The 112313-nt window shown below is 72.1% G+C and carries 104 protein-coding genes (2 of these 104 running past the window's edge); 69 read left to right on the top strand and 35 right to left on the bottom strand.

Annotated elements, in window-relative coordinates; genetic code table 11:
• The 4 genes in view from R2E43_RS13155 to R2E43_RS13140 are tightly spaced (at most 24 nt apart) and all read left to right on the top strand, a layout consistent with a single transcriptional unit that may run on beyond the window.
• Nucleotides 1-601, top strand: partial view of a DUF6081 family protein gene (locus tag R2E43_RS13155; protein ID WP_030869561.1) — the 3' portion only. The gene continues 233 nt to the left of window position 1, outside the view; 601 of the gene's 834 nt are visible here — the last part of the coding sequence; its start codon lies off the left edge, out of view; its stop codon occupies nucleotides 599-601.
• Between the two features lie 24 nt (nucleotides 602-625).
• Nucleotides 626-1510, top strand: coding sequence for an NmrA/HSCARG family protein (locus R2E43_RS13150; protein ID WP_011030042.1), 885 nt, complete (start codon nucleotides 626-628; stop codon nucleotides 1508-1510).
• The gene (actVA, locus tag R2E43_RS13145; RefSeq protein ID WP_078653300.1) at nucleotides 1507-2652 is read left to right on the top strand and encodes an actinorhodin polyketide dimerase ActVA; all 1146 of its coding nucleotides are present in this window, start codon (nucleotides 1507-1509) and stop codon (nucleotides 2650-2652) included. The genes R2E43_RS13150 and actVA overlap by 4 nt, the downstream gene beginning before the upstream one ends.
• Nucleotides 2645-2986 (top strand): antibiotic biosynthesis monooxygenase, encoded by a 342-nt coding sequence (locus R2E43_RS13140; protein ID WP_329431033.1) that lies wholly within the window; start codon nucleotides 2645-2647, stop codon nucleotides 2984-2986. The genes actVA and R2E43_RS13140 overlap by 8 nt, the downstream gene beginning before the upstream one ends.
• On the opposite strand, the gene actII is transcribed toward R2E43_RS13140, so the two are convergent.
• Entirely contained in the window at nucleotides 2952-3731 is a 780-nt protein-coding gene (gene actII / locus R2E43_RS13135; RefSeq protein WP_319128373.1) for a TetR family transcriptional regulator ActII, read from the bottom strand. The two genes, R2E43_RS13140 and actII, sit on opposite strands and share 35 nt — an antisense overlap.
• Before the next feature lie 110 nt (nucleotides 3732-3841).
• Between actII and R2E43_RS13130 the strand changes: the two genes are divergently transcribed.
• The 3 genes from R2E43_RS13130 (at nucleotide 3842) to R2E43_RS13120 (ending at nucleotide 8630) form a co-directional block, all read left to right on the top strand.
• Nucleotides 3842-5578, top strand: coding sequence for an MFS transporter (locus tag R2E43_RS13130; RefSeq protein WP_030869557.1), 1737 nt, complete (start codon nucleotides 3842-3844; stop codon nucleotides 5576-5578).
• Entirely contained in the window at nucleotides 5578-7713 is a 2136-nt protein-coding gene (locus R2E43_RS13125) for an MMPL family transporter (RefSeq protein WP_332056224.1), read from the top strand. Before R2E43_RS13130 ends, R2E43_RS13125 begins: the two co-directional genes overlap by 1 nt.
• Before the next feature lie 149 nt (nucleotides 7714-7862).
• A complete protein-coding gene (locus R2E43_RS13120; RefSeq protein WP_030869552.1) occupies nucleotides 7863-8630 on the top strand; it encodes an AfsR/SARP family transcriptional regulator in 768 nt (255 codons plus the stop codon).
• 73 nt (nucleotides 8631-8703) lie between these two features.
• On the opposite strand, the gene R2E43_RS13115 is transcribed toward R2E43_RS13120, so the two are convergent.
• Nucleotides 8704-9489, bottom strand: a complete 786-nt coding sequence (locus R2E43_RS13115) for a 3-oxoacyl-ACP reductase (protein WP_003973892.1) — start codon at nucleotides 9487-9489, stop codon at nucleotides 8704-8706.
• 80 nt (nucleotides 9490-9569) lie between these two features.
• Here R2E43_RS13115 and R2E43_RS13110 point away from each other — a divergent pair, with 80 nt between their 5' ends.
• The 6 genes from R2E43_RS13110 to actVB are packed head-to-tail and all read left to right on the top strand — an operon-like array spanning nucleotide 9570 to nucleotide 14860.
• Entirely contained in the window at nucleotides 9570-10973 is a 1404-nt protein-coding gene (locus R2E43_RS13110; RefSeq protein ID WP_003973891.1) for a beta-ketoacyl-[acyl-carrier-protein] synthase family protein, read from the top strand.
• Nucleotides 10970-12193, top strand: a complete 1224-nt coding sequence (locus R2E43_RS13105) for a ketosynthase chain-length factor (RefSeq protein WP_011030048.1) — start codon at nucleotides 10970-10972, stop codon at nucleotides 12191-12193. Before R2E43_RS13110 ends, R2E43_RS13105 begins: the two co-directional genes overlap by 4 nt.
• A 24-nt stretch (nucleotides 12194-12217) precedes the next feature.
• A complete protein-coding gene (locus R2E43_RS13100; RefSeq protein WP_003973889.1) occupies nucleotides 12218-12478 on the top strand; it encodes an acyl carrier protein in 261 nt (86 codons plus the stop codon).
• The gene (locus R2E43_RS13095; RefSeq protein ID WP_003973888.1) at nucleotides 12475-13425 is read left to right on the top strand and encodes an aromatase/cyclase; all 951 of its coding nucleotides are present in this window, start codon (nucleotides 12475-12477) and stop codon (nucleotides 13423-13425) included. The genes R2E43_RS13100 and R2E43_RS13095 overlap by 4 nt, the downstream gene beginning before the upstream one ends.
• Nucleotides 13422-14315: an MBL fold metallo-hydrolase gene (locus R2E43_RS13090; RefSeq protein ID WP_003973887.1), complete on the top strand. Its 894-nt coding sequence runs from the start codon at nucleotides 13422-13424 to the stop codon at nucleotides 14313-14315. The genes R2E43_RS13095 and R2E43_RS13090 overlap by 4 nt, the downstream gene beginning before the upstream one ends.
• Nucleotides 14316-14326: 11 nt before the next feature.
• On the top strand, nucleotides 14327-14860 hold the full coding sequence (actVB, locus tag R2E43_RS13085) for an actinorhodin polyketide dimerase ActVB (protein ID WP_003973886.1): 534 nt from the start codon (nucleotides 14327-14329) through the stop codon (nucleotides 14858-14860).
• Nucleotides 14861-14878: 18 nt separating this feature from the next.
• On the opposite strand, the gene R2E43_RS13080 is transcribed toward actVB, so the two are convergent.
• Both R2E43_RS13080 and R2E43_RS13075 read right to left on the bottom strand, forming a co-directional pair.
• Entirely contained in the window at nucleotides 14879-15376 is a 498-nt protein-coding gene (locus tag R2E43_RS13080) for a DinB family protein (RefSeq protein WP_011030051.1), read from the bottom strand.
• Nucleotides 15377-15429: 53 nt separating this feature from the next.
• Nucleotides 15430-16056, bottom strand: a complete 627-nt coding sequence (locus R2E43_RS13075) for an SAM-dependent methyltransferase (protein ID WP_030869545.1) — start codon at nucleotides 16054-16056, stop codon at nucleotides 15430-15432.
• A 134-nt stretch (nucleotides 16057-16190) separates the two neighbouring features.
• Here R2E43_RS13075 and R2E43_RS13070 point away from each other — a divergent pair, with 134 nt between their 5' ends.
• Nucleotides 16191-16763, top strand: a complete 573-nt coding sequence (locus tag R2E43_RS13070; protein WP_011030053.1) for a helix-turn-helix domain-containing protein — start codon at nucleotides 16191-16193, stop codon at nucleotides 16761-16763.
• Between the two features lie 180 nt (nucleotides 16764-16943).
• Here R2E43_RS13070 and R2E43_RS13065 read toward each other — a convergent pair whose 3' ends face one another.
• Nucleotides 16944-17873 carry a LysR family transcriptional regulator gene (locus R2E43_RS13065; protein ID WP_030869542.1) on the bottom strand — a complete coding sequence of 310 codons (930 nt, stop codon included), beginning with the start codon at nucleotides 17871-17873 and terminating at the stop codon, nucleotides 16944-16946.
• 94 nt (nucleotides 17874-17967) lie between these two features.
• On the opposite strand from R2E43_RS13065, the gene R2E43_RS13060 reads away from it, so the two are divergent.
• The 9 genes from R2E43_RS13060 (at nucleotide 17968) to R2E43_RS13020 (ending at nucleotide 27520) form a co-directional block, all read left to right on the top strand.
• Nucleotides 17968-18798: an oxidoreductase gene (locus tag R2E43_RS13060; protein ID WP_011030055.1), complete on the top strand. Its 831-nt coding sequence runs from the start codon at nucleotides 17968-17970 to the stop codon at nucleotides 18796-18798.
• Nucleotides 18799-18897: 99 nt separating this feature from the next.
• Nucleotides 18898-19296, top strand: coding sequence for a YrdB family protein (locus R2E43_RS13055; protein WP_234328685.1), 399 nt, complete (start codon nucleotides 18898-18900; stop codon nucleotides 19294-19296).
• Nucleotides 19297-19405: 109 nt separating this feature from the next.
• Nucleotides 19406-20536, top strand: a complete 1131-nt coding sequence (locus R2E43_RS13050; protein ID WP_408649111.1) for a DUF4190 domain-containing protein — start codon at nucleotides 19406-19408, stop codon at nucleotides 20534-20536.
• Between the two features lie 147 nt (nucleotides 20537-20683).
• Nucleotides 20684-21436 (top strand): GntR family transcriptional regulator, encoded by a 753-nt coding sequence (locus tag R2E43_RS13045; RefSeq protein WP_003973878.1) that lies wholly within the window; start codon nucleotides 20684-20686, stop codon nucleotides 21434-21436.
• 445 nt (nucleotides 21437-21881) lie between these two features.
• Nucleotides 21882-22073, top strand: coding sequence for an SPOR domain-containing protein (locus R2E43_RS13040; RefSeq protein WP_332056222.1), 192 nt, complete (start codon nucleotides 21882-21884; stop codon nucleotides 22071-22073).
• Between the two features lie 90 nt (nucleotides 22074-22163).
• The gene (locus tag R2E43_RS13035; protein ID WP_003973876.1) at nucleotides 22164-22598 is read left to right on the top strand and encodes a (deoxy)nucleoside triphosphate pyrophosphohydrolase; all 435 of its coding nucleotides are present in this window, start codon (nucleotides 22164-22166) and stop codon (nucleotides 22596-22598) included.
• 38 nt (nucleotides 22599-22636) lie between these two features.
• On the top strand, nucleotides 22637-23104 hold the full coding sequence (locus R2E43_RS13030; RefSeq protein ID WP_332056221.1) for an ATP-binding protein: 468 nt from the start codon (nucleotides 22637-22639) through the stop codon (nucleotides 23102-23104).
• Between the two features lie 299 nt (nucleotides 23105-23403).
• Nucleotides 23404-26046, top strand: coding sequence for a SpoIIE family protein phosphatase (locus tag R2E43_RS13025; protein ID WP_016327195.1), 2643 nt, complete (start codon nucleotides 23404-23406; stop codon nucleotides 26044-26046).
• A gap of 241 nt (nucleotides 26047-26287) precedes the next feature.
• A complete protein-coding gene (locus R2E43_RS13020) occupies nucleotides 26288-27520 on the top strand; it encodes a glycoside hydrolase family 18 protein (RefSeq protein WP_189283847.1) in 1233 nt (410 codons plus the stop codon).
• On the opposite strand, the gene R2E43_RS13015 is transcribed toward R2E43_RS13020, so the two are convergent.
• The 4 genes from R2E43_RS13015 to R2E43_RS13000 form a co-directional block, all read right to left on the bottom strand.
• The gene (locus R2E43_RS13015) at nucleotides 27517-28296 is read right to left on the bottom strand and encodes a succinate dehydrogenase/fumarate reductase iron-sulfur subunit (protein ID WP_189283848.1); all 780 of its coding nucleotides are present in this window, start codon (nucleotides 28294-28296) and stop codon (nucleotides 27517-27519) included. The two genes, R2E43_RS13020 and R2E43_RS13015, sit on opposite strands and share 4 nt — an antisense overlap.
• A complete protein-coding gene (locus tag R2E43_RS13010; RefSeq protein WP_332056220.1) occupies nucleotides 28293-30254 on the bottom strand; it encodes a fumarate reductase/succinate dehydrogenase flavoprotein subunit in 1962 nt (653 codons plus the stop codon). The genes R2E43_RS13015 and R2E43_RS13010 overlap by 4 nt, the downstream gene beginning before the upstream one ends.
• 16 nt (nucleotides 30255-30270) lie before the next feature.
• Nucleotides 30271-31107: a hypothetical protein gene (locus tag R2E43_RS13005; protein ID WP_011030062.1), complete on the bottom strand. Its 837-nt coding sequence runs from the start codon at nucleotides 31105-31107 to the stop codon at nucleotides 30271-30273.
• A 61-nt stretch (nucleotides 31108-31168) separates the two neighbouring features.
• Nucleotides 31169-31459 carry a hypothetical protein gene (locus R2E43_RS13000; RefSeq protein WP_003973869.1) on the bottom strand — a complete coding sequence of 97 codons (291 nt, stop codon included), beginning with the start codon at nucleotides 31457-31459 and terminating at the stop codon, nucleotides 31169-31171.
• Nucleotides 31460-31781: 322 nt separating this feature from the next.
• Between R2E43_RS13000 and R2E43_RS12995 the strand changes: the two genes are divergently transcribed.
• The 12 genes from R2E43_RS12995 to R2E43_RS12940 all read left to right on the top strand — a co-directional run bounded on the left by R2E43_RS12995 (nucleotide 31782) and on the right by R2E43_RS12940 (nucleotide 49081).
• Nucleotides 31782-34052 carry an ABC transporter family substrate-binding protein gene (locus R2E43_RS12995; RefSeq protein ID WP_332056219.1) on the top strand — a complete coding sequence of 757 codons (2271 nt, stop codon included), beginning with the start codon at nucleotides 31782-31784 and terminating at the stop codon, nucleotides 34050-34052.
• 132 nt (nucleotides 34053-34184) lie between these two features.
• Nucleotides 34185-36092 carry a translational GTPase TypA gene (gene typA, locus R2E43_RS12990; protein ID WP_003973866.1) on the top strand — a complete coding sequence of 636 codons (1908 nt, stop codon included), beginning with the start codon at nucleotides 34185-34187 and terminating at the stop codon, nucleotides 36090-36092.
• A gap of 906 nt (nucleotides 36093-36998) precedes the next feature.
• Nucleotides 36999-38030, top strand: coding sequence for an ABC transporter permease (locus R2E43_RS12985; RefSeq protein WP_003973865.1), 1032 nt, complete (start codon nucleotides 36999-37001; stop codon nucleotides 38028-38030).
• Between the two features lie 111 nt (nucleotides 38031-38141).
• The gene (locus R2E43_RS12980; protein WP_003973864.1) at nucleotides 38142-39944 is read left to right on the top strand and encodes an ABC transporter substrate-binding protein; all 1803 of its coding nucleotides are present in this window, start codon (nucleotides 38142-38144) and stop codon (nucleotides 39942-39944) included.
• Between the two features lie 113 nt (nucleotides 39945-40057).
• The gene (locus tag R2E43_RS12975) at nucleotides 40058-41035 is read left to right on the top strand and encodes an ABC transporter permease (RefSeq protein WP_093456942.1); all 978 of its coding nucleotides are present in this window, start codon (nucleotides 40058-40060) and stop codon (nucleotides 41033-41035) included.
• A gap of 10 nt (nucleotides 41036-41045) precedes the next feature.
• Nucleotides 41046-42107: an ABC transporter ATP-binding protein gene (locus R2E43_RS12970; RefSeq protein WP_003973862.1), complete on the top strand. Its 1062-nt coding sequence runs from the start codon at nucleotides 41046-41048 to the stop codon at nucleotides 42105-42107.
• Nucleotides 42108-42134: 27 nt separating this feature from the next.
• The gene (locus R2E43_RS12965) at nucleotides 42135-43280 is read left to right on the top strand and encodes an ABC transporter ATP-binding protein (RefSeq protein WP_003973861.1); all 1146 of its coding nucleotides are present in this window, start codon (nucleotides 42135-42137) and stop codon (nucleotides 43278-43280) included.
• A gap of 205 nt (nucleotides 43281-43485) precedes the next feature.
• Nucleotides 43486-45120: a peptide ABC transporter substrate-binding protein gene (locus R2E43_RS12960; RefSeq protein ID WP_332056218.1), complete on the top strand. Its 1635-nt coding sequence runs from the start codon at nucleotides 43486-43488 to the stop codon at nucleotides 45118-45120.
• A gap of 9 nt (nucleotides 45121-45129) precedes the next feature.
• Complete coding sequence (locus tag R2E43_RS12955) at nucleotides 45130-46053, top strand: ABC transporter permease (RefSeq protein WP_003973859.1); 924 nt, start codon at nucleotides 45130-45132, stop codon at nucleotides 46051-46053.
• A complete protein-coding gene (locus R2E43_RS12950; protein ID WP_003973858.1) occupies nucleotides 46046-47026 on the top strand; it encodes an ABC transporter permease in 981 nt (326 codons plus the stop codon). The genes R2E43_RS12955 and R2E43_RS12950 overlap by 8 nt, the downstream gene beginning before the upstream one ends.
• 8 nt (nucleotides 47027-47034) lie before the next feature.
• Entirely contained in the window at nucleotides 47035-48018 is a 984-nt protein-coding gene (locus R2E43_RS12945) for an ABC transporter ATP-binding protein (protein WP_011030066.1), read from the top strand.
• Entirely contained in the window at nucleotides 48011-49081 is a 1071-nt protein-coding gene (locus tag R2E43_RS12940) for an ABC transporter ATP-binding protein (RefSeq protein ID WP_332056217.1), read from the top strand. Before R2E43_RS12945 ends, R2E43_RS12940 begins: the two co-directional genes overlap by 8 nt.
• Nucleotides 49082-49213: 132 nt before the next feature.
• Here the strand turns inward: R2E43_RS12940 and R2E43_RS12935 are convergent, their stop codons facing one another.
• Nucleotides 49214-51337: a S9 family peptidase gene (locus R2E43_RS12935; protein WP_332056216.1), complete on the bottom strand. Its 2124-nt coding sequence runs from the start codon at nucleotides 51335-51337 to the stop codon at nucleotides 49214-49216.
• A 186-nt stretch (nucleotides 51338-51523) separates the two neighbouring features.
• Between R2E43_RS12935 and R2E43_RS12930 the strand changes: the two genes are divergently transcribed.
• Nucleotides 51524-51718 (top strand): membrane protein, encoded by a 195-nt coding sequence (locus R2E43_RS12930; protein ID WP_003973854.1) that lies wholly within the window; start codon nucleotides 51524-51526, stop codon nucleotides 51716-51718.
• On the opposite strand, the gene R2E43_RS12925 is transcribed toward R2E43_RS12930, so the two are convergent.
• Complete coding sequence (locus R2E43_RS12925; protein WP_003973853.1) at nucleotides 51708-51914, bottom strand: DUF397 domain-containing protein; 207 nt, start codon at nucleotides 51912-51914, stop codon at nucleotides 51708-51710. The genes R2E43_RS12930 and R2E43_RS12925 overlap by 11 nt on opposite strands.
• Entirely contained in the window at nucleotides 51911-52774 is an 864-nt protein-coding gene (locus tag R2E43_RS12920; protein WP_003973852.1) for a helix-turn-helix domain-containing protein, read from the bottom strand. The genes R2E43_RS12925 and R2E43_RS12920 overlap by 4 nt, the downstream gene beginning before the upstream one ends.
• 151 nt (nucleotides 52775-52925) lie before the next feature.
• On the opposite strand from R2E43_RS12920, the gene mshB reads away from it, so the two are divergent.
• The 7 genes from mshB (at nucleotide 52926) to R2E43_RS12885 (ending at nucleotide 60320) form a co-directional block, all read left to right on the top strand.
• Complete coding sequence (gene mshB / locus R2E43_RS12915; RefSeq protein WP_332056215.1) at nucleotides 52926-53813, top strand: N-acetyl-1-D-myo-inositol-2-amino-2-deoxy-alpha-D-glucopyranoside deacetylase; 888 nt, start codon at nucleotides 52926-52928, stop codon at nucleotides 53811-53813.
• On the top strand, nucleotides 53810-54232 hold the full coding sequence (locus tag R2E43_RS12910) for a DUF6113 family protein (protein WP_011030071.1): 423 nt from the start codon (nucleotides 53810-53812) through the stop codon (nucleotides 54230-54232). The genes mshB and R2E43_RS12910 overlap by 4 nt, the downstream gene beginning before the upstream one ends.
• Before the next feature lie 155 nt (nucleotides 54233-54387).
• Nucleotides 54388-56706, top strand: a complete 2319-nt coding sequence (locus R2E43_RS12905) for a hypothetical protein (protein WP_332056214.1) — start codon at nucleotides 54388-54390, stop codon at nucleotides 56704-56706.
• A gap of 146 nt (nucleotides 56707-56852) precedes the next feature.
• On the top strand, nucleotides 56853-57809 hold the full coding sequence (locus R2E43_RS12900; protein ID WP_332056213.1) for an ABC transporter ATP-binding protein: 957 nt from the start codon (nucleotides 56853-56855) through the stop codon (nucleotides 57807-57809).
• Nucleotides 57806-58546 (top strand): ABC transporter permease, encoded by a 741-nt coding sequence (locus R2E43_RS12895; RefSeq protein WP_003973847.1) that lies wholly within the window; start codon nucleotides 57806-57808, stop codon nucleotides 58544-58546. Before R2E43_RS12900 ends, R2E43_RS12895 begins: the two co-directional genes overlap by 4 nt.
• Entirely contained in the window at nucleotides 58543-59709 is a 1167-nt protein-coding gene (locus tag R2E43_RS12890) for a sensor histidine kinase (RefSeq protein WP_011030073.1), read from the top strand. Before R2E43_RS12895 ends, R2E43_RS12890 begins: the two co-directional genes overlap by 4 nt.
• On the top strand, nucleotides 59706-60320 hold the full coding sequence (locus R2E43_RS12885) for a response regulator transcription factor (RefSeq protein WP_106518731.1): 615 nt from the start codon (nucleotides 59706-59708) through the stop codon (nucleotides 60318-60320). The genes R2E43_RS12890 and R2E43_RS12885 overlap by 4 nt, the downstream gene beginning before the upstream one ends.
• Before the next feature lie 100 nt (nucleotides 60321-60420).
• Here the strand turns inward: R2E43_RS12885 and R2E43_RS12880 are convergent, their stop codons facing one another.
• Both R2E43_RS12880 and R2E43_RS12875 read right to left on the bottom strand, forming a co-directional pair.
• Complete coding sequence (locus tag R2E43_RS12880) at nucleotides 60421-61317, bottom strand: transglutaminase-like domain-containing protein (RefSeq protein WP_332056212.1); 897 nt, start codon at nucleotides 61315-61317, stop codon at nucleotides 60421-60423.
• A 41-nt stretch (nucleotides 61318-61358) separates the two neighbouring features.
• Nucleotides 61359-62393 (bottom strand): GNAT family N-acetyltransferase, encoded by a 1035-nt coding sequence (locus R2E43_RS12875; RefSeq protein WP_319216017.1) that lies wholly within the window; start codon nucleotides 62391-62393, stop codon nucleotides 61359-61361.
• Between the two features lie 140 nt (nucleotides 62394-62533).
• Here R2E43_RS12875 and fdxA point away from each other — a divergent pair, with 140 nt between their 5' ends.
• Both fdxA and R2E43_RS12865 read left to right on the top strand, forming a co-directional pair.
• On the top strand, nucleotides 62534-62854 hold the full coding sequence (gene fdxA / locus R2E43_RS12870) for a ferredoxin (RefSeq protein WP_003973842.1): 321 nt from the start codon (nucleotides 62534-62536) through the stop codon (nucleotides 62852-62854).
• Nucleotides 62855-62970: 116 nt separating this feature from the next.
• The gene (locus R2E43_RS12865) at nucleotides 62971-64068 is read left to right on the top strand and encodes a bifunctional succinyldiaminopimelate transaminase/glutamate-prephenate aminotransferase (RefSeq protein WP_011030077.1); all 1098 of its coding nucleotides are present in this window, start codon (nucleotides 62971-62973) and stop codon (nucleotides 64066-64068) included.
• 218 nt (nucleotides 64069-64286) lie between these two features.
• Here R2E43_RS12865 and R2E43_RS12860 read toward each other — a convergent pair whose 3' ends face one another.
• Both R2E43_RS12860 and R2E43_RS12855 read right to left on the bottom strand, forming a co-directional pair.
• Nucleotides 64287-64718 carry an ATP-binding protein gene (locus R2E43_RS12860; protein ID WP_003973840.1) on the bottom strand — a complete coding sequence of 144 codons (432 nt, stop codon included), beginning with the start codon at nucleotides 64716-64718 and terminating at the stop codon, nucleotides 64287-64289.
• A gap of 337 nt (nucleotides 64719-65055) precedes the next feature.
• Entirely contained in the window at nucleotides 65056-66024 is a 969-nt protein-coding gene (locus R2E43_RS12855; RefSeq protein ID WP_011030078.1) for a hypothetical protein, read from the bottom strand.
• An 83-nt stretch (nucleotides 66025-66107) separates the two neighbouring features.
• Between R2E43_RS12855 and dapE the strand changes: the two genes are divergently transcribed.
• Complete coding sequence (gene dapE / locus R2E43_RS12850; protein WP_003973838.1) at nucleotides 66108-67187, top strand: succinyl-diaminopimelate desuccinylase; 1080 nt, start codon at nucleotides 66108-66110, stop codon at nucleotides 67185-67187.
• 117 nt (nucleotides 67188-67304) lie between these two features.
• Complete coding sequence (locus tag R2E43_RS12845; RefSeq protein ID WP_003973837.1) at nucleotides 67305-68063, top strand: LOG family protein; 759 nt, start codon at nucleotides 67305-67307, stop codon at nucleotides 68061-68063.
• Nucleotides 68064-68312: 249 nt separating this feature from the next.
• Here R2E43_RS12845 and folP read toward each other — a convergent pair whose 3' ends face one another.
• Nucleotides 68313-69173 carry a dihydropteroate synthase gene (folP, locus tag R2E43_RS12840; protein ID WP_332057114.1) on the bottom strand — a complete coding sequence of 287 codons (861 nt, stop codon included), beginning with the start codon at nucleotides 69171-69173 and terminating at the stop codon, nucleotides 68313-68315.
• A 168-nt stretch (nucleotides 69174-69341) separates the two neighbouring features.
• Between folP and R2E43_RS12835 the strand changes: the two genes are divergently transcribed.
• Nucleotides 69342-69701: a DivIVA domain-containing protein gene (locus R2E43_RS12835; protein WP_265699529.1), complete on the top strand. Its 360-nt coding sequence runs from the start codon at nucleotides 69342-69344 to the stop codon at nucleotides 69699-69701.
• The gene (locus tag R2E43_RS12830; protein WP_189283858.1) at nucleotides 69698-70282 is read left to right on the top strand and encodes a DNA-3-methyladenine glycosylase I; all 585 of its coding nucleotides are present in this window, start codon (nucleotides 69698-69700) and stop codon (nucleotides 70280-70282) included. The genes R2E43_RS12835 and R2E43_RS12830 overlap by 4 nt, the downstream gene beginning before the upstream one ends.
• Nucleotides 70283-70940: 658 nt before the next feature.
• On the opposite strand, the gene chcB is transcribed toward R2E43_RS12830, so the two are convergent.
• Nucleotides 70941-71750 (bottom strand): 2-cyclohexenylcarbonyl CoA isomerase, encoded by an 810-nt coding sequence (chcB, locus tag R2E43_RS12825; RefSeq protein WP_446750330.1) that lies wholly within the window; start codon nucleotides 71748-71750, stop codon nucleotides 70941-70943.
• Between the two features lie 354 nt (nucleotides 71751-72104).
• Here chcB and R2E43_RS12820 point away from each other — a divergent pair, with 354 nt between their 5' ends.
• Complete coding sequence (locus R2E43_RS12820; RefSeq protein WP_003966491.1) at nucleotides 72105-72272, top strand: DUF3117 domain-containing protein; 168 nt, start codon at nucleotides 72105-72107, stop codon at nucleotides 72270-72272.
• A gap of 110 nt (nucleotides 72273-72382) precedes the next feature.
• Here R2E43_RS12820 and R2E43_RS12815 read toward each other — a convergent pair whose 3' ends face one another.
• On the bottom strand, nucleotides 72383-73081 hold the full coding sequence (locus tag R2E43_RS12815; protein ID WP_078884611.1) for an O-methyltransferase: 699 nt from the start codon (nucleotides 73079-73081) through the stop codon (nucleotides 72383-72385).
• A gap of 246 nt (nucleotides 73082-73327) precedes the next feature.
• On the opposite strand from R2E43_RS12815, the gene sigE reads away from it, so the two are divergent.
• From sigE to R2E43_RS12790, 5 genes are all read left to right on the top strand, one after another.
• Entirely contained in the window at nucleotides 73328-73999 is a 672-nt protein-coding gene (gene sigE / locus R2E43_RS12810; protein ID WP_003973830.1) for an RNA polymerase sigma factor SigE, read from the top strand.
• The gene (locus R2E43_RS12805; RefSeq protein ID WP_011030084.1) at nucleotides 73996-74985 is read left to right on the top strand and encodes an anti-sigma factor family protein; all 990 of its coding nucleotides are present in this window, start codon (nucleotides 73996-73998) and stop codon (nucleotides 74983-74985) included. Before sigE ends, R2E43_RS12805 begins: the two co-directional genes overlap by 4 nt.
• 94 nt (nucleotides 74986-75079) lie before the next feature.
• Nucleotides 75080-77104 (top strand): trypsin-like peptidase domain-containing protein, encoded by a 2025-nt coding sequence (locus R2E43_RS12800; RefSeq protein ID WP_319706937.1) that lies wholly within the window; start codon nucleotides 75080-75082, stop codon nucleotides 77102-77104.
• Nucleotides 77105-77250: 146 nt separating this feature from the next.
• On the top strand, nucleotides 77251-77727 hold the full coding sequence (locus R2E43_RS12795; RefSeq protein WP_093456949.1) for a sec-independent translocase: 477 nt from the start codon (nucleotides 77251-77253) through the stop codon (nucleotides 77725-77727).
• A gap of 231 nt (nucleotides 77728-77958) precedes the next feature.
• Complete coding sequence (locus tag R2E43_RS12790) at nucleotides 77959-78630, top strand: hypothetical protein (RefSeq protein WP_016327210.1); 672 nt, start codon at nucleotides 77959-77961, stop codon at nucleotides 78628-78630.
• Nucleotides 78631-78704: 74 nt separating this feature from the next.
• Here R2E43_RS12790 and R2E43_RS12785 read toward each other — a convergent pair whose 3' ends face one another.
• From R2E43_RS12785 to R2E43_RS12775, 3 genes are read right to left on the bottom strand one after another with little or no spacing between them, the layout of a single operon-like run.
• Nucleotides 78705-79838: an Mrp/NBP35 family ATP-binding protein gene (locus R2E43_RS12785; protein ID WP_332056211.1), complete on the bottom strand. Its 1134-nt coding sequence runs from the start codon at nucleotides 79836-79838 to the stop codon at nucleotides 78705-78707.
• 44 nt (nucleotides 79839-79882) lie between these two features.
• On the bottom strand, nucleotides 79883-80482 hold the full coding sequence (locus R2E43_RS12780) for a DUF1003 domain-containing protein (RefSeq protein ID WP_003973824.1): 600 nt from the start codon (nucleotides 80480-80482) through the stop codon (nucleotides 79883-79885).
• Complete coding sequence (locus tag R2E43_RS12775; protein ID WP_003973823.1) at nucleotides 80472-81773, bottom strand: magnesium transporter MgtE N-terminal domain-containing protein; 1302 nt, start codon at nucleotides 81771-81773, stop codon at nucleotides 80472-80474. Before R2E43_RS12775 ends, R2E43_RS12780 begins: the two co-directional genes overlap by 11 nt.
• A 287-nt stretch (nucleotides 81774-82060) precedes the next feature.
• Here R2E43_RS12775 and R2E43_RS12770 point away from each other — a divergent pair, with 287 nt between their 5' ends.
• Nucleotides 82061-82798 (top strand): hypothetical protein, encoded by a 738-nt coding sequence (locus R2E43_RS12770; RefSeq protein WP_003973822.1) that lies wholly within the window; start codon nucleotides 82061-82063, stop codon nucleotides 82796-82798.
• 14 nt (nucleotides 82799-82812) lie between these two features.
• On the opposite strand, the gene R2E43_RS12765 is transcribed toward R2E43_RS12770, so the two are convergent.
• Entirely contained in the window at nucleotides 82813-83325 is a 513-nt protein-coding gene (locus R2E43_RS12765) for a hypothetical protein (protein WP_003973821.1), read from the bottom strand.
• Nucleotides 83326-83358: 33 nt separating this feature from the next.
• A complete protein-coding gene (locus R2E43_RS12760) occupies nucleotides 83359-84474 on the bottom strand; it encodes a magnesium and cobalt transport protein CorA (protein WP_319121643.1) in 1116 nt (371 codons plus the stop codon).
• A 523-nt stretch (nucleotides 84475-84997) separates the two neighbouring features.
• On the opposite strand from R2E43_RS12760, the gene R2E43_RS12755 reads away from it, so the two are divergent.
• The gene (locus tag R2E43_RS12755; protein WP_332056210.1) at nucleotides 84998-85594 is read left to right on the top strand and encodes a suppressor of fused domain protein; all 597 of its coding nucleotides are present in this window, start codon (nucleotides 84998-85000) and stop codon (nucleotides 85592-85594) included.
• Nucleotides 85595-85642: 48 nt separating this feature from the next.
• On the opposite strand, the gene R2E43_RS12750 is transcribed toward R2E43_RS12755, so the two are convergent.
• Nucleotides 85643-86866 (bottom strand): MFS transporter, encoded by a 1224-nt coding sequence (locus R2E43_RS12750; protein WP_003973818.1) that lies wholly within the window; start codon nucleotides 86864-86866, stop codon nucleotides 85643-85645.
• Between the two features lie 191 nt (nucleotides 86867-87057).
• Here R2E43_RS12750 and R2E43_RS12745 point away from each other — a divergent pair, with 191 nt between their 5' ends.
• The 3 genes from R2E43_RS12745 (at nucleotide 87058) to R2E43_RS12735 (ending at nucleotide 89453) form a co-directional block, all read left to right on the top strand.
• Complete coding sequence (locus R2E43_RS12745) at nucleotides 87058-87708, top strand: DUF6758 family protein (RefSeq protein WP_003973817.1); 651 nt, start codon at nucleotides 87058-87060, stop codon at nucleotides 87706-87708.
• A 228-nt stretch (nucleotides 87709-87936) separates the two neighbouring features.
• Entirely contained in the window at nucleotides 87937-88794 is an 858-nt protein-coding gene (locus tag R2E43_RS12740) for a PHP domain-containing protein (protein ID WP_003973816.1), read from the top strand.
• A gap of 53 nt (nucleotides 88795-88847) precedes the next feature.
• Nucleotides 88848-89453, top strand: coding sequence for a MarC family protein (locus R2E43_RS12735; protein WP_003973815.1), 606 nt, complete (start codon nucleotides 88848-88850; stop codon nucleotides 89451-89453).
• A 66-nt stretch (nucleotides 89454-89519) separates the two neighbouring features.
• On the opposite strand, the gene R2E43_RS12730 is transcribed toward R2E43_RS12735, so the two are convergent.
• Nucleotides 89520-89672, bottom strand: a complete 153-nt coding sequence (locus tag R2E43_RS12730; protein WP_007444413.1) for a hypothetical protein — start codon at nucleotides 89670-89672, stop codon at nucleotides 89520-89522.
• Between the two features lie 244 nt (nucleotides 89673-89916).
• Between R2E43_RS12730 and R2E43_RS12725 the strand changes: the two genes are divergently transcribed.
• A complete protein-coding gene (locus R2E43_RS12725; RefSeq protein WP_030869473.1) occupies nucleotides 89917-90813 on the top strand; it encodes an NYN domain-containing protein in 897 nt (298 codons plus the stop codon).
• 111 nt (nucleotides 90814-90924) lie between these two features.
• On the opposite strand, the gene R2E43_RS12720 is transcribed toward R2E43_RS12725, so the two are convergent.
• Nucleotides 90925-91821 (bottom strand): alpha/beta fold hydrolase, encoded by an 897-nt coding sequence (locus tag R2E43_RS12720; RefSeq protein WP_093456954.1) that lies wholly within the window; start codon nucleotides 91819-91821, stop codon nucleotides 90925-90927.
• Between the two features lie 110 nt (nucleotides 91822-91931).
• Entirely contained in the window at nucleotides 91932-94586 is a 2655-nt protein-coding gene (locus tag R2E43_RS12715; RefSeq protein ID WP_332056209.1) for a DEAD/DEAH box helicase, read from the bottom strand.
• Between the two features lie 492 nt (nucleotides 94587-95078).
• Between R2E43_RS12715 and R2E43_RS12710 the strand changes: the two genes are divergently transcribed.
• Nucleotides 95079-95861, top strand: a complete 783-nt coding sequence (locus R2E43_RS12710) for a ferritin-like domain-containing protein (protein ID WP_003973811.1) — start codon at nucleotides 95079-95081, stop codon at nucleotides 95859-95861.
• Nucleotides 95862-95976: 115 nt separating this feature from the next.
• Here the strand turns inward: R2E43_RS12710 and R2E43_RS12705 are convergent, their stop codons facing one another.
• The 4 genes from R2E43_RS12705 to R2E43_RS12690 all read right to left on the bottom strand — a co-directional run bounded on the left by R2E43_RS12705 (nucleotide 95977) and on the right by R2E43_RS12690 (nucleotide 97903).
• Nucleotides 95977-96246: a hypothetical protein gene (locus tag R2E43_RS12705; RefSeq protein ID WP_003973810.1), complete on the bottom strand. Its 270-nt coding sequence runs from the start codon at nucleotides 96244-96246 to the stop codon at nucleotides 95977-95979.
• Between the two features lie 243 nt (nucleotides 96247-96489).
• A complete protein-coding gene (locus R2E43_RS12700; RefSeq protein WP_016327219.1) occupies nucleotides 96490-96717 on the bottom strand; it encodes a DUF3107 domain-containing protein in 228 nt (75 codons plus the stop codon).
• A 142-nt stretch (nucleotides 96718-96859) separates the two neighbouring features.
• Nucleotides 96860-97501 (bottom strand): TetR/AcrR family transcriptional regulator, encoded by a 642-nt coding sequence (locus R2E43_RS12695; RefSeq protein ID WP_003973808.1) that lies wholly within the window; start codon nucleotides 97499-97501, stop codon nucleotides 96860-96862.
• A gap of 174 nt (nucleotides 97502-97675) precedes the next feature.
• Nucleotides 97676-97903, bottom strand: coding sequence for a hypothetical protein (locus R2E43_RS12690; RefSeq protein WP_003973806.1), 228 nt, complete (start codon nucleotides 97901-97903; stop codon nucleotides 97676-97678).
• A gap of 227 nt (nucleotides 97904-98130) precedes the next feature.
• Here R2E43_RS12690 and R2E43_RS12685 point away from each other — a divergent pair, with 227 nt between their 5' ends.
• The 7 genes from R2E43_RS12685 (at nucleotide 98131) to moeZ (ending at nucleotide 107263) form a co-directional block, all read left to right on the top strand.
• Entirely contained in the window at nucleotides 98131-99207 is a 1077-nt protein-coding gene (locus R2E43_RS12685; protein WP_003973805.1) for an alpha/beta fold hydrolase, read from the top strand.
• Nucleotides 99208-99215: 8 nt separating this feature from the next.
• Complete coding sequence (locus R2E43_RS12680) at nucleotides 99216-100895, top strand: DUF3152 domain-containing protein (RefSeq protein ID WP_332056208.1); 1680 nt, start codon at nucleotides 99216-99218, stop codon at nucleotides 100893-100895.
• A gap of 214 nt (nucleotides 100896-101109) precedes the next feature.
• The gene (locus R2E43_RS12675; protein ID WP_030867974.1) at nucleotides 101110-102906 is read left to right on the top strand and encodes a DUF3492 domain-containing protein; all 1797 of its coding nucleotides are present in this window, start codon (nucleotides 101110-101112) and stop codon (nucleotides 102904-102906) included.
• Entirely contained in the window at nucleotides 102903-104120 is a 1218-nt protein-coding gene (locus R2E43_RS12670) for a hypothetical protein (protein ID WP_030867977.1), read from the top strand. Before R2E43_RS12675 ends, R2E43_RS12670 begins: the two co-directional genes overlap by 4 nt.
• 111 nt (nucleotides 104121-104231) lie before the next feature.
• Nucleotides 104232-105284 carry an NAD-dependent epimerase/dehydratase family protein gene (locus R2E43_RS12665; RefSeq protein ID WP_030867979.1) on the top strand — a complete coding sequence of 351 codons (1053 nt, stop codon included), beginning with the start codon at nucleotides 104232-104234 and terminating at the stop codon, nucleotides 105282-105284.
• Nucleotides 105272-106021: a spherulation-specific family 4 protein gene (locus tag R2E43_RS12660; protein WP_030867982.1), complete on the top strand. Its 750-nt coding sequence runs from the start codon at nucleotides 105272-105274 to the stop codon at nucleotides 106019-106021. The genes R2E43_RS12665 and R2E43_RS12660 overlap by 13 nt, the downstream gene beginning before the upstream one ends.
• A 63-nt stretch (nucleotides 106022-106084) precedes the next feature.
• On the top strand, nucleotides 106085-107263 hold the full coding sequence (gene moeZ, locus R2E43_RS12655) for an adenylyltransferase/sulfurtransferase MoeZ (RefSeq protein ID WP_003973798.1): 1179 nt from the start codon (nucleotides 106085-106087) through the stop codon (nucleotides 107261-107263).
• Nucleotides 107264-107334: 71 nt separating this feature from the next.
• On the opposite strand, the gene R2E43_RS12650 is transcribed toward moeZ, so the two are convergent.
• The 3 genes from R2E43_RS12650 to R2E43_RS12640 all read right to left on the bottom strand — a co-directional run.
• Nucleotides 107335-108876, bottom strand: coding sequence for an alpha/beta hydrolase (locus tag R2E43_RS12650; protein ID WP_332056207.1), 1542 nt, complete (start codon nucleotides 108874-108876; stop codon nucleotides 107335-107337).
• Between the two features lie 158 nt (nucleotides 108877-109034).
• On the bottom strand, nucleotides 109035-110585 hold the full coding sequence (locus tag R2E43_RS12645; protein ID WP_332056206.1) for an alpha/beta hydrolase: 1551 nt from the start codon (nucleotides 110583-110585) through the stop codon (nucleotides 109035-109037).
• Between the two features lie 80 nt (nucleotides 110586-110665).
• Nucleotides 110666-112313, bottom strand: partial view of a lysylphosphatidylglycerol synthase domain-containing protein gene (locus R2E43_RS12640; protein ID WP_037666330.1) — the 3' portion only. The gene runs 1130 nt beyond the window's last position; the window shows 1648 of its 2778 coding nt (coding positions 1131-2778); its start codon lies off the right edge, out of view — the gene reads right to left on this strand; it ends in the stop codon at nucleotides 110666-110668.

Here is a 112313-nt window from a genome sequence, read left to right as displayed (position 1 = left end):
TGCCTTCACCACCGGCGGCACCGCCGGCGCGCGGGCGGCGTTCACCGCCGTGCCCGGCGAACGGCTCTCGGTCAGGGCCGAGATGGGGCTGCGCGGCTTCGGTCTGCGCTCCCATCGGTACGACGACGTGACCGAACCCGACGCGGACGCCCGGCTCGGCGCGGGCGGTCTGATCTCGGTCGATCTCGAGTCCGGGATCATCTTCGACTTCTTCCTCACACACAGCCGGCTCTACGCGGTCTACGAGCGGCTCGCGCTGCGGCCGGACGCCGAGTTCGCGGCCTTCACCTACTGCGTCCCGGTCGCGGACCGCACCCCCGGCACGCTCCACCGGCTCGAGGTCGGATACGACGTCGCGGCCGGCACCGCCCACTGGACGGCCGACGGGCAGGAGGTCCTGTCCGTGGACCGGATCGGCTTCCGCGCACTGGACGCGCGCTGGCTCCGGCGGGACAACGGCGGCCGCGAGGAGGCCGTACGGCCGCGCGGACTCAGCTTCGGCCTCGGGCTCTTCCTGGAGCGCCACTTCGGCCAGGGGGTGCGGCTGTCGGTGCGAAGGCTGTCGGTGCTCACCTCGCCCGCCGGCTCCCGCGACTCGTGACGACGACCAACGAAAGGCACTGCGATGCCCGATGAGAACAAGCCCGTACTGGTCCTCGGCGCCACCGGAAAGCAAGGCGGCTCCGCGGCCCGGTACCTGCTGGAACGCGGCTGGACAGTCCGGGCCTTCGTCCGGGACCCCGGCGCGCCCAAGGCCAAGGAGCTGCGTGAGCTGGGGGCGAGCCTGCACACCGGCGACCTGGAGGACGCCGGCTCGGTGCGCGCCGCGATGAAGGGTGCGTACGGCGTGTTCAGCATCCAGACGCCGATGACACCGGCCGGCGTGGAGGGCGAGGAGCGGCAGGGCAAGATATGCGCCGACGCCGCCCGCGACCTCGGCGTCCAGCACTACGTCCACAGCTCGGTGGGCGGCGCGGAACGGCCGGAGGGCGTGAACTGGCGGCTGTCCAAGCTCGCGATCGAGCAGCGGATCCAGGAGAACGCGCTCCGGTTCACCTTCCTGCGGCCGTCGTACTTCATGGAGAACCTGAACCACGACATGTCGCCCCTCGTCATGGAGGACGGCGTGCTGACCTTCCGGAGGGGGCTCGGGCCGGCCAACACCCTGCAGATGATCAGCGGCCCCGACATCGGGTACTTCGCGGCCGACGCCTTCGACGACCCCGACACCTTCGGCGGCGCCAAGATCGAGCTGGCCGGGGACGAGCTGACCGGCGAGCAGATCGCGGCCGCGTTCGGCCGGCACACCGGGCTGCCCGCCCGCTTCGTGTCGGTGCCGATACCGGAGCTGCACCGCACGGGGTTCGAGTGGCAGGCGATCTCGTACACCTGGCTCAACGGCATCGGCTATCACGCCGACATCCCCACGCTGCGCGCCCGGTTCCCGCAGCTGCTCACCCTCGACCAGTGGCTGGCCAGGACCGGCTGGACCCCGAGGGACCCGGCATGAGCGAGGACACGATGACCCAGGAGCGGCCGTCCCTGACGGCACACGCCCGCCGGATCGCCGAACTCGCCGGGAAGCGGGCGGCCGACGCCGAACAGCAGCGCCGGCTGAGCCCCGACGTCGTCGACGCGGTCCTTCGGGCCGGTTTCGCCGCCCACTTCGTACCGGTGGCGCACGGCGGCCGGGCCGCGACGTTCGGGGAGCTGGTGGAGCCCGTCGCGGTGCTCGGCGAGGCCTGTGCCTCGACCGCCTGGTACGCCTCGCTCACGGCGAGCCTCGGCCGGATGGCCGCCTACCTGCCGGACGAGGGCCGGGCCGAGCTGTGGTCCGACGGCCCCGACGCCCTGATCGTCGGTGCCCTGATGCCGCTGGGCCGGGCCGAGAAGACCCCGGGCGGCTGGCACGTGTCGGGCACCTGGCCGTTCGTCAGCGTCGTGGATCACTCCGACTGGGCGCTGATCTGCGCCAAGGTCGGCGAGGAGCCCTGGTTCTTCGCGGTGCCGCGACAGGAGTACGGGATCGTCGACAGCTGGTACCCGATGGGTATGCGCGGAACGGGCAGCAACACGCTCGTCCTCGACGGGGTGTTCGTGCCGGATGCGCGGGCCTGCACCCGTGCGGCCATCGCGGCAGGTCTCGGTCCGGATGCCGAGGCGATCTGTCACACCGTGCCCATGCGGGCGGTCAACGGGCTGGCCTTCGCACTGCCGATGCTCGGCGCGGCCCGTGGGGCCGCGGCCGTGTGGACCTCGTGGACCGCCGGAAAACTGGCCGGGCCGACCGGCCAGAACGCCGTCTCGTCCCAGGACCGCGTGGTGTACGAGCACACGCTGGCCCGGGCCACGGGTGAGATCGACGCGGCCCAGCTGCTGTTGGAGCGGGTCGCGGCGGTCGCCGACGCCGGCTCGGCGACCGGCGTACTGGTCGGCCGCGGGGCGCGGGACTGCGCCCTGGCGGCGGAGCTGCTGACCGCCGCGACCGACCGGCTGTTCGCCTCGGCGGGCACCCGGGCACAGGCCCAGGACAGCCCGATGCAGCGCCTGTGGCGCGATGTGCACGCGGCGGGCAGCCATATCGGGCTGCAGTTCGGGCCCGGGGCGGCGCTGTACGCCGGAGAGCTGTTGAGGAGGAGCAACGATGGCTGAAGTGAACGATCCCCGGGTGGGCTTCGTCGCGGTCGTCACCTTCCCGGTGGACGGCCCCGCCACCCAGCACAAGCTGGTGGAGCTGGCCACCGGCGGGGTGCAGGAGTGGATCCGCGAGGTGCCCGGCTTCCTGTCGGCCACGTATCACGCGAGCACGGACGGGACCGCGGTCGTCAACTACGCCCAGTGGGAGAGCGAGCAGGCCTACCGGGAGAACTTCGGCGCCGACCCGCGCTCGGCGAAGCTGCGGGAGGCGCTGAGCTCGCTGCCCGGGCTCGTGGGGCCGCCGAAGGCCGTGTTCATGACTCCGCGGGGGGCGATCCTGCCGTCCTGACCCGGTCGTCCGCGGCCTCGCCGGCCCCGGCCAGCAGGCCGGCGATGATGATCTCGAGGCCGAGCTCGAACCGGCGGTCGGAGTCGAGCGAGGTGATCGGGCCGGCCAGGTGGACCAGGTTCGGGAAACTGGTGGCCGGCAGTGACTTCAGGTAGCCGTGGAGCTGGTCGGCGAACACGCCGGCCTGCTCCCGGCCCTGTTCCGTTCCGGGGTTGCGGGACGACTGCTCCAGGGCCTCCGCCGTGACGAAGGTCGACAGCAGGTCGCCCCCGTAGGCGGCGAGTTCGTCGTGCAGGCCCCCGGAGCGCAGCAGGTTCATGGTGCGCTCCATCCCCACCATCCCGTTGGGTCCCAGCGGCACCCGGTCGATCGCGATCCGTGCCAGGTCCCGGTGGGCCAGGAACATCCTCCGCAGCGACCGGCACATCTCCTTGACCTGCTCCGCCCAGCGGCCGGGTTCCGGTTCCGGGACCTCCACCTCGGTCAGCACGATGTCGAAGACGAGGTCGAGCAGCTCGTCCCGGTTCCCCACGTGCGCGTACAGCGAGGCGTGTCCGGTCTTCAGCTCCTGCGCGAGCCGCCGCATGCTCAGGGCGTCGAGTCCCTCGGCGTCGAGGATGCCGAGCGCCGTGACGACGATCCGGTCCTGGGTCAGGGGCATGCGCGGCGGCGCCTTCTTCGGCCGGCGCCACGGAGGCACGGGAATCTCCTCGGGCATGGGCCTCCCTTCCTCGCTTCGCGACACGTGCTCCTCATCGTATGGCATGAACGGGCCACCGTTTCTTGACGCGACCACCGTTCCATTGTAGAACGGTGGTCGTTCGTGGACCAATAGTCGAGGACCCGGGGGACGCCATGAGTTCCGTTGAAGCCGACGAGCCGGACAGGGCCACGGCCCCGCCGTCGGCGTTACTGCCCGAGGACGGCCCCGGACCGGACGGAACCGCGGCCGGACCCCCGCCCTACGCGCGCCGTTGGGCCGCGCTGGGAGTCATCCTCGGCGCCGAGATCATGGACCTGCTCGACGGCACGGTCATGAACGTGGCCGCGCCCGCCGTCCGCGCGGACCTGGGCGGCAGCCTCAGCGTCATCCAGTGGATCACCGTCGGGTACACGCTCGCGTTCGCCGTCCTGCTCGTGGTGGGCGGCCGGCTGGGCGACATCTACGGCCGCAAGCGCATGTTCGTCGTCGGCGCCGTCGGCTTCACCGCGGCCTCCGTGCTGTGCTCGGTGGCGGCCGGTCCCGAGATGCTCACCGCGGCACGCTTCCTTCAGGGCGGGCTCGGCGCGCTGATGATTCCGCAAGGGCTCGGTCTCATCAAGCAAATGTTCCCGCCCAAGGAGACGGCGGCGGCGTTCGGCGCGTTCGGACCCGCCATCGGGCTGGGCGCCGTGCTCGGCCCGATCGTCGCCGGGTTCCTGGTCGACGCCGACCTGTTCGGCACGGGCTGGCGGTCCGTCTTCCTGATCAATCTGCCGATCGGCGTGGCCGTGATCGTCGGCGCGGTCCTGCTGCTGCCCGAGGGCAAGGCGCCCGTGCGGCCGAAGTTCGACGTCGTCGGCATGGCGCTGGTGACGTCCGGGCTCACCCTGCTCATCTTCCCGCTCGTCCAGGGGCGCGAACGCGGCTGGCCCGCTTGGGCGTTCGTGCTGATGCTGGCCGGAGCGGCCGTGCTCGTCGGCTTCGTCGCCCACGAACTGCGGCAGGAGAGGCGCGGCGGCGCCACGCTCATCGAGCTCAGCCTGCTGCGCAGGTCCCGCTACGCCGCGGGACTGGCGGTGGCACTGGTGTTCTTCACCGGCGTCTCCGGAATGTCGCTGCTGCTCGCCCTGCACCTGCAGATCGGCCTGGGCTTCAGCCCCACCAGGGCCGCGCTGACCATGACGCCCTGGTCGGTGTTCCTCGTCGTCGGCGCGATCCTGACCGGGGCGGTGCTGGGATCGAAGTTCGGCCGCAAGGCCCTGCACGGCGGGCTCGTGGTGCTGGCGCTGGGCGTGCTGATCATGCTGTTGACGATCGGCGACCAGGCCGGCGGGCTGACCAGCTGGGAGCTCGTCCCCGGTATCGCCGTTGCCGGGCTCGGCATGGGCATCATGATCGGACTGCTCTTCGACATCGCCCTGGCCGACGTCGACAAGCAGGAGGCCGGTACCGCCTCCGGCGTCCTCACCGCGGTCCAGCAGCTCGGCTTCACCGTGGGCGTCGCGGTGCTCGGGACCCTGTTCTTCGGGCTGCTCGGCTCACAGGCCACGGCGAGCGTCGACGACGGCGCGAGCCGGGCCCGCACCGAACTCGCCGCCGCCGGGGCGAGCACGACCGAGCAGGACCGGCTCCTGGCCGACCTGCGGGTGTGCCTGCGGGAATCGGCGAGTCAGCAGGACTCCGAACGGACGCCGGACAGCTGCCGAAGCCTCCAGCAGGCCCGGCCGGCGGTGGCCGAGGCCATGGCGCGGGCCTGGCGGACGGCCCACACCGAGAACTTCAGCACCGCGATGGTCCGCACGCTCTGGGTGGTGATCGCACTGCTGGCGGTCTCCTTCGCGCTGGCCTTCCGGCTGCCGCCCAAGCCGCGTGAGGAAGAGGGCTTCTGATGACACGCACACTGCTGTCCTGGCCCGGCGGACGCCGGCTCAAGTGGCTGGTGCTCGCGGCCTGGATCGGTCTGCTGATCGTGCTCCAGCCGCTGGCCGGGAAGCTCGGCGACGTCGAGTCCAACGACGCCGCCGCCTGGCTCCCGGGCAATGCGGAGTCGACCGAAGTGCTCGAGCTGTCCGAGAAGTTCCAGCCGGCCGACACCAGCCCGACCGTGATCGTCTACGACCGCCCGTCCGGGATCACGGCTGCCGACGAGGCGAAGGCGCGGGCCGACGCCACGCACTTCGCGGACGGCACCGGTGTGGTGGGCGAGCCCTACGGCCCGGTGCGCTCGGACGACGGCAAGGCCCTGCGCACCGTCGTCAACGTCCACCTCGGCAAGGACGGCTGGGAGGGGCTCAACGCGGCCGCGAAGGACATGCGGGCGATCGCCCGGCCGAGCGCCCCGGACGGTCTCGGCGTCCACGTCACGGGTCCGACCGGTTACGCCGCCGATTCCGCAGAGTCCTTCAGCAGCGCCGACTTCAAGCTCACCCTGGTCACCCTCCTCATCGTCGTGACGATCCTCGTCGTCACCTATCGCAGTCCCTTGCTCTGGCTGCTGCCGATGATCTCCGCGGGCATGTCCCTGGTCATCTCGCAGGCCATCGTCTACCTGCTGGCCAAGAACGCGGGACTCACGGTCAACGCCCAGACGGCGATGATCCTCACGGTCCTGGTGCTCGGCGCGGCCACCGACTACGCGCTGTTGCTCGTCGCCCGCTACCGCGAGGAGCTGCGGCGGCACGAGGACCGGCACGAGGCCATGGCCGTGGCGCTGCGCCGGGCCGGTCCCGCCATCGTGGCCAGCGCCGCCACCGTCGCCGTCAGCATGCTCGTCCTGCTGCTGGCCGCTCTGAACTCCACCAAGGGTCTCGGCCCGGTCTGCGCCGTCGGCGTGCTGGTCGGTCTGCTGTCGATGATGACGTTGCTGCCCGCCCTGCTGGTGATCTTCGGACGCTGGGTCTTCTGGCCGGCCCGGCCGAAGCACGGTACGGAGCCCGACGTCACCCGGGGTCTGTGGTCGCGGATCGCCCGGCTGGTGTCCGGCCGTCCGCGTGCCGTCTGGGTCACCACCAGCCTGCTGCTGGGGGCGGTGGCCACGCTGGCCGTCACCCTGAACGCCGACGGCCTCCAGCAGAAGGACGGTTTCAAGACCAAGCCGGAGTCGGTGGTGGGCGAGGAGATCCTGACCCGGCACTTCCCGGCCGGCTCCGGTGAACCCATGGTCGTCATCGCCAAGGGCGCCTCGGCGGACCAGGTGCACGCAGCTCTGGAGACCGTGCCCGGCGTCATCGAGGTCGCACCACCACAGGTGAAGGACGGCCTCGCCTATGTCGAGGCGACGCTCGGCGCCGGGGCGGACTCGCCGGCGGCCATGAGTGCGGTCACCGCGGCCCGCGAGACACTCGCCCGGCTGGACGGTGCGCAGGCACGGGTGGGCGGCAGCAGCGCCGTCGTGCACGACATGCGGGAGGCGTCCAGCCGCGACCGCGGTCTGATCATTCCGGTGATCCTCGCCGTGGTGTTCTGCATCCTCGCGCTGCTGCTGCGAGCACTGGTGGCGCCGCTGCTGCTGATCGCGAGCGTGGTGCTGTCCTTCTTCACCGCGCTCGGCCTCGCCGCCCTCTTCTTCAACCACGTCTTCGACTTCGCGGGAGCCGATTCGGCCTTCCCCCTGTGGGTCTTCGTCTTCCTGGTCGCCCTGGGCGTCGACTACAACATCTTCCTCGTCACCCGGATCAAGGAGGAGAGCGACCGGCTCGGCACCCGGCAGGGCGCGCTCAAGGGCCTCACCTCGACCGGTGGCGTGATCACCGCGGCCGGGCTGGTGCTGGCCGGGACCTTCGCCGCGCTGGCCACGCTGCCGCTGGTCTTCATCGCCGAGCTCGGTTTCACGGTCGCGGTGGGCGTCCTGCTCGACACCATGATCGTGCGATCGGTCCTGGTCACCGCGCTCACTCTCGATGTCGGCCGGTGGATGTGGTGGCCGCACCGGCTCGCCCGGCGCGAGGACCCTTCCGAGGACCCAGCCGTATCAGGAATGCCAGATTCTATTGATTCGGAAGCCTCGACCACTGCCTCTCGGTAAAATCCAGCAAAAATTAATCAGTGCAGCTCGCTGCACTGATTAATTTTTGATCAATAGGAGATCGCTTGTGACGGCGAGCACATTGAAATCTGTTGAGTAGGCCTGTTATTGTCGCCCCCAGGAGACGGAGAATCTCGACGGGGGCGCAGATGAGATTCAACTTATTGGGACGTGTCCATGTAATCACCGATGCGGGATGTGTAATTCCGCTTAAATCCTCGAAGGCGACCCAGCTCCTGGTGCTGCTGCTCCTCAGGCGGCACGAGGTGGTGGGATCGGGGGTGCTCATCGAGGAGTTGTGGGCGGACGACCCGCCCCGCAGCGCCATGACGACGCTGCAGACGTACGTGTACCACACCCGCCGGCTGCTGGGGGAGCACCGGGTGACGAGCGACGACCGGGAATTGGTCCTGACCCAGCCGCCCGGCTACTTCGCCCTGATCGACGAGGACGAACTCGACGTCGCGGTCGCCGAGCGTCTGATCCGCACCGGCGGCCGGCTGCTCGAGGAGAACCGGCTCGAGGAGGCGCTCGCCTCGTTGGACGCGGGACTGGATCTCTGGCGAGGCCCGGCGCTGTCCACCGTACCGTGCGGCCGGGTGCTCGAAAGCAACATCGCGCACCTGGAAGAGCTGCGGCTTTTTGGAATGCAGCTCCGTATCGACGCGAATTGGCGGCTGGGCAGAATAGGGCCGATGATTCCGGAACTCCGGTCCCTGGTAATTTCGCATCCGCTGAACGAGACCCTGCACGCCAAACTGATGGGCGCGCTCTGTCAGATGGGCAGGCGCGCCGAGGCGCTGGAATCGTATCGGAATCTCCGGCGGATACTGTCCGACGAACTGGGGGTGGATCCGACGCCGGAAATCCAGCGTATGCACATGGAAATTCTCAACGGTGAGAAGGTGCTCGTGTAGCACCGGTCCGTGAACGCGGTGGAGCCCCTCGCAGCCTGCGAGGGGCTCCACCGCGTTCACGGACCGGCCGGCGTCAGTAGTTCCCCAGCCCGCCGCAGACGTTCAGCGCCTGCGCGGTGACCGCGGCCGCACCGGGCCCGATCAGGTACGCCACCATCTCCGCCACCTCGGACGGCTGCACGTACCGGCCGATCGGCACGCGCGCGGTGATCCGGTCGAAGGCCTCCTCGGTCGACACCTCCCAGATGTCCGAGTAGTGCTCGCGCACGGACGCGGCCATCGGCGTCTCGACGAATCCGGGGCAGACGGCGTTCACCGTGATGCCGGTCCTCGCCAGTTCGAGACCGAGCGCCTTGGTGAAGCCGACCACGCCGTGCTTCGAGGCGGAGTAGGGCGCGGCGTGCACCACACCCTGCTTTCCGCCGGTCGAGGCGATGTTGACGATTCGGCCCGTGCCCCGTTCGAGCATGCCGCCCGCCTTGAGGACCTGTTTGGTCACCCGGAACACGCCGGTGAGGTTGGTCTCCACGACATCGAGCCAGAGTTCGTCGGCGAGTTCGGCCGTGGCGCCGCCGCCGGGCCGGCCCGCGTTGTTCACCAGCACGTCGACCGGACCGTAACGCTCGACCACCGCCGCCACGAGAGCCTCGATCTCCGGGACCGAGCGGACGTCGCAGGTCCGCCCGTCCGCCTCCACGCCCGCCTCCCGCAACTCCTTCAGCGTCGTCCGCAGTCCTTCTTCGCCGCGCGCGCAGACGAACACGCGCAACCCCTCCTTACCGAGCCTGCGGGCGATCTCCAGCCCGATTCCGCTGGTCGCACCCGTCACCAGTGCGACTTCGGAGTCCTGCGTGGCCATGTGTTCCCCTCCCTGCCTCGTGGTCCCTCACGCGCTCAGCTTTGGGCGCCCGGCTCGAGCGGCGGTCGAAGGGAGATGGGGTGCCGCTGGACGCGGCGCCGGTGGATCCGGCATCGAGGGGTCCCGTATCGGCCTTCGAGCCTCCTTCGAGCCACGGGGCCGACGATGACGACGACCACCGGACGAACGCATCGAAGGAGCTGTTCGGATTGAAGCGCAGAGTCGTCATCACGGGCGTCGGCGTCCGCGCCCCCGGCGGGAACGGCACCCGGCAGTTCTGGGAACTGCTCACCTCGGGGCGGACGGCGACGCGCCGGATCTCGTTCTTCGACCCCTCGCCCTACCGTTCACAGGTCGCGGCGGAGGCCGACTTCGACCCGGTCGCCGAGGGCTTCGGCCCGCGGGAGCTCGACCGGATGGACCGGGCCTCGCAGTTCGCCGTGGCCTGTGCCCGGGAGGCGTTCGCCGCCAGCGGGCTCGACCCGGACACCCTCGACCCCGCCCGGGTCGGGGTCAGCCTCGGCAGCGCGGTGGCAGCGGCGACCAGCCTGGAGCGCGAGTATCTGCTGCTGTCGGACTCCGGCCGTGACTGGGAGGTCGACGCGGCCTGGCTGTCCCGGCACATGTTCGACTACCTGGTGCCCAGCGTCATGCCGGCCGAGGTCGCCTGGGCGGTCGGCGCCGAGGGCCCGGTCACGATGGTCTCCACCGGCTGCACCTCGGGCCTGGACTCCGTCGGCAACGCGGTCCGGGCGATCGAGGAGGGCAGCGCCGACGTGATGTTCGCGGGAGCCGCCGACACCCCGATCACCCCGATCGTCGTCGCCTGCTTCGACGCGATCCGCGCCACGACGGCGCGCAACGACGACCCGGAGCACGCCTCGCGGCCGTTCGACGGTACGCGCGACGGCTTCGTGCTGGCCGAAGGAGCCGCGATGTTCGTCCTGGAGGACTACGACAGCGCGCTGGCCCGCGGAGCCCGCATCCACGCCGAGATCTCGGGGTACGCGACGCGCTGCAACGCGTACCACATGACGGGCCTGAAGGCCGACGGCCGCGAGATGGCCGAGACCATCCGGGTCGCCCTCGACGAGTCCCGCACGGACGCGACGGACATCGACTACATCAACGCGCACGGCTCCGGCACCCGGCAGAACGACCGCCACGAGACAGCGGCGTACAAGCGCGCCCTCGGCGAACACGCCCGGCGCACTCCGGTCAGCTCGATCAAGTCGATGGTCGGCCACTCGCTGGGCGCGATCGGCTCGCTGGAGATCGCGGCCTGCGTACTCGCCCTCGAACACGGCGTGGTGCCCCCGACCGCCAACCTGCGCACCAGCGACCCCGAGTGCGATCTCGACTACGTTCCGCTGGAGGCCAGGGAGCGGAAGCTGCGGTCCGTACTCACCGTGGGCAGCGGCTTCGGCGGCTTCCAGAGCGCGATGGTGCTGCGCGACGCCGAGACCGCGGGGGCGGCCGCATGAGCGTCCTCATCACCGGAGTCGGCGTCGTCGCACCCAACGGCCTCGGCCTGGCGCCGTACTGGTCGGCGGTGCTGGACGGCCGCCACGGCCTCGGCCCGGTCACCCGCTTCGACGTGAGCCGGTACCCGGCGACCCTCGCCGGCCAGATCGACGACTTCCACGCGCCGGACCACATCCCGGGCCGGTTGCTGCCGCAGACGGACCCCTCCACACGGCTCGCGCTGACCGCCGCGGACTGGGCCCTCCAGGACGCGAAGGCGGACCCGGAGTCGCTGACCGACTACGACATGGGCGTGGTGACCGCCAACGCCTGCGGTGGGTTCGACTTCACCCACCGGGAGTTCCGCAAGCTGTGGTCCGAGGGCCCCAAGTCGGTCAGCGTGTACGAGTCCTTCGCCTGGTTCTACGCGGTGAACACCGGCCAGATCTCCATCCGGCACGGTATGCGCGGTCCGAGCAGTGCCCTGGTCGCCGAGCAGGCCGGGGGCCTGGACGCCCTGGGCCACGCCCGCCGTACGATCCGCCGCGGCACGCCGCTGGTGGTCTCCGGCGGGGTGGACTCGGCACTCGACCCGTGGGGCTGGGTCTCGCAGATCGCCAGTGGCCGGATCAGCACGGCCACCGATCCGGACCGGGCGTATCTGCCCTTCGACGAGCGGGCGGCCGGCTACGTTCCGGGCGAGGGCGGGGCCATCCTCGTCCTGGAGGACAGCGCCGCGGCCGAGGCCCGCGGCCGGCACGACGCGTACGGCGAACTCGCCGGCTGCGCCTCCACCTTCGACCCCGCCCCCGGATCCGGACGGCCCGCGGGCCTGGAACGCGCGATCCGGCTGGCGCTGAACGACGCCGGGACCGGTCCCGAGGACGTCGACGTCGTGTTCGCCGACGGCGCGGGCGTGCCCGAGCTGGACGCCGCCGAGGCCCGGGCGATCGGCCGGGTGTTCGGCCGCGAAGGGGTGCCCGTCACCGTCCCCAAGACGACGACGGGCCGCCTCTACTCCGGCGGCGGCCCGCTCGACGTGGTCACCGCCCTGATGTCCCTGCGCGAAGGGGTGATCGCGCCGACCGCGGGCGTGACGTCCGTACCCCGGGAGTACGGCATCGACCTGGTGCTCGGCGAACCCCGCAGCACGGCCCCGCGCACCGCACTGGTCCTGGCCAGGGGCCGCTGGGGCTTCAACTCGGCGGCGGTCCTGCGCCGTTTCGCACCGACCCCGTAACGACCCCGAGAACTGGAGAAAGCCATGGCAACCCTGCTGACCACCGACGATCTGCGCCGCGCCCTCGTGGAGTGCGCCGGTGAGACGGACGGGACGGACCTGTCCGGCGACTTCCTCGACCTCCGCTTCGAGGACATCGGGTACGACTCGCTCGCCCTGATGGAGACCGCGGCGCGACTCGAGAGCCGGTACGGCGTGTCCATACCCGACGACGTCGCCGGCCGCGTCGACACGCCGCGAGAGCTGCTCGACCTGATCAACGGCGCACTGGCCGAGGCGGCATGAGCCGGCCGGGAGAACACCGGGTGGTCCACACCCTGAGGACCCAGGCCCCGGCGCGGCGGCTCTACGAGCTGGTCGCACGCGTCGAAGACTGGCCGGCCGTCTTCGAACCCACCGTGCACGTACAGGTCCTGGAGCGCGGCCCGGGCACCGAACGCTTCCGGATCTGGGCGCGCGTGGGCGGCCGGGTGAAGACCTGGACGTCCCGCCGGACGCTGGATCCCGACACCCTGAGGGTGACGTTCCGCCAGGAGCTCACCCAGCCGCCCATCGCCTCGATGGGCGGGAGCTGGGAGTTCCGGGGCGACGGCGACGGCACCGAAGTCGTGCTGACCCACGACTTCGCCGCGGTCGACGAAGCCGCCCTGCCGGGACTGCGCGAGGCGCTGGACGCGAACAGCGGGAAGGAGCTGGCCGCGCTGGTCGCGCTGGCGGAGCGCCGGCAGCCGCCCGAGGAGCTGGTCTTCACGTTCGAGGACACGCTCCGGGTGCCGTCCGGGGACGACGCCTACGCCTTCATCGAGCGCAGCGACCTGTGGCAGGAACGGCTGCCGCACGTGCGGAAGGTGACGCTCACCGAGGAGGCGGCGGGTACCGGCCCCGCCGAGACGCGGGACATGACCGTCCAGGACATGACCATGGAGACGGTGACCACCGACGGCGGTACCCACACCACCCGTTCGATCCGGCTCTGCGTCCCCGCGAGGAGCATCGTGTACAAGCAGCTCGTCCCGCCCGCCCTGCTCTCCGGGCACTGCGGCGCCTGGCTCTTCGGCGAGGACACGGTCACCGCCCGCCACACCGTGGCGATCGACCCGGCCCGCGTGGAAGAGGTCCTGGGCAAAGGCGCGACCGTCGCGGACGCCCGTACCCATCTGCGCGAGGTGCTCGGTGCCAACAGCCGGGCCACGCTCCGCCACGCGGCGGCCGCCGCCGGGCCGGCGTCATGACGGTCGAGGTCCGTGAGGTCGCCGAGGGTGTCTACGCCTACGAGCAGGCCCCCGGCGGCTGGTGCGTCAGCAACGCGGGCATCGTGGTGGGCGGCGACGGCGCGCTCGTCGTCGACACGCTGTCGACGATCCCGAGGGCGCGGCGGCTGGCGGAGTGGGTCGACAAGCTCGCCGCGGGCCCCGGCCGTACCGTGGTCAACACCCACTTCCACGGCGACCACGCCTTCGGCAACCAGGTCTTCGCGCCGGGGACGCGGATCATCGCGCACGAGGACATGCGGTCCGCCATGGTGACGACCGGCCTGGCCCTCACCGGGCTCTGGCCGCGGGTCGACTGGGGCGAGATCGAGCTGAGGCCGCCGAACGTGACCTTCCGCGACCGGTTGACCCTGCACGTCGGCGAGCGACAGGTCGAACTGATCTGCGTCGGCCCCGCGCACACCGATCACGACGTGGTGGTCTGGCTGCCCGAGGAGCGGGTGCTGTTCGCGGGGGACGTCGTCATGTCGGGCGTCACCCCGTTCGCCCTCTTCGGTTCGGTGGCCGGCACGCTGGCCGCGCTCGACCGGCTGGCGGAGCTGGAGCCCGAGGTGGTCGTCGGCGGGCACGGCCCGGTGGCGGGACCCGAGGTGATCGACGCCAACCGGGACTATCTGCGCTGGGTCCAGCGCCTCGCCGCCGATGCGGTCGACCGCCGGCTGACACCGTTGCAGGCCGCGCGCCGGGCGGACCTCGGCGCCTTCGCCGGGCTGCTGGACGCGGAGCGCCTCGTCGCGAACCTGCACCGGGCCCACGAGGAGCTGCTGGGCGGGCACGTGCGTGACGCCATGGAGATCTTCGCGGAGCTGGTCGCCTACAACGGTGGGCAGCTGCCCACCTGCCTCGCCTAGGGAGTTCGAAGATGGCAGCCGACCAGGGAATGCTCCGGGACGCCATGGCCCGGGTGCCGGCCGGGGTGGCGCTCGTCACCGCCCATGACCGCGGGGGAGTCCCGCACGGTTTCACCGCCAGTTCGTTCGTGTCCGTCTCGATGGAGCCGCCACTGGCACTGGTCTGCCTGGCTCGTACGGCCAACTCCTTCCCGGTGTTCGACAGTTGCGGCGAGTTCGCGGTGAGCGTGCTGCGCGAGGACCACACGGACCTGGCCATGCGCTTCGCGCGCAAGTCCGCGGACAAGTTCGCGGGCGGGGAGTTCGTCCGTACCGCGCGGGGAGCGACCGTGCTCGACGGAGCGGTCGCGGTCGTCGAGTGCACGGTCCACGAGCGCTACCCGGCGGGCGACCACATCATCCTGCTCGGCGAGGTCCAGTCCGTGCACGTCGAGGAGAAGGGGGTACCGGCGGTCTACGTGGACCGCCGGTTCGCCGCCCTGTGCTCGGCGGCGGGTGCCTGCCCGTCCGCCACCGGGCGGGGCGTGCCCGCGCATGCCGGCTGAGGCCGGCCGGGAAGGCCGTCAGCGGCCCGTGGCACCGTCGATCAGCTCGCGGAGGATGTCGGCGTGGCCGGCGTGGCGGCCGGTCTCCTCCACCATGTGGGTGAGGGCCCAGCGGACACTGGGCGCGGGGCGGCCCGGTCGCGGCCGGGGGAGCGGTGCGCCGAGGTCGGTGCAGGCGTCGAGCACGCGGTTCGCCCGTTCGACGGCCTCCCGGTAGCGGGCGACGACGTCGGCGACGCCGTCCTGGGACGCGGCCCGGAACGTCGCCGGCCAGCTTCGCACCTCCTCCCCGAGGAAGACCGCGCGCTCGACGTGGGTCAGGTGGTTGAGCAGCCCGAGCAGGTTGGTGCCGGACGCCACCGCCGCCGTACGGACCTGCGGTTCGGGGGCGTCCTCGACCTTGCCGGCGATAGAGGTCCGCAGGTAGTCGAGGAACCCGCGCAGGGTCTCGGCCTCACCGCCGCCGGTTCGGGGCGGCGGGGTGTCCCGGCGGTGGGTGCGGGGGGTGGTGGGCATGGTGACCGGCCTCCGGAAGGTGTGGGGCGGGCGGGCCGCGGGCGCGGGGCCCGTCAGTCCGCGCGGCGGACGAGCAGGACGTGGTCGACGACCTCGGCGGTGCGCCCGCCCGGGCCGGTCGCGGTCCGGCGTGGCGCCTCGGCCCGTTCGACCCGCCACGTCGCCGGGTCCAGGGCGAGGTCCGCCGCGACCTCCTGCGGGGCCGGGTGGCGCGCGTCGGGGTCCTGGTCCCACGACCACGGCGCCGTCGAGCCGTGGTCGACGACCAGCAGCCGCCCGCCCGGGCGCAGCGCGTGCGCGGCCCCGCGCAGGACCGACGCGCGGTCCAGGTCGAAGGGCGTGTGGAGGTAGTGCGTGCTGACCAGGTCGAACCGGCCCTCGGGGAAGGAGTCGCGCAGGTCGTGCCGCACGGCGTCGACCAGGTCGCCGAGGCCGTGGGCCCGTGCGTGCCCCGCGAGCCGCTCGGTCGCGACCCCGGAGATGTCCACGGCCGTGACCCGCCATCCCCGCCGGGCGAGCCACAGCGCGTCGCCGCCGCTGCCGCACCCCAGGTCCAGGGCGTCGCCGGGCGGCAGGCCGGTGACCGTCTCGACCAGGCGGACGTTCGGGCGGGGCGCGTCGGGCGCCGGGCGGGCGGCGTACACGCCGTCCCAGAACGTGACCGCGTCGGTGGTGCTCATCGGAACTCCTTCAGTCGGTTCGGCCGGCGGCGGGCGACGAGTCGGGCAACGCGCCGCGAGCCGTCGATGCGACCAGTCTCGACACCCTCCGCCCGAACCGGCACGAAAACTTGCGGTTGTGGCAAGGTGGCCCGATGGACGCCGCAACGGACGACGTGCTCGACGCCGTGGGCCCACGCCTGCGCACGCTGCGCCGCGAGCGCGGCATCACCCTCGCCCACCTCTCGGCGGCGACCGGGGTGTCGGAGAGCACCCTGTCCCGGCTGGAGAGCGGGCAGCGCCGCGCGACCCTGGAGCTGCTGCTGCCGCTCGCCCGGATCTACGACGTCCCCCTGGACGACCTCGTCGGCGCCCCGCGCACGGGCGACCCCCGCATCCACCTGAAGCCGGTCAGGCGCTTCGGGATGGTCTTCGTGCCGCTGTCCCGGCGGCCGGGCGGCACCCAGGCCTTCAAAATGATCATCCCGAGCCGTCCGGCGCCGCTCGAACCGACCCCGCAGACCCACGAGGGGTCCGAGTGGCTGTACGTGCTCAGCGGCCGTCTGCGGTTGCTGGTCGGCGAGCGCGACCTGACGCTGTCGCCCGGTGAGGCGGCCGAGTTCGACACGTCGCTGCCGCACTGGCTGGGCAGCGCCGACGGCGGCGCGGTCGAACTCCTCGTCCTGTTCGGGCTGCAGGGCGTGCGGGCCCATGTGCACAGCGGCTGAGGGCTTCCTGCCCGACGATGTCGCCGAGCGGGTCGGCTGGGCGCGCGAGGCGGCCGAGGCGACGCCGGACCGGTCGGCGGAGTGCCCGCGCGACAGTCCTGAGGGGGCGTCGCGTCCGCGCGTCGCCCGGCGTCACGTCCGTGCGTCGCCTCGGCAGCCCGCCCGGTCCGTCGCCCGGCGTCACGCCCGGTCCGTCACCCGGCGGCAGGCCTCCACGTACCCGCGCACCAGTGCCCGCCCCTCGTCCTCGCGGCGCCGGGCCAGGGCGTAGCGGCTGGGGGACAGGCCGCGGACCGGGCGGGTGACCACTCCGCCCAGGGTGATCAGAGGGGCGTTGCCCGTGGCCACCAGGCAGATGCCGAGCCCGGCGACCAGGGCCTCGTACGTCTCCTCCGTGCCGGAGATCTCGGCGCCGACGCGCGGCGGACGGGCGGCGGGGCCGTCGAGTGCGCGCCGTTCGTCCAGCGCCAGCCAGAAGTCGCGCAGGACGCCCGCCTCCGGGGGCAGGGCGAGGAACGGCTCGCCGGCCAGGTCGGCGAAGTCGGTCTCCTCGCGGGCGGCGAGGGGGTGGCTGTCGGGGAGGGCGACCAGGCGGGGCTCCTCGGCGACCACCGTCCAGGCGTAGCGGTCGGCGTCGGGCAGCGGCAGCCAGACGTACGCGACGTCGGCCGTGCCGTCGGCCAGGCCCGCGGTCGGGTCCTCCCAGCTCATCTGCCGCAGCTGCAGGACCGCCTCCGGGTGGGCCGCGGTGAAGCGGGAGCGGATCGCCGGGAGCAGCCCGCCGCGGCCGGGGCTGGTGCTCATGCCGACGACGAGGGTGTCGCGCCGGGCCGCACGGGCCGCCTCCACCGCCGCCGCGCCCTCGGTCCAGTCGGCCAGCATCCGCCGGGCGTGCGGCAGCAGGGCCGTGCCCGCCTCGGTGAGGGTCACGCCCCGGGGGCCGCGGTGGAACAGCTCGGCGCCCAACTGCCGTTCCAGGGCCCGGATCTGCTTGCTCAGCGCGGGCTGTGACACGTACAGGAGTTCGGCCGCCCGCGTGAAGTGCAGCTCCTCGGCCACCGTCGCGAAGTAGCGCAGCTCCCGCACATGTACGTCCGTCGTCATGCCCATGGGTTATCACCGCGGGTCTTGGACCGGCAACCGGCTTGTGGACGAGGGTGGTTGGCGTCGGAACAAGGCGACAGAGGAAACCGAGGGAGTCGGGATGAACAAGGTGTGGCTGATCACCGGGGCGAGCAGCGGCTTCGGGCGGGCGATCGCCGAGGCGGCCCTGGCCGACGGCGACGTCGTGGTCGGCGCGGCTCGGCGCCCCGAGGCGCTGGACGACCTCGTGGCCGCGCACCCGGACCAGATGGAGGCGCTGCGCCTGGACGTCGCCGACACGGCCGCCGCCGGGGACGCCGTACGGGACGTGGTGGCGCGGCACGGCAGGGTGGACGTATTGGTCAACAACGCGGGCCGCACACACGTCGGTGCCCTCGAGGAGACCGGCGAGGACGAACTGCGGGCGCTGTTCGACGTGCACGTCTTCGGCCCGGCCGCGCTGACGCGCGCGGTACTGCCGTCCATGCGGGAGCGGCGTTCGGGCGCGATCGTGCAGATGAGCAGCATGGGCGGGCAGATGTCCTTCGCGGGCTTCTCCGCGTACAGCGGCACGAAGTTCGCCCTGGAGGGCATGTCCGAGGGGCTCGCGGACGAGGTCCGGGACTTCGGCATCAAGGTGCTGATCGTCGAGCCGGGCTCCTTCCGCACCGGCCTGTTCGAGGCCGGGAACGCCGGGATCAGCGCCGACAGCGGCGTGTACGCCAAGGTCGGCGAGACCCGCGGGATGATCGCCGCGGGCGACGGCAGCCAGCCCGGCGACCCCGCCAGGGCGGCCGCGGTCATCCGCGCGGCCCTCGCGGCCGAGCACACTCCGCTGCGCCTGCCGCTGGGCGACGACGGCGTCACCGCGGTCCTCGGCCACCTCGACCGGGTCCGCGAGGAGGTCGAGACCTGGGAGAAGCAGACCCGGGCCACGGCGTTCGACGACTGAGGGGCAGCGGGGTGTCGGTTCGGCACCTTCGGTGCCCGCACCCGACCGCACCCGACTGTGCCCGACTGCACCCGACCGTGCCCGATCGTGCCCGTGCCCATGCCCATGCCCATGCCCGTGCCCGTGCCCGCGTCCGTGCCGAACCAGGAGTCCGCCGTGCTCTCGTCCCTGAAGGCCGTCAACCTGCTGGTGATGTTCCTGCTGGAACTCGCGGTGTACACGGCGGTCGTGCTCTGGGGGGTCGCCGTCGGCGGCACATGGCCGGTCGAGGTGGCCCTGGGGGTGGGCGCGCCGGTCGTGATGATGGCGGCGTGGGCGCTGTTCGGGTCGCCGCGCGCCCGCCGTCCGGCGCGCGGGGCCGGGCGGTTCGTCCTGGAGGTGCTCTGGTTCGGTGCCGGTGCGGCCGCCCTGGCCGCCTCCGGGAGACCGTGGTGGGCGGCCGCCCTCGCCGGGGTCTGCCTGGTCAACGCGGTGCTCAGACGGTTGTGGAAGCAGTGACGCCCGGCGCGCCCGCGACCCGCGCACCGCCCCCCGCGCGGACCGCGCTTACGATGCGCGAGGCCGCACCCGTCGCCGCACCACCCTCTCGAACAGGAGCACGGTACTCGTGTCGATACCGCCACCGCCGGGGCCCCAAGGGCAGTACCCCCAGGGTCCGTACGCTCCGCAGTGGGGGCACCCCCTCGCGCCGTACCCCCGGCCGGCTCCCGTGAGCGGGCTCGCCGTCGCCGCGTTCATCCTCGGCGTCCTGTGCTTCCTGCCGGCAGTCGGACTGGTCCTCGGGCTGGTCGCGCTGGCCCGGATCCGCAGGCGGGGCGAACGCGGCAAGGGGTTCGCGGTGGCCGGCTGCGTGCTGGCCTCCGTGGGGCTGGCCCTGTGGACGCTGACGCTGTCGACGGGCGCCGCGGGCGACTTCTGGGACGGCTTCCGGGACGCCGCGCGCGGCGGGGGCACCGCCTACTCCCTGGAGAAGGGCCAGTGCTTCACCACCCCCAGCGGCTCCCTCCAAGGGGTGACGTACGACGTCGACGAGGTGCCCTGCGCGCGGGAGCACGACGGCGAGGTCTTCGCCTCCTTCGACCTGCCGGACGGTTCCTACCCGGGCGACGGGGAGATCACGCGGGCCGCCGACGACCGGTGCTACGCCCTCCAGGACGCCTACGCGATGGACCGGTGGGCACTGCCGACCGACGTCGACGTGTACTACCTGACCCCGACCGCCGCGAGCTGGCGGACCGGCGACCGCGAGATCACCTGCCTGTTCGGCAACACGGACGAGCGGGGCACGCTGACCGGCTCGCTGCGCAACGACGGCGCGCGGTTCGACGCGGACCAGCACACCTACCTGCTCGCGGAGGGCTACCTGAACCGGGCCATGGACGAGGTGCCCGCGGCGGAGGCGGTCGAGGACGACCTCGCGGGCTACCGGACCTGGGCCGGGCAGGTCTCGGAGGCGCTCAGGGGCGAGGTCGCGATGCTGGACGGGCACGAGTGGCCCGCCGGCGCCGAGCGCCCGGTCGCCGCGCTGACCGACGACCTGCGGTCGGCGCAGGAGGAGTGGGGCCTGGCGGCTAAGGCCGCCGACCTCGACGCGTACTACGAGCACTACGGCAAGGGCTACGACCTCGTCGTCGCCGACAGCACGGTCACCGCACGCAAGGCTCTGGGCCTGGCCACCACGCCGCCGGACTACGAGGGCGGCGAGGGCGGGGGAGACGACCCCGGCGTGGAGGTGTGACAGCGGCCATAGCGGGGAGAAAGTGCCTGCGTAAAGCCCTCGGGCGGCGCAAGTCATCACATCGAGTGATTCTTTGGCCTTTGCTTGCCTGGGCCAACCTACGGTTGCCACGCTGTTGCTGTCTGTACAACCTGATGGGAGCGGCCAGTGACATTCGGTGAGCAGCCGGCGTATCTGCGTGTCGCGGGTGATCTCCGCAAGAAGATCGCCGACGGCCTGCTGCCGCCCCATACCCGCCTCCCGTCCCAGGCGCGGATCCGCGAGGAGTACGGGGTCTCGGACACCGTCGCCCTGGAGGCCCGCAAGGTGCTGATGGCCGAGGGCCTGGTCGAGGGCCGCTCCGGTTCCGGCACCTACGTGCGCGAGCGGCCCGTCCCGCGGCGCGTCGCCCGCTCCGGATACCGGCCGGCCGGCGGGGCCACGCCCTTCCGCCAGGAGCAGGCCGACGGGGACGCACGCGGCACCTGGGAGTCGCGCAGCGAGCAGGCCGAGGCGAGCGGTGCCGTGGCCGAGCGGCTCGGGATCAAGCCCGGTGACCGGGTGATGTGCACGCGGTACGTCTTCCGGGAGGCCGGTGAGGCCGTCATGCTCTCCACCTCCTGGGAGCCGCTGGACCTGACCGGCCGCACCCCGGTGATGCTGCCCGAGGAGGGGCCGCTCGGCGGCATGGGTGTCGTGGAGCGGATGGCCGCCATCGACGTCGTCGTCGACAACGTCACCGAGGAGGTCGGCGCCCGTCCCGGCCTCGCCGAGGAGTTGCTCGCCCTGGGCGGCGTTCCGGGACACGTGGTGCTGGTCGTCCAGCGCACGTTCTACGCCTCGGGGCGTGCCGTGGAGACCGCCGACGTGGTCGTCCCGGCCGACCGCTACCGGGTGGCGTACCACCTGCCCGTCAGGTAGCCCGTCGGGCAGCCTCTCAAGCAGGGCCGTGGCCGGGAGTGTTCGGGGGCTCTGCCGCGATGCGGGGCGGCGGGGTGAGACGGCGGGGCGGGACGGCGGTGTGAGATGGCGCACGCCAGTCGTGCGCCTCCCGTGTCCCGTTCCCCCGCTCACGCATCCGCCGGGGCCCGCGGCGTCGTTCGCCCGGCGCCGGAATCCGGTCGTTCCCCCAGGTCGCTTCCCCGCTGCCCGGCACGCCTGTGACCGGAGGCATCGGTGTGTGGAGACGGCGCGTTCCGCGTCGTGCGCCCCCTGCGTTCTGGCTGGTTGCGTACCTCTTTGTGCAAAGCCGTGTTCGCTCCGTGAAGGTTGGGCGTAGGCTCGGGCATATGCGGATTGCGGTTTCCTTGGCGGGCGGGGCGCGGCGGGTGCCGCGGGCGGCGGGAACGGGAAGCGGAGGGGCGCGATGAACGACAGCACGGTCACTCTTCCCTGGCTGGTCTTCCGGCAGGACGACAACGGCAATCGCTATCGCGTGGGCAGGTACGCCACCCGGGCGGAGGCCCAGGAGATCGCGGACACCCTCGACGGTCGCGGCCACAAGCAGCTCTACTGGGTCGAGAAACTCGCCGCGCCCGGCGCGGGCGCGGGGGACTGACCCACCGCGGACTGACCCACCGCGGACCGGCTCACCGCGGACCGGCTCACCGCGGACCCGCCCGGCCGGGCAGGCCGTAGGCTCCGGCGCATGACGGAACGGATCGTGGTGGGCGCCGCCCTGCTCGACGGCGGGCGCCTGCTCGCCGCGCGCCGCAGCGCACCCGCCGAACTGGCCGGACGGTGGGAGCTGCCCGGCGGCAAGGTCGAGCCGGGCGAGACGCCCGAGGCGGCGCTCGTACGCGAACTGCGCGAGGAACTCGGGGTGGCGGCCGAGGCCGGTGGGCGCGTCCCCGGGCAGTGGCCCTTGCGGGCCCCCTTCGTCCTCCAGGTGTGGACCGCCCGCCTGCGCCCCGGCTCCGCGGCCCCCGCGCCACTGGAGGACCACGACGAGCTGCGCTGGCTGACCCCCGGCCAGATCTGGGACGTGCCCTGGCTCGACCAGGACGTACCGGCCGTCGAGCGGGTGCTCGCACACCTGGGACTCGAGGCGGGCACCGGGAGGAACGGTACCGGGCCCGGATAAAGGGTATGTGCCCATTAACCCCATGAAAACGGGCATCGATGGGGTCGTCGGCCGGGGAAGTGATCGGCGTGAAGGACGGCGAGGGCGACTGTGCCGAGTGGGTCTTTCCCGCGGCGCCGGACGCCGTGCGCACCGCCCGCTCCCTGGTCCGCCGCACCCTGGGCGAGTGGCGGCTCGACAGTGTCGGGGACATCGCCGCCCTGCTGGTCAGCGAGCTGGTCACCAACGCCCTGCGGCACGCGACCGGCCCCATCGGCGTCCGCCTGGTGCGCGGCCCCGCCCCGGCCGCCCCGGCCGCCCCAGCCGCCGGAGGCGCCGGAGGCGACGGTGTCCTGCTGGTGGAGGTCTCCGACCCGCTGCCGGACCCGCCCCGCGAGCGCGTCGCCCGCCCCGACGACGAGGACGGCCGGGGTCTGCAGTTGGTGGCCTCCGCCGCACGGCGCTGGGGCACCCGTCCCGGGGAGGCGGGCAAGACCGTGTGGTTCGAACTCGCCCTGCCGCGCTAGCGCGACGGTCCCGTGACGCACGGTCGCCGGCGCATCGGCCGACGCTCCGAATGCCCCGGTATCGCCCCTGGTCCGGGTCGCCAACCGGTTCAGGCCAGTGGCAGTTGTGGAACTGCGTGATTCGATGCCGTGTCCGCTGGTTAGAAGACTGGAAGTGTTGTCGCGGTCCGGACCGAAAACCATCGGGACCGTGCTGTGATCGTGAACACCGTGTCGTGCGGCGCCGTAGTGCTGGATACTGCGGGCAGCCGCCTCCGGTGACCGGTGCCGGATGCGGTGAGCTGGAGGGGACGGTTCGCGTGAGCGAGATACCAGCGAGGGCCAAGGAGCCCACGGAGTCCACGGAGTCCGGGGGCCCGTCGGCAGACGCGCCACTCGGTGACGCGGTGTGGCAGAGCAGCCCGCCCGGCTCCATCTACGACTACATCAAGGTCGCCTCCTTCTCCATCGGCCCCGACGGACTCGTCGACCAGTGGAGCCTGCGTGCGGAGCAACTGCTCGGCATCCGGGCCGAGGACGCCGTGGGCAGCGACCCCATCGAGGCCTTCATCGACCCCGACCTGCGGGAGCGCGGCCAGCGCAAGATGACCGAGATCCTCGACGGCCGGGAATGGACCGGAGTGGTCCCCTTCCGGGCACCGGACGAGGCCGAGGGGACGGCGCGGCACGCGAGCGGCCGGCCCACCGACGGCGCGCCCACCGGCGGCCGGCCCGGACAGCGCGGACTCGCCGAGGTGTACGTCATGCCGACGCGCACGGAGGACGGGGAGAAGGCCGCCGTCTGCATCGTCGTCGACGTCCGTGTCCTGCGCAGCATCGAGACGGATCTCGCCGCGTCGCAGGCCATTTTCGGCCAGTCTCCGTTCGGGTTCCTGCTCATCGACCCCGACCTGACGGTGCGCCGCGCCAACCAGCGGTTCGCCTCCATCTTCGGCGGCACCCCCGACGACCACCGCGGCAAGGGCGTCCACGACTACCTGCCGCGCGCCGAGGCCGACCGGGTCTGCGCGACCCTGCGCCGGGTCCTGGAGACCGGCGACTCCATCACGGACATGCACGTCACGGGCTTCGTGCCGGGCTCGGAGGAGCGCCGCCACTGGTCCGTCAACCTCTACCGCGTGCACAGCGGTTCCGGCCGGCCCATCGGCGTCGCCTGGCTCGGCACCGACATCACCGCCCGCCGCCAGGCCGCCCGCGAGGCCGCCAACGCCCGGCGCAACCTCGCCCTCCTCAACGAGGCCGGCGCCCGCATCGGCAACTCCCTCGACCTGGAGACCACCGCCCGCGAACTCCTCGACGTCGTCGTCCCCGGCTTCTGCGACCTGGCCACCGTCGACCTCTACCAGGGCCTGCTGGTCGGCGACGAGACCCCGCCGGGACTCGCCGACGGCAGCGCGGAACTGCGCCGCGTCGCCTTCTCCAGTGCCGTCTCCGACGCCCCGTTCCTGGGCACCGGCGAGCGGGTCAAGCTCGGCGCCGTCCACCACTACCCGTTCAACTCGCCCTGCGCCGACGCCCTGCGCACCGCGCGGCCGCGCAGCGTCCCCGCCGAGGACGGCGGTCTGGTGCAGTCCACGCTCGCCGTGCCGATGGTCGCCCACGACACGGTCGTCGGACTCGTCCAGTTCGCCCGTACCAAGGGCAGCGAGCCGTTCGGCGACCGCGACCGCGACCTCGCCGTGGAACTGGCCGCGCGCGCCGCCGTCTGCATCGACAACGCCCGGCTCTACCGGCGCGAGCACGAACGCGCGCTGATACTGCAACGCTCCCTGCTCCCGCCCGGCGACCCGGAGGCCTCCGGACTCGACATCGCCTGCCGCTACCTGCCCGGCGAGGCGGCCACCGGCCGGGCCAGCGAGGTCGGCGGCGACTGGTTCGACGTGATCGAACTCCCCGGGCACCGCACCGCGCTGGTCGTCGGCGACGTCATGGGCCGCGGTCTGCGAGCCGCCGTCGCGATGGGCGAACTGCGCACCGCCGTACGCACCCTGGCCCAGCTCGACATCGAACCGGCCGAGGTGCTCTCCCAGCTGGACGAGATCGCGCGCGGCCTCGGCGCTCCCGGGGGCGTCCAGCAGGCCACCCGGGCCGCCCGCCGCCCCCGCGAGGCCGACCTGTCCGAGGTCTACCTGGCAACCTGCGTGTACGCCGTCTACGACTCGGTGACCAGGCGCTGCACCTTCGCCAACGCGGGCCACCTGCCGCCCGTCCTGGTCGAGCCCGGCGAGTCCGCGCTGATGCTGGACGTGCCGCCCGGGCTGCCGCTCGGCGTTGGCGGGGAGCCCTTCGAGGAGGTGGAGGTCGAACTGCCCGAGGGCGCCCTGCTCGCCCTCTACACCGACGGCCTGGTCGAGAGCCGCGACCACCCCCTCGACGAGGGCCTCCAGGCCTTCGTGGGCGCCCTCACGGACCCCACCCAGCCCCTGGAGGACGTCTGCGACCAGGTCCTCAACACCCTCGACAGCCACCACGGCGAGGACGACATCGCGCTGCTGATGGCCCGCGTCCAGGGCCTGCCCGCCGACAGCGTCGGCGACTGGACCCTGCCGCGCGAGCCGCGCAGCGTCGGCCGGGCCCGCGAGTACGCCCGCGCCCAGCTGCTGGCCTGGGACATGGAGCCGCTGGTCGACACCACCGAACTGCTCGTCAGCGAGCTGGTCACCAACGCGCTCAGGTACGGCGAGGGCGAGATCAGGCTCCGCCTCCTGCTCGACCGCACCCTGGTGTGCGAGGTGTGGGACTCCGGCCTGGTCCAGCCGCGTCGCCGCCGCGCCCGGGACACCGACGAGGGCGGCCGCGGTCTGCAACTGGTCGGCCTGCTCAGCGCGGCCTGGGGCTCTCGCCGTACGCCGCGCGGCAAGACGGTCTGGTTCGAACTGCCCCTGCCGGGCGCCGACACCCAGCTCACGGACCCCGCGGAGGCCTTGCTGAGCCTGTTCTGACCCGGCCCGGCGTCGTACGGGTCCGGGCCCGCCGGATACGGCGCACCCGGCCGCATCCGGCCAGCAGCAGGGCTGCCCCGGCCGTGACCAGGGGCGGCACCAGATCGACGGAGATCACCGCCGCGCACCCCTCACCGCAACCGGAACACCGGTTCGAGTCGTCCCCGCTGGCACCACGCTCGGAGCGTAAGCGCGGCGACCGGTCACCGCGACCGGAGACGGACCACAGGGAGGGGACACCGTGGCCGACACGGAACCGGGAAACACCGAACTGAGAAGCACCGAACCGGGAAACACCGAACTGAGAAGCACCGAACCGGGAAGCACCGAACCGGGAAGCACCGAACCGAAAGCCGCCGACGGCGAGGACGGGCCACCGGGGCCACCCGCATCCGACGACGAAAGCGGCACAGGCGGTGCGGGTGGGAACCGGGACGCCGAAGGCGAAGCCGAGGCGACCCGACGAACACGCCGCCGTACCCGCATCCGCCGGACGGCCATAGCCGTCCTCCTGGTCCTGCTCGTCCCCCTCCTCACCGCCGAGACAGCCCTCCGCGTCAACTACACGGGCGACCCCGCCGACGGCACTTACACCAGAAACCGCGACGCGATGTGGCTCGGCCACGCGTGGGTCGACGGCCGTAAGGACGACGCGGACCTCGCCGCCTTCGCCCGCCGGGGCAAGGCGACCGGCATCCGCGACCTGTACGTCCACACCGGCCCGATGGAGCACGACGGCACGCTGCCGAAGTCCCTCTACCCCAAGGCCCGCTGGCTGGTGGACGCCGTGCACCGCGAGCTGCCCGGCGTCCGCGTCCAGGCCTTCCTCGGCGACGTCCTCGCCACCGAGAGCCCCGACGGCATGCGCCTGGAGAAGCCCGCCACCCGCGCCGCCGTCGTCGACTCGGCCCGCCAGGTCCTGGACGTCGGTTACGACGGAGTCCACCTCGACCTGGAACCGCTGCACTCGGGCGACGGCGACTACCTCTCGCTCCTGGACGACGTCCGCGCCGTCACCCGCGCCCGTGACGCGCAGCTCTCCGTCGCCGCCCACCAGATCGACCCGCTGCCCGGCTTCCACTCCTTCTGGGGCACGGTCGCCGGACACCCCAAGTGGTGGTCGCAGGAGTTCTTCGGCCAGGTCGCCCGCCGCGTCGACCAGATCGCCGTCATGTCGTACGACACGATGCAGCCGCTGGAGAGCCTGTACGGCGGCTACGTCGCCCAGCAGACCTCGCTGGCCCTGGAGGTCACCCCGCCGACGACCCACCTCCTGATGGGCCTGCCCTTCTACCACGAGAACCGCTTCGGCCACTGGAACCACGCGGAGACCGTCGCCGCCGCCGTCCGCGGCGTCCGCCTCGGCCTGTCCCGCACGGACGCCGACCGGGAGAGGTTCGGCGTCGCCGCGTACATCGACTTCGCGGCGACGGAGCAGGACTGGGCGTCGTACCGGGACGGCTGGGTGCGCTAGGGGGTGTCCCGGGACCGGCGGCCGATCTTCGCGCCCAGCCAGACCAGCGGGTCGTACTTGCGGTCGACGGCCCGCTCCTTCAACGGGATCAGCGCGTTGTCCGTGATCCTGATGCCCTCCGGGCACACCTCCGTGCAGCACTTGGTGATGTTGCAGAAGCCGAGGCCGTGCTCGTCCTGGGCCGTGCGCGAGCGGTCCAGGCCGGTGTCACCGGCGGCGTCCAGCGGGTGCATGTCCAACTCGGCGACGCGCATGAGGAAGCGCGGGCCCGCGAAGGCGGGCTTGTTCTCCTCGTGGTCCCGCACGACATGGCAGGTGTCCTGGCACAGGAAGCACTCGATGCACTTGCGGAACTCCTGCGAGCGGTCCACGTCCTCCTGCATCATCCGGTACTCGCCGGGACCGAGGTCGGCGGGCGGCACGAAGGCCGGGACCTCGCGGGCCTTGGTGTAGTTGAAGCCGACGTCCGTCACCAGGTCCCGGATCACCGGGAAGGCGCGCAGCGGCGTGACGGTGATCGTCTCCTCGCGGCTGAACACGGACATGCGGGTCATGCACAGCAGCCGCGGCCGCCCGTTGATCTCGGCCGAGCACGAACCGCACTTGCCCGCCTTGCAGTTCCAGCGCACCGCGAGGTCGGGGGCCTGGGTGGCCTGGAGGCGGTGGATGATGTCGAGGACCACCTCGCCGTCGTTCACCTCGACCGTGAAGTCCTCGAGGCCACCGCCCTCCACGTCACCGCGCCACACCTTGAAGCGGGCCTCGTAACCGCTCATTCGGACCGGCCCTCCAGTTCCTCGTCGGCGAGGTACTTCACCAGCTCCTCCTTGTCGAAGAGGGCGAGCAGGTCGGGCCGGATGGGCTCGGTGGTCTGCCGCTCCAGGGCGATCCGGCCGCGCTCCGGGTCCGTCGCCGCGGGATCGCCCGCCGCCCCGCCCGCCGGGTCGGCCAGCGAGCAGAGCAGGTTGGCCGGGCGCCAGCGCCGGTCCATCGACGGATGGTCCTCGCGGGTGTGCCCGCCGCGCGACTCGGTGCGCTCCAGCGCGGCCCGCGCCACGCACTCGCTGACCAGCAGCATGTTGCGCAGATCCAGGGCGAGGTGCCAGCCCGGGTTGAACTGCCGGTGCCCCTCCACCCCGGCCCGGCGGGCGCGCACCCGCAGCTCCGCCAGCTTCTCCAGGGCCTGTTTCATCTCCGCCTCCCGGCGGATGATCCCCACCAGGTCGTTCATGGTCTGCTGGAGTTCCTGATGGAGGGTGTACGGGTTCTCCGGCGGGCCCGCGTCGGGCTCCTGCGCCTCGGCGGAGAAGGGCCGCAGGGCCTCCGCGGCGGCCGCGTCGACCTGGGCGTCGTCGACCCGGGCGCGGGTGCCCTCCGCCGTCCGCCCCGCCGCGTACTCGGCCGCGTACCGGCCCGCCCGGCGCCCGAACACCAGCAGGTCGGACAGCGAGTTGCCGCCCAGCCGGTTGGAGCCGTGCATGCCGCCCGCCACCTCACCGGCCGCGAACAGTCCCGGCACCCCGCGGGCGGCGGCGGTGTCGGAGTCCACGGCGATGCCGCCCATCACGTAGTGGCAGGTCGGCCCGACCTCCATCGCCTCCGCCGTGATGTCCACGTCCGCCAGCTCCTTGAACTGGTGGTACATCGAGGGCAGCCGGCGCCTGATCACCTCGGCGGGCATCCGGGTCGACACGTCGAGGAAGACGCCGCCGTGCGGTGAGCCCCGGCCCTCCTTCACCTCGGCGTTGATCGCGCGGGCGACCTCGTCGCGGGGGAGGAGTTCGGGCGGGCGCCGGTTGTGGTCCGGGTCGTCGTACCAGCGGTCGCCCTCGGCCTCCGACTCGGCGTACTTCTCCTTGAAGACGTCCGGGACGTAGTCGAACATGAACCGCCTGCCCTCGGAGTTCCTCAGTACCCCGCCGTCGCCGCGCACCGACTCGGTGACGAGGATGCCCTTCACCGAGGGCGGCCAGACCATGCCCGTCGGGTGGAACTGCACGAACTCCATGTTGAGCAGCGGCGCCCCGGCCAGCAGCGCCAGGGCGTGGCCGTCGCCGGTGTACTCCCACGAGTTCGACGTCACCTTGAACGACTTGCCGATGCCGCCCGTCGCGATCACCACCGAGGGCGCCTGGAGGACGAAGAAGCGGCCGCTCTCGCGCTCGTAGCCGAAGACCCCCGAGACCTTCCGGTCCTCCTGGAGCACGCGGGTGACCGTGCACTCCTGGAAGACCTTCAGCCGGGACTCGTGGTCCCCGGTCTCGCGGAAGTCCTCCTGCTGGAGCGAGACGATCTTCTGCTGGAGGGTGCGGATCAGCTCCAGGCCCGTGCGGTCGCCGACGTGGGCGAGGCGCGGGTACTCGTGGCCGCCGAAGTTGCGCTGCGAGATCCGGCCGTCCTTCGTCCGGTCGAACAGCGCGCCCCAGGTCTCCAGCTCCCACACCCGTTGCGGGGCCTCCTGGGCGTGCAGCTCGGCCATCCGCCACTGGTTGAGGAACTTGCCGCCGCGCATGGTGTCGCGGAAGTGGACCTGCCAGTTGTCCCCGGAGTTGACGTTGCCCATGGAGGCGGCGATGCCGCCCTCGGCCATCACCGTGTGCGCCTTGCCGAACAGCGACTTGCAGATCACGGCCGTACGGGCGCCCCGCTCGCGGGCCTCGACGGCGGCGCGCAGCCCGGCACCGCCCGCGCCCACCACGACGACGTCCCATTCCTGCCGGTCGACCACGGACATCAGAAGGCCTCACTCGTCAGAAGAAGCGCGGATCGTCGAAGACACCGGACGCGACCAGGTACACGTAGAAGTCGGCGAGCGCCACGCTCACCAGGGACGCCCAGGCCAGCTGCATGTGCCGGGCGTTGAGCCGGCCGACCAGCTGCCACATCCGGTAGCGCACGGGATGCCGCGAGAAGTGCTTGAGCTTGCCCCCGACGATGTGCCGGCAGGAGTGGCAGGACAGGGTGTACGCCCAGATCAGCGCGATGTTGGCGAGGAAGACCAGGGTGCCGAGCCCCATGTGGCCCCAGGCGTAGTGCTCGTCGCGGAAGGCGAGCACGGTGTCGTAGCTGAGGATGCCCGCGACCAGGAGCGCCGCGTAGAAGAAGTACCGGTGGACGTTCTGCAGGATCAGCGGGAAGCGGGTCTCGCCGGTGTACTTGCGGTGCGGCTCGGCCACCGCGCAGGCCGGCGGGGAGGCCCAGAAGCCCCGGTAGTAGGCCTTGCGGTAGTAGTAGCAGGTCAGGCGGAAGCCGAGCGGGAAGATCAGGATGATGATCGCGGGGGAGATGCCCCACCAGGTGCCGAAGAGCTCCCAGTTGGGCCCCGAGCGCATCGGCTCGCAGTTCTCCGCCAGACACGGGGAGTAGAAGGGCGAGACGTACGGGGCCGCGTAGTAGTCGGCGTTCGCGAAGGCCCGCCAGGTCGAGTAGACGACGAAGGCCAGCAGGCCCGCGGCGGTGGCGGCCGGTGCCAGCCACCAGCGGTCGGTGCGCAGGTGCCGGGCGCGGATGGCGGCACGCGTCGGGGTGTGGACGCCACCGCCCGGGGGACGGTCTTCGGTGGCTGGCGGTTCGGTACCAGTGGCCACTGGGCGGCTCCGGTCGGGTCGGGTCGGGTTGAGGGCCTTTCTCGAGTCCCCGGAGCAGGCCCTAGGGGGCGCGCCGGTCGCGGGCGCCGAGACCCTCGTCGTCCGAGTCCGTCCACAGGGAGCCGTCGTACGGCGTGTCGGGGATCGGGACGAGGTCCGGACGCCTGGGCGCCTGAGGCGCGGCAGTCGCCGCCCGCAGCAGCGCGACGCTCTCGCGCAGGTGGTCGGCGTCGGTGCGGACCCGGCGGACTTCCAGGTCGCCGCTGCCCAGCTGCTGTTCCAGCCGGGTCACCGTCCGGGACAGTTCGTCCAGGCTGCGCTGCACCGATGACAGATCGTCGTGCACGGACAAGACGTGACCTCGCTTCCGTCGGACACGGCAGTGGGCCGCCGGCCTTGGGGGGCTACGTTCATGCGCCTGAGAGTGTCGCGCGTCACACCAGTCGCTGGGAAGGGATGTGCAGCGATTGGCCGGGGCGCGTCGGTGCACCGCGGGCGGCATTGCGCCGCACGGGTGACCTTACGCACCGTCGTCGCCGTGTCTCCGAGCGTGGCGGAACCGTTTCCCCTTCAGTGGCCGCATCCCCGTCCGGATACAAATGATCAACTTGAATACCGCACATACGGCAAATACGGCACAACGCAGCGAACGCGGCCTTCCGGAGGTAGCAGAGATGTCCCACGTCGGCGTCGGACCGCGCGCGGTCATGCGTGCGGTCGCCTTCCTCACCACGGGCGTCCTCGCGGTCCCCGCGCTGGCCGGCTGCACCTCCGAGGACCCGGCGGGCAAGCCGCTGGCCGAACAGGACGTCGCCGCCGCGGCCCGCGCCAGGATCTCCGACGGCGGCACCCTGCGCTGGGCCGTGGACTCCGTACCGGACACGCTGAACGCCTTCCAGTCGGACGCCGACGCCACGACGACCCGCGTCGCGCAGGCCGTGCTGCCCTCGATGTACCGGATGGACGAGACCGGCAGCCCCGTGCGCAACCCCGACTACCTGGAGTCGGCCGAGGTCGTCGACACCGAGCCCAAGCAGGTCGTCGTCTACAAGCTGAACCAGCAGGCCGTCTGGAGCGACGGCCGGGAGATCGGCGCCGCGGACTTCGCCGCCCAGTGGCGCGCCCTGTCCGGCAAGGACAGCGCCTACTGGACCGCCCGCAACGCGGGGTACGACCGCATCGAGAAGGTCGAGCGCGGTGCGAACGACCTGGAGGTCAAGGTCACCTTCAGCCGGCCCTACGCCGACTGGAAGGCCCTGTTCACGCCCCTGTACCCGAAGGACGTCACGGGCACCCCGGACGCCTTCAACGACGGCGCGCGGCGGGCCCTCAAGGTCAGCGCCGGGCCCTTCGCGGTCAAGAAGGTCGACACCAAGGGCGACCAGGTGGTCCTCACCGGCAATCCCCGCTGGTGGGGCGAGCCGGCGAAGCTGGACGAGATCGTGCTGCGCGCCGTCCCCCGCGACGAGCGGGTCTCCGAACTGGTCGCCGGCAAGCTCGACCTCGCCGAGATCGACCCGGAGACCGCCGACGAGGTCACCCTGGCCGCCGGTCCCCGGGACCCCGCCACCGGCACCCCGCTCATGGGACCCGGGGGCACCCCGGCCGCGGGCCCGCAGGGCAGGTCCGCCGCCGAGGCGCTGCGCTCCTGGGCCATCGCCAACGGCTCCGACGAGGAGGCCGCCGAGGAGGAGGTCCTCGCCCGCGAGGAGCGCGGCGAGGCCGCGGCGAAGGCCCGGCGCCGGCAGCAGGCCCTGAGCGGCTTCGAGCTCCGCAAGTCCCTGGAGCCCGCCTACACCCAGCTCGCCCTCAACGGCGCCGAAGGCCCCCTCGCCGACGAACGCGTCCGCAGGGCCGTGGCCCGCGCCCTGGACCGCGAGGAGCTGGCCGAGGCGGTGCTCAAGCCGCTCGGTCTGCCCGCCGAGCCCGTGGGCAGCCACCTCGCGCTCTCCGGCCAGCCCGCCTACGCCGACGGCAGCGGCGCCCTCGGCGAGCAGAACGCCAAGGAGGCCCGAGCCCTGCTCGCGGACGCCGGATGGGTCCCCGGCGGCCCGGTGAAGAAGAAGGACGGCGAGGAGGCGGCCGGCGCCGAGAAGGACGAGAACAAGGACGAGGACAAGAAGGACGAGGAGAAGTCCGAGGGCGGCGACGACGGCACGTACATCGTCGGCGAGGACGACAAGAACAAGGACGGCAAGAACGACGACGGCGGGAACGACGACGCCGGCGACGCCAAGGACGGCGCCGACCGGGAGAGCGGCGAGAAGCACAGCAGCGGCAAGAACACCGCGCAGGGCGGCGCACCCGGCGCCTACGCCCCCAAGGGCACCGCGGCCCCGGCCGGCGCGGCGGCGGCCCCGCTCGCCAAGGACGGCAAGGAGCTCACCCTCCGCTTCGTGCTCCCCTCCGGTCCCGGCTCCGGCACCCTGCGCACCGTGGCCGACCGCATCACGGACATGCTGAAGGAGATCGGCATCGGCACCAGGATCACCAAGGTGCCGGACGAGAGCTACTTCAAGGACCACATCGCCGCCGGCGAGTACGACCTGGCGCTCTACTCCTGGCCCGCCTCCGCGTTCCCCGCCACCGACGCCCGTCCCATCTACGCCAAGCCCGTCCCGGCCGCCGACGGTTCCCTGAACGTCGCCCAGAACTACACCCGGGTCGGCACCGACCAGGTCGACCAGCTCTTCGACCGGGCCCTGGCCACCCTGGACCAGAAGGAATCCCGGGACCTGCTGCGCAAGGCCGACTCGCGGATCTGGGCGGCGGCCGGCTCCGTTCCCCTCTACCAGCGCCCCCAGCTGACGGCGGCCCGCAAGAACCTCGCCAACGCCGGCGCCTTCGGGTTCGGGACACCGGTCTACGAGGACATGGGCTTCCTCAAGAAGGGTGCCCAGGGCTCCCGGCCCACCGCCCCGGCCTCGCCCTCCCCCTCGTCCTGAACCCTCCCGGCAAGCCGCAGCCTCCGGGGCCCCGTACCATTGGGTGAGGCCGTGGCATGTACCGCCCGGCAGGCCCGCGTGACACGGACGTACGCGAGGGCCGTCCACACACCCTCCGGGAGTACGCCTCATATGGCCACGCGCCACGACATCCGCAACGTCGCCATCGTCGCCCACGTCGACCACGGCAAGACCACCATCGTCGACGGAATGCTGAAGCAGGCCGGCGCCTTCGCCGCGCACCAGCTCGAAGGCGTCGACGACCGCATGATGGACTCGAACGACCTGGAGCGTGAGAAGGGCATCACGATCCTCGCCAAGAACACGGCGGTGAAGTACCACCCGAAGGATGGCGGCGACGTCATCACCATCAACATCATCGACACCCCCGGCCACGCCGACTTCGGCGGCGAGGTCGAGCGCGGTCTGTCGATGGTCGACGGTGTCGTGCTGCTCGTGGACGCCTCCGAGGGTCCGCTGCCGCAGACCCGGTTCGTGCTGCGCAAGGCGCTCAGCCAGCGGCTGCCGATCATCCTGTGCATCAACAAGACGGACCGGCCGGACGCCCGCATCGACGAGGTCGTCAACGAGACCTACGACCTCTTCCTCGACCTGGACGCCGACGAGGAGCAGATCGAGTTCCCGATCGTCTACGCCTGCGGCCGGGACGGCGTCGCCTCCCTCACCAAGCCCGAGGACGGCACGGTCCCCTCCGACTCCACCAGCCTGGAGCCGTTCTTCTCGACGATCCTGGACCACATCCCGGCGCCGACCTACGACGAGGACGCCCCGCTCCAGGCCCACGTCACCAACCTGGACGCCGACAACTTCCTCGGCCGCATCGCGCTGCTGCGCGTCCACCAGGGCGAGCTGAAGAAGGGCCAGACCGTCGCCTGGATGAAGCGCGACGGGTCCGTGCAGAACGTGCGGATCTCCGAGCTGATGATGACCGAGGCGCTCACCCGCAAGCCCGCCGAGAAGGCCGGCCCCGGTGACATCTGCGCGGTCGCCGGCATCCCGGACATCATGATCGGCGAGACCCTGGCCGACGTGGAGAACCCGGTCCCGCTGCCGCTGATCACGGTGGACGAGCCCGCGATCTCCATGACCATCGGCACCAACACCTCCCCGCTGGTCGGCCGCGGCGCCACCGGCAAGGGCGCCGACAACAAGGCGGTCGTCAAGGACCGCAAGGTCACCGCCCGTCAGGTCAAGGACCGCCTGGACCGCGAGCTGATCGGCAACGTCTCGCTCCGCGTCCTGGACACCGAGCGCCCCGACGCCTGGGAGGTGCAGGGCCGCGGTGAGCTGGCGCTGGCCATCCTGGTCGAGCAGATGCGCCGGGAGGGCTTCGAGCTGACCATCGGCAAGCCGCAGGTCGTCACCAAGGAGGTCGAGGGCAAGACGTACGAGCCCGTCGAGCGGATGACGATCGACGTGCCCGAGGAGCACATGGGCGCGGTCACGCAGCTCATGGGCGTGCGCAAGGGCCGGATGGACAACATGTCCAACCACGGCTCGGGCTGGGTCCGCATGGAGTTCGTGGTCCCCTCCCGCGGCCTGATCGGATTCCGGACGGAGTTCCTCACCCAGACCCGCGGCACCGGCATCGCGCACTCCATCCACGAGGGCCACGAGCCCTGGTTCGGCACCCTCACGACCCGTAACAACGGCTCGCTGGTCGCCGACCGCTCGGGTGCCGTCACCGCGTTCGCGATGACCAACCTCCAGGAGCGCGGTGTGCTCTTCACGGACCCCGGCACCGAGGTGTACGAGGGCATGATCGTCGGCGAGAACTCCCGCGCCGACGACATGGACGTGAACATCACCAAGGAGAAGAAGCTCACCAACATGCGGTCGTCCTCGGCCGACTCGTTCGAGGCGATCGTCCCGCCGCGCAAGCTCTCCCTGGAGCAGTCCCTGGAGTTCTGCCGCGACGACGAGTGCGTCGAGGTGACCCCCGAGGCCGTCCGGATCCGCAAGGTGAACCTGGACGCCCGCGAGCGCGCCCGCGCCGCCAGCCGCGCCAAGCACGGCTGACCCCACCGCACGGCGGACGGCACCGGACCCCACGGTTCACGTGGGGTCCGGTGCCGTTCGGCGTGTTGGCGACGCGGGCGGGAGTCGGGTGTAGGGAAAACCCTCGATTTCCCGGCGGGGCGGCACAGGGCGGGCAGGGCCGCACTAACCTGCGCGGAAGCACTCCGCCCGGAGCGCCGGCGGGCAGCCCCGTCCGGGGGCCGGGCGGCCGGCGCCGACGGCCGTGCCGGGCGCGGGACATACCTGGGGGTCAGCTTGCACCCCGTGCACGTTACGCGCAATCAATTTCTGTCGCGCGGACGTCCGCTATACGGACGGTCACCACCGTTAGATGTGTAACAAGTCCGTTTCGCAGCGATCTCGTACCAAACCCTTTGTCCGGATTTTGAAAGATCTGGCCCCTATCTGTGATCGAACCGAGACCTCGAACCTGTGGTTCGTTCCCCGGAGGATGGCAGATAGTTAGGCGCGTAGAGCTCGGATAAACGGGTCACGCGCTGACGGGGCGCAGGCTCGCGAGCGTGAGGGTGCACGGCGATCTCATCACCGGCCGATGGCTGGAACGTGACGCGTGCTCCTCTTTGCGGTGAACCAGCGGATTCATGAGGAGGAACCCATGCGAGGTGCCACAAGCGCCATATGGGTCGCGTCGTCCCCGATGGCAGGTGTAGGCCCCGCGGGTGCGTTCAGTGCCGTCACGGTTGATGCGGCAGCGGCCCGGCGTCGCGAACTTCCTTGACGTCGTGTGCCGTCGGCCGGCAGTCGCCGGCCGTGAGCCAGGGTTCTCCCGGGGCCGTGCTGCCCCTCCGTCTTTGTTCCCCTCGCGCGCTGCGAAAGACGTACGCCGTGCGAAGGCCGTCGGCTCCCGCACTCCCGACGACCTCCAACCTGTGAAATGGACGAATCATGACGAGTCCAATCGAGATTGAGGGTGCTGAAGCCTCTTCCGTCTTGGACAAAGAGAGCGCGCCGCAGGGCGACGCCCCGAAGCCCAAGGAGCCGGAAGGGCGCAAGCCCGGCCAGTTGATGTGGGCGCGCTTCAAGCGCGACCGGGCCGGTGTGATCTCTGCCTTCGTCGTCCTGTTCTTCTTCGTGATCGCGGCGGCGGCGCCGCTGATCTCGATGGTCTACGGCAAGGACCCGTACACGCTGTACGGTCAGGACAACCCCGACCTGCTGGACATGTTCACCATGCCCGCGGCGCCGTACGGCGGCATCGACGGCGACTTCTGGTTCGGCATCGAACCGGGCCTGGGCCGCGACGTGTTCACCCAGCTGCTGTACGGCATGCGCAACTCGATGGCCACCGCGCTGGCGGCGACCATCATCATGACGGTGCTGGGTGTCCTGATCGGCCTGGCCGGCGGCTACTTCGGCGGCAAGATCGACTACTGGCTCGGCCGGATCACCGACTTCTTCATGGCCCTGCCCAGCCAGCTCTTCTTCGTCGCCGCGATGCCCGTCATCACCACGGTGTTCGTCGCTCCCGACAAGGAGACGCCCACCTACGTGCGCGCCGCCGCGATCATCATCGTGCTGTCCTTCCTGGGCTGGATGAGCATGGCCCGCATCGTCCGCGGTGCCACGATGTCCCTGCGCGACCGGGAGTTCATCGAGGCCGCCCGCATCTCCGGGGCCTCGCCCTGGCGCATCCTCCGCAAGGAACTGCTGCCCAACATCGTCACTCCGACGCTGGTACAGGCGACGCTCACGCTGCCGAGCACCATCCTCAGCATCGCGTTCCTGTCCTTCGTGGGCGTGGGGTACGTCGAGCCCACGCCGGACTGGGGACGGATGTTCGCCATCGGCGCGGACATCGTCGAGCAGGACCCCTACTACATGCTCTTCCCCGGAGTCGCCATGGTGATCTTCATCGTGGCCTTCAACCTCCTCGGTGACTCGGTCCGGGACGCCTTCGACCCCAAGGGAAACCGCTGAGGCCAAGGGGAACCCCCCACATCCTCGCCCGGCCGGTTCGGCGCCGCTCAGCCCGGCCTCCGGCCACGTACCAGCAGTGCTCACTACTCACAGGCAGGTGGATTCGTCCTCATGAGCATTCTCCGTAACCGCACCGCCACGGCCGCCATAGTCGCGGTCGCAGCCGGCGCCCTGACCCTCACCGCCTGCGGTGGTGGCGACAGCGACAGCTCCGCCAAGGACAACAGCAAGAAGAAGGAAGACGCCAAGTCGCAGTCGAAGCCGGTCCAGATCGGCGACGCGCAGGCGTCCACCGGCCCGGCCCCCGAGGTCCCGGGCGCCAAGCCGGGCGGCACCATGACCGTCTACCAGACGGCGGACTTCTCCCACCTGGACCCGGGCCAGATCTACGTCTCGGACGGCAAGCTGCTCGGCCGCCTCATCTTCCGCGGTCTGACTCAGTACGACGAGGACGAGAACGGCAACCTGACCGTCGTGGGCGACCTCGCCACCGACGCGGGCAAGCAGACCGACGGCGGCAAGACCTGGACGTACACCCTCAAGGACAACTTGAAGGACGCCAACGGCAACCCGATCAACTCGGCGGACATCCGCCACACGATCGAGCGGATGTACTCCAGCTACATCACCGACGGCCCGACGTACCTCCAGCAGTGGCTGTCCGGCGACGGCACCACCTACCGCGACGCCTACGCGGGTCCGGACAAGGGCAAGCACCTGCCCGACAACGTCCTGGAGACGCCGGACGACAAGACGATCGTCTTCCACTTCAAGACGGCTCGCCCCGACCTCCCGCAGATGCTGACCATGCCCGGTTACAGCGTCGTCCCGGAGGAGACGGACACCAAGGAGAAGTACGACTCCGCGCCCGTCGCCGCCGGTCCGTACAAGATCGCCGAGTTCAAGCCCGGCAAGTCGATGAAGCTGGTCAAGAACACCCAGTGGGACCCGAAGTCCGACTCGGTGCGCCACCAGTACGTCGACGGCTTCAACATCGAGATGAACCACGACGACGAGGACCAGACCAAGACCCTCCTCGCCGACCAGGGTGGCGCCAAGAACGCCATGATGTTCACCGGCCAGGTCGCCACGACGCAGCTCCAGAAGGTCGTCGGCGACAAGGACGCGATGAAGAACCGCACGATCCAGGGCTACGCGCCCTACGTGTGGCAGCTCAACTTCAACATGAACCGCGTCAAGGACAAGAAGCTCCGCGACGCCATCACCCTGGCCCTGCCCTCCGACTCGGTCTTCAAGGCCGACGGCGGTGCCTACGGCGGTGAGGTCGCCAACTCGCTGATGTCGCCCACCACCCCGGGCTACGACGAGGCGTTCGACCCGTTCGGCCGCGCCAAGAAGCCGAACGGCGACATCGAGGCCGCCAAGAAGCTCATCAAGGAAGGCGGCTTCGAGGGCAAGAGCCTCGTCTACGCCTACGCCAACACCCCTGAGCGGCAGAAGCAGGCCGTCCTGATCTCCACCGCCCTGGAGAAGATCGGTCTCGACATCCAGAAGAAGGAGATCGACTCCGCCACCTGGTACGAGCAGGTCGGCAAGGTCGACAACGGGCTGGACCTCTACATGACCGGCTGGGGCCAGGACTGGCCGTCCGCCTCCACGGTCATCCCGCCGGTCTACGACGGCAAGCAGATCCAGGACGGTGCGTCGAACTACTCGCACATCAACGACGACCACGTCAACTCCGAGATCCAGCGCATCCAGCAGATCACGGACACGGCTGAGGCCACCAAGGCCTGGGCGGAGCTGAACGAGTACATCTCCAAGGAAGTGAACCCGGCCGCCCCGATCTACTACACCAAGGTCTTCCAGATCTTCGGTTCGAACGTCGGCGGCATCCGCTACAGCTCGGACTCGAGCTACGTGGACGTGACCCGGGTCTTCCTCAAGAAGTAACCCGTCCGGTCGGGAAACGGTGGCGGGCGCGCTGCGGAGCGCCCGCCACCGGGCCCGGACCGACTCCAGTCCTCCCCATCCCCTTGCCGCAGTCCTGAGAGCAGCTGTCTGCCATGCTTCAATTCCTCATTCGCCGGTCCTTCGGCGCGGTGCTGATCCTGGTGTTGATCAGTGCCTTCACCTTCTTCATGTTCTTCGCGATCCCGCAGGACCCGGCCATGCTGGCCTGTGGCAAGAACTGCACTCCGGACGCGCTGGAGATCATCCACAAGAACCTGGGCCTCGACCAGCCGGTCACGGTCCAGTACTGGCATTTCCTGGCGGGCATCTTCACCGGGCGCGACTTCGCGGTCGGTCACTGCGACGCCCCCTGCTTCGGCGTCTCCTTCGCGAACAACCAGAACGTCTGGGACACGATCCTCGACCGCTTCCCGCTGACCGTCTCGCTGACCGTCGGTTCCCTGATCGTCTTCCTCATCGTCGGCCTCGGCGCCGGCCTGCTGGCCGCCAGGAACCGCGGCACCTGGATCGACAAGGTGTTCAGCTCCGGCTCGCTGGTCGTCAGCTCCCTGCAGATCTACTTCCTCGGCCCGCTCGTCCTGCTCGCGCTCGTCTACAGCACCGGCTGGCTGCAGAAGCCCAAGTACGTGCCGATCTCCGAGGACGCCGCCGGCTGGTTCGCCGGCCTGCTGATCCCCTGGATCGTCATGGCGACCATCTTCACCGCCAACTACACCCGTATGAGCCGGTCGTCGATGATCGAGCAACTACAGGAAGAGCATGTGAGGGCGGCCCGTGCCAAGGGCATGTCGAGCAACTACACCTTCTTCCGCTACGCCTGGCGCGGCTCGCTCGTGCCCATCGTCACCATCCTCGGCATCGACCTGTCCGCGCTGATGGGCGGCGGCATGGTGACCGAGATGACCTTCGGCCTGGCCGGCATCGGCCGGCTCGCGCTGGACTCGGTCATCAACAAGGACCTGCCGATGCTGATGGGCGTCATGCTGGTCAGCGCCGCGCTCATCATCGTCTTCAACCTGATCGTGGACGCCATGTACGCAGTCATCGACCCGCGCGTGCGCCTGTCCTAGGAGAACCACCGTGACCACTCAGACCAAGCCCGAAGAGGCCCCGGCCGCCGCCGCGGGGGACGCGTTTCTCTCGGTGCGCGACCTCAAGGTCCACTTCTCCACCGAGGGCGGCGTCGTCAAGGCGGTGGACGGTCTCTCCTTCGACCTGGAGCGGGGCAAGACCCTCGGCATCGTCGGCGAGTCCGGCTCCGGCAAGTCGGTGACCAACCTGGCCGTCCTCGGCCTGCACGACCGCCGCAGGACCGCCATCGACGGATCGATCACGCTGGACGGCCAGGAGCTGACCGACGCCAGTGAGAAGCAGCTGGAGAAGCTGCGCGGCAAGAAGATGGCGATGATCTTCCAGGACGCGCTGACCGCGCTGTCGCCGTACTACACGGTCGGCCGGCAGATCGCGGAGCCGTTCATGAAGCACAACGGCGCGTCCAAGAAGGACGCCCGGGTGCGCGCCATCGACCTGCTGCAGAAGGTCGGCATCCCGCACCCGCAGAAGCGGGTCGACGACTACCCGCACCAGTTCTCCGGCGGTATGCGCCAGCGCGCCATGATCGCCATGGCCCTGTCCTGCAACCCGGACCTGCTGATCGCGGACGAGCCCACCACGGCGCTCGACGTGACCGTCCAGGCGCAGATCCTCGACCTGCTCAAGGACCTCCAGCAGGAGTTCGGCTCCGCGATCATCATGATCACCCACGACCTGGGCGTGGTCGGCAACATGGCCGACGACATCATGGTCATGTACGCGGGCCGGGCCGTGGAGCGCGGCACGGTGCGCGAGGTGCTCAAGTCCCCGCAGCACCCGTACACCTGGGGTCTGCTGAGCTCGATGCCGAACCTCACGTCCGACGTCGACGAGCCGCTGATGCCGATCCCGGGGTCGCCGCCCTCGCTGATGAACCCGCCCTCCGGGTGCGCGTTCCACCCGAGGTGCGGCTTCACCGACCTGGTCTCCGGCGAGCGTTGCTCGGGGGAGCGTCCGACGCTCCCGCACGGCCGTGCCGCCGCCTGCCACCTGACGGGAGACCAGCGGCAGCAGGTGTTCATCGAGAAGATTCAGCCCCGGCTGGGCTGAGCGGAAACCGGCGACTGGGGCATCACCATGAGCGACAACAGCAAGACGACCACAGCGGTGGCCGACGACTTCCCGCAGCAGCGGGACGGCGACACCGCGCCGCTTCTCAAGGTCAGCGGCCTCTCGAAGCACTTCCCGATCAAGGGCGGCTTCCCGATCAAGCGCACCGTCGGCCACGTCAAGGCCGTCGACGGCGTTGATTTCGAGGTCTTCCCGGGCGAGAGCCTCGGCCTCGTCGGCGAGTCCGGCTGCGGCAAGTCGACCACCGGCCGGCTGCTGACCCGGCTGTACGAGCCGACCCAGGGCAGCATCGAGTACCGGGGCAAGGACATCACCCGGGCCAACCGGCGGGAACTGGCGCCGGTCCGGTCCGAGATCCAGATGATCTTCCAGGACCCGTACGCGTCCCTGAACCCGCGGCAGACCGTCGGCACGATCATCTCGGGCCCGATGGAGATCAACGGGATCAACCCGCCCGGCGGCCGGGAGAAGCGCGTCCGCGAGCTCCTGGAGATCGTCGGTCTCAACCCGGAGCACTACAACCGCTTCCCGCACGAGTTCTCCGGCGGCCAGCGGCAGCGCATCGGGGTGGCGCGCGCCGTCGCGCTGCAGCCGAAGCTCATCGTCGCCGACGAGCCGGTCTCGGCCCTCGACGTGTCGATCCAGGCCCAGGTGGTGAACCTGCTGCAGGAGGTGCAGCGGGAGATGGGCATCGCGTTCGTCTTCATCGCCCACGACCTGGCGATCGTGCGGCACTTCTCGCAGCGCGTCGCGGTGATGTACCTGGGCAAGATCGTGGAGATCGCGGACCGCGACTCGCTCTACAACCGCCCCCGTCACCCGTACACGCACGCGCTGCTGTCGGCCGTGCCGGAGACGGACCTCGACGCCGAGAAGCGGGAGCGGATCCGGCTCGAGGGCGACGTGCCCTCGCCGATCTCGCCGCCCTCCGGCTGCCGGTTCCGCACCCGGTGCTGGAAGGCGCAGGACAAGTGCGCCACCGAGGAGCCGCCGCTGGTGCAGCTCTCCGGGAACCGGGAGGGCCACCTGACGGCCTGCCACTTCCCCGAGGAGGGCTCGACGGAGGCCAGGGCCGAGGACATCGTCATGGACCCGGGTCTGAAGGCGATGGAGGACGGCGCCGACGGCGGCGCGACCCTCTCCAAGGGCTGAGCACAGAAGGCAGCAGGGAAGGGGGGGGGGGGGGGGGCCCCCCCCCCCCCCCCCCCCCCCCTTCCGTATGCCGCCACACCTCCCGCACCCGTCCGGAGGACACCGGCAACCCGTATGGACCGGACGGGTGTGCGCCCCCGAGTACGCCCTTCGAAGCTGGACCGGAACGGACCAGCGGACGAGTCAGGGCACGAGGAGGCACTCCATGCGCGGAGCCACGCACGCCAGATGGGCCGCTTGCGCGGCGGCGGTAGCCCTCGCGGCGACGGCCTGCGGCGGCGGGGGCGGGGACGGAGGCAGCGGCGGCGGCAGCGGCGGCGTGCTCAGCTCCTCCTGGGGCGACCCCCAGAACCCGCTGGAGCCGGCCAACACCAACGAGGTGCAGGGCGGCAAGGTCCTCGACATGATCTTCCGGGGCCTGAAGAAGTACGGCCCCGGGACCGGCGAGGCGCAGAACATGCTCGCCGAGAAGATCGACACCTCCGACTCGCAGAACTTCACCGTCACCGTCAAGGACGGCTGGACCTTCAGCAACGGCGAGAAGGTCACCGCGCAGTCCTTCGTGGACGCCTGGAACTACGGCGCGAGCCTGAAGAACAACCAGCGCAACGCGTACTTCTTCGCCTACATCGACGGCTACGACAAGGTGCACCCCGAAAGCGGCTCGCAGAGCACCGACACGCTCTCGGGGCTGAAGGTGACCGGCCCCCGCACCTTCACGATCAAGCTCAGCCAGAAGTTCTCCACGTTCCCCGACACCCTCGGCTATCCGGCCTTCGCGCCGCTGCCCAAGGCGTTCTTCGACGACCACGACGCCTGGCTGAAGAAGCCCGTCGGCAACGGCCCCTACCAGGTCGACAACTACACCCGCGGCTCCCAGATGTCCCTGCGCAAGTGGGACGACTACCCCGGCCCGGACAAGGCGCAGAACGGCGGCGTGGACCTCAAGGTCTACACCGACAACAACACCGCCTACACCGACCTGATCGCGGGCAACCTCGACCTCGTCGACGACGTCCCGGCCTCCCAGCTCAAGAACGTCAAGAACGACCTCGGCGACCGGTACATCAACACCCCGGCGGGCATCATCCAGACCCTCGCCTTCCCGTTCTACGACAACGACTGGAACAAGTCCGGCTCGGAGAAGGTCCGCAAGGGCCTGTCCATGGCGATCGACCGCAAGCAGATCACCGACACCATCTTCCAGAACACCCGCACCCCGGCCACCGACTGGACCTCACCGGTCCTCGGCAAGGACGGCGGCTACAAGCCGGGCCTGTGCGGGGACGCCTGCGAGTACAACGCCGCGGAGGCCAAGAAGCTGGTCAAGGAGGGCGGCGGACTCCCCGGCGGGCAGGTCAAGATCACCTACAACGCCGACACCGGCTCCCACAAGCAGTGGGTCGACGCGGTCTGCAACTCCATCAACAACGCCCTGGACAACGACCGCGCCTGCGCCGGGAACCCGGTCGGCACCTTCGCCGACTTCCGCAACCAGATCACCAACCAGAAGATGAGCGGCCCCTTCCGCGCGGGCTGGCAGATGGACTACCCGCTCATCCAGAACTTCCTCCAGCCGCTGTACTACACCAACGCCTCCTCCAACGACGGCAAGTGGTCCAGCAAGAAGTTCGACGACCTCGTCGACCAGGCCAACGCCGAGACCGACACCGCCAAGGCCGTCGGCCTCTTCCAGCAGGCCGAGGAGGTCCTCAGGGACGACATGGGGGCCATCCCGCTCTGGTACCAGAACGGCAGCGCAGGCTACTCCGACCGGCTCTCCAACGTGAAGCTCAACCCGTTCAGCGTCCCGGTCTACAACGAGATCAAGGTCGGCTGAGGGGGCGCCATGGGACGCTACGTCGTCCGGCGGCTGCTCCAGATGATCCCGGTCTTCATCGGGGCCACGCTGCTGATCTTCCTGATGGTCAACGTGATGGGCGACCCCATCGCGGGCCTGTGCGGCGACCGGGAGTGCGACCCGGCGACGGCCGCGCAGCTGCGGCACGAGTTCGGCCTCGACCAGCCGGTGTGGCAGCAGTACGCCACCTACATGGGCAACGTCTTCACCGGCGACTTCGGCACCGCCTTCAACGGCCAGCCGGTCACCGAGCTGATGGGGACGGCGTTCCCGGTCACCATCCGGCTCACGATCGTCGCGATCCTCTTCGAGATCGTCGTCGGCATCATCCTGGGCGTCCTCACCGGCCTGCGCCGCGGCCGTCCCGTCGACACCGGGGTGCTGCTGCTGACCCTCGTCGTCATCTCCGTGCCCACCTTCGTCACCGGCCTGCTGCTCCAGCTGCTGCTCGGCGTCAAGTGGGGCTGGATCGACCCGGCCGTCTCCTCCGAGGCGGCCTTCGGCGAGCTGATCGTCCCCGGCCTGGTCCTCGCCTCGGTCTCGCTGGCCTACGTCACCCGGCTGACCCGCACCTCCATCGCCGAGAACCGGCGCTCCGACTACGTCCGCACCGCCATCGCCAAGGGCCTGCCCCGCCACCGGGTCATCACCCGGCACCTGCTGCGCAACTCCCTCATCCCCGTCGTCACCTTCATCGGTACCGACATCGGCGCGCTGATGGGCGGCGCCATCGTCACCGAGCGGATCTTCAACATCCACGGCGTCGGCTACCAGCTCTACCAGGGCATCCTGCGCCAGAACACCCAGACCGTCGTCGGCTTCGTCACCGTCCTGGTCCTCGTCTTCCTCGTCGCCAACCTCGTCGTCGACCTCCTGTACGCCGTACTCGACCCGAGGATCCGCTATGCCTGAACAGGAGCCCTACGAGCCCGAGCGCGCCATCGCCGGCACCGGCATGGGCGGCACGATGGACCTCGGCGCCAGCGAGGCGGTCACGCTGGAGCAGCCGCCGGGCCCGGACGGGGCCGACCCCCGGGACAAACCCCGCAGCCTGTGGACCGACGCCTGGCACGACCTGCGCCGCAACCCCGTCTTCATCATCTCGGCGCTGGTGATCCTCTTCCTGATCGTCATCTCCATCTGGCCCTCGCTGATCGCCTCCGGCAGCCCCCTCAAGTGCGACCTGGCCAAGGCGCAGGAAGGCTCCCAGCCCGGCCACCCCTTCGGCTTCAACGGCCAGGGCTGCGACGTCTACACCCGCACCGTCTACGGCGCCCGCACCTCGGTCGCGGTCGGCATCCTCGCCACCCTCGGCGTCGCCCTCCTCGGCAGCGTCCTCGGCGGCCTCGCCGGGTTCTTCGGCGGCGGCGGGGACGCGGTCCTGTCCCGGATCACCGACATCTTCTTCGCGATCCCGGTCGTCCTGGGCGGCCTCGTCCTGCTCTCCGTCATCACCAGCAACACCATCTGGCCGGTCATCGGCTTCATCGTGCTGCTCGGCTGGCCGCAGATCTCCCGCATCGCCCGCGGCTCCGTCATCACCGCCAAACAGAACGACTACGTGCAGGCGGCGCGGGCGCTGGGCGCCTCCAACTCCCGGCTCCTGCTGCGCCACATCGCGCCCAACGCCGTCGCGCCCGTCATCGTCGTGGCGACCATCGCGCTCGGCACCTACATCTCCCTGGAGGCGACCCTGTCCTTCCTCGGCGTCGGCCTGAAGCCGCCCAGCGTCTCCTGGGGCATCGACATCTCCTCCGCCGCCCCCTACGTGCGCAACGCCCCGCACGCGCTGCTGTGGCCGTCCGGGGCGCTCGCCATCACCGTCCTCGCGTTCATCATGCTCGGCGACGCGGTGCGCGACGCCCTCGACCCGAAGCTGAGGTGAGCGACCGCATGCTGCTCGAAGTGCGCGACCTGCACGTGGAGTTCCACACCCGCGACGGTGTCGCCAAGGCCGTCAACGGCGTCAGCTACGGCGTGGACGCGGGCGAGACCCTCGCGGTGCTCGGCGAGTCCGGATCCGGCAAGTCCGTCACCGCCCAGACGATCATGGGCATCCTCGACATCCCGCCGGGCAGGGTCACCGCGGGGGAGATCCTCTTCGAGGGCCGGGACCTGCTGAAGCTGAAGGAGGAGGAACGCCGGAAGGTCCGCGGCGCCGAGATGGCGATGATCTTCCAGGACGCGCTGTCCTCGCTGAACCCGGTCCTGACCGTCGGCGCCCAGCTCGCCGAGATGTTCACCGTGCACCGCGGCATGTCCCGCAAGGACGCCCACGCCAAGGCCGTCGAGCTGATGGACCGGGTCCGCATCCCGGCCGCGAAGGAGCGGGTGCGGCAGTACCCGCACCAGTTCTCCGGCGGGATGCGCCAGCGCATCATGATCGCGATGGCGATGGCCCTGGAGCCCAAGCTGATCATCGCCGACGAGCCGACCACCGCCCTCGACGTCACCGTCCAGGCCCAGGTCATGGACCTGCTCGCGGAACTCCAGCGCGAACTGCACATGGGCCTGATCCTCATCACCCACGACCTCGGCGTGGTCGCCGACGTCGCCGACAAGATCGCCGTCATGTACGCCGGCCGGATCGTCGAGACGGCACCCGTCCACGACATCTACAAGGCCCCGGCCCACCCGTACACCCGCGGCCTGCTGGAGTCGATCCCGCGCCTGGACCAGAAGGGCCAGGAGCTGTATGCCATCAAGGGCCTGCCGCCCAACCTGACCCGGATCCCGCCCGGCTGCGCCTTCCACCCCCGCTGCCCGATGGCCCAGGACGTCTGCCGCACCGACGTACCTCCCCTCTACGACGTCACCGAGTCCGACGCCGAGCGGGGCAGCGCCTGCCACTTCTGGAGGGAGTGCCTGCATGGCTGAGACCACGGAGCCGATCCTCGAAGTCCGCGGCCTGGTCAAGCACTACCCGCTGACTTCCGGCATCCTCTTCAAGAAGCAGGTCGGCGCGGTCAAGGCCGTCGACGGCGTGGACTTCGAGCTGGCCCGCGGCGAGACGCTCGGCATCGTCGGCGAGTCCGGCTGCGGCAAGTCCACGGTCGCCAAGATGCTGGTCAACCTGGAGCGGCCGACGGCGGGGGAGATCCGCTACAAGGGCGAGGACATCACCCGCCTGTCGGGCCGGGCCCTGAAGTCCGTACGCCGGAACATCCAGATGGTCTTCCAGGACCCCTACACCTCCCTCAACCCCCGCATGACCGTCGGCGACATCATCGGCGAGGCCTACGACATCCACCCCGAGGTGGCCCCGAAGGGCGACCGGCGGCGACGGGTCCAGGACCTGCTGGACGTGGTCGGCCTGAACCCGGAGTACATCAACCGCTACCCCCACCAGTTCTCCGGCGGCCAGCGCCAGCGCATCGGCATCGCGCGGGGTCTGGCGCTGCGCCCGGAGATCATCGTCGCCGACGAACCGGTCTCGGCCCTCGACGTGTCGGTCCAGGCCCAGGTGATCAACCTGATGGCCCGGCTCCAGGACGAGTTCGACCTCTCGTACATCTTCATCGCCCACGACCTGTCGATCGTCCGGCACATCTCGGACCGGGTCGGCGTGATGTACCTGGGCCGCATCGTCGAGACCGGCCGGGACGAGGAGATCTACGACCACCCCACGCACCCCTACACCCAGGCGCTGCTGTCCGCCGTACCGGTGCCCGACCCGGAGGCCCGGGAACACCGCGAGCGGATCATCCTGTCCGGCGACGTCCCGTCCCCGACCAACATCCCCTCGGGGTGCCGCTTCCGCACCCGCTGCTGGAAGGCGCGGGAGCGGTGCGCGCTGGAGGTACCGGCCCTGGCCGTTCCCGCCGAGTTCCGCTCGGTCTCCGGGCCCGCCGCGCACGACTCCGCCTGCCACTTCGCGGAGGAGAAGCAGGTGGTGCCACCCGAGGGCGAGGGCGAGGGCGGGGGCAGCGGGCCGGGGTGACATGGTCCCCGGCCCGCTTACGGCACCCGCACGGCCGTACGCCGATCAGCGTCGCGGGCCCGTGTGTCGGGACCGCTTCGCCGAAGTTACCCGCGTGTCAAAGGCGTGGGCGTACGGGTGACGCGGCCGGCGTCACGCCGGGGCGGGCAGCGACCGCTTGAGGAAGTCCACCTGGAGCCGCAGCAGGTTCTCGGCGACCGACTCCTGCGGGGTCATGTGGGTGACGCCGGACAGGGGCAGCACCTCGTGCGGGCGGCCGGCCGCCAGCAGGGCCGAGGACAGGCGCAGCGAGTGGGCGACCACCACGTTGTCGTCCGCCAGGCCGTGGATGACCATCATGGGCCGGTGCGGCTCGGCGGCGTCGACCAGTCCGGCGTCGTCGATCACCGAGTTGCGGCGGTAGACGTCCGGCTGCTCACCGGGGTCGCCGAGGTACCGCTCCTGGTAGTGGGTGTCGTAGAGCCTGAGGTCGGTGACCGGGGCGCCCACGACGGCGGCGTGGAAGACGTCCGGCCGGCGCAGCGCCGCGAGGGCGGCGAGATAGCCGCCGAAGGACCACCCCCGGACGGCGACGCGGTCCAGGTCCAGCGGGAAGTCGGCGGCGAGGGCGTGCAGCGCGTCCACCTGGTCCTGGAGCACCACAGCGGCCACGTCGTCCTTGACGGCCTTCTCCCAGGCGGGGGAGCGCCCCGGAGTGCCCCGCCCGTCGGCGACGACCACCGCGAACCCCTGGTCCGCGAACCACTGCGAGGTGAGGTGGGCGTTGTGCGCGGCCACGACGCGCTGACCGTGCGGACCACCGTAGGGGTCCAGGAGGACCGGGAGGGGGGTGTCACCGTGGTAGTCCGTTGGCATAAGCACGGCGCACGGGACGCGTCGTGCGCCCCCCTGGGTGAGGGTCACGCGCGGGGACAAACCGGGGTCTTCCGCATACGAGGCGATGGTCGCCGCGGCCTTCCCGTCCCGCAGTACCCGTACTCGGGCTCCCGGCCGGTCGAGGGTCGCGGAGACGAGCACCGTCACGCCCCCGGCGCGTACCGCCGAGTGCACACCGGGCTCCTGCGACAGGCGTTCGACGCCCAGTTCGTTCACCCGGTAGACGTGCACCTCGCCGATCTCCGCCTCGGCCGCCTCCTCGCCCGCCGAGGCGGAGACCAGCACGTCGTCGGCGCCGACGTCCAGCACCGCCCGCAGGTGCAACTGGGCCCCGGTGAGCAGTCGTTCGCCCACCGCGAGCACCCGCGCACCGCCCTCGTCGGCGATCCGCACGAGTTGGCCCGAGGGGCTCCAGCAGGGCACCCCGGGGAAGAGTTCCAGCCAAATTGGATCTTCGTCGGCGTGCACCATCCGGGTCGTCCCCGACTCGGTGTCCACCGCCAGGAACAGCTGGCTGCGCTGGTCGCGCGCCTGTACGAGAAGCAGCGGCGCACCCGCGGCTGACCAGTGCACTCGCGCCAGATACGGATACCGCGCCCGGTCCCACAGGACCTCCGTGCGCCCCCCGTCGAGACCGACCACGAACAGCCGTACGTCCGCGTTGGGGGTGCCCGCCGCCGGGTACGGCACGTGTTGTGGATCACGCCCGGGATGGGCCGGGTCGGAGATCCACCAGCGCTGGACCGGCGTGTCGTCCACGCGGGCGACCAGCAGGCGGTCCGACTCCGGGCTCCACCAGAAGCCCCGGCTGCGCGACATCTCCTCGGCCGCCACGAACTCGGCGAGCCCGTACGTGACGCCCTCGCCGTCCGCCTCGGCCAGGGCCCTGTCCCCGTCCCCCTCGGCGCCCACCACGCGCAGGGCGCCCTGGGCGACGTAGGCGACGTGCCGGCCGTCGGGGGAGGGGCGCGGGTCGATCACCGGCCCGGGGGTGGGCAGTTCGCGCGCGGTGCCGACCTGCAGCTCGGCCACGAAGAGCCGCCCTGACAAGGCGAAAGAGGCCAGCTCGACCGACGAGTCGGTGGCGTAGCCGACGATCCCGGCGCCGCCCTCGCGGCTGCGCTCGCGCCGGGCCCGTTCCTCGGGGGACAGCCGTTCCTGGGCGCCGCCCAGAAGGGCGCGGGGGTCGGCGGCCATGCGCTCCCCGCCCTTCTCGGCATCGAGCACCCACAGCGAATTGGCCCGGTCCGTACCGGTACCGGAGCGCAGGAAGGCGACCCGTGAACCATCGGGTGCCACGGTGAACGAACGCGGCGCGCCGAGCGTGAACCGCTGGGTGCGGGCGTGCCGTTTGGGGAAGGAGTCGGACTCGGTCGTCATGCCTTGACCATATTGGCCATGCGCCCCCTTGTGCGGCCGTGCGCCGAGAGATGCGCGCGCACGGATAGTTATGATCACTAGCGCATAGTGGGTATCAACCAGGTGCCCGCTGCGTGGATTTATCTGCTCCGAGCTCCGACTGCGACCGACCCCCCATGTCCCTGGGCCCATTGGAGGTGAGCCGCCGTGGCACTCTCGATTTCGGCGGTTGTGCTGCTGGCGATCATCGTCTTCCTGCTGGTCAAGAAGTCAGGCTTGAAGGCGGGGCATGCGGTGGTGTGCATGCTCCTCGGCTTCTACCTGGCCTCGTCGACGATCGCCCCCACGATCAGCGAGCTGACGACCAACATCGCGGGGATGATCGGAGACATCAACTTCTGACCGTGCCGGCCACGAAGCAGACCCAGGCCTCCGGCGCCAGCGCGAGCCGGGGGCCGGTGTCCGGCAGGTTCTTCGAGTCGCGGACGTGGACGGTGCCGGGGGCGAGGGCGACCTCGACGCAGGAGTCCGTTTCCCCACCGCTGCTGTAGCTGCTCTTGGACCACACCAGTCCTGTGGACGAGGACGTGCGGATCATGTCTCCCCCAGCAGTTGCTCGATGAAGGCGGCCGACTCACACGGGGTGAGGGCCTGCGCCCGGATGATGCCATACCGTAGTTCGAGGATACGGACCTGCCTGAGGTCGGTCACCGGGCGGCCGTTGGCAACACCCGGCGAGCGACCGACCGCCGTGCCGTCCTCGAACTTCAGGACCTCGATGGCACCGTCCACCCCGGCGTGCTCCTCGCGGTCCATCGGCATCACCTGGATCTCGACGTTCGGCAGTCGCCCGAGCATCAGCAGGTGTTCCAGTTGCCGCCGTACCACGTCCGTTCCCCCGAGCCGCCGTCGGAGCGTCCACTCGTCCTGCACGAAACCGAGTTCAGGCGCCGGGTCGCGCTCGAAGACGGCTTTGCGAGCTGTACGCGCAGCCACGCCCCGCTCGATCTCGTCCTCCGCGTAACGAGGTCGTCGCATGCGAAACAGTGCTCGGGCGTAGTCGGGCGTCTGCAGGAGTCCGTGAACGTTCACCGGGTCGTACAGCTGGAGCTCCACCGCCCGCGCCTCCATCTGCGCGAGATCCCGCACCTTCTTCGGGTACCGGACCTTCTTCACGTCCTCCTTCATGGCCGCGACGAGCCCACCGGCGGTCAGCACCTCGTCCGCCCTGTCCAGGTACTCGGGGCGCGGGATCCGCCTGCCGCCCTCGACCTTGTACACGAGGTCCTCCCCGTACCCGATCGCCACCGCGAAGTCGGGAGCCCGCATCCCCGCCGCCTCCCGGCGCAGCCGGAGCTGCCGCCCCACCGTGGCGATCACGGCCAGGGCCCAGTCGTCGTCCGGATCCACCTCCCACCCCGGTTCGTCGACCTGGTCCGTCCCGGCGTCCACCGACATGTCGCACCCCTCCTTGGTCCCGCCTCGCACGGCCGTGCCCTACCCGGAACAACGCCGACGACAGTGCCGACGGCACTGGACAGGCCCTGGACAGTTCCGTACGCCCCGTGCGGGCGTGAGGACGGGGGCCGGGCCTCATAGGGTGGACCCCATGACGGATCTCCCCGGCCGGCGTCTGCTGCTGGTGCATGCGCACCCGGACGACGAGTCGATCAACAACGGCGTCACCATGGCCCGCTACGCGGCCGAGGGCGCCCACGTGACGCTGGTGACCTGCACCCTCGGCGAGCGGGGCGAGGTCATCCCGCCCGGTCTCGCCCACCTGTCCGGAGCCGCTCTGGGCGGGCACCGCAGGGGCGAGCTGGCGGAGGCGATGCGCGCACTCGGCGTCGACGACTTCCGGCTGCTCGGCGGGCCGGGGCGGTACGCCGACTCCGGGATGCTGGGGCTGTCCGACAACGACGACCCCGGCTGCCTGTGGCAGGCGGACGTCGACGCGGCCGCGGCCCTGCTCGTCGACGTGATCCGCGAGGTGCGCCCCCAGGTGCTCGTCACCTACGACCCGAACGGCGGCTACGGCCACCCCGACCACATCCAGGCCCACCGCATCGCCATGCGAGCGGCGGAGCTGGCGGCCGAGGCCGGGTGTCCGGTCGCGAAGGTCTACTGGAACCGCGTGCCGCGCTCCCGGGTGGAGGACGCCTTCGCCCGACTCCGGGACGACCTGCCCGGACTGCCGTTCGAGAAGGCGGCCGGCGTCGAGGACGTGCCGGGCGTCGTCGACGACGAGCGGATCACCACCGAGATCCGCGGCGAGGGCACCGCGTACGCCCCCGCCAAGGCCGCCGCGATGCGCGCGCACGCCACCCAGATCACGGTCGCCGAACCGTATTTCGTCCTCTCCAACGACCTGGCCCAGCCGATCCTCACCACCGAGTACTACGAGCTGGTGCGCGGCGAGCGGGGCGGCGAGGGACGTGAGAACGACCTGTTCGCGGGCATCGCCGGAACCTTCGACACCGGGGAGGCGACCTCGTGAACGGCCGCAACGAACCGCCGAGCTCCGCACTCGCCCAGCCGCTGCGCCCGCCCTCGCTCGGACGGGCCGCCCTGTACGCCGGGCTCTTCGTGCTCGGCGCCGTCCTCGGAGTGGCGGGTGCGCTGCTCCAGCCGGCCTGGTTCCCGGGCGGGCTGCTGCTCGCGCTGGCCGCCGAGGCGGGGCTGTGCGCCGGGGCGGGCCGTGCCGTCGGGCGCCGGGGAGGGGCCGTCGCGCCCGCCCTCGGCTGGGCGCTCGCCGTGGTGCTGCTCACCACCAGCCGTCCGGAGGGCGACTTCCTCTTCGCCGCCGGTGCCGGCTCCTATCTCTTCCTGCTCGGCGGGATCGCCGTTGCTGTGATCTGTGCCACCCTCGCGCCGGTGCGGCAACCGGACGGCGGCCCCGCCCGACTTCGCAAGTGACGTACCGCTTCGCCGTGCCGTGGGCGTGCGAGTCCCGTGTGGGTTTCCACGGCGGTCACGGGATACGCGCGAGAAGTGGCCAGTATGGTGGTGCGCGCCGCCGAGCCGCCCGCTGAAGGCGTGACGGGCGGCGGAGCCAACCGGGAGAACCTGCCTTGAGTCGTGAAACTGACAGTTCGTCCTCCGGGCCCCACGGGCGCGGCGGAGCCGCATACCCGTCGGGCACCCCGCCCTACGGGACACCCACGGCTTCCGACGCCGGTGCGGACGCGGGCCGTTCGGCCACGCGACCGGAGGAGCGCAAGACCGAGACGACGCTGACGACCCGGATCCGGATCAACATCCCCGGGTCGCGGCCCATCCCGCCGGTCGTCGTGCGCAAGCCCGTCGCGGACGGTGAGGACACCGCCGACAGCACGGAGACGACGGGCGAGCGGCCCGCGCCGGCGCCCAGCGCCGCCGCGCCCGGGGCCGCCGCTCCCGAGGCTCCCGCCGAGTCCGCGCAGTCCGCCCAGTCCGCCGAGGAGAAGCCGACGAGCGACTGGTTCGCGCCACGCAAGTCGGGTCCGGGCAAAGGCACTCAGGGCGGCGGTTCCACCAACGGTGCCGGTCTGCCCGCAGGTTCGGCGCCCACCGCCGGAACCCCGGGTGCGGCGGGGGCGCGTGGCGCGGGTCCCGCGGGTGCTTCGGGTGCCGGTGCGCGGCCGGGCGGCGGGAGTGGCCGTCCCGGTGGCGTCGTCGGTTCCATGAACGCACCCGGCGGCGCCCGGTCCGGATCCGCGGGCGGCGGCGCCCGCTCCGGTGCGACCGGCGGGCCCGTGGCGCCCGGTCACGGTGGTGGTACCGGTTCCTTCGACGTGACCGAGGCGCTGGCGGCCGGTCCGCTGGGCGGCAACGGCAACGGCAACGGCAACGGCAACGGCAGTGGCCCCCGGCCCGGCACCGACGCCGGTGGCGAGCCGCGCCGTGACGACCTGCCGTACTTCGCGGGGGAGGGTCGGGCCGACCAGGCCCCCGGCGGGCAGCAGAACGGCCTGAACGGGCAGTCCCCGTACGGCACCGGGCCCCAGGGCCCCGCGGGGCCGACGAGCGGCCCGGCCACCGGCGACAGCCGGCTGACGCCGCCCCCGGCCGGCGACCTCGGCGGCCTCGGAACGGCCGGCGGCCCCGCGGCGCCCGGCACGCAGCGCGAGCCCGCGCCGAACGGCCTGCGCGGCCCGGGGAGCCTTGGTGGCCCCGGTGGCCCCGGCAGGCCGGCGGGCTCCGGTCCGGACGCCGCCCGCCTCGGTCCCGGCGGTGGGCTCAGCGACGACACCGCGATCCTCACCCCGCAGCGGCCGGTCCCGCCCGGCGCGGCCAACCCGGACAACATCTCCGGCAACACCGTCACCAGCGGCATCCCCGTCGTGCCGGGCGAGCGCACCGCGCCCTTCCCGGCCGGTTCCGGGGACGGACCGCGCCCGCACACGCCGCCCAAGCTGCCCGAGCCGGTCTCCGCCCCGCCGGCGAGCTCCGCCAAGCCCGCCAAGAAGAAGGGGCGCAGGAAGCTCCCGCTGCTCGTCGTCGGCGTGGTCGTCGTCGCCGGTGTCACCTACGGCGCCGGCCTGCTCATGAACCGCTCCGACGTACCCAAGGGCACCACCGTGCTCGGCGTCGACATCGGCGGCGGCACCCGCGACGACGCCGTCGAGAAGCTGGACAAGGCGCTCGGCGCCCGCGCGGCCAAGCCGCTCAAGCTCACCGTGGGCGGTGACACCGTCTCCCTGAAGCCCGACCAGGCGGGACTCCAGCTCGACACGCAGACCACGGCCAGCTCCGCGGCGACGAGCGACTACAACCCGATGTCCGTGATCGGCTCGCTCTTCGGCCAGAAGCGGGTCGTCGAACCGGCCATGCCCGTCGACGAGGAGAAGCTGCACGCCGCCCTGGAGGACGCCGCCGGCGGGGCCGGGTCGGCGACCGAGGGCTCGATCAGGTTCGAGTCCGGCAAGGCCGTCCCCGTGTACGGCAAGGCCGGCCAGGGCATAGACGTCGCCAAGTCGACCGAGGCCGTGCAGGCCGCCTACCGCGCCCAGGTGGAGACCGGCACCGCCACCGCGGTGAACGTGCCGACGACCGCCAAGCAGCCCACGGTCGCCAAGGCCGAGGTCGACCGGATGCTGAAGGAGTTCGCGGAACCGGCGATGTCGGCCAGGGTGACCGTGCAGACCGACGCCGCCCACTCCATCCAGTTCAGCCCCGAGAAATCCCTGTGGAAGTTCCTCAGGGTCACGGCCGTCGACGGCAAGCTCGTCGACAAGCCCGACCTGAACGCCCTCAAGGAGCTCTACGGCCAGACCTTCGACGGAGTACTCATCGCCCGGGCCAACGGCGAGAAGACGGCCGTGACCCCGCAGGACGTCTACGGCGCCATGCGCCAGGCCCTGAAGAGCAAGACCGACCGGGTGGCCGTCATCGACACCAACCCCAGCTGACGCGGGCACAGGAGCGAGGGGCGCCCGGCAGCAGCGGGGCGCCCCTCGCGTCGCACCGGGCGCCGCGCACCGTATGACATCTGTCATCCGGCACCCGGGACCGCCGACACTGCCGGGCGCCCTCTCCCCGCGGCCACGATGGGGGCATGACGAGGACAACGGCGGTCGGCTTCGACCGGGTGACCAAGGGGTACGGCGACGTCCGGGCCGTCGACGGCCTGACGCTCGCGCTGCACCCCGGCGAGACCGTGGCCCTGCTGGGCCCGAACGGAGCGGGCAAGTCGACCACGCTCGACCTGCTGCTCGGCCTGAGGCGCCCCGACGCCGGCACCGTTCACGTCTTCGGCGGCGAACCGCGCGAGGCCGTCGTCGCCGGACGGGTGGGTACCATGCTCCAGAGCGGCGGCCTGATGGACGAGGTCACGGTCGCCGAACTCGTCCGGCTGGGCTGCGCGCTGCACCCCAGGGCCTACCCGGCCGCCGACGTGCTGGCCCGGGCCGGACTCACGAAGATCGCCGACCGCCGGGTCGACAAGCTCTCCGGCGGCCAGGCCCAGAGGGTTCGCTTCGCACTCGCCACCGCCGGCGACAGTGACCTGATCGTCCTGGACGAGCCCACCACCGGCATGGACGTCACCGCCCGCCAGGCCTTCTGGGCCACCATGCGCGAACAGGCCGACCAGGGCCGCACCGTGCTGTTCGCCACGCACTACCTGGAGGAGGCCGACGCCATCGCCGACCGGGTGCTCGTCCTGCACCGGGGCAGGCTGCTGGCCGACGGCACGGCCGCCGAGATCAAGGCCAGGGCCGGAACCCGCCGGATCTCCTTCGACCTGGACGGCGGCCCGGACGCAAGCCCGGACGCAAGCCCGGACGGCAGCCGGAACGGCACCGTCGACGAGGCGACGCTGCGCGCGCTGCCGCACCTGACCGCCCTCGACGTGTCCGGCCGGACCGTGCGCATCCAGTCCGCCGACGCCGACGCCACCGTGTACGCCCTGTACGGCCTCGGCCTGTACCCCCGCAACCTCGAAGTCGCCGGCCTCGGACTCGAGCAGGCCTTCGTCGCCCTCACCGCCGCCGAGGAGGCCAAGCAGCCGTGAACGGCCTGATCAAGCTCGAACTGACCCGGGCACTGCGCAACCGAAAGTTCCTGTTCTTCTCGGTGATCTACCCCTCGGCCCTGTTCCTGCTCATCGCGGGCAGTGCCGACGCCACCAGCGAGGTCGACGGCACCGGACTGACCCTGCCCACCTTCTTCATGGTCTCCATGGCCTCCTTCGGTGCCCTGACCGCCGTGCTCATGGGCAACAGCGAACGCATCGCCAAGGAGCGCGAGAGCGGCTGGGTCCGGCAGCTGCGGCTCACCGCCCTGCCCGGCCGCGGCTACGTCCTCGCCAAGACCGCGAGCGCCGCCGTCGTCAGCCTGCCTTCCGTCGTGGTCGTCTTCGTCGTCGCCGCGGCCGTGAAGGACGTACGCCTTCACGCCTGGCAGTGGCTCGCCCTCACCGGCGTGATCTGGGCCGGCAGCCTGGTCTTCGCCGCGCTCGGCGTCGCCATCGGGTACCTGGCCACCGGGGACGCGGTCCGCCCGATCACGATGATCGTGTACTTCGGGCTCTCCATGCTCGGCGGCCTGTGGATGCCCACCACCACCTTCCCGCAGTGGCTGCGGGACGTCGCCGAGTGGCTGCCCACACACGCGTACGCTGCCCTCGGGCAGTCGATCGAACAGAGTCACGCCCCGCACGCACAGGACCTCGCCGTCCTCGCCGTCTACTTCGTGCTCTTCGCGGGCGGCGCGGCCTGGCTGTACCGGAAGGACACGCTGAAGGCGTGAGCGGCGTCGGAATCGGGCAACGCCCGGAGAACCGCAGGCAGAAGACCGTCAAGGTCATGTGGACCGCCATCTGGCTGGCCTACCTGGGCGCCCCCGTCAGCGACCTGCTGCACGGCGGTCACGCCGTCGGTGTCCAGGTCCTCGGCTGGATCGGCCTCGTCGCCTTCGTGGTCTGGTACATGCTGCTGCTCTTCCGCACCGGCCGCGGCGAGCGGACCCGGCTGGTCCTCGGCTCCCTCGCCGTCCTCGCGGCCGAGTCCACGCTCCTCGCCCTCACCCTGGGCCGCGAGTGGCTGGTCCTCTTCGTCTACGTGGCGATCGCCTCCGGTGCCGCGCTGCCGCTGCGCCTGGCCCGCTGGACCATCCCGGGCGCCTCGGCGCTGCTGACGGCGATGGCCCTCGTGGTGCCCGGCGGGACCTCCTTCATCGCCGGGCTGCTGCTCCCGGCGCTGCTGGGCGGCTTCGCCATGACCGGCGTGCGCGAGCTGGTCCGGACCACCATCGCGCTGCGCGAGGCCCGCGCCACCGTCGCCCAGCTCGCCGCCAACGAGGAACGCCTGCGCCTCGCCCGCGACCTGCACGACCTGCTCGGCCACTCGCTCTCCCTGATCACCCTGAAGAGCGAGCTGGCGGGCCGCATGCTCCCCGCCCACCCCGACAAGGCCGCCCAGCAGGTCGCCGACATCGAACAGGTCAGCCGCCAGGCCCTCGTCGACGTGCGCGAAGCCGTCACCGGCTACCGCCGGGCCCGCCTGGCCCCCGAACTCGCCGGTGCGAAGGTCGCGTTGACGGCGGCCGGCGTGGACGCCGAACTCCCCGGCGAACCGGACCCCGCCCATCTGCCCGAGGACTCCGAGGCGGCCCTCGCCTGGGCGCTGCGCGAGGCGGTCACCAACGTCGTACGGCACAGCGGCGCCCGGCGCTGCGTGGTGGAGCTGCTGGAGCGCCAGACGCTGGACGGAGCGGTGCTGGAACTGTCGGTGGAGGACAACGGCTCCGGCGGCCCCGCCTCCGCGAACGCCCCGGGCAACGGCCTCACCGGCCTCGCCGAACGTCTGGAGAAGGCGGGCGGCACACTGGAGGCGGGCGGGTCCCGCCGGGGATTCCGGCTGGTCGCCCGCGTCCCGGTGGGCGCGGCCACCGACGTAGGATCCGGGGCATGAGCCGCACGATCAAGGTCCTGCTGGCCGAGGACCAGGCGATGGTCCGCGAGGCACTGGCCGCCCTGCTCGGCCTGGAGGAGGACATCGAGGTCGTCGCCCAGGTGGCGCGCGGCGACGAGGTGCTGGACGCCGCCCGCGCCCACGGCGTGGACGTGGCCCTGCTGGACATAGAGATGCCCGGCGCGACCGGCATCGAGGCGGCCGCCCTGGTCCACCGGGAACTGCCGGCCGTGAAGCTGGTCGTCCTCACCACCTTCGGCCGCCCCGGCTACCTGCGCAGCGCGATGGAGTCCGGCGCCGACGCCTTCCTGGTCAAGGACGCCCCGGCCGCGCAGCTCGCCGAAGCGGTCCGCAGGGTGCTGGCGGGGGAGCGGGTCATCGACCCGACCCTGGCGGCAGCGGCCCTCGCCGAGGGCGCCAACCCCCTCACCGACCGCGAACGCGAGATCCTGCGCGCCGCCGCCGACGGCTCCACCAACGCCGAACTCGCCACCGCCCTCCACCTCTCCCAGGGCACGGTCCGCAACTACCTGTCCACGGCCATCCAGAAACTGGCCGTGAGAAACCGCGCGGAGGCGGTCCGGGTAGCCAGGAACAAGGGCTGGCTGTAGCGGAAGCCGTCCCCGCCGGCACACCGCCGCCCTCTACAGCCGCGCGCAGTGGTGCGGCGCGGGCAGGCGACCCCACCCCCGGTCCCGCACCCACCGACGCTCAGTTCAACATCGCCCGAGCCGTCCGCGCCTCCCCCCGCACCTCCTCGGCGACCGCCTCGTCCACCGCCTCCACCACCTCCGCGTACGCCTCCAACTCCCCGGCCCCCGCCGCGAACTCCCCCCGCTGCACCAACAACACCGCCCGCTCGTACCGCAACCGCGCCGCATGCGCCGGCAACAGCAGCGCCAGCTCGACCGCCCACAGCCCCACCGCCGACTGCTCCGGCCGCGCCGCCGCCCACGCCCGGATGTTGTTCAGCACCCGTGCCACCACGTCCAACGGCGCCGCCGGCTCCAGCATCGACGCCCGCAGCTCCGCCCCCGTCGCCCCGGCGACCAGCGCCTCCGCGTCCGTACCGCTCAGCAGCCGCCCCCCGTCGTACGGATCGACGAGCACCCGCTCGCCCAACGGCGCGGACCCGGGGCCGGACGCCGCTGCCGACTCGCCCCCGAACCCGACCACGAAGTGCCCCGGCAACGCGACCCCGTACACCGGCGCCCCCGCCCGCCGGGCCACCTCCAGCCACACCACCGACAGTAGGATCGGCAGCCCGCGCCGCCGTCGCACCACCTCGTGCAGCAACGACGACTCCAGCCGCTGGTAGTCCGCGGCGACCCCGTGGAATCCGTACCGCTCGCCGAGCAGGTCCCGCAGCGCCACCGCCCAGGCCCGCGGCGTACCCGGCCGGAACGGCAGCTCTCCGGCCAGCCGGTCCAGTTCCACCTGCGCGGCGTCCAGCCCCGCCTCGTCCAGCGCCCCGTCCGCCTCCGCGCCCACCAGCAGGCACAGCGTGGCCAGGTCGGGGCGCTCGGACCGCGCCTCTTGCGCGAACCGCCGCCGCAGTTCGGCCGACCGCTGCGGCGACGGGGGACGGGGAGGACGAGGAGGACGCATGGCAGGCTCGTGCCCTTTCGGAGTGATGTCTCGGCGGCGGTCTACCGGTCGGTCCCGGCGGCCGCGGGCTCCCGGTAGTGGTGGTAGGAGTGGTGCGCCGCGAAGCCCATCCCGGCGTACAGCGCCCGGGCCCCGGCGTTGTCGGTCTCCACCTGGAGCCACGCCGCCGACGCCCCCTCGTCCAGCGCCCGCCGGGCCAGTGCGGCCATCACGGCGGTCGCGAGCCCCCGGCGCCGCTGCGCGGGATCGACCTCGACGGCCGCGAAGGAGGCCCACCGCCCGTCCACGACACACCGTCCGATGGCCGCCACGCCGCCCCCGCCGCCCGCGCCGTCGGCGCCCTCCGCGCCGGGCACCGTGGCGAACCACACCGACGGCCCGGACTCCAGGACCCGCAGCGCCACCTCGCTCACCCCCTTGCGCTGGTACCGGGCGAGCCAGGTTTCGTCCGCCTCCCGGGACAGGACCACACCGGTGTCCCCGGCCAGGTCGGCGACCGGCGCCAGTGGCCCGGTCCACACCTCGGCCGTCACCTCCCGGACCCAGCCCCGCCGCTCCAGCTCCGCGCACAGCAGCTCCTGCGTACCGGCGGCGCCGGTGGCGGTCTGGACGTACGCGGGCAGCCCGCGTTCGCCGTACCAGCGGCGTACGGCCGTCAGCGCCTCGTCGAGCGGCAGCCCCGGATCGCCGAGCGGCAGCACGGAGTTGGCCCGCCGGGTGAAGCCCCCGGCCGCCCGCAGCTCCCAGGCGCCGAGCCGCTCGCTCTCCACCGGGCGCCAGGACCGCGCGGCGACGCGCGCCAGCTCCTCGTAGGACGCGGCGGGACCGCGACGGCGGGCGGGGGCGGGCGGCACGACCTTCCCGGCGACCAGGGCGGACTCCGCGACACGGACGGACTCGCCACTCTTTCGTGTGATCAGCAGCACACCGTCGGTCCATGATGTGAGAACGCCGACCGTGTCGGTGAACTTCTCACCTGCGGCACCAGCTTCGCTCAAGCGCCGTACGGAGACTCGTTTGCCCACGTCAGCAGTGGTGATACGGACCTCAAGACGCCCGGCGGCAGAGAATTCCACGGGTCTGTCCACCCCTCCTGTTCGGATCATGCCCAAGAACGGAGATACTAGGGGCGGGCATCGACGACGCCGCGCTCCCGCGCGCCAGGCGGCGGAGCCTACGGAGGCCCGCCAGCGCCCTATCGAGGAGGAACGACAGCGTGACCTACGTCATCGCGCAGCCTTGTGTCGACGTGAAGGACAAGGCGTGCATCGAGGAGTGCCCGGTCGACTGCATCTACGAGGGCCAGCGGTCCTTGTACATCCACCCGGACGAATGCGTCGACTGTGGTGCCTGTGAGCCGGTCTGCCCGGTCGAGGCGATCTTCTACGAGGACGACACTCCCGAGGAGTGGAAGGACTACTACAAGGCGAACGTCGAGTTCTTCGACGAGCTCGGCTCGCCCGGCGGCGCCAGCAAGCTGGGGCTGATCGAGCGCGACCACCCCTTCGTCGCCGCGCTGCCGCCGCAGAACCAGTAAGAGCGGCCCGCACACGCGCCGCCTCGGTCCCGTACGGCCTGATCACCCCGATCGGCGCCGCACGGGACCGAGGCGTTTGCCGTACCGGCGCCGACGAGGAAAGGGAGCCACCCACCGTGTCCGCAGTCTCCGACCGACTTCCCACCTTCCCCTGGGACAAGCTGGAGCCGTACAAGAAGACGGCCGCAGCGCACCCCGGCGGCATCGTCGACCTCTCCGTCGGCACTCCGGTCGACCCGGTCCCCGAGCTGATCCAGAAGGCCCTGGTCGACGCGGCGGACTCCCCGGGCTACCCGACCGTCTGGGGCACCCCGGCGCTGCGCGACGCCATCACCGGCTGGGTGGAGCGCCGCCTCGGCGCCCGCGACGTCACCCACCGCCACGTGCTGCCCGTCGTCGGCTCCAAGGAACTCGTCGCCTGGCTCCCGACCCAGCTGGGCCTCGGCCCCGGCGACCGGGTGGCCTTCCCGCGCCTGGCCTACCCGACGTACGAGGTCGGCGCCCGCCTGGCCCGTGCGGAGTACGAGGCGTACGAGGACCCGACGGAGCTGGACCCGGCGGGACTGAAGCTCCTGTGGCTCAACTCCCCGTCGAACCCGACGGGCAAGGTCCTGTCCAAGGCCGACCTGACCCGGATCGTCGCCTGGGCCCGCGAGCACGGCGTCCTCGTCGTCTCCGACGAGTGCTACCTGGAGCTGGGCTGGGAGGCCGACCCGGTCTCGGTCCTGCACCCGGACGTCAACGGCGGCTCCTACGACGGCCTGGTCGCCGTCCACTCCCTCTCCAAGCGCTCCAACCTCGCGGGCTACCGCGCGGCCTTCCTGGCCGGTGACCCGGCGGTCCTGGGCCCGCTCCTGGAGATCCGCAAGCACGGCGGCATGATGACCCCGGCGCCGACCCAGGCCGCCGTGGTGGCGGCCCTCGGCGACGACGAGCACGTCCGCGTCCAGCGCGAGCGCTACGCCGCCCGCCGCACGGTCCTGCGCGAGGCCCTGCTGGGCGCCGGCTTCCGCATCGAGCACAGCGAGGCCAGCCTCTACCTCTGGGCCACCCGCGGCGAGTCGTGCTGGGAGACGGTCGCCCACCTGGCCGAACGCGGCATCCTGGTGGCCCCGGGCGACTTCTACGGCCCGGCGGGCGCACACTTCGTCCGCGTAGCCCTGACGGCAACGGACGACCGCGTCCAGGCAGCGGCGGACCGCCTGAGGTCCTGAGGCCCTGAGGGGCTGAGGGCCTTGGCCCCGCTGTGGGCAATCGTTCCGCAGGGCGATGGGGGCACCGCCCATGCCCTCAAGGCAATGGGGGAGGGTGGGCACCGCCCACAGCGCCGGGCCCCGGCTCAGGACACGCCCACTGGCCCGGCGTGGGCAAGCAGAACGCCGGGCCCCGGGAACCCCAGGACCCGGCGCCGTACAGCCCGGCGCAGCCGACGTCAGCCCAGCGGAAGCCCCTGCACCGGCAGCCCGCCCTTGCCCAGCGCGTCCGTCGGCAGCCCGCCCTTCGTGGCGGTCGCCGCCGTGTCACCCACGATGTCCCCGGCGGAGCCCGCCGCGTCCCCGGCCGCGTTCTGCGCCGCCGGCGTGGCCTTCTTGACGACCGATCCACCGGTCTTGCCGGCCGTCGGCACGGCCTTCTTGACGGCCTTGCCGCCGGTGTCGCCCGCCGTCTCGGTGGCGCTCTCGGCGGCGGAGGCGGCGGTGTTGCCGACGTTCGCCCCGTCCAGGGCGGTCAGTCCCCCGAGGTTCGGGGTGGCCGGCAGTTCGGGAGCCGCGCTGGCGGAGCCGGCCGCACCGACCCCGGCAGCCGCTCCCGCAGCGACGAGCAGCGCGGCACGGGCGATCCGGCGGGTCAGGGGGAGGGACATGATGCTCCTTGGGCGTAAGTCGACAGCAACGATGGAAAATCCGACCGGGCCCGGAGGGCGACCGGAGAGTGGTCGACCGGGCTCGGACGCAGTGACTACCGCTCGAGAGCCACGAAGGTTGCGGCGACCCAACGTAAAGAGTTGGTAATGCGTCGCATTATCAGGTGCACAGAAAAACGGGCAAAAGGGCGCCGGTCGGAAAGTCTGCTGAATCCTTACGGCCCTTGATTTTCCTGGGCCGCGACGCGTTCGGGGGTGAGGGTGCGAAAACCCGTGCTCCGCGTCGACTTCGCGCCGACGCGGGTCACTCGCGGAGATGACGCTTCGTACGGGCGCGCTACCGGGCGGACGTGATCCGCACCGCTTCCGCCGCCCGCTCCGCGCCCTTGGCGCCCTCGGTGCCCGTCGGGTACCACTTGCTGTCGGTGTTGCCCGCGGTCCACTCCCGGCCCGCGTAGGTGACCCGTTGGATGTGCAGCGAGGAGGCGTTGGCCACCGCCCAGTGCGCCAACTGCCAGCCGCGCCGCACGTGCTCCCGGGCCGGGCCGGAACCGGTGGAGCCGGTCACCGGCAGTGTCACGGTCCGCTCGTCGGAACCGGTCGCGGGCCGCCGGGACGCGGCGTCGCCGCCCACCTCCGCGCCGGCCGGTCGCAGCACGTCGTGCCCGAAGTCCCGCACCAGCGCCGCGCGGACCGCGTCCGGCCCCTTCTCCGGGGTCGCGCCGGGGCGCCCGACGCAGGTCAGCGTGGCCGCCGACCGTCCGGTGAGCGCGGCGGCGAGCAACTCGGCGTCCGGTTCGTGCTTGGCATAGGCGTCGGGGAAGGCGCTGCGCTGCACCCGCTGGGCGGCGTCGGTCAGCGGCAGGTCCAGGTAGCCGGGCACCTCGACCAGGTGGTCGTAGAACAGGCCCGCCGAGTACGCCGGGTCCATGATCTCCTCGGGCTTGCCCCAGCCCTGCGAGGGCCGCTGCTGGAACAGGCCGAGCGAGTCCTTGTCACCGTGGTCCAGATTGCGCAGCGCCGACTCCTGCAGCGCGGCCGCCAGCGCGATCGTCACGGCCCGGTCGGGCAGCTTGCGGGCGGTGCCCACCGCGGTGATCGTGGCCGCGTTCACCGCCTGCTCCGGCGTGAACTCGTAGGTCGTCCGGCCGCCCTTGCCGCCGGCCACCTTGCACCCCGGAGCGAACGCGCCTCCGGTGACATACTGCACCGCCAGATAACCGGCGACCGCGAGCAGGACCATGGAGGCGGCGCCCGAACGGGCGAGGCGGCCACGGCGTTTGCGAGGTGGGGACGGCTGGAGCACGCGTACAAGGTACTGGAGGGTAGGGTCCGGTGTCCGCCGGGTGCGCACCTTGCCCGAAAGGGCAGGGCGCTAGGGTCGGGCCCATGGCCGATACCCCGCTTGACCTCACGCTGGACGCCGCGGAGCTTACCGCGCGGCTCGTCGACTTCCCGTCCGAGAGCGGCACCGAGAAGCCCCTGGCGGACGCGATCGAGAGCGCCCTGCGGACCCTGCCCCACCTGTCGGTCGAGCGGTACGGCAACAACCTCGTCGCGCGCACCGGCCTGGGCCGCGCGGAGCGCGTGATCCTGGCGGGCCACATCGACACCGTGCCGATCGCCGGCAACGTCCCGTCCCGGCTGGACGAGGACGGCGTCCTGTGGGGGTGCGGCACCTGCGACATGAAGGCGGGCGTCGCGGTCCAGCTGCGCATCGCGGCCACCGTCCCCGCCCCCAACCGCGACCTGACCTTCGTCTTCTACGACAACGAGGAGGTCGCCGCCGAGCTGAACGGCCTGAAGCACGTCGCCGAGGCGCACCCCGAGTGGCTGGAGGGCGACTTCGCGGTGCTCCTCGAACCGTCCGACGGCCAGGTGGAGGGCGGCTGCCAGGGCACCCTGCGGGTGCTGCTGAAGACCGCGGGGGAGCGGGCGCACTCGGCGCGCTCCTGGATGGGCTCCAACGCCATCCACGCCGCCGCCCCGATCCTCGCGCGCCTCGCGGCGTACGAGCCCCGCTACCCGGTCATCGACGGCCTGGAGTACCGCGAGGGCCTCAACGCGGTCGGCATCACGGGCGGCGTGGCCGGCAACGTCATCCCCGACGAGTGCGTGGTCACCGTCAACTTCCGCTACGCCCCGGACCGCAGTCCCGAGGAGGCCCTGGCCCACGTGCGCGAGGTCTTCGACGGCTGCGGGGTGACGGACTTCGTGGTCGACGACCACAGCGGCGCGGCCCTGCCCGGCCTGTCCCACCCGGCCGCGGCGGCCTTCATCGAGGCGGTGGGCGGCACCCCGCAGCCGAAGTACGGCTGGACGGACGTGTCCCGCTTCTCGGCGCTCGGCGTCTCGGCGGTCAACTACGGCCCCGGCAACCCGCACTTGGCGCACAAGCGCGACGAGCGGGTCGAGGTGGCGAAGATCCTCGCGGGGGAGGAGCGCCTGCGCTCCTGGCTGACGGCATGATCCACGGCAGCCGCGGCGGGTTTATGTCGCTGCGTGGCGGACATGCTGAGGTCCCTCGTACGTAACCCGCGTAGATCTACGCTGAGGTGGAAGAACCTGCAACTGGAGGGAGCGCGCATGGCTACCGGCAACCCCGAGGGCAAGAAGCGGCCACCGGAGGAGCAGCGCCTGGGCCCCGTCCTCCGGCGGCGGGGCCAGGTGCAGGAGAGCACCACGGACCAGCGCCTGCTGGACGAGCGTGCTCCGACGGACTGGGTCCACACCGACCCCTGGCGGGTGCTGCGCATCCAGTCGGAGTTCATCGAGGGCTTCGGCACGCTGGCCGAACTGCCACCCGCCATCAGCGTCTTCGGCTCCGCCCGCACGCCGGCGGACTCACCGGAGTACGACGCCGGCGTACGGCTGGGCCGCGGGCTGGTGGAGGCGGGCTTCGCCGTCATCACCGGCGGCGGGCCCGGCGCCATGGAGGCGGCCAACAAGGGCGCCCTGGAGGCGAAGGGCACGTCGGTCGGCCTGGGCATCGAGCTGCCCTTCGAACAGGGGCTCAACCCCTACGTCGACATCGGCCTGAACTTCCGCTACTTCTTCGTCCGCAAGATGATGTTCGTGAAGTACGCGCAGGGCTTCGTCGTGCTGCCCGGCGGCCTCGGCACCCTGGACGAACTCTTCGAGGCCCTCACCCTGGTGCAGACCCAGAAGGTGACCCGCTTCCCCATCGTCCTGTTCGGCTCGGAGTACTGGGGCGGCCTGGTGGACTGGCTCCGCGGCACCCTGGTGGCCCAGGGCAAGGCAGCGGAGAAGGACCTCATGCTCTTCCACGTCACCGACGACGTGGACGAGGCGGTCGCCCTGGTCTCCAAGGAGGCGGGCCGGTAACGGCCGGTCACGGGCGGGGGCGAGGCCCCGGGCCGGCCGCGGGCGCGGACGGGGCCGACCGGGCCTAGGGGGTGTCGTTTGGATCTTGCCGGGGTCGCGGGGGCTGGCACGCGCATCTGCGGCGTTGTCGTCGGTTGCCAGGGCTCCGCCCTGTCGCCCTCCTCCGCCTTGCAGCTGCACGCACCAGACCCCGCTCGGGTCGGCCACAAGGCACCGTCGGCCGCGGCCGGCCTGATCCAAACGACACCCCTAGGCCAGCCCCCGCCGCGCCACCGCCGGCTCCCGGTGCCCGGCGATCGTCGCCACCATGTCCAGCACCTGCCGGGTCTCCGCCACCTCGTGCACCCGATACACCCTGGCGCCCAGCCACGCCGACACCGCCGTGGTCGCCAGCGTGCCGATCAGCCGTTCCTTCACCGGCCGGTCCAGCGTCTCCCCGACGAAGTCCTTGTTCGACAGGGACACCAGCACCGGCCACCCCGTCTCCACCATCTCCCCGAGCCGTCGCGTCGCCTCCAGGCTGTGCCGGGTGTTCTTCCCGAAGTCGTGCCCGGGGTCGATCAGCACCGACTCCCGCGGCACCCCCAGCCCCACCGCCCGCTCGGCCAGCCCCAGCGTCACCCGCAGGACGTCGGCCACGACGTCGTCGTACGTCACCCGGTGCGGCCGCGTCCGCGGCTCGGCGCCGCCCGCGTGCGTGCACACCAGCCCCACCCCGTACCGGGCCGCGACCTCCGCGAGCTTCGGGTCGACGCCGCCCCACGCGTCGTTCAGCAGGTCGGCCCCGGCCTCGCAGACGGCCTCGCCGACCTCGTGCCGCCAGGTGTCCACGCTGATCACGACGTCCGGGTGCCGACGTCGCACCTCCGCGACGAACCCCACCGTCCGCCGCGCCTCCTCCACGGCCGACACCTCGTCCCCGGGACCGGCCTTCACCCCGCCGACGTCGATGATCGCGGCGCCCTCGGCCACCGCCTGCTCCACGCGGGCGAGGGCGGGCTCGTCGCCGAAGGTCGCTCCCCGGTCGTAGAAGGAGTCCGGGGTACGGTTCACGATGGCCATGATCACCGGCTCGTGCGCCGCGAATTCGCGCCTGCCCAGCCTGAGCATCCCCTGTGACATCTCCTGGTCCACACCGTTCTCTCGTGCCGCTCTCGACCCCGGGCGGGCGGACCTTCGACCACCGCGGCCCCGACTGTCAGACTCGCATGGCACGATCGGACCCGACACAACCGACTCCGGCACAACCGACGCCGACCCGACCATGGGGGCCCAGCGATGGTCATGTTCCTGTTCCTCGTCATCGCGCTGGCCGTCGTGGTGGCCGCGGTGACGCTCGCCGTGGTGGGCGGCGGCGAGAGCGGGCCGCTGCCCGACGCCGCACCCGAGCGGGTCGGGGACGCGCTGCCCCCGGACCGTCCGGTGGGCCGCGGCGACGTGGAGCGGCTGCGCTTCCCGCTCGTGGTCCGCGGCTACCGCATGGCCGACGTCGACGACGCCCTCGGCCGCCTCGGCGCCGAGCTGGCCGAGCGCGAGGCCCGGATCGCCGACCTGGAGTCCGCGCTGGCGGGCGCCCGGGCCGCGGCGGCCCACCGCCACGTCGTCATGGACAAGCCGGACCGGGAGGAGCAGCAGTGAGCGCCGGGGAGGCCGTCGCGGGCCCGGACGGCGCGCTGCGCTGCCCCTGGGCGCTGTCCACCGCGGACTACGTCACGTACCACGACGACGAGTGGGGCCGCCCGGTCCACGGGGACGACGCGCTGTACGAACGGCTCAGCCTGGAGGCCTTCCAGTCCGGCCTCTCCTGGATCACCATCCTGCGCAGGCGCACCGGCTTCCGCAGCGCCTTCGCCGGCTTCGAGATCGCCAAGGTCGCGGCCTTCACCGACACCGACCGCGAGCGCCTGCTCGCCGACACCGGCATCATCCGCAACCGCGCCAAGATCGACGCGACCCTTACCAACGCGCGCGTGCTGGCCGAGTGGGCCCCCGGCGACCTGGACGAGCTGATCTGGTCGCACGCCCCGGACCCGGCCGGCCGCCCGGCCCCGAAGACCCTCACCGACGTCCCGGCCGTGACCCCGGAGTCCACGGCTCTGTCCAAGGCCCTGAAGAAGCGGGGCCTGCGCTTCGTCGGCCCGACGACGGCGTACGCGCTGATGCAGGCGTGCGGACTGGTCGACGACCACCTGGCGGCGTGCGTGGCCCGCAGACACTGAACCGCGGGCCACTCGTCACCGGCGGCCGGACCGCCTGCGACCGGCTCGCAGGTCGCCCGCGGCCCGCCTTCACCGGGCCGCCTGTTGCCGTCCCCGGCCGCCCGCGGTCTCACCGGCGGTCCGCCGTCAGCCGTCGGGCTGCTTGCCGCCCGGCGTCGGGCGTGCGCAGTCTGTCGGCGGGCTGCTTGTCGCCGTCCTCGGCTGCCCGCGGCCTGTCACCGGCTGCTGCCGGGCCGCGTGGCGTCGTCATGGGCCGCCCGCGGTCTCACCGGCGGCCCACCGTCAGCCGTCGGGCTGCTTGCCGCCCGGCGTCGGGCGTGCGCAGTCTGTCGGCGGGGGGCTCGTCGCCGTCACCGGCGGCCCGCGGCCTGTCACCGGCTGCCGGGCCGCCTGGCGTCGTCATGGGCCGCCTGCGGTCTCACCGGCGGTCCGCCGTCAGCCGTCGGGCTGCTTGCCGCTCGGCGTCGGGCGTGCGCAGTCTGTCGGCGGGGGGCTTGTCGCCGTCACCGGCGGCCCGTCACCGGGCCGCAATCACCGGGCCGCCCGGCGTCGTCACCGGCGGCCCGCGGCCTGTCGCCGGTTGCCGGGCCGCCTGTCGCCGGTCGGGTGCCGTCCGTCGCCAGGAGTCTGACGGCGGCGCGTGCCTGCCGGTGTTCGCCTACCGGCCCAGATACTTCGGCTTCTCCTTCTCGACGAACGCCCGCACCGCGATCGCGTGGTCCTCGGAGGCGCCCGCCCGGGACTGAAGCTCGTCCTCCTTGTCCAGCGTCTCGGACAGCGAGTGCGTCAGCCCGTACGCCATCGCCTCCTTCAGCGCCGCGTACGCCACCGTCGGCCCCTCGGCCAGCGCCCGCGCCGTCTTCTCGGCCTCGGCGCGCAGGTCGGCGGCGGGGACGACACGGGTGGCGATGCCCAGCTCGTACGCCTCCTGCGCGCGGATGCTGCGCGGGAAGAGCAGCAGGTCGGCGGCGCGGCCGGGGCCGACGACGCGCGGCAGCGTCCAGGAGATGCCGGAGTCCGCGGTGAGCGCCACGCCCGCGAAGGACGTGTTGAACGCCGCCGTGTCCGCGACGATCCGGTAGTCCGCGGCGAGCGCGAAACCGAGCCCCGCGCCGGCCGCCACGCCGTTCACGGCGGCGACCACCGGCTTCTCCGCGCCGGCCAGCGCCCGGACGATCGGGTTGTAGTGCTCGCGCACCGTGCTCATCGTCTGCCCCGAGCCCGTCTCCCGGTCGGCGGCCAGCAGCCCGATGTGCTCCTTGAGGTCCTGGCCGACACAGAACGCCCGGTCCCCGGCCGCGGTCAGCAGCACCGCCCGTACGGCGTCGTCCGCCGCCGCGGAGCGCACCGCGTCCCGGAGCGCGACCTTGGTCTCGATGTTCAGCGCGTTCATCGCCTCGGGGCGGTTCAGCGTGATCGTCGCGAGCCCGTCGCTCACTTCGTAGAGCACGGTGTCGGCCATGGAGATCCCCTCCGCGTCGTGGCATGCAGTGGCATGTGTCCGGGAGACAGCATGACGGAGATCACCGGGAACGGATCGCTCACGAGGTGTGACCTGCGTCAAAGAAAACCGGTCCGTATCCATTCGGTGGAAGTGCGTGAGGGCGCGCAGTATCGCAGTCACATCGCCGAATTGAGTGGTTTTGCTCGCGCGCGTTGCCCAAGCGATGCCGACCGATGTTGGTCATCGGGTCCTGGGATGCGGGATAATGGCTGGGAAGCAATGTGTTCGATGCCGGTGTCGCGCGTCCAAGCCGGACTGCGCGTGCCCTCACGGGCCGTCGGCGGTGACGGTGAGCTGGTATCAGGAAGGGGAACGAGCATGGCGGCCATGAAGCCGCGGACGGGCGATGGCCCGCTCGAGGTGACCAAGGAGGGGCGGGGCATCGTCATGCGCGTTCCGCTCGAAGGCGGCGGGCGGCTCGTCGTCGAGCTGACCCCCGATGAGGCCGACGCGCTCGGCGACGCCCTCAAGAAGGTCGTCGGCTGACGCGCGAGCGACCATACCCGTTCAGTCGCCCCGGTACCGTTCGCGGTGCCGGGGTGATTGTTCTTCCACGGTCGTTCCCGGTGCGCGGGACTTTTCTCCGGCGTTCCAGGTCAGCGCTTCACGGCGCACAGCAGTCCGTCGCCCACCGGCAGCAGTGACGGCACCAGCTCCTGGCTCTCCCGCACCGCGCGCAGGAGTTCCCGCACCCGCAGCACCTCGGTGGGCTGCGGTCCCGAGTCGATCGTGCGGCCGGCGCCGAAGACGCCCTCGAAGGCGACGAGACCTCCCGGGCGCAGCAGGCGCAACGATTCGGCGAGGTAGTCCAGGTACTCCAGCCGGTCGCCGTCGCAGAAGACCAGGTCGTATCCGGCGTCCGCGAGGCGGGGCAGCACGTCCAGGGCGCGCCCGGGAATGAACCGGGCCCGGTTGCTGGCGAATCCCGCGGCACGGAAGGCCTGGCGGGCGAACTGCTGGTGCTCGGGCTCCGGGTCGACGGTGGTCAGTACCCCGTCCGGCCGCATGCCGTGCAGCAGATGGATACCGGAGACGCCGCAGCCGGTGCCGATCTCCGCGACGGCCTTGGCGTCCACGGCGGCGGCGAGCAGCCCCAGGGCGGAGCCCGTGCCCGGGGTCACCGAGCGCAGGCCGGCCTCGCGGGCCCGGTCGCGTGCCCAGAGCAGCGCGTCGTCCTCGGCGACATAGGCGTCGGCGAACGCCCAGCTCGTCTGCCGGTTGCCGGTAATGACCCTCTCCTGTCCCCGTCGTTGCCTCGGCGTGACTGTATCCGTTGGCGTCGGGAACCCGCAGATGGGACCAGTCGTTTAAAGGGGGAAGCAAAGAGGCGGCGCCGAGAGGCGGTCGAGACGGGCCGGGACGAGCCGTACCGGCCCAGATCAAATTCTCGTAAAACCGCTTATCCGGAGCTAACGGGCGAGGTGGCTATGGTAGGGGCTCCACTGGACACCACCAGAGCCGACAGGGGAGGTGCGGCCGCACCCGCGGATCGGGGTGGAGTGCTGAGGCGCTTCCTCGGATCGGCAGGCAGGCCGAAATCCGTGAACGACACCGCTGCTGACCACAGCCACGCCGACGGTCCCACCACGGGACACGCCCATACCGCGACCTTCTCCAGCGACGCGGACGGGCAGGCGTGGACTCCGCCCACCTGGGAGGAGATCGTCAGCACCCACAGCGGCCGGGTCTACCGCCTCGCCTACCGCCTCACGGGCAACCAGCACGACGCCGAGGACCTCACCCAAGAGGTCTTCGTCCGTGTCTTCCGCTCCCTGTCGACCTACACGCCGGGCACCTTCGAGGGCTGGCTGCACCGCATCACGACCAATCTCTTCCTCGACATGGTGCGCCGCAAGCAGCGCATCCGGTTCGACGCGCTGGGCGACGACGCGGCCGAGCGGCTGCCCAGCAGGGAGCCCACCCCGCAGCAGCTCTTCCACGACGCCCACTTCGACGCGGACGTCCAGCAGGCGCTGGACACCCTCGCGCCCGAGTTCCGCGCCGCCGTCGTCCTGTGCGACATCGAGGGGCTGTCGTACGAGGAGATCGCCGCGACCCTGGGCGTCAAGCTGGGCACGGTGCGCTCCCGCATCCACCGCGGCCGTTCCCAGCTGCGCAAGGCGCTCGCGCACCGGTCCCCGAAGGCGCGTGCCGACCGTCGCTCGCTGGCGGCCGGTGTGCCCGCACTGGGAGGAGGGGGCACGAGCGCGTGAGTGGGTCACGGCCTGAGCCCGAGGGACACCTCGCAGAGCAGCACCTGGGAGACCGACTCTCCGCCCTGGTGGACGGAGAGCTCGGTCATGACGCGCGCGAGCGCGTGCTGGCGCACGTGGCGACCTGCCCGAAGTGCAAGGCGGAGGTCGACGCGCAGCGCCGGTTGAAGAACGTCTTCGCGGAAGCGGCCCCGCCGGCCCCGTCCGAGAGCTTCCTGGCCCGCCTCCAGGGGCTTCCCGGCGGCGGTGACTCCGACGGCGGCGGCTCGCCGTTCAGCGGGCTGCCCGGAGGCTTCGGCGCGTCCGCGGCATCCGGTGTCTTCGGCCCGAGGCGGGACGAGCGGTTCGAGTTCGACTACGTCCCCGCCGGGTCGCACACCCCGGTGCTGCCGTCCGCCACGTCGGGGCGCGGCTTCCGCATCCACGAGGTGGGCAGGCATGAGTCCGACCGTTCGGCCTCCCGCGGTCTGCGGTTCGCCTTCGCCGCCGCCGGAGCGGTGTCGCTGGCCGCGATCGCGCTGGGCGGCGTCACCCTCGGCACACCGGACACCACCACCGAGGCACGCGGCTCGGGCAGCGGCAGCAATGTGACGCCGCTGCGCACCCCGGGCTCGGCCGCGGCCACCGGTTCCGAGAGCCAGCGCCGCCGCACGGCCGGGCCACTGCTCGGGCAGGGGCAGCGCGCGCTCGGTGACCTCCCCGTCGCGTCCACCACGGCCTCGGCGCCACTGCTGCCCGGGATGCCGGCCCCCGCCGGGGGCGACGCACGGCAGCAGGCCGTCCGGGCGCTGACCACCCCGGTGACGGCCGGTGCCGCCGCCATGTCCCCGCTGATACGTCCGCTGGAAGCCGTTCCGCCGCTCTCCCTGAGCTCCTGGTCGGCGGCGCCAGAGGTCAGGCCGCCCGGCCTGCTCGCCGCCCCCGACCCCGCTCCGTCCCCCTACCCGGCGGCTTCCCCGGCCGCCTCCTCCTCTCCGCTTCGCTGACGGGATCTGCGCGCCGGTCCGTGAACCTGATTGAATCCGGGGTGGCGCCGGAGTTCTCGGAGCCGACGATCTGCGGCCAGCTGCGGGGGAGAGCATGAACGAGGGGAAGCCCACGAAGGCGAAGTGGTGGAGTCGTCCCCGCTCGTCCGAGGACGCACCCGACGGCGACTTCGAACTGGAACGCCCTCGCCCGGCCCCCAGCACGGGCACGGAGACGGCCACCGGCGACCGGGCGACCGACGGGGGCGACTTCGAGCTGGCCCGCCCGGCGTCGGCGACCTCCCGCTCGACCGGAGCGGGCGACTACGAGCTGGACCTGCCCCTGCCCGAGCGGGACGAACCGGCGCCCGCGCCCCCGCGTCCACGCCCGGCCCGCGAAGCCGGCGCCGCACCGGCGGCCGGTCCGGGGCAGGGAGATGCCGACGCCGCCGGGCTGCCGGATGCCGGTCCGCCCCGTCAGGGGGACTGGGACCGGCAAGCCGCCCCGGCGGTGGAGGCGGGGTCGCGGCCCCACGCGGGGACCGGCTCCGTTCCGGCCGCCGACGGCACGTCCGACGCCGGGCGGCCCAAGCCGCTGCACGAACCCGACCCGTACAGCACCCCGCCGTACGGTGAGCCCGGCCCCTGGGCCCCCGCACCGCCGGTCCAGCACCCCGCGGCCACCCCGGCGCACGGCACGGTGACGGCCGCGGGAGGGGCGCTGCACGCCCCGGTCACGCCCGTGACGGAGGGCTCGCACGCCCACGTGCCGCACCCGGGCGCGTCGTCGGTGTCTCCGCCCGTGGGTGCGGTGCCCGACCCCGCCTTCGCGGACGCCGCGCCCCCGGTGCCGCCGACGGCGCAGGAGCAGCCTCCGGCGCCGGCCGCCACCCCGGCGTACGACACGGCGCCCCACGACGCGGCCCCACCCCCGGCCGCGCCCGCCGACCCGTGGGGGCGCTACGACCCCTGGGCCGCCTCCGCGCAGCACCACGACGCTGCCGAGCGCGCGCCGAAGCGGCGACGCGGGCCGCGCGCGAAGGCGCTCGTCGGCGGGGCGCTGCTCATCGCCCTGGTCTCCGGCGGCATCGGCGGCGGCGTGGGCGCGTACCTGGAACGGAACGGCGGCGTGGGCACTGTGGAGCTGCCCCAGGCCGGACCCGAGGCGGCCGAGCGGGACCCGGACAGCGTCGCGGGCATCGCCGCGCGTGCCCTACCCAGCGTGGTGACCCTGCACGTGAGCGGCAGCGAGGCGGCCGGCACCGGCACCGGGTTCGTGCTCGACGGCCGCGGCCACATCCTGACCAACAACCACGTCGTGGAGCCCGCCGGCTCCGGCGGCGAGATCACCGTGACCTTCAACAGCGGCGACACCGCCGAGGCCGAGGTCGTCGGCCGGGACAGCGGGTACGACCTCGCCGTGGTGAAGGTCAAGGGCGTCACCGGCCTCACCCCCATGCCCCTCGGCAACTCCGACAACGTGCGCGTCGGCGACCCCGTCGTCGCCATCGGCGCCCCCTTCGACCTGGCCGGCACCGTCACCTCCGGCATCATCAGCGCCAAGGAACGGCCCATCACCGCGGGCGGCGAGGAGGGCGACGGCAGCGACATCTCGTACGTCGACGCCCTGCAGACCGACGCGCCCATCAACCCCGGCAACTCCGGCGGCCCCCTCCTGGACGCGCGGGGCCGGGCCATCGGCATCAACTCCGCCATCCGCTCCGCCGACAGCGGCAGCACCGAGTCGGACGACGGGCAGGCCGGTTCCATAGGCCTCGGCTTCGCGATCCCCATCAACCAGGGCAAGCGCGTCGCCGAGGAACTGATCAACACCGGCAAGGCCGCCCACCCCGTCATCGGCATCACCCTGGACATGAACTACACGGGTGACGGCGCCCGCGTGAGTGCCAAGGGCGGCGACGGCGGACCCGCGGTCACCACCGGCGGCCCTGGCGCGAAGGCCGGCATCAAGCCCGGAGACGTGATCACCGCGGTCGACGGACAACGCGTGCACTCCGGCGAGGAACTCATCGTCAAGACCCGCGCCCACCGACCCGGCGACCGCCTGGAACTCACCCTGCAACGCGACGGCAAGGAGACGAAGGTCTCACTGGTGCTCGGCTCCTCCGGCGACGACTGACCGCCGGAAGGTCCTGACAAGGCGCCAGGAAGGCAAACAATTCGGAAAGCGCTCACGTACACCCACTCGGGGCTCACGGGACGGTACCGGTCGGACGGGATCGGCGGGTACCGTGGTGGCGGCCCGGACATCCCAAGGAGCTTCAGGTGTTCAATGACATAGGCGCACTAGAGCTGGTGACGCTCGTCGTCCTCGCCGTGCTCGTCTTCGGTCCGGACAAGCTCCCCAAGGTCATCCAGGACGTGACGCGCACCATCCGGAAGATCCGGGAGTTCTCGGACAGCGCCAAGCAGGACATCCGCCAGGAGCTGGGCCCCGAGTTCAAGGACTTCGAGTTCGAGGACCTCAACCCCAAGACGTTCATCCGCAAGCAGCTGGACAACGAAGAGCTGGGGCTCAAGGAGATCCGCAACGGCTTCGACCTGAAGAAGGAGATGGCCGAGGTCACCGACGCGGTCCACGGCCGCGACGCGGAGTCCTCGTCCTCGGGGTCGTCCTCCGGATCGGCGTCCGCCGCGTCCGGCAACGGCCGCGTCGACATGTCGAAGAAGCCCGAGAAGCCCGGGAAGACCGACAAGCCCGCCGCCGACGACCGCCCGCCCTTCGACATGGACGCCACCTGACCCCGCTCCTCCCACGCCCGGCCCGCGGGCCGGGAACGTGACGTGTCTCATACTCCGGACGGGGCGCACAGGCCCTGAAGGCGACGCCCGCGCGGCTCACGCGCCGGGCGATTTCCCGGCTGCCGCCAGCAGGGTGGCTATGCTGCCCGAGTTGTTGTGCGGACCGGACGAGTGCGCCCGAAGGGGGGCGGGCCGTTCCGGTCCGACGAGAGCGAGGAGGCGTCCGGGCACATGGAGACGACGAGTCGGGCAGTCGCGCAGGCGCCGGCCGCGGAGGGCGGACCACAGTCCCCCTCCGGCCGGCGTACGGTCGACGGCTACCTGCGTGCGCCCTTCCCGTGGTACGGCCTCGACGAGGCCTTCACGGGGCGGCGCTGGCTGATGCAGATCGGTACGGCGGCCGACGGGGCCGTGGAGCACGGCTCGATCGGGCACGGCGACGAACCGTCGGTGCGCAACGAGCACGTGGCGGGCGACGAGCAGGACGCCAAGGAGAAGTTCGCGGTCGTGGTGACCGTCGCGGCCAACCCCGACCGGCGCAGCGCCGACGGCACCGGTCTGCTGGAGGCCACCTCGGTGTCCTCGGCGGCCTGGCTGGCCGGCGTGGGGCTGCTGTCGTTCACCTGGCCCGGCCAGATGGACCACTCGCTGCGCGACGACTGGCTTGAGCAGCAGACGGAGACCGCCTGGGTCCTCGCGGACGACCTCGACGGCGAGGACTGGACGACGCTGTCCCTGCCGGTGGACGGCGTGCCGACGCCCTTCCACTACCGGGAGTCCGAGTTCGGCTGGGTGCTGGCCGGTTCGACCGAGCAGGGCGTGCACCTCGGCGCGTACGGGCGGGGCATGAGCGCGTACGGGCTGGCCTTCGCCGTCGTCAAGGACGTCGCCGCGTACGCCTAGCCGGCGGTCGCGGGTACGAGGAGGGGCGCCGTCCCCCGTGGACAGCGCCCCCACTCCCGTACGGAAACGGAACGTCAGAACTTGTTCTTCGGCGTGATCCCCAGCGACAGCCCGGAAAGGCCACGCTGACGGCCGCCGAGCTTGCCCGCGATCGAGCGCAGGGCCGCGCCCGCCGGGGAGTCCGGGTCGGACAGGACGACGGGCTTGCCCTCGTCACCGCCCTCGCGCAGCCGGACGTCGATCGGGATGGCGCCGAGCACCGGCACCGACGCACCGGTCGTGCGGGTCAGGCCGTCGGCGACCGTCTGACCGCCGCCGGTGCCGAAGACGTCGACCATCTCGCCGCAGTGCGGGCAGGGCAGCCCCGACATGTTCTCGACCACGCCGACGATCTTCTGGTGGGTCTGCATGGCGATGGCGCCCGCCCGCTCCGCCACCTCGGCGGCGGCCTGCTGAGGGGTCGTCACGACCAGGATCTCCGCGTTCGGCACCAGCTGCGCCACCGAGATCGCGATGTCGCCGGTGCCGGGCGGCAGGTCGAGCAGCAGGACGTCCAGATCGCCCCAGTACACGTCCGCCAGGAACTGCTGGAGCGCGCGGTGCAGCATCGGGCCGCGCCACACCACCGGCGCGTTGCCCGGGGTGAACATGCCGATCGAGATGACCTTCACGCCGTGGGCCGAAGGCGGCATGATCATGTTCTCGACCTGGGTGGGACGCCCGTCGGCGCCCAGCATGCGCGGCACCGAGTGGCCGTAGATGTCGGCGTCGACGACACCGACCTTCAGACCGTCGGCCGCCATCGAGGCCGCCAGGTTCACCGTCACCGAGGACTTGCCGACGCCGCCCTTGCCGGACGCCACCGCGTACACCCGGGTCAGGCTGCCCGGCTTGGCGAAGGGCACCTCGCGCTCGGTCTGACCGCCGCGCAGGGCGGTGGCCAGCTCCTTGCGCTGCTCGTCGCTCATCACGTCCAGCTCGACGTCGACGCGCGTGACACCCTCCACCCGCGACACCGCGTCGCTCACGCGCTGCGTGATGGTGTCCCGCATGGGGCAGCCGGAGACCGTCAGGTACACGGCGACCGCGACCGCTCCGTCCGCGCCGATCTCCACCGACTTGACCATCCCCAGCTCGGTGATGGGCCGGTTGATCTCGGGGTCGTTCACCGTCGCCAGTGCTTCGCGCACCGCGTCTTCCGTAGCCATAGGGTCGATGGTACGGCGCCGCCCACGGGGCGCGGAAAGCCCCGTCAGCGGTCGTGTACGTCACGCCCCGCGGACCGGTCCGCCGGGAATACCCCGCGATCGGGGTGATGGCCGTTCTGCCGCTCCTCCAGGTCTCTGACGAGGTCCTGGAGCTCGGAGCGGATCCAGTCCCGCGTCGCGACCTCGCCGAGACCGATGCGCAGGGCGGCGATCTCCCGGGTCAGGTACTCGGTGTCGGCGATCGACCGCTCGTTCTGCTTGCGGTCCTGCTCCAGGTTGACCCGGTCCCGGTCGTCCTGCCGGTTCTGCGCGAGCAGGATCAGCGGGGCCGCGTAGGAAGCCTGGAGCGACAGCATCAGCGTCAGGAAGATGAAGGGGTACTCGTCGAAGCGCAGCCCGCTCGGCGCGGACACGTTCCACACCACCCACAGGATGATGACGACCGTCATCCAGACGATGAACCGCCCGGTGCCCAGGAAGCGCGCGACGCGCTCCGACAGCCGGCCGAAGGACTCCGGGTCCCACTCGGGCAGCAGCCTGCGGCGCGGCGCACGCGGCTGGTCGAGGCGGGCCCGGGCCCGGGAGGACGCGGTGGCCCCCGAGGTGGCGCGCTCCCGTGTCGTCGTCTCGCGCTCAGGCACCATCGGCGCCCACCTCCCCCGTCGTCCCCGTCGTCTCGTCGAGGTGGTACTCGGTCTCCCGCCAGTCGTCGGGCAGCATGTGGTCGAGCACGTCGTCCACGGTGACCGCGCCGAGCAGCGCCCCCGAGTCGTCCACGACGGGCGCCGCGACCATGTCGTACGCGGCGAAGAACCCGGCGACCACGGGCAGCGCCGCGTCCGGCTCCAGGGGTTGCAGGTCGTCGTCGAGGATCGAGCCGACCAGCGTGTACGGGGGGTCGCGCAGCAGGCGCTGGAAGTGGACGGTGCCCAGGTACTTGCCGGTCGGGGTCTCCTCGGGCGGGCGGCAGACGTAGACCTGGGCGGCGTGCGCCGGGGACAGGTCGGGGTTGCGGATGCGGGCCAGGGCGTCGGCGACGGTCGCGTCGGGGCGCAGCACGATCGGCTCGGTCGTCATCAGACCGCCGGCCGTGTGCTCCTCGTACGCCATCAGGCGCCGCATGTCGGCCGCGTCGTCGGGCTGCATCAGACTCAGCAGCCGCTCCTTGTCCGCCTCGGGCAGCTCCCCGAGCAGGTCGGCCGCGTCGTCGGGGTCCATCGCCTCCAGGACGTCCGCGGCGCGCTCCTCCTTGAGCTTGCCGAGGATCTCGATCTGGTCGTCCTCCGGCAGCTCCTCCAGCACGTCGGCCAGCCGGTCGTCGTCGAGGGCGGCGGCGACCTCGGCGCGGCGCTTGGCGGACAGGTGGTGCAGGACGTTGGCGAGGTCGGCGGGGCGCAGCTGCTCGAAGGTGGCCAGCAGGTTCTCGGCGCCCTGCCCCTGCTCCTCGACGGAGAAGCCGGAGACGCCGGACCACTCCACGGTCAGGGTCTCGCCCTTGTTGCGGCGGAAGGCGCCGCCCTTCCTGCCCTTGCGGACGAAGACCTTGTCGATCTCCCAGTCCCGTCGGGCGGGCAACTGCTGCACCGACAGGTCGAGCACGGTGACCTCCTCGCCCGTCTCGGTGAGCGTGACCCGCCGGTCGAGCAGCTCGCCGAAGACGAGGCGCTCGGTGGGCCGCTGCTCGAAACGCCGCACGTTGAGCACGCCGGTGGTGATCACCTGGCCGGACTCGATGCCGGTGACCCGGGTCATGGGCAGGAAGATCCGGCGGCGGGTGGTGAGTTCGACGACCAGTCCGAGGACGCGCGGGGGTTTGCGGCCGACGCGGAGCATGACGACCAGATCGCGGACGCGCCCCACCTGGTCACCGGCCGGGTCGAAGACGGCGATGCCGGAGAGGTGGGAGACGAAGATCCGGGGGGCGCCCGCTGCCATGGCCGCGGCTCCTTTCCTCACGCTCGCGCTTCGCGGAGCCGAGCGCGCGTGCCTGAGAGTCGAGTGGGGGTGTGTGAAAGCTGATTCGTACGGTGTCCCTTTTCCGAATTGCCCGCTCGGACGCGCTTCAGGCTAGCCCGTCCCGATCGGCCTCGCCCTGGCGGCCGGTCCGGACGGACTGGCTCCGTTCGGTCCGTACGGCCCCGGTACGCTGCGGCCTGGCCCGGTCGGCACGATGCCGATGCCCGTCGGCCCCGTGTCAGCCCTGTCAGAAAGGCAGTCCCCCTGTGTCTGTGACTCCCCGGCGCCGAATCCGCAGGGCCGCCTTGCTGGGCGCGGTGTGCGCCCTGGCCGTGACGGGAGCCGGGCTGACGGGATGCAGCAGCGAGGACCCCGACGCGGGCACCAACGGTCTCGGAAAGCTTTCGGCCGACAAGATCCAGGCGAAGGCCGGGACGGCCGCCCAGGCCGCCCGGACGGTGCGCCTGCACGGCTCCGTGGAGGCCGCCGGCAGCACGTACACCCTCGACATGCGGCTGAAGGCCGACGGGGGGACCGGCTCGGTCGCGGCCGAGGGGACCACGTTCGGGCTGCTGCGCGTCGGCGAGCAGCTCTTCCTCAAGGCCGACGCCGGGTTCTGGAGCCACGACGGCGGCGACGCCAAGGCGGCCGACAAGCTCGCCGGCAAGTACGTGAAGGTGCCGCAGAGCGACCCCGTGTACAAGAAGTTCAGCGGCTTCACGGACAAGGACGTCCTCCTCGGCGGTCTGCTGACCCTGCACGGCACGGTGAAGACGGACGGCCGCCACGAGCAGGCCGGGGTGCGCACCATCCGGATCACCGGCGACGACGGCGCGGGCGGCTCGCTGGACGTCTCCCTGGAGGGCACCCCGTACCCGCTGCGCCTGGTGCGGGCGGGCAGCGCGGGCACGATCGGCTTCTCGGACTGGAACAAGGACTTCGCGCTGGAGCAGCCGGCGAAGGACGACACCCTGGACTACGGCAAGCAGCTGCCGTCCTCCTGAGGCGTCCCGGGCCGTCAGCGCCGTTTGCGGCGCTTGAGCAGCAGGCGCGGCAGTCCGGCCGGCACCGGCTGCCGGGTCGTCGCCGGGCTCGGCAGCGGTGCCTCGGCCAGCGAGGCGTCGGGCAGCGGCGCCGTGGTCCCCGTCGGCTCCAGGCGCAGCACCCGGCACTCGCGGGCCCAGCGGCCGGTCATGGCCTCGCCGTCCGGGGCGTTGAGCCGTTTGCCCTTCAGGTCGCCCACCGCCGCCTGCCACGCCTCGGAGCCGGACGGCAGCTCCACGACCCGGGCGGCCCAGGAGACCAGCCGGCCGCCCTTGTCCTTGCTGCGCACCGTCACCTCGGCCGCGGCCCCGTCGGCAAGACCCGGCAGCGGCTGCTCGCCCGGTCCGTCGCCGACGACGCAGGCCGCGCCGTCGTGCCAGACGTGCCACAGCGCCCGGGCGGGCACCCCGGGGCCCTTGACCCAGACGAGGCCGGACTTCTTGGTGGCCTCCTCGACGAGGGCCTGGTCGAGCAGCTCGCTTGTCATGCGGTCAGCCTATCCAGGGGCCCGGGGGCGGGTTCAGAGCCAGCCGTTGCGCTTGAGGGTGCGGTGGATGCCCAGACAGATGCAGACCGTGACCGACAGGACCAGCGGGTAGCCGAACTTCCAGTGCGTCTCCGGCATGTAGTCGAAGTTCATGCCGTAGACCCCGCACACCATCGTGGGTACGGCGATGATCGCGGCCCACGAGGTGATCTTGCGCATGTCCTCGTTCTGCGCCACGGACGCCTGGGCGAGGTTGGCCTGGAGAATGGAGTTCAGCAGCTCGTCGAACCCGATGACCTGCTCCTGCACCCGGGCCACGTGGTCGGCCACGTCCCGGAAGTACTTCTGGATCTCCGGGTCGACCAGCCGCATCGGCCGCTCGCTGAGCAGCTGCATGGGACGCAGCAGCGGCGCCACCGCCCGCTTGAACTCCAGCACCTCGCGCTTGAGCTGGTAGATCCGCCCGGCGTCCGTGCCGCGCGGGGAGCCCTTGCGCCCCGGCGAGAACACCTCCGTCTCGACCTCGTCGATGTCGTCCTGCACCGCGTCGGCGACCGCGATGTAGCCGTCGACGACGTGGTCGGCGATGGCGTGCAGCACCGCGGAGGGGCCCTTGAGCAGCAGCTCCGGGTCCTCCTGGAGGCGGCGGCGCAGCGCACGCAGCGAGCCCTGCCCGCCGTGCCGGACGGTGATGAAGAAGTCCCGGCCGGTGAAGCACATGACCTCGCCGGTCTCGACGACCTCGCTGTTGGCGGTGAGCTGGTCGTGGTCGACGTAGTGGACGGTCTTGAAGACCGTGAACAGGGAGTCGTCGTAGCGCTCCAGCTTGGGCCGCTGGTGGGCCTGGACGGCGTCCTCCACGGCCAGCGGGTGCAGCCCGAACTCCCGGGCGATACCGGCGAACTCGTCCTCGGTGGGCTCGTGCAGGCCGATCCACACGAACCCGCCGTCGCGACGCACCTGGCGCATCGCCGTGTGCGGGGTCAGCGGCACGTCCGTCTCGACGCGGGTGCCGTCGCGGTAGACGGCGCAGTCGACGACGGCGGAGGCCGTCGCCGGGTCACGGGTGGTGTCGTAGGCACCGCCGTCCTTGCGCAGCGAGACGCGGGACGGGCGGACCGCGGCGCGCAGGTCACGGATCATCGACATGGCAGGCTCCTTCGCGGCGGGCAGCGAACGAGGGCCGGTGACGGATGGAACCACCCGGAATGAGGACGTCCTGACCACGCGTGCTCGGCGCGTCCACAAAGCGGGGGGCACCGCACCGTCGCGGTGGCCGGCTTCGCTGCTGATTCAGCGGCTGATCCGGACCGGCGGCGGACCGACGGCCGGGTCAGGCAAAACGAGACGAAGTGCTCTTCCTTGCGAGGGCGCGCGTGCGGTCAGCGGCGACGGGAAGAAAGCCGGTGCGGCTGCGTCAGCGGCGGGAAGAGCGGGTGGTACTGCACGGTCGACTTCGGTCCATGCCAGCCCCACCTCCTCCGGCCGGTCCCTCGTGAGGGACGATCCATTCCCCTTGTTTGGAGGGGTTCCCCGTAGGGGAGTGTTCACAGTGTCGGGGACTTGATCGCGACGCTCTGCGTGCTGCCCCGAACCGCTGGGCCAGAGTACCAGTCACCCGACGTGTCAAGGCGCCGCTTTGCCTCTTCCCGACGAGTTCTATGCTCGCCGCATGGCTGATGTTCTTCCTCTGGTCGAGGCCCGGTTGCGCTGTGCGCTGGGCGAGCCGGACGCGCGCGCGGCGGTCACCTTCCTCGGCACCGACCGCATCGAGGTGCTGCGCTTCCCCGCCGCCGGCCAGGAGGGCGACGTCGTCCGCTACGCCACCCTCGGCATGTCGGCCCAGCCCATGGCGGACCCCACGGCCGTGCTCGCCGACCCGGTCAAGGGCCCCCGCGCCGAGCTGGTGCTCTCCGTGCGCTCCGGGGCCGCCGACACCGACAAGGTGCTGCGCCCGCTCGCCGTACTGGCCGCGTCCCCGCAGGTCGAGGGCGTGATCGTGGCGCCCGGCGCCTCGCTGGACGTCGGTGAGCCGCTGTGGCCCGGGGCCCCGTTCACCTCGGTGCTGGTCGCCGAGCCGGGGGGTCTGGTCGAGGACCTGGAGCTGGACGCCCCGCTGGACCCGGTGCGGTTCCTGCCGCTGCTGCCGATGACGCCGAACGAGGCCGCCTGGAAGCGCGTGCACGGCGCGCCCGCCCTCCAGGAGCGCTGGCTGAACCACGGGACGGACCTGCGCGATCCGTCCCGCAGGTCCGTCCCCCTGGACTGACGCAGCCGAGTGACGCAGCCGAGTGACGCAACTCACCGGCTTTGTCCGTCAGTTGGCGAAGACCGTGACCGAGTCCTCGCTCGCGTGCTTCGGCTCCAGCTCCTCGGCGTCGTGGGTCAGCGCCCGGCGCCGTACGACCACCACGACCGCGCCGAGCAGCGCGGTCACCGCCGCCACCACGAACGGGACGTGGACGTCGGTCCACTCCTCGATCTTCGGCGCGAAGTAGGGCGCGGCCGCCGCGGCGAACCAGCGCACGAAGTTGTAGCCCGCGCTCGCCACCGGACGCGGCGCGTCCGAGACCCCGAGGGCCAGCTCGGTGTAGACGGTGTTGTTCACCCCGATGAACGCGCCGGACAGGATCGTGCAGACGATCGCCGCGGTGTGGTTCCCGTACCCGAGGACCAGGACGTCGGCCGCGAGCAGGACCAGGGAACCGCCGAGCACCTTGAGCGAGCCGAAGCGCCGCTGCATGCGCGGTGCCACCAGCACGGAGAAGACGGCGAGCAGCACGCCCCACGCGAAGAACACGGCGCCGGACTTGTACGGCGTCATGTTCAGCACGAAGGGCGTGAAGGCCAGCACCGTGAAGAACGTGTAGTTGTAGAAGAACGCCGAGACCGCGGCGGAGGCGAGGCCACCGTGGCCCAGCGCCCTGATCGGGTCGAGCAGCGAGGTCTTGCGGGCCGGCCGCGGCTGCTCCTTGAGGAACACCGTGATGCACAGGAAGCCGATCGCCATCAGGAAGGCCGTGCCGAAGAACGGGTAGCGCCAGCTGGCGTCGCCGAGCAGTGCGCCCAGCAGCGGACCGCAGGCCATGCCGAGACCGAGGGCGGACTCGTAGAGCAGGATCGCGGCGGCGCTGCCGCCGGCCGCCGCGCCGACGATCACCGCGAGGGCCGTCGAGACGAACAGCGCGTTGCCCAGGCCCCAGCCGGCCCGGTAGCCGACGAGCTGGCCGACGGTGTCGGAGGTGCCGGCGAGGCCCGCGAAGACCACGACGAAGGCCAGGCCGAGCAGCAGGGTCTTGCGGCCGCCGATGCGGCTGGAGACGAAGCCGGTGACCAGCATGGCCAGGGCGGTGATGAGGAAGTACGAGGTGAACAGGAGCGAGACCTGCCCGGCGCTCGCGTCCAGGCCCTTGGCGATGGACGGGAGGATCGGGTCGACCAGCCCGATGCCCATGAACGCCACGACGGACGCGCCCGCGGTCGCCCACACGGCCTTGGGCTGCCGCAGGATGCCGCCCGCACCCACGTCGAAGGGATCCATGCTTGCTCTCCAATGGGGACGAGGTGGACGTGATGCACGCCAAATGGTTGGCGTATACACATAGTAAGTTAGCTCTGCTAATTAATGCAATGTACATCTAGTCACTCGGAAGCCGGCCCGGCCGGTGCCCTCCCCTCCGGATGGGTGATCGTCCTTGACGTGGGGGAGCGAGGGTAGGACCGTGGGGCTCTATGAGGGGCGAACCCAGTTGCCCGAAGTGTGGTGGCCGGGTCAGGGCTCCCGGCCTCTTCGCCGATTCCTGGCAGTGCGACCTGCACGGCACCGTGCACCCGGTCCAGCCCGTACTTCCGCCCAGCGTCGAGGCGCTCGGCGTCGTGGTGCACCGCACACAGGTGCCGTTGTGGATGCCCTGGCCGCTGCCGGTCGGCTGGCTGTTCACCGGCGTGGCCTGTGCGGGCGACGACCGCAGCGGGGGCCGGGCGACCGCCGTCGCCTGTTCCGGACCCGGTCCGCTCGGCGGCATCGGTGAGCTGATCCTGGTCGCCGAGGAACTCGGCGTCGGCCTCGGCGCGCGGTACGCGGGCCTCGACGGCCCGGACCCCGGGCCGTATCTGGACGTCGAGAAGCCGCCCCAGGTCAAGGTCCTGGCCGCGGGCCGCCCCACCCCCCTCTGGCACGTCTCCGGCGGGCCCGTCGACCGTGCCGTCTTCGCCGGGGAGGCCCTCGGCATGTGGCTGTGGGCCGTGGTGTGGCCCGAGCGGTCCGGGCTGCTGATGTACGAGGAGCTGGTGCTGACCGACCTGCGGGACGCCGGTGCCGAGGTGGACCTGGTGCCGTGCGGGGCGCTGTCGCCGCGGCTGATCGAGCCGACGGCGCCGTAGCGCCGCCGGGGTGGACGGGGCGGGCGGGGTGCGCCGTGGCCGTGGGGACTCAGGGCGCTCAGGTGCTTGGGTTGCTCGGGGCGCTCAGGGTCCCAGGGGCAGGTGGAGCGAGTAGGGCCTGTGCCTGCGTAGGGGGCGCAGGGGTGCTGCGGGTGTGACGGCGGGGGGCCGAGTTCCGGTTATCCTTGAGCGTCCCCCTCCGTCCCGTCACCGCTTGGAGTCAGCGTCGTGCGCATCGATCTGCACACCCACTCCACCGCGTCCGACGGCACGGACACACCGGCCCAGCTGGTGCGCAAGGCCGCCGCGACCGGACTCGACGTCGTCGCGCTGACCGACCACGACACCACCCGCGGCCACGCCGAGGCCGTCGCCGCCCTGCCCGAGGGGCTCACCCTCGTCACCGGTGCCGAGCTCTCCTGCCGCCTCGACGGCGTCAGCATGCACATGCTGGCCTACCTCTTCGACCCCGAGGAGCCGGCCCTGCTCGCCGAGCGCGAGCTGGTCCGGGACGACCGGGTGCCGCGGGCCCGGGCCATGGTCGCCAAGCTCAACGAGCTGGGCGTGCCCGTCACCTGGGAGCAGGTCGCCAGGATCGCCGGTGGCGGCTCGGTCGGCCGGCCGCACGTGGCCTCCGCCCTCGTGGAACTGGGCGTCGTCCCGACCGTGAACGACGCCTTCACCCGGGACTGGCTGGCCGACGGCGGCCGGGCGCATGTGGGGAAGCACGAGACCGACCCCTTCGAGGCGCTCCGGCTGATCAAGGGCGCGGGCGGGGTCGCCGTGTTCGCGCACCCGGCCGCCGCCAAGCGCGGCCGCACGGTGTCCGAGGCCGCGATCGCCGACCTGGCGGCCGCCGGGCTCGACGGCATCGAGGTCGACCACATGGACCACGACACGCAGACGCGGGCACGGCTGCGCGGGGCGGCGAAGGAGCTGGGGCTCCTGGTGACCGGCTCGAGCGACTACCACGGCAGCCGGAAGACCTGCGTGCTCGGCGAGTACACGACCGACCCCGAGGTGTACGGGGAGATCACGCGACGGGCGTTCGGGGCGTTCCCCGTGCCCGGGGCCGGCGGGGCCTGAGCCGCACCCTCCGTCCACTCTTCCCCCTCCTCCGCAAGGCCAGTAGCTCACCCATGTTCGACGTCGCCGTCTTCGGCTCCCTCTTCCTGACCCTTTTTGTCATCATGGATCCCCCCGGGATCACCCCGATCTTCCTCGCGCTCACCTCCGGCCGCCCCGGCAAGGTGCAGAAGCGGATGGCCCTCCAGGCCGTCTGCGTCGCCGGTGGTGTGATCACGGTGTTCGGTCTGCTCGGGCACCAGATCCTGGACTACCTGCACGTGTCCGTGCCCGCCCTGATGATCGCGGGCGGGCTGCTGCTCCTGCTGATCGCCCTCGACCTGCTCACCGGCAAGACGGACGAGCCGAAGCAGACCAAGGACGTCAACGTCGCCCTCGTACCGCTGGGCATGCCGCTGCTCGCCGGGCCCGGAGCGATCGTGTCGGTCATCCTGGCCGTGCAGAAGGCGGACAGCGTGACCACGCAGGTCTCGGTGTGGGCGGCGATCCTCGCCATCCATGTGGTGCTGTGGCTGGTGATGCGGTACTCGCTGCTGATCATCCGGGTCATCAAGGACGGCGGCGTGGTCCTGGTGACCCGCCTCGCCGGCATGATGCTCTCCGCGATCGCCGTGCAGCAGATCATCAACGGCGTCACGCAGGTGATCCAGGGCGCGTGAGCGCAGCGACAGGGCCCCCGCACGGTGTTCCGTGCGGGGGCCCTGAGCATGTGCAAACGGTCCGCGTTACAAGGCCGAGGTGTCGGCGGGGCGGATCCACAGGCGCTGCCCGATGGCGGCGGCCTGCTGAACGATGCGGTTCACGGAGGCGGCGTCCACGACAGTCGTGTCCACGGGGGTCCCGTCGACGTCGTCGAGTCGCATGACTTCAAAGCGCATGGCCTCTCCCTTGATCTGGTCATCCTCCTGCGGAGAACTACTGGTGTGGCTCCTGGGTCGTCGGTGCCCGGGCTTCCGTAGTGGTCAACGGGATGCCCTCTGCAAACATTCCCTACGCTAAGGAAATTTTTCGCACGACTAATTACTGACAAGTAAGACGCTTGTTACCGCGCGACAGGTGTCCCGTACAAGACTGACCGGGACCGGTTGTATTCGTAGCGTGACCGCCGGGACAATGGAGGCGATGAACGACGACCTCGCGCCCCTGAACGCTCGTATCGATCGCACGAACGAGCTGCTCCAGCGCATGCTCGCCGAGGTGGCGAAGACCCCCTCGACCCACGCGATCTTCGTCGACGCCGGTTACCTCTACGCGGCGGCGGGGCGGCTGGTGGCCGGGACCGAGGACCGCCGGGCCTTCGACCTGGACGCCGAGGGGCTCATCGAGGCCCTCATCGACAGGGCCCGGAACATCTTCGCGGACAGCCGCCTGCTGCGCGTCTACTGGTACGACGGCGCCCGCCGCCGCATCCACACCGCCGAGCAGCAGTCCATCGCCGAGCTGCCGGACGTCAAGGTGCGCCTGGGCAACCTCAACGCCAACAACCAGCAGAAGGGCGTCGACTCCCTCATCCGCACCGACCTGGAGTCCCTCGCCCGGCACCGCGCCATCAGCGACGCGGCCCTGCTCGGCGGCGACGAGGACCTCGTATCGGCGGTCGAGGCCGCCCAGGGGTTCGGCGCCCGCGTCCACCTGTGGGGCATCGAGGCCCCCGAGGGTCGCAACCAGGCCGAGCCGCTGCTCTGGGAGGTCGACAGCCAGCGCACCCTCGACCTCGACTTCTTCAAGCCGTACGTCTCCCGGCGCACGGCCCCCGCCGCCGAGGCGACGGGCCTCACCCGCCCGGCCCGGGAGGACGTCCGCTTCGTGGGCGCCCAGATCGCGGCGAAATGGCTGGCGTCCCGGGGGCGCGAGTCCCTCGTCGAGCTGCTCCCCGGCCACCCCTACCTCCCCGGTTCCGTGGACCAGGACCTGCTGGTGGAGGCCGAGGGACTGCTGCAGTACTCGCTGCGCGGCCAGGCCGACCTGCGCCGGGCGCTGCGGGACGGCTTCTGGGAGCACCTGCGGGCGCAGTACTAGGGCCTGTCCGCGGAGGACCGGGTCCCGTTCCGGCGGGGAGCGGGGAGCGGGGAGCGGGGAGCGGGGCGCGGGGCGCGGGGTGCAGCGGGGCGCGGGAGTGCCACCGCGGCCTCAGCGCACGTACGGTCGGGGCGGCACGGGATGGTCGTCCCAGAAGTCGGCGAGGGCGCGGGCGGTCGGCAGGGGCTGGTCGGTGTTGGGGGAGTGCTCGGCGCCCGCGACGACCGTCCGGCGCGCGTCCAGCCGCAGGGCCATCTCGTCCAGGAGGGGCACGGGCCAGGTGTCGTCATAGGTGCCCGACAGCACGTGGAACGGCAGCGGCACGGCGGCCAGCTCGGCGACACGGTCCGGCTCGGTGCACAACTGGCCTCCCGTGGCGAGCAGTTGCGCCGGTCTGGTGCCCAGCCAGCGGTCCCGCAGCCGTACCGGGTCCTCCGGCCCGTGGGCGGGGGCCGGGGCACCGGCCTCCTCCGGCGGTCCCATGGCCTGCATCACCTCCCAGACCTCCGCCATCGTCATCGTGTCCAGCGCGTCCCGCAGCAGCTTCACCCGCTGCCGCTGCGACTCGGAGATCCGCGCCGGGCCCGAGGACATCAGCGTGAGGGACAGGAACGGGGCGGGGTCGAGCAGGACGGCGGCCCGTGCGATCTGGCCGCCCAGGGAGTGCCCGACGAGGTGCACGCGCGTCCCGAGGGCGGCGGCCTGCGCGAGCACGTCCCGGGCCAGCTCGGGCCGCGCGTACGCGGACTCGTCGTGCTCTGGCCCGTCCGACTCGTACTGCCCCCGTCCGTCCACGGCGACCGTGCGGTACCCGCGTGCCCCGAGCGGCCGGTGCAGCAGGGTGAAGTCCTCCTTGCTCCCCGTGAAGCCGGGCAGCATCATCACCACGCCCCTCGGCGCGACCCCGGCGGCCGCGGGCGAGTCGACGACGGCGAACTCACCGCGTGCGGTACGCAGCCGGTACGCGCGGGCGCTCGGAGGCGGGCTGAAGGCGGCGTTCCTGCTCACGGGCAGAGGCTATCTGGCGATGCGCACGGGAGTGACGACGCCCAACGCCGTCGGCCCCGTCCCGCCTGAGTGGCGGGACGGGGCCGACGGTCTCGGACGAGCGGCGCGGATCAGCTCTCGCCTGCCTCCGCGGCGGCGGCCGTCTTGCGGGTGCGGCGGGCCTTCGGCTTCGCCTCCGCCGTGTCGGCTCCCGCCGCGGGCGCCTCGACGGCAACCGCGGCCTTACGGGTCCGGCGCCGCGGCGCGGCCTCCGGCTCCTGCGAGGCCTGCGCCGGAATCTCGGCGGTGGCCTCGACGGCCGCGGCCGCCTTCCGGGTGCGGCGGGCCTTGGGCTTCGCCTCTGCCGCCTCGGCGGTGTCGACGGCGGCTTCGGCCTTGGCGGCGGCCGTCTTGGTGGCCGTCGTCTTGGTAGCCGTCGTCTTGCGGGTGCGGCGCGGCTTGGCCTCGGTCTCCGCCTCGCCCTCCGGAGCGGCCTGCACCGCCGGTTCGGCGGCCTTGCGGGTGCGGCGGGCCTTGGGCTTCGCCTCTGCTGCCTCGGCGGTGTCGGCGGCGGCTTCGGCCTTGGCGGCGGCCGTCTTGGTGGCCGTCGTCTTGCGGGTGCGGCGCGGCTTGGCCTCGGCCGCCTCCGGAGCCTGCTCCGGCTGCGCCGGAGCGCCGGCCGCGGCCTCGGTGACCTCGGTCGGTTCGGCGGCCTTGCGGGTGCGGCGGGCCTTGGGCTTCGCCTCTGCTGCCTCGGCGGTGTCGGCGGCGGCTTCGGCCTTGGCGGCGGCCGTCTTGGTGGCCGCCGTCTTCCGGGTGCGGCGCGGCTTGGCCTCGGCCTCCGCCTCGGCGTCCGGAGCCTGCACGGCGGGCTCGGCAGCCTTGCGGGTACGGCGGCGCGGCTTGGTCTCGGCCGGCTCGGGCGCGGGCTCGGCCGCTCCCTCGGCCGTGTCGACCGTCGCCTCGGCGGCCGTGGCCTTGCGGGTGCGCCGGCGCGGCTTCTCGGCGGGAGCCTCCACCGTCGGGGTCTCGACGACCGTCGGAGCCACGATCGACTCCTCGGTGGCCGTCGGCGCCGCCGTCGGAGCGGTCTCCAGCGGGGCGGTCGGGGTCTCGGCCGCCTTGCGGGTGCGGGTGCGTCGGCGCGGCTTCGCCGGGGCCTCCACGGCCTCCGGGGCCGCCACCGGTTCGGCCGCCACCGTTTCCACGACCGGAGCCTCGGAAGGCGCGAGCGCGGCGTCCTCGGCGGCCTGCGCCGCCGGGCCGTCGGTGCCGAGCGTCGCGGCGGTCTCCTGGCGGCGCGAGGGCTCGCCGCTCCGCGTACGGCGCCGGCGGCGCAGCGTGCGGGGGGCCTTGTCGGTGTCGGTGCCCGCGTCGGTGGCGCCGGCCGCACCATCGGTCACGGTCACGGTCTCGGCCGCGGGGGCCACGGAGGCCTCCGCGTCCACCGGCGCACCGCCGCGCATCCGACGGCGGCGGCGCGGCGTCGTACGGGACGAACGGTCGCGCTCGCGATCGCCGGAACGCGCGTCGTCGCGCCCACCCCGGCCGCCCCGGTCGCCCCGGTCGCCGCGCCCGCGGCCACCGCGGCCGCCCGGCTCGCCCAGGTCCTCGAGCTCCTCCGCGTCGAGCCCGGCGCGGGTGCGCTCCGAGCGCGGCAGGACGCCCTTGGTGCCCTCGGCGATGCCCAGGTCGGTGTACAGGTGAGGGGAGGTGGAGTACGTCTCCGGCGGGTCGTTGAAGCCCAGGTCCAGCGCCTTGTTGATCAGCTGCCAGCGCGGGATGTCGTCCCAGTCGACCAGCGTGATCGCCGTACCCTTCGCGCCCGCGCGGCCGGTGCGGCCGATGCGGTGCAGGTACGTCTTCTCCTCTTCCGGCGACTGGTAGTTGATGACGTGCGTCACGCCCTCGACGTCGATGCCGCGGGCGGCGACGTCGGTGCAGACGAGCACGTCCACCTTGCCGTTGCGGAAGGCGCGCAGGGCCTGCTCGCGGGCGCCCTGGCCGAGGTCGCCGTGGACCGCGCCGGAGGCGAAGCCGCGCTGCTTGAGCTGGTCGGCCAGGTCGGCCGCGGTGCGCTTGGTGCGGCAGAAGACCATGGCCAGTCCACGGCCGTCGGCCTGCAGTATGCGCGCCACCATCTCGGGCTTGTCCATGTTGTGCGCGCGGTAGATGAACTGCTTCGTGTTCGCGACCGTCGCGCCCTCGTCGTCCGGCGAGGTGGCGGAGATGTGCGTGGGCTGCGACATGTACCGGCGGGCCAGTCCGATGACCGCGCCCGGCATCGTCGCCGAGAACAGCATGGTCTGGCGCCTGGCCGGCAGCATGTTGATGATCTTCTCGACGTCGGGCAGGAAGCCCAGGTCGAGCATCTCGTCGGCCTCGTCGAGGACCAGGCTCTTGATGTGCTTCAGGCTCAGCTTCTTCTGGCCCGCCAGGTCCAGCAGGCGGCCCGGGGTGCCGACGATCACGTCGACGCCCTGCTTCAGCGCCTCCACCTGCGGCTCGTAGGCGCGGCCGCCGTAGATCGCGAGGACGCGTACGTTGCGGACCTTGCCGGCGGTCAGGAGGTCGTTGGTGACCTGCTGGCACAGCTCGCGCGTCGGGACGACGACGAGGGCCTGCGGGGCGTCGGTCAGGGACTCGGGCGCCGCGCGGCCCGCCTCGACGTCGGCGGGGACGGTGACGCGCTCGAGGAGCGGGAGGCCGAAGCCCAGCGTCTTGCCGGTGCCGGTCTTGGCCTGGCCGATGACGTCCTTGCCCGACAGGGCTACGGGGAGCGTCATCTCCTGGATCGGGAAGGGAGTGATGATGCCGACGGCTTCGAGGGCTTCGGCGGTCTCGGGGAGGATCCCGAGGGATCGGAACGTCGTAGTCAGGGTGCTGCCTCTTCTGTGTGCGTGGTGCGAGGCGAGCGCGCGGGTCGTGCCGGACCGTGTCGGGGACGTCGGCTGCCTTACGGGTGAGCCGTAGGACACGGGACCTCTGTCGACGCTCCAGCGCTCGTACCACTGAGGGTCCCCCTCCGGATTCCGTACGCAGCGTGGCGTACGGCAGGGAGGGCTGTCGGGTCGGAGCCGATCGGGCCACCGACCGGGCATCCTCATGCGTGCGGCCCGACGACGATGTCACGTACCCGTACGTCACATACTCGGCAGGCGCATTACCACCATACCCCGGATTCGCGCACATGCGATGGCCGATTTGCTCACGTAGTCGTCGTCACACTGACTGACCAGGGCCTTACCACCGCCGAAGAGCGGGCTATTGTGCGCTGCATGACGAGCTCTGACAAGCCTGGCACCGCCGCAGACGCCCCCGCCGAGACCGCTGGAACCGCCGGTACCGCCGGTACCGGCGGAGCCACCCCGGTCGCCGCCCGCGACTGGGCGGCGGCCGCGGCCGACCCGCAGTACCGCGCCGCGGTCGTGGACCTGCTCGGCGCGCTCGCGTACGGCGAACTGGCGGCGTTCGAGCGGCTCGCGGAGGACGCCAAGCTGGCGCCGACGCTGGCGGACAAGGCGGAGCTGGCGAAGATGGCGTCGGCGGAGTTCCACCACTTCGAGCGGCTGCGCGACCGGCTGGCCGAGATCGGCGAGGAGCCGACGGGGGCCATGGAGCCGTTCGTGGCCGCCTACGACGGCTTCCACAAGCAGACGGACCCCTCGGACTGGCTGGAGGGTCTCGTCAAGGCCTACGTCGGCGACTCCATCGCCAGCGACTTCTACCGCGAGGTCGCCGCCCGCCTCGACACGGACACCCGCGAGCTGGTCCTCGCCGTGCTCGACGACACCGGGCACGCCGGTTTCGCCGTGGAGAAGGTGCGCGCGGCGATCGACGCCGACCCGCGCGTGGGCGGGCGGCTCGCGCTGTGGGCGCGGCGGCTGATGGGGGAGGCGCTCTCGCAGTCCCAGCGGGTGGTGGCCGACCGGGACGCGCTGTCGACCATGCTCGTGGGCGGGGTCGCGGACGGCTTCGACCTGGCCGAGGTGGGCAAGATGTTCTCCCGGATCACCGAGGCGCACACCAAGCGGATGGCGGCGCTGGGTCTGGCGGCCTGACGCCGTCATCCAGGCCTGACGCCACCGCTCGGGACTGACGCCACCGCTCGGGCCTGACCTCACCGCTCGGGCCGGGCGCCGTGGCCGGGCCCGACGCGCTACGGCGGCCTGCCGGTCAGGCGGTCGCCGAACTGCGGCGGAGCCTTCCCGCGGGGCGCAGCAGCAGCGACAGCGAGGCCGCGGAGACCGTCGCCGAACCCAGCAGCACCGGCACGAGCCCACCGGCACCCAGCGCGGTGTGCGTGACGAACGCCCCGAAGAGGGCCCCGGCGACACCGGTCGGCAGGACGAGGAGCGGGGCGGGCAGGCGGTGGGGCAGACGGTGCGCGGCCGCCCATGCCAGGGCGAGGCCGAGAAGTGCGGCGCTGAGCGCTTCCAAGAACATGTCGGGGTCCCTCCCACATGGCCGGCCTGCCCCAAACGGTCACAGCCGACTTACCCCTGACCTGCGGAATGCAATCCTCCCCCTGTGGGTGAACTGTGCTCCGCCCGTGAACGGGAGCAGGGGTGTGGGAGCGAGAACACGTAGCACGGGTGGCACGGGCAGCACGGGTAGCACGGGTGGGGCCCGGCGGTATGTCACCGCCGGGCCCCACCCGTGCTGCGTCCGTCGTCCCGCGTCCGGTCGCTACAGCGTGCCGAAGCCCACCTTGCGCGGGGCCGACTCGCCGATCTCGACGTAAGCGAGCCGGTCGGCCGGCACCAGGACCTTGCGGCCGTGTTCGTCCACGAGGCTCAGCAGCTGCGACTTGCCGGCCAGTGCCTCGCCCACCACGCGCTCGACCTCGTCGGCGCTCTGACCGCTCTCCAGAACGATCTCGCGGGGCGCGTGCTGCACGCCGATCTTGACCTCCACGGCTATGTCCCTCCGACGGTCAGTAAGTGCGCGATCTTCCGCGCCGTACCAGCACACATTAGCCCGGTGAGGGGACGTACACGCAGCGTCGGAGAACGCCAGGAGCGAACAGCCGACGGGAACAGAACCGGAGCCGCGGCCCTCAGTGCTGCTCGATGCCGTGCAGCGGGAAGCCGGCGATACCCCGCCAGGCCAGCGAGGTCAGCAGCTGCACCGCCTGGTCGCGGGGCACGCTGCGGTCGCTGTGCAGCCAGGAGCGCGCCACCACCTGCGCGAGACCGCCCAGTCCCGAGGCCAGCAGCATCGACTCCGCGCGCGAGAGGCCGGTGTCCTCGGCGATGACGTCGCAGATCGCCTCCGCGCACTCGTTCGTCACCTTGTCCACGCGCTCGCGCACGGCGGGCTCGTTGGTCAGGTCCGACTCGAAGACCAGGCGGAAGGCACCGCCGTCGTCCTCGACGTAGGCGAAGTACGCGTCCATCGTCGCCCGGACGCGCTGCTTGTTGTCGGAGGTCGACGCCAGCGCGCTGCGCACGGACTGGATCAGTGCCTCGCAGTGCTGGTCCAGCAGGGCGAGGTAGAGGTCGAGCTTGCCGGGGAAGTGCTGGTAGAGCACCGGCTTGCTGACGCCGGCTCGCTCGGCGATGTCGTCCATCGCGGCCGCGTGGTAGCCCTGGGCCACGAACACTTCCTGTGCGGCGCCCAGCAGCTGGTTGCGTCGGGCTCGGCGGGGAAGGCGTGTGCCCCGCGGGCGTACCGCCTCTGTCTGCTCGATGGCTGTCACGCCGCCTCCCATAGTCGTCCTCGTGCGGTGTGCGCCGCGTCGACATCGTACTTTTCGGTAACCGTGGTGTGTGTGCTGCGAGCGCAGAATTTCACGGACCGGACGGCGGCGAAAGCCGCACAACAGGTTTCAAAAGGAGCCAGACCGGGCAAAGATCGGCCTCCCTTCCGGTGTTCAGCGGTAGTCGTCCTCGTCGTGCGGGACGACCCGGGCCTGCTCGGCCAGGTCGGCCTCGTCGGCGCGGTCCGGCTCTACGCCGGTCAGCGGCGCGTCGCGCTCCTGCCCGACGTCCGCCCGCTGCTCGGCGGCGTCGGCGTCGGGCGCCTCGACGTCGCGGTCCTCCGGATCCGGTGCCTGCGCCTCGTCGTCGAAGGTCTCGGGGTCGGTCGGGTCGACGGTCATGATGGGCTCCCTTCCTACGGACGTCCCCGGGGTGCAGGGGTCACACGCGGGTGCCCACTTCCCGAGCCTAGGAGACACCCGATCCGGACGCCATGCGTCGCCGGTCCCGGTCTTGCGCGCCCGCTTCCCGCGCCGACGGCATCCGTACCCGGCCGACGCGCCGCCGCAGCACCGCTTGTGACGGCGAACACATGAACCACTGTGTGATCATCTCGTAATATTGCCGCATGCCTTCGACCGAGCCGCCGTCCGTGCCGCCCGCCAACGCGCTGCCGAAGGTCGCGGCCGTCAAGGTCGCGGACGGGGAGCGGCTCAGGTCGGTCCACCTCCCCGGCATCACCCTGACGGTGCGGTCGAGACGGCCCGCCCGCGAGGGACTGCCGCCCGCCCTCTACGTCCACGGCCTCGGCGGCTCCTCCCAGAACTGGTCGGCGCTCATGCCGCTGCTGGACGGCGTCGTCCACAGCGAGGCCCTCGACCTGCCCGGCTTCGGCGACTCCCCGCCGCCGGACGACGGCGACTACTCGATCACGAGCCACGCGCGCGCGGTCGTCCGCCACCTCGACGCCTCCGGGCGCGGCCCCGTGCACCTGTTCGGGAACTCGCTCGGCGGCGCCGTCGTCACCCGCGTCGCAGCCGTGCGTCCCGACCTGGTGCGGACGCTGACCCTCGTGTCGCCCGCGCTGCCGGAGATCCGCGTGCAGCGCACCGCCGTACCGACGGGGCTGCTGGCGCTGCCGGGGGTGGTTTCGCTGTTCAACCGGCTCACCCGGGAGTGGACTGCGGAGCAGCGGGTCCGTGGCGTGACGGCGCTCTGCCACGGGGACCCGGCGCGGGTGACGCCGGAAGGCTTCCGCAACGCGGTGGAGGAGATGGAGCGGCGACTGCGGCTGCCGTACTTCTGGGACGCGATGGCGCGTTCCACCCGGGGACTCGTCAACGCGTACACCGTGGGCGGCCAGCACGGACTGTGGCGACAGGCCGAGCGGGTTCTCGCACCCACGCTCCTGGTCTACGGTGGACGGGACCAACTCGTCGGTTACCGCATGGCCCTACGGGCCGCCCGCGCCTTCCGCGACTCCCGGCTGCTGACCCTGCCGGACGCGGGACACGTGGCGATGATGGAGTATCCGGAGGCCGTCGCCACGGCGTTCCGCGAACTCCTCGCGGACACCGCGGACAGCACGGCCGCCTCGGACACGGGGGGCACCGCGGACACGGTGGGCACCGGGAAGCCGGCGGGTGGCGAGAGGACCGACGGGGCCGTCGACGACGAGCCCGCCAACCAGACATCAGGAGGCTGAGGCGCGACGTGGGACGCCACAGCCGCCGCGGGCCCGCTCCCAAGGCAGACGCCGCGGACACCGCCGCAGCACGTGAGAACCGGGCGGGCCGGCCCGACCCGCGCCGGACGAACGGGCCGTCGCAGGAGCCACAGGGGCCCTACCAGCCGCAGGGACCTCATCAGTCACAGCGGCCCCACCAGCCACAGGGGGTCGAGGGGGCGGCACCACCCGGGGCGGCTCCGGGCGACGTCCCGGGTGCCCGCCAGGGGTACGCGGGCCCCAGCCCGGGGCGGGGTCCGGGGGCGCGATTCCCCGACGGCGAGACGTCGGCCCACGGTTTCCCGCGGACGGCGGACGGCACGCCCGCGCGGGGCGTCCCCGGATACCCCGACGGCACTCCGGCGCACGGCGTCCCCAGGTATCCCGACGGCACTCCGGCGCACGGCGTCCCCAGGTATCCCGACGGCACTCCGGCGCACGGTGTGTCGCGGGTCCGGGGCGGTCACCCCGAGCAGCGGGAACCCGGCGGAGGCTGGGGCGAGCCGGCCGGGCGGCCCGGTGCCGGGTACGGATCGGTGTCGGGACCGCGCAACGGGGCCCCCGAGTCCTTCGCGCCGCCCTCGCCCTCCGGACCGGCCTCGGCCTTCCCGAGGCAGCGGCAGGCGCCGGCGGAGGGGCCGCGGCAGGACTACCTGGACGCCTTCCGCGCGGACGACGACGTCTTCGCGGTCCGCCCCCGCGGCCGTATCCCCGGTGCGGCCCGGCCCGCCGACCCGTACGCCTCCGTCACCGACTGGAGCGCCGAAGACGGGGGCGCCTCCGGAGGCGGCGGCATCCCCGGCGGTGCCGAGGCGGACGCCGACGACGAGCCGCCCACGGGCGAACCCGCACCGGCCAAGGGAGCCAAGGGCCGGACCTTCACCGGTATCGCGGCGGCCGCCGTCACCACCGTGCTGGCCGTCGTCGTGGCCGGTCAGGTCGCCGACGGGTCGGACGGGAGCGACATGCGCGCGCAGTCCGCCACCGACCAGGCCCGCGGTGCCCACGACCCGGCGTCACGGGACGACGAACGGCCGACGCCCGCCGCGTCCGCCTCCGCGAAACCGCTGACGTACGAGCAGAAGATGGGCAGGACCTACCCGCTGGGTGCCACCCTCAAGGCCTCGGGGAAGTTCGACGCGGTCCCGGGCATCGCCAAGGGGACCGGGAAGGGGCAGAAGTACACCTACCGCATCGACGTGGAGCAGGGGCTCGGCCTCGACGGCGGACTCTTCGCGGAGGCCGTGCAGAAGACCCTCAACGACGACCGGAGCTGGGCCCACAACGGCGCCCGTACCTTCGAGCGCGTCGAATCGGGTCAGCCGGACTTCGTCATCACGCTGGCCAGCCCCGGTACCACCGCCGAGTGGTGCGCCAAGTCGGGCCTGGACACCACCGAGGACAACGTCTCCTGCGACTCGGCCGCCACCCAGCGCGTGATGATCAATGCCTACCGCTGGGCCCAGGGCGCCGCGCCGTACGGCGACGCGATCCACGCGTACCGGCAGATGCTGATCAACCACGAGGTCGGTCACCGCATCGGCTACAACCACGTGACCTGCGACAAGGACGGCGAACTCGCCCCGGTCATGCAACAGCAGACGAAATTCGTCGACCACGACGGAATCGACTGCCGCCCCAACGCCTGGGCCTATCCGAACGGCTGACGGCCAGTTCGGGCCCGTGCGTCACGTGTGGTGACCGATTGATCTCTTAGCGCGACCGAACGCGCCTCGCACGGGAAAGTTACGACCGTTCACCCCTTTTGGTGGCGCGATGGACAACCGTCCATCGCGCCACCTCCTTGTCCGCATACGTTCGTCCCGCTGCGAGCCGCCGGGCCAACGGCGGCTCCCCAAACGGGAGATCGGGGGTGCGCGCGTGCGCATCGGACTGCTTACGGAGGGTGGCTATCCGTATGTGAGCGGTGAGGCCGGGCTCTGGTGCGACCGGCTCGTGCGCGGCCTGGAGCACCACGAGTTCGACGTCTACGCGCTCAGCCGCAGCGAGCGCGAGGAGGACGGGGGCTGGGTGCCGCTGCCGCCGCAGGTCGGCCGGGTGCGCACCGCCCCGCTGTGGGAAACCGTGGACGACGGAATCGTCCACGGACGGCGCGCGCGCCGGCGCTTCGCCGAGTGCTACGGCGAGTTGGCCACGGCCCTGTGCGCGGCCGCCCCAGGGGATCCGGCCAGGAGTTCGGAGGGCAGGAGCTCGGAGGGCAGGAGTTCGGAGGCCCGGAGCTCGGAGGGGGAGCCGGAAGGGCAGTCGGCCCTTGAGGCGGACCGTTTCGCCAGTGCGCTGTACGGCCTCGCCGAACTCGCCCGGGACGAGGGCGGACTGCCCACCGCGCTCCGCTCGGAGACCGCCGTACGCGCCCTGGAACGCGCCTGTCGCGCGCCCGGCGCCCACCGCTCCGCGCGCGAGGCGCGCGTCCCCGATCTGCTGGCCGTCGCCGCGCGCCTCGAACGCGCCCTGCGCCCCCTGTCCCTCGACTGGTACGAGGACGACGACCTCGGTTCGGTGGACCTGTGCCACGCGGCCTCCGGAGGCACGGGCGCCCTCCCGGGCCTGCTCGCCCGGCACTTCTGCGACGTGCCGCTGCTCGTCACCGAGTACGGCGTGCGGCTGCGGACGCACTACCTCACGGAACCCGATTCCTCGCCCGCGATACGGTCGCTGCTCGCCGCCTTCCACGGTCGGCTGGCCGCCGAGACCTACCGGCGCGCGGCCGTGATCACCCCGGGCAACACCCACACCCGTCGCTGGCAGGAGCGCTGCGGCGCCGACCGCGCCAAACTGCGCACGGTCCACCCGGGCATGGACGCGGCTCCCTTCGCGGAGGCGGGGGAGTCCCCGGAGTGCGCCGACCCGCAGACCCTCGTCTGGGTCGGGCGCGTCGAACCGGCCAAGGACCTGGTCTCGCTGCTGCACGCCTTCGCGGAGGTCCGCAGGGCGGAGCCCGGCTCGCGGCTCAGGATCGTCGGTGCCCCCTTCGGCCCCGAGGGCGTCGCCTACCTGGCCCACTGCAAGGGACTGGCGGCGCAGCTCTTCCCGGACGAGGCCGACGGTCCGCACGCCGTGGGCCGCAACCCGGTCTCCTTCGAGGAGACCGGCGGCCCCGAACTGCCCTCCCGCGCCGACGCCTACGCCTCGGGGGCCCTGGTGGTGCTCTCCAGCGTCGTCGAAGGGTTCCCGACCGGGCTCGTCGAGGCCATGTTCTGCGGCCGGGCGACGGTGTCCACGGACGTCGGCGCGGTGGTGGAGGCCATCGGCGGCACCGGACTCGTCGTGCCCCCGCGCAATCCGCGGGCGCTCGCCGAGGCGTGCGTCGCGCTGTTGCGCGACCCCGAGCGCCGCGAACGCCTGGGTGCCGCCGCACGCGCCCGCGCACTGGAACTGTTCACCGTCGAGCAGAACATCACGGCATTTCACGGCATTTACCTGGAGATCCTCTCTCGTGCACCGGTACGCCGCGTCGTCCTCGACGGCGCCGGCGAACCCCTGCCCTTCGGTGTCCCCGCCGAGGCCCACGTCCCCGGCCGCTGGAGCGACGCCACGGCCCGGGCCGCTGCCCGGGGCGGTCCCGGCGCGGTCCGGACCGGTCCCGGGTGGGCGACGGGCGGCGGCCCGGTCCGGGCCACGACAGCGGTTTCGGCGGCCGAGGGAGCGTCCCGATGAGCGGCCTCGGCGAACTGGACCGGCCCGGGACCCCGCGCGACCCGGGCCCTCGCGAGGGCGCCGGTGGTGAAGACGCCGGCCGGGCGGGCCGCGACGGCAGACAGTCGCCGCCCGCGTCCGCCGTCCGCCGCTCCGCCGCGGACCCCGTGAAGGGGCTGTTGCACCGGCACCGCGAACTGTGCGAACGCGCCGTGGACCCGCTGGAGATCGCGGCGGGCCTGGAGGCGCACGGAGTCACCGACCGGACCGCCGCACGCTTCCGTCACCGGGACGTCTTCTCCCTCGCGGAGGAGATGTACGCCCGGGTCCCGCGCGACGGCGACGCCCCCGCACCCCCCGAGGACGGGCCGACGCCCCGGCCGGGCGGACCCCGCGCCGCCGGGTCCGTCCTCCTCGCCCTGCTGCCCGGCGTGCTGTGCGCGGCCGCCGTGGCCGGACTGCGCCTGACCGACGGCCGGCCGCGCCTGATCGCGGCCGCCGTCGGAGTCCTCGCGGTGAGCCTGGCCCTGGGCGCGGCGCTGCGCCGCGGGCCGCTGACCGCCGCGACGCGCACCACCAGCACCTGGACCTGCTGGCTCCTCGGCTACGCCCTCCTCGGCGACGGGCTCCTGCGGACCGCGGTCAGCGGCGGCCCCGACGGCCTCCCGGACGGCTCCCCCGACGGGGCGTGGCCCGTCACCCTCGCCCCCGTCCTGGCGCTCACGCTGTCCTACGCGCCCGCGGCCGGCTGCGCCCACCTCTTCGCCGCGGGCGCCCGCCGCAAGCTGTCGTCCAGCCGGGGTCTCACCGACTTCTCCGCCTCCGTGCGCCCATTGCTGCTCGGCGCGTTCGCCCTGTACCTGGGAGCCCTGGCGGCTCTGCTCACGCTGACCGGCGCCGTGCTGGGCGAACCCGCCGACTGGTCCCAGGGCCTCAGTCTGGGCGCCCTGTTGCTGCTCGCCCGGCTGCTCGGCGTGCACGGCCACACCCACGCCGGCCCGTTCGTCCTCACCGCCACGGCCGCCGCGGAGGCGGCCGCCCTGGCCACGGTCTTCGCCGGCCGCCTCCCGGGCTGCGGCCTCCTGTCCGCCCCCGTGGAGGCACTGGTCGCCGCCTGCGGCCCGGCCGGTGTCCCGACGGCCGCCTGCGGCATCGGCGCCCTCGCCCTCCTCGTCCACGCGTGCCGTCGCCTGACCCGGGCATCGGCCCACGCTTCGACGGAGCGAACGCGGTGAGCGCGCGCACGGACATCCCCCCAACCGTCCGCAACACCCTCGCATCACCCCTTGAAGGAGCCCCCAGATGACCACCTCCCGACCCGACGCCTCGGCACCGGGAGCCGCCCGATGAGAGTCCTGCTGATCGGAGCCAACGGCTACATCGGCCGCTTCGTCGCCGACCGCCTGCTCGCCGACCCCGCCGTCCAGCTCACCGCCCTCGGCCGCGGTGACGACGCCGACGTCCGCTTCGACCTCGCCACCGGGAGCCCGGGCGCCCTCACCCGCTTCCTGGACGCGGTCCATCCCGGAGTGGTGGTCAACTGCGCGGGCGCGACCCGGGGCGGCGCCCGCGAACTCACCCGGCACAACACCGTCGCCGTCGCGACCGTCTGCGAGGCCCTGCGCCGCAGCGGCTGCGGCGCCCGCCTGGTGCAGGTCGGCTGCAGCGCGGAGTACGGACCCAGCCAGCCCGGTTCCTCGACCGCGGAGGACGCCGTCCCCCGCCCCGGCGGTCCCTACGGCGTCAGCAAGCTCGCCGCGACCGAACTCGTCCTCGGCTCCGGTCTGGACGCCGTCGTCCTGCGGGTCTTCTCACCCGCGGGGCCCGGTACGCCCGCCGGCTCCCCGCTGGGCCGGCTCGCCGAGGCCATGCGCCGCGCCATGCAGTCCGGCGACGGCGAACTCCGGCTCGGCGGCCTGGGCGCCCAGCGGGACTTCGTCGACGTCCGGGACGTCGCGCGAGCGGTGCACGCCGCCTCGCTCTCCGCCGCGCAGGGCGTCATCAACATCGGCTCCGGCCGCGCCGTCCGGCTGCGCGACGCCGCCGCCACCCTCGCCAGGGTCGCCGGCTACGGCGGGGCCCTGCACGAACTCGACGGGCCCCCCGGCGCGCTGCGGCCCACGATCGGCCACCCCCGTACCGAGTCCCTCGGCCATCGTGTCGACGCCCTCGGTCACCACCGGAGCGACGTCCTCGGCCATCACCGTCCGGACCCCCTCCAAAGCCGCGGCGAGCGCACCGACCCCGAGCACGCGACCCCGGCCCCGTACCCCGACGGCTGCGGCAGTTGGCAGCAGGCCGATGTGCGCACCGCACGCGACCGGCTCGGCTGGCGGCCCCGGATCGCCCTCGAAGAGTCCCTCGCCGACATCTGGATGGAGGCGGCATGTCGTATCTGACCAGCACCAAAGCAGGCGTCGCGAGCACCGGCGTCCACACCGGCCTCGGTGTCCCGGGGCTGGCCCACCCCCTCCTCGCCCCCGACGAGTGGGCCGGCCTCACCTGCCCCGGCACCCCGCTGCACTGGGTCGTCCTCAACATCGCCGACGGACCCGGTGCGCATCCCGACCCGCGATGCCTGGAGGCCGCCGGCCGCCTGCGCAACGCGGGCATCCGCGTCCTCGGCCACCTCGACACCGTGTACGGAGCCCGCAGCCTCGGCGAGCAGATCTCCGACGCCCGCCGATACCTCGACTGGTACCAGGTCGACGGGTTCCTCCTCGCCCACTGCCCCTCCGACCGGGCCGCCCTCCCGGAGGTCCGGCGCACGGTCACCACCCTGCGGGCGATCCGTGACGATGCCCACATCGTCCTCGGTCACGGCACCCACCCCTGCCCGGGCTACGCCGAGAACGCCGACCAGCTCGTCACCTTCTCGGGCACCTGGGCCGACTACCGCTGGTCCCAGGCGGCCGAGTGGAGCGCGGACTATCCGCCCGAGCGCTTCTGCCACTTCGTACACGGACTGCCGCGCGGGCACCTGGAGGAAGCGCTGCGCATCGCCCGTTGGCAGGGGGCCGCGACGATCTGCTTCACCGACCGCACGGACCACGGCGGCCGGGCCGACCCCTGGGAGACGATGCCCGGTTACTGGGACGAAATCGTCTCGCGGGTCGGGACGGGTGTCTCGGAATGAAAAAGGCCATGGCAGTGTTACTTGGTGAACAACCGTAATTACTGACCGACCAACGGAGTCCCCGTGTCGCTGCCACCCCTGGTCGAGCCGGCCGCCGAGCTCACCGTAGACGAGGTCCGCAGGTACTCCCGCCACCTGATCATCCCCGATGTGGGGATGGACGGGCAGAAGCGGCTGAAAAACGCCAAGGTGCTCGCCGTGGGCGCGGGCGGCCTCGGCTCGCCGACCCTGATGTACCTGGCGGCAGCCGGTGTCGGCACGCTCGGCATCATCGAGTTCGACGAGGTCGACGAGTCGAACCTGCAGCGGCAGGTCATCCACAGCCAGGCCGACATCGGCCGGCCGAAGGCCGAGTCCGCCCGTGACACCATCCAGGGCATCAACCCGCTGGTGGACGTGATCCTTCACCAGGAGCGGCTCGAGGCCGACAACGTGATGGACATCTTCAGCCAGTACGACCTGATCGTCGACGGCACCGACAACTTCGCGACCCGCTACCTGGTCAACGACGCCTGCGTGCTGCTGAACAAGCCCTACGTCTGGGGTTCGATCTACCGCTTCGACGGCCAGGCCTCCGTCTTCTGGTCCGAGCACGGGCCCTGCTACCGCTGCCTCTACCCGGAGCCCCCGCCCCCCGGCATGGTCCCGTCCTGCGCCGAGGGCGGCGTCCTGGGCGTGCTGTGCGCGTCCATCGGCTCCATCCAGACCAACGAGGCCATCAAGCTCCTCCAGGGCATCGGGGAGCCGCTGGTCGGCCGCCTGATGATCTACGACGCGCTGGAGATGACCTACCGCCAGGTCAAGGTCCGCAAGGACCCCAACTGCGCGGTCTGCGGCGAGAACCCGACCGTCACCGAGCTCATCGACTACGAGGCCTTCTGCGGCGTCGTGTCCGAGGAGGCCCAGGCGGCCGCCGCCGACTCCACGATCACTCCCAAGCAGCTCAAGGAGTGGATCGACGACGGCGAGAACATCGAGCTCATCGACGTCCGCGAGCCGAACGAGTTCGAGATCGTCTCCATCCCGGGGGCCCGGCTGATCCCGAAGAACGAGTTCCTCATGGGTTCGGCCCTCGAGAACCTCCCGCAGGACAAGAAGATCGTCTTGAATTGCAAGACGGGTGTCCGCAGTGCGGAAGTCCTCGCGGTCCTCAAGTCCGCCGGCTTCTCGGACGCCGTCCACGTCGGCGGCGGCGTGATCGGCTGGGTCAACCAGATCGAGCCGGAGAAGCCCGTCTACTGACCGGCTCCCCAACCCGCTTTCCCGACGGCGGGGGTTTCGCGCACCGCAGGTGCCCGAAGCCCCCGCCGCCGTCATGAGCAGACCTTGCCGTCCTTCGGCACCGTCCCCTTCAACAGGTAGGCGTCCACCGCGGAGTCGACACAGTCGCTCCCGTTCCCGTAGGCACCGTGTCCCTCGCCCTGCCAGGTCAGCACCACGCCGACGTCCTTGCCCAGCTCGTCCGCCATCCTGCGGGCGCCCTCGTAGGGCGTGGCCGGGTCGCCCGTGTTGCCGACCACCAGGACCGGGGCCGCGCCGGGCGCGCTCACCTCTGCGGTCTCGTGCTGACCGGCCACCGGCCAGTCGTGGCACCACCCGGCCGTGTCCCAGCCGAGGAAGGCGCCGAAGACGGGAGAGACCTTCTCGAACCTCGGCAGCAGCTTCTTCGTCTCCTCCACGGTCGGCCGCTGCTTGTCGTCCAGGCACGATATGACCCTTTGCGAGTGGGTCGTCGTGCCGTAGCGCCCCGAAGGATCACGCTCGTTGTAGCCGTCGGCGAGGGCCAGCAACTCCGAGCCGTCGCCCTCCTCGGCCGCCTTCAGCGCACTGGTCAGGGCCGGCCAGCCGCTCTCGCTGTACAGCGGCAGCACGATGCCGGTGAACGCGAGGGTCTGCGTCAGCTCCCGCCCCGGCGAGGACGTGGGCAGCGGCTCGGCGTCCAGCCGCTCCAGCAGGCCGGCGATCTTCCGCGACCCCTGTTCGGGTTCCTGGCCGGTCGACTCCAGGTAGTCGTCCAGCGCGCGCTGGAAACCCCTGGCCTGGTTCTCGGCGTGGCCCATCGTGTCGGCGCCCGGGTCCACCACCGCGTCGAGGATCACGCGGCCCACGTGCTTGGGGAACAGATGGGCGTAGACGCCGCCGAGTTCGGTGCCGTAGGAGATGCCGAAGTAGTGCATCCTCTCGTCGCCCAGGACGTGCCGCATCAGGTCCATGTCGCGGGCCGTGTCCGTGGTCGAGACGTGTTCCATGAGCTTGCCGGCGGCCTTCTCGCAGCCCCTGCCGAAGTCGGCGGCGTCCTTCAGGTAGGCCTGCTCCTCGGCCGGGGAGTCCGGCGTGGAGTCCACCGACTCGGCGGCCTCGATCGCCTCGTCGGTGCGGCAGCGGACGCCCTCGCTGGCGGCCACCCCGCGCGGGTCCCAGCTCACCAGGTCGTACCGCTCGTGCAGGGAGGAGACGGTGTCGGCGTAGGACGGCATCGTGGAGACGCCGGAGGCGCCCGGGCCGCCGAAGTTGAACAGCAGGGAGCCGATGCGGTCGTCCCCGCTCGCCCGGGACCGGATCAGCGCGAGATCGATCGTCTCGCCGTCGGGGTCGGACCAGTCCAGCGGTGCCTTCAACGTGGCGCACCGCCAGTCGCCGTCCGGTGCCGGGGCATCGTCGGTGCCCTCGCATCGGGCCCAGTCCAGCGTCTGGGACGCCAGTGCCTCCGGCACCCCGGAGGGTGCCGCCGCCGAAGGTCCCGCGCTGCTCCTGCCCCCGTCGTCCTTGTCCTCGTCGGACGAGCCGCCGCTGCAGCCCGCCGTCAGCAGTGCGGCGGCGGCCGTCAGAGCCGTCCACCGGACGAGACGCGCCATGTCCTCTCCCCCCTGGCAAGCCGTCCGCGCCGTGCGGCGGATGGCGTTCCTGCCATGGTAGGTGGCGGGGGCAGCACCCGCCGACGCCTGTGGATAACGCTCTGACCTGCTACTTCTGTCGATCTGCTGCTTCTGCCGACCTGTGGTGGCGTCCGCGGTCAGGAGCACACGGTCTTGGCCGCCGGTACCTTTCCGTCGAGCAGGTAGCCGTGCACCGCGTCCTGCACGCACCTGTTCTTACTGTCGTAGGCACCGTGCCCCTGGCCCTTGTAGGTGAGTTCGACGCCGACGCCCTTGCCGAGCGCGTCCACCATCTTCCCGGCGCCCTCGTAGGGCGTCGCGGGGTCGCCGGTGTTGCCGATCACCAGGATCGGCGCCGCCCCCGGCGCGTGGACGTCCGGGTGGTCGGCGGCTCCGGCGACCGGCCAGTCCGTGCAGCTGAGCATGGACCAGGCGAGGTAGTCGCCGAACAGCGGGGAGGCGTCCCGGAACTCGGGGAGCTTGTCCTCCACGTAAGCCGGGTCGTACCGCGGTTTGTCGTCGGCACAGTTGATGGCGACGTTGGCGGCGGTGATGTTGCTGTACTCGCCGTCCTCGTTGCGCCCGTTCAACGCGTCCGACAGCACCATGAGGACCCGTCCGTCCCCGTCGTACGCCTGCTCCAGGCCCTCGGTGAGGTACTCCCAGAAGTCCTTCGAGTACAGCGCCTGCGCGATGCCGCCGGTCGCGGCGGTCTCGGTGAGTTCGCGGGGGAAGACCCCCGGGATCGGCTTGCGGTCGAGGTCCTTCAACAGGCGGGCGATGCGCGCCTCGACGTCCTCGGCCGTGTCCCCGACGGGGCAGTCCTCGACCTTCGACACACAGTCCTCGGCGAAGTTGTCGAGCGCCAGCTGGAAACCCTTGGCCTGGCCCAGCGAGCCCTGTTCCGCGGTCTGCGTCGGGTCGACGACCGCGTCGAAGACGGCGCGGCCCACGTGCCGGGGGAAGAGGTGGGCGTAGACGCCGCCGAGTTCGGTGCCGTAGGAGATGCCGAAGTAGTGCAGCTTCTCGTCGCCGAGTACCTGGCGCATCAGGTCCATGTCCCGGGCGGCGTCGGTCGTGCGGACGTGCGGAAGGATCTTCTTCGAGTGCTTCTCGCAGGCCGCGTTGAACTCCTCCGTGTTGTCCACGAACTCGGTGCGCTCGGCCCGGTCGTCGGGCGTGGCGTCCTGCTGGAAATAGGTGTCGAGCTGCTTGTCGTCCAGGCACTCGACGGGGTCGCTGCGGCCGACACCGCGCGGATCGAAACTGACCAGGTCGTAGCGGGTGCGCAGCTTCGCGTAGTCCTGGCCGAAGGCGGGCAGCGTGGTGACGCCCGATCCGCCCGGCCCGCCGAAGTTGAAGACGAGCGATCCGATCCGCCGGTCCGCCGCGCCGTCGGCCTCGGCCCGGATCAGCGCGAGGCCGATCGTGTCGCCCTTGGGATCGTCCCAGTCGAGCGGCGCCTTCATGGTGGCGCACTGCCACTCGTCGCCGTCCGGCAGCGGAGAGGGGGCGGCGCCGCCGCCCTCGGCCTCGGACGGTGCCGGGCAGTTCTTCCAGTGCAGCTTCTGGCCCGACAGATCCTCGTCGTCCTCCTGCGACCCGCCGCCGCAGCCCGCCAGCAGGGCGGACAGCGCTGCGGCGGTGGCGGTCAGGGCGGCGGCGCGCAGCCGGGAGGGATTCGGCATGCGTCCATCGTGCGGTCGCGCGCGAGCACCCGCGCGGGCCCAGGGCCGTACGAGGTACGGAGCGCCCTTCTCGTACCGGGCTACAGAGCCTCTTTGCGCGTGAGGTGGTTGAAGACCAGCCACCCCGGCAGTACCGGAAGCCACAGGGTGAGCAGCCGGTAGAGCAGCACCGCGGGCGCGGCGACCTCCTTGGGGAGGCCGACGGCGATCAGTCCCACCGTCAGCGTCGCCTCCACCGCGCCCACACCGCCGGGCGTCGGCGCGGCGGACCCGAGCGCGTTGCCCGCGAGGAAGACGACCGCGACGCTGGCCAGGCTGATGGACGACGACTCGTCGCCGAAGGCGCGGATCGAGGCGTCCAGGCACATCACGAAACAGGCGGTGAGCAGCAGCATGCCGCCGATGCCGGTGATCAGCTTCTGCGGCCGCTGCAGCACGTCCAGCATGCGCGGCACGACCCCGGCGAAGAGCGACCGCACGCGCGTGACGACGAATTTGCGCAGGAACGGCACCGACGTCACCACGAGCACCAGCACCGCCACCGTCAGCAGACCCGCGATGACGGTCCGGGACGGCGACAGCGACGGTGTCTTCTCGGTGCCGGTCAGATAGCCGAAGGACAGCAGCATCAGGATGTGGCAGCCGAGCCCGAACAGCTGGGACGCGCCGACACTCGCCACCGCAAGCCCGGGGCGCACGCCCGCGCGTTGCAGGAAGCGGGTGTTCAGGGCGACGCCGCCGACCGCTGCCGGGGCGACGATCTTCACGAATGATCCGGCGACCTGCGCGGCCACGGTCCGCAGGAACGGCACCCGCTCGGGCACGAAACCCAGCAAGGACATCGCCGCCGCGACATAGCTCGCCGCCGAGAACAGCACGGCCGCGGCCACCCACCCCCACTGGGCGTTCGAGATCAGCGGGCCGAACTCGATGTGGGTGAGCTGGGTGAGCAGGAAGTAGGCGCCGATCGCGCCGGCGATGAAGCTGATCAGCGTGCGCGGCCGCACCCGCTCCAGCCGTGCCGGCTCGACGGGGGCCTGCGGCCTGATGCGCAGCACCGCGTGGCGGATCTGGGTGAGCAGGTCCTCCTCGCGGGCCTCCTCGATGGCCTCGTCCACGGCCCGCTTCTCGGCCCGCTGCTCGGCACGTACGGCCTTCTTGTCTGCTTTGTCGGTCTGGGTGGCCTTGTCGGTCTGCTCCGCCGGGTGGCTCGCGGCGTCGTGACCGGCCGCCTCCGCGCGCGCCAGCTTGGCCTGCCGGGAGGACTCCAGCACCGCCTCGCGCTCGCGCTGGGCCCGCTCCCGCGCCAGCCTGCGCAGGGTCGCGCGGGTGGAGCGGCTGAGCGCGATGGGCTGGAGCATGGGCAGGCAGTCCGCCACCGTGTCGGGGCCGAGGACCGCCACCGCCGACGCGACCGCGCGTTCGGCACCGACCCGCAGGCCGAGCGTCACCAGGAGCTGGGAGATGTCCATGCGCAGCAGCAGGTCGCCGGCGGCGATCTCACCGATGCGCAGATCGGTGAGGATCACCGTGCCGGAACGATCCACCAGGATCGCGTCGCCCACCAGCCTGCGGTGCGCGATGCGCCGGGACTGCAGGGCCCGTACCTGCTCCCAGGTCCCGTGCAGCAGGTCGTCGGTGATCTCCTCGTCCGCCAGCGAGTCCAGGGAGCGCCCGCCGGTGTGCTCGTAGACGAGCATCACGGCGTCGGGACCCAGCTCCGACGTC

The organism is Streptomyces violaceoruber, assembly GCF_033406955.1.
GTDB classification, from domain to species: Bacteria; Actinomycetota; Actinomycetes; order Streptomycetales; family Streptomycetaceae; genus Streptomyces; species Streptomyces violaceoruber.
This window is presented reverse-complemented; position numbering and strand designations above follow the sequence as displayed.

What these genes read in the sequence shown, in the direction of transcription:
- R2E43_RS12760 (WP_319121643.1), bottom strand. Translation starts at nt 84,474, where the DNA reads ATGTCGATGATCCGTGACCTGCGCGCCGCGGTCCGCCCGTCCCGCGTC.
- R2E43_RS12925 (WP_003973853.1), bottom strand. Translation starts at nt 51,914, where the DNA reads ATGATCCGCACGTCCTCGTCCACAGGACTGGTGTGGTCCAAGAGCAGC.
- R2E43_RS13125 (WP_332056224.1), top strand. Translation starts at nt 5,578, where the DNA reads ATGACACGCACACTGCTGTCCTGGCCCGGCGGACGCCGGCTCAAGTGG.
- folP (WP_332057114.1), bottom strand. Translation starts at nt 69,173, where the DNA reads ATGCTCAGGCTGGGCAGGCGCGAATTCGCGGCGCACGAGCCGGTGATC.
- R2E43_RS12780 (WP_003973824.1), bottom strand. Translation starts at nt 80,482, where the DNA reads ATGGTGCCTGAGCGCGAGACGACGACACGGGAGCGCGCCACCTCGGGG.
- R2E43_RS13010 (WP_332056220.1), bottom strand. Translation starts at nt 30,254, where the DNA reads ATGTCCGTGGTCGACCGGCAGGAATGGGACGTCGTCGTGGTGGGCGCG.
- R2E43_RS13065 (WP_030869542.1), bottom strand. Translation starts at nt 17,873, where the DNA reads ATGGGCATGACGACGGACGTACATGTGCGGGAGCTGCGCTACTTCGCG.
- R2E43_RS13115 (WP_003973892.1), bottom strand. Translation starts at nt 9,489, where the DNA reads ATGGCCACGCAGGACTCCGAAGTCGCACTGGTGACGGGTGCGACCAGC.
- R2E43_RS13090 (WP_003973887.1), top strand. Translation starts at nt 13,422, where the DNA reads ATGACGGTCGAGGTCCGTGAGGTCGCCGAGGGTGTCTACGCCTACGAG.
- R2E43_RS12950 (WP_003973858.1), top strand. Translation starts at nt 46,046, where the DNA reads ATGCCTGAACAGGAGCCCTACGAGCCCGAGCGCGCCATCGCCGGCACC.
- R2E43_RS13060 (WP_011030055.1), top strand. Translation starts at nt 17,968, where the DNA reads ATGAACAAGGTGTGGCTGATCACCGGGGCGAGCAGCGGCTTCGGGCGG.
- R2E43_RS12775 (WP_003973823.1), bottom strand. Translation starts at nt 81,773, where the DNA reads ATGGCAGCGGGCGCCCCCCGGATCTTCGTCTCCCACCTCTCCGGCATC.
- R2E43_RS12790 (WP_016327210.1), top strand. Translation starts at nt 77,959, where the DNA reads ATGGAGACGACGAGTCGGGCAGTCGCGCAGGCGCCGGCCGCGGAGGGC.
- actVB (WP_003973886.1), top strand. Translation starts at nt 14,327, where the DNA reads ATGGCAGCCGACCAGGGAATGCTCCGGGACGCCATGGCCCGGGTGCCG.
- typA (WP_003973866.1), top strand. Translation starts at nt 34,185, where the DNA reads ATGGCCACGCGCCACGACATCCGCAACGTCGCCATCGTCGCCCACGTC.
- R2E43_RS12710 (WP_003973811.1), top strand. Translation starts at nt 95,079, where the DNA reads ATGACGAGCTCTGACAAGCCTGGCACCGCCGCAGACGCCCCCGCCGAG.
- R2E43_RS12955 (WP_003973859.1), top strand. Translation starts at nt 45,130, where the DNA reads ATGGGACGCTACGTCGTCCGGCGGCTGCTCCAGATGATCCCGGTCTTC.
- R2E43_RS13070 (WP_011030053.1), top strand. Translation starts at nt 16,191, where the DNA reads ATGGACGCCGCAACGGACGACGTGCTCGACGCCGTGGGCCCACGCCTG.
- R2E43_RS13080 (WP_011030051.1), bottom strand. Translation starts at nt 15,376, where the DNA reads ATGCCCACCACCCCCCGCACCCACCGCCGGGACACCCCGCCGCCCCGA.
- R2E43_RS13055 (WP_234328685.1), top strand. Translation starts at nt 18,898, where the DNA reads ATGCCCATGCCCATGCCCGTGCCCGTGCCCGCGTCCGTGCCGAACCAG.
- R2E43_RS13040 (WP_332056222.1), top strand. Translation starts at nt 21,882, where the DNA reads ATGAACGACAGCACGGTCACTCTTCCCTGGCTGGTCTTCCGGCAGGAC.
- R2E43_RS13105 (WP_011030048.1), top strand. Translation starts at nt 10,970, where the DNA reads ATGAGCGTCCTCATCACCGGAGTCGGCGTCGTCGCACCCAACGGCCTC.
- R2E43_RS12650 (WP_332056207.1), bottom strand. Translation starts at nt 108,876, where the DNA reads ATGGCGCGTCTCGTCCGGTGGACGGCTCTGACGGCCGCCGCCGCACTG.
- R2E43_RS12965 (WP_003973861.1), top strand. Translation starts at nt 42,135, where the DNA reads ATGAGCGACAACAGCAAGACGACCACAGCGGTGGCCGACGACTTCCCG.
- R2E43_RS12980 (WP_003973864.1), top strand. Translation starts at nt 38,142, where the DNA reads ATGAGCATTCTCCGTAACCGCACCGCCACGGCCGCCATAGTCGCGGTC.
- R2E43_RS12730 (WP_007444413.1), bottom strand. Translation starts at nt 89,672, where the DNA reads ATGCGCTTTGAAGTCATGCGACTCGACGACGTCGACGGGACCCCCGTG.
- R2E43_RS12940 (WP_332056217.1), top strand. Translation starts at nt 48,011, where the DNA reads ATGGCTGAGACCACGGAGCCGATCCTCGAAGTCCGCGGCCTGGTCAAG.
- R2E43_RS12745 (WP_003973817.1), top strand. Translation starts at nt 87,058, where the DNA reads ATGAGGGGCGAACCCAGTTGCCCGAAGTGTGGTGGCCGGGTCAGGGCT.
- R2E43_RS12645 (WP_332056206.1), bottom strand. Translation starts at nt 110,585, where the DNA reads ATGCCGAATCCCTCCCGGCTGCGCGCCGCCGCCCTGACCGCCACCGCC.
- R2E43_RS13095 (WP_003973888.1), top strand. Translation starts at nt 12,475, where the DNA reads ATGAGCCGGCCGGGAGAACACCGGGTGGTCCACACCCTGAGGACCCAG.
- R2E43_RS12755 (WP_332056210.1), top strand. Translation starts at nt 84,998, where the DNA reads ATGGCTGATGTTCTTCCTCTGGTCGAGGCCCGGTTGCGCTGTGCGCTG.
- R2E43_RS12995 (WP_332056219.1), top strand. Translation starts at nt 31,782, where the DNA reads ATGTCCCACGTCGGCGTCGGACCGCGCGCGGTCATGCGTGCGGTCGCC.
- mshB (WP_332056215.1), top strand. Translation starts at nt 52,926, where the DNA reads ATGACGGATCTCCCCGGCCGGCGTCTGCTGCTGGTGCATGCGCACCCG.
- R2E43_RS12885 (WP_106518731.1), top strand. Translation starts at nt 59,706, where the DNA reads ATGAGCCGCACGATCAAGGTCCTGCTGGCCGAGGACCAGGCGATGGTC.
- R2E43_RS12860 (WP_003973840.1), bottom strand. Translation starts at nt 64,718, where the DNA reads ATGTCCCTCCCCCTGACCCGCCGGATCGCCCGTGCCGCGCTGCTCGTC.
- R2E43_RS12845 (WP_003973837.1), top strand. Translation starts at nt 67,305, where the DNA reads ATGGCTACCGGCAACCCCGAGGGCAAGAAGCGGCCACCGGAGGAGCAG.
- R2E43_RS12725 (WP_030869473.1), top strand. Translation starts at nt 89,917, where the DNA reads ATGAACGACGACCTCGCGCCCCTGAACGCTCGTATCGATCGCACGAAC.
- R2E43_RS12660 (WP_030867982.1), top strand. Translation starts at nt 105,272, where the DNA reads ATGTCGTATCTGACCAGCACCAAAGCAGGCGTCGCGAGCACCGGCGTC.
- R2E43_RS12690 (WP_003973806.1), bottom strand. Translation starts at nt 97,903, where the DNA reads ATGACCGTCGACCCGACCGACCCCGAGACCTTCGACGACGAGGCGCAG.
- R2E43_RS12765 (WP_003973821.1), bottom strand. Translation starts at nt 83,325, where the DNA reads ATGACAAGCGAGCTGCTCGACCAGGCCCTCGTCGAGGAGGCCACCAAG.
- R2E43_RS12935 (WP_332056216.1), bottom strand. Translation starts at nt 51,337, where the DNA reads ATGACGACCGAGTCCGACTCCTTCCCCAAACGGCACGCCCGCACCCAG.
- R2E43_RS13015 (WP_189283848.1), bottom strand. Translation starts at nt 28,296, where the DNA reads ATGAGCGGTTACGAGGCCCGCTTCAAGGTGTGGCGCGGTGACGTGGAG.
- R2E43_RS13140 (WP_329431033.1), top strand. Translation starts at nt 2,645, where the DNA reads ATGGCTGAAGTGAACGATCCCCGGGTGGGCTTCGTCGCGGTCGTCACC.
- R2E43_RS13100 (WP_003973889.1), top strand. Translation starts at nt 12,218, where the DNA reads ATGGCAACCCTGCTGACCACCGACGATCTGCGCCGCGCCCTCGTGGAG.
- R2E43_RS12705 (WP_003973810.1), bottom strand. Translation starts at nt 96,246, where the DNA reads ATGTTCTTGGAAGCGCTCAGCGCCGCACTTCTCGGCCTCGCCCTGGCA.
- R2E43_RS12715 (WP_332056209.1), bottom strand. Translation starts at nt 94,586, where the DNA reads ATGACGCTCCCCGTAGCCCTGTCGGGCAAGGACGTCATCGGCCAGGCC.
- R2E43_RS12835 (WP_265699529.1), top strand. Translation starts at nt 69,342, where the DNA reads ATGGTCATGTTCCTGTTCCTCGTCATCGCGCTGGCCGTCGTGGTGGCC.
- R2E43_RS12785 (WP_332056211.1), bottom strand. Translation starts at nt 79,838, where the DNA reads ATGGCTACGGAAGACGCGGTGCGCGAAGCACTGGCGACGGTGAACGAC.
- R2E43_RS12945 (WP_011030066.1), top strand. Translation starts at nt 47,035, where the DNA reads ATGCTGCTCGAAGTGCGCGACCTGCACGTGGAGTTCCACACCCGCGAC.
- R2E43_RS12670 (WP_030867977.1), top strand. Translation starts at nt 102,903, where the DNA reads ATGAGCGGCCTCGGCGAACTGGACCGGCCCGGGACCCCGCGCGACCCG.
- R2E43_RS13120 (WP_030869552.1), top strand. Translation starts at nt 7,863, where the DNA reads ATGAGATTCAACTTATTGGGACGTGTCCATGTAATCACCGATGCGGGA.
- R2E43_RS12975 (WP_093456942.1), top strand. Translation starts at nt 40,058, where the DNA reads ATGCTTCAATTCCTCATTCGCCGGTCCTTCGGCGCGGTGCTGATCCTG.
- R2E43_RS13150 (WP_011030042.1), top strand. Translation starts at nt 626, where the DNA reads ATGCCCGATGAGAACAAGCCCGTACTGGTCCTCGGCGCCACCGGAAAG.
- R2E43_RS12735 (WP_003973815.1), top strand. Translation starts at nt 88,848, where the DNA reads ATGTTCGACGTCGCCGTCTTCGGCTCCCTCTTCCTGACCCTTTTTGTC.
- R2E43_RS12800 (WP_319706937.1), top strand. Translation starts at nt 75,080, where the DNA reads ATGAACGAGGGGAAGCCCACGAAGGCGAAGTGGTGGAGTCGTCCCCGC.
- R2E43_RS12665 (WP_030867979.1), top strand. Translation starts at nt 104,232, where the DNA reads ATGAGAGTCCTGCTGATCGGAGCCAACGGCTACATCGGCCGCTTCGTC.
- actVA (WP_078653300.1), top strand. Translation starts at nt 1,507, where the DNA reads ATGAGCGAGGACACGATGACCCAGGAGCGGCCGTCCCTGACGGCACAC.
- R2E43_RS13035 (WP_003973876.1), top strand. Translation starts at nt 22,164, where the DNA reads ATGACGGAACGGATCGTGGTGGGCGCCGCCCTGCTCGACGGCGGGCGC.
- R2E43_RS13030 (WP_332056221.1), top strand. Translation starts at nt 22,637, where the DNA reads ATGGGGTCGTCGGCCGGGGAAGTGATCGGCGTGAAGGACGGCGAGGGC.
- R2E43_RS12920 (WP_003973852.1), bottom strand. Translation starts at nt 52,774, where the DNA reads ATGTCGGTGGACGCCGGGACGGACCAGGTCGACGAACCGGGGTGGGAG.
- R2E43_RS12960 (WP_332056218.1), top strand. Translation starts at nt 43,486, where the DNA reads ATGCGCGGAGCCACGCACGCCAGATGGGCCGCTTGCGCGGCGGCGGTA.
- R2E43_RS12820 (WP_003966491.1), top strand. Translation starts at nt 72,105, where the DNA reads ATGGCGGCCATGAAGCCGCGGACGGGCGATGGCCCGCTCGAGGTGACC.
- R2E43_RS13130 (WP_030869557.1), top strand. Translation starts at nt 3,842, where the DNA reads ATGAGTTCCGTTGAAGCCGACGAGCCGGACAGGGCCACGGCCCCGCCG.
- R2E43_RS12685 (WP_003973805.1), top strand. Translation starts at nt 98,131, where the DNA reads ATGCCTTCGACCGAGCCGCCGTCCGTGCCGCCCGCCAACGCGCTGCCG.
- R2E43_RS12880 (WP_332056212.1), bottom strand. Translation starts at nt 61,317, where the DNA reads ATGCGTCCTCCTCGTCCTCCCCGTCCCCCGTCGCCGCAGCGGTCGGCC.
- R2E43_RS12985 (WP_003973865.1), top strand. Translation starts at nt 36,999, where the DNA reads ATGACGAGTCCAATCGAGATTGAGGGTGCTGAAGCCTCTTCCGTCTTG.
- R2E43_RS13075 (WP_030869545.1), bottom strand. Translation starts at nt 16,056, where the DNA reads ATGAGCACCACCGACGCGGTCACGTTCTGGGACGGCGTGTACGCCGCC.
- dapE (WP_003973838.1), top strand. Translation starts at nt 66,108, where the DNA reads ATGGCCGATACCCCGCTTGACCTCACGCTGGACGCCGCGGAGCTTACC.
- R2E43_RS12750 (WP_003973818.1), bottom strand. Translation starts at nt 86,866, where the DNA reads ATGGATCCCTTCGACGTGGGTGCGGGCGGCATCCTGCGGCAGCCCAAG.
- R2E43_RS12900 (WP_332056213.1), top strand. Translation starts at nt 56,853, where the DNA reads ATGACGAGGACAACGGCGGTCGGCTTCGACCGGGTGACCAAGGGGTAC.